Annotated in this window: 98 protein-coding genes, 2 pseudogenes and 1 riboswitch (2 of these 101 cut by a window edge); of the genes and pseudogenes, 50 read left to right on the forward strand and 50 right to left on the reverse strand. The window is 60.8% G+C overall.

The genetic code is table 11. The features are described 5' to 3' along the window. Window positions 1-74: the beginning of a Na+/H+ antiporter gene (locus tag FLM21_RS11565; protein ID WP_148715711.1), read on the reverse strand. It extends 1,564 nt beyond the left edge of the window; 74 of the gene's 1,638 nt are visible here — the first part of the coding sequence; its start codon is at window positions 72-74; the stop codon falls past the left edge of the window. Window positions 75-112: 38 nt separating this feature from the next. Further along, entirely contained in the window at window positions 113-454 is a 342-nt protein-coding gene (locus tag FLM21_RS11570; protein ID WP_148715712.1) for a zinc ribbon domain-containing protein YjdM, read from the reverse strand. 121 nt (window positions 455-575) lie between these two features. Between FLM21_RS11570 and FLM21_RS11575 the strand changes: the two genes are divergently transcribed. After that, window positions 576-761, forward strand: coding sequence for a ribbon-helix-helix protein (locus FLM21_RS11575; RefSeq protein WP_148715713.1), 186 nt, complete (start codon window positions 576-578; stop codon window positions 759-761). A gap of 3 nt (window positions 762-764) precedes the next feature. On the opposite strand, the gene FLM21_RS11580 is transcribed toward FLM21_RS11575, so the two are convergent. Together FLM21_RS11580 and FLM21_RS11585 are read right to left on the reverse strand one after the other, a co-directional pair. Beyond that, window positions 765-1,607, reverse strand: a complete 843-nt coding sequence (locus FLM21_RS11580) for a spermine/spermidine synthase domain-containing protein (RefSeq protein WP_148715714.1) — start codon at window positions 1,605-1,607, stop codon at window positions 765-767. Continuing rightward, window positions 1,604-1,879, reverse strand: a complete 276-nt coding sequence (locus tag FLM21_RS11585) for a hypothetical protein (RefSeq protein WP_148715715.1) — start codon at window positions 1,877-1,879, stop codon at window positions 1,604-1,606. The genes FLM21_RS11580 and FLM21_RS11585 overlap by 4 nt, the downstream gene beginning before the upstream one ends. 481 nt (window positions 1,880-2,360) lie before the next feature. On the opposite strand from FLM21_RS11585, the gene FLM21_RS11590 reads away from it, so the two are divergent. Further along, window positions 2,361-2,780 (forward strand): BLUF domain-containing protein, encoded by a 420-nt coding sequence (locus tag FLM21_RS11590; RefSeq protein ID WP_148715716.1) that lies wholly within the window; start codon window positions 2,361-2,363, stop codon window positions 2,778-2,780. Window positions 2,781-2,783: 3 nt separating this feature from the next. Here the strand turns inward: FLM21_RS11590 and FLM21_RS11595 are convergent, their stop codons facing one another. Beyond that, window positions 2,784-3,041, reverse strand: coding sequence for a DUF1488 family protein (locus tag FLM21_RS11595; RefSeq protein ID WP_148715717.1), 258 nt, complete (start codon window positions 3,039-3,041; stop codon window positions 2,784-2,786). A gap of 74 nt (window positions 3,042-3,115) precedes the next feature. On the opposite strand from FLM21_RS11595, the gene FLM21_RS11600 reads away from it, so the two are divergent. From FLM21_RS11600 to FLM21_RS11610, 3 genes are all read left to right on the forward strand, one after another. After that, the gene (locus FLM21_RS11600; RefSeq protein WP_222846685.1) at window positions 3,116-4,405 is read left to right on the forward strand and encodes a GGDEF domain-containing protein; all 1,290 of its coding nucleotides are present in this window, start codon (window positions 3,116-3,118) and stop codon (window positions 4,403-4,405) included. Window positions 4,406-4,421: 16 nt separating this feature from the next. Further along, window positions 4,422-4,498: riboswitch (Fluoride riboswitch) on the forward strand. Window positions 4,499-4,576: 78 nt separating this feature from the next. Continuing rightward, window positions 4,577-5,839, forward strand: coding sequence for a voltage-gated chloride channel family protein (locus FLM21_RS11605; RefSeq protein ID WP_148715718.1), 1,263 nt, complete (start codon window positions 4,577-4,579; stop codon window positions 5,837-5,839). 220 nt (window positions 5,840-6,059) lie between these two features. Continuing rightward, window positions 6,060-7,580 (forward strand): methyl-accepting chemotaxis protein, encoded by a 1,521-nt coding sequence (locus FLM21_RS11610; RefSeq protein WP_148715719.1) that lies wholly within the window; start codon window positions 6,060-6,062, stop codon window positions 7,578-7,580. Window positions 7,581-7,674: 94 nt separating this feature from the next. Here FLM21_RS11610 and FLM21_RS11615 read toward each other — a convergent pair whose 3' ends face one another. From FLM21_RS11615 to FLM21_RS11625, 3 genes are all read right to left on the reverse strand, one after another. Continuing rightward, complete coding sequence (locus FLM21_RS11615; protein WP_148715720.1) at window positions 7,675-9,699, reverse strand: alkyl/aryl-sulfatase; 2,025 nt, start codon at window positions 9,697-9,699, stop codon at window positions 7,675-7,677. A 135-nt stretch (window positions 9,700-9,834) separates the two neighbouring features. Next, window positions 9,835-10,608, reverse strand: coding sequence for a hypothetical protein (locus FLM21_RS11620; protein WP_222846686.1), 774 nt, complete (start codon window positions 10,606-10,608; stop codon window positions 9,835-9,837). A gap of 46 nt (window positions 10,609-10,654) precedes the next feature. After that, entirely contained in the window at window positions 10,655-11,038 is a 384-nt protein-coding gene (locus FLM21_RS11625) for an H-NS histone family protein (RefSeq protein WP_222846687.1), read from the reverse strand. Here FLM21_RS11625 and FLM21_RS11630 point away from each other — a divergent pair. From FLM21_RS11630 to FLM21_RS11655, 6 genes are all read left to right on the forward strand, one after another. Beyond that, the gene (locus FLM21_RS11630; protein WP_148715722.1) at window positions 11,037-12,005 is read left to right on the forward strand and encodes an AraC family transcriptional regulator; all 969 of its coding nucleotides are present in this window, start codon (window positions 11,037-11,039) and stop codon (window positions 12,003-12,005) included. The two genes, FLM21_RS11625 and FLM21_RS11630, sit on opposite strands and share 2 nt — an antisense overlap. Before the next feature lie 229 nt (window positions 12,006-12,234). Continuing rightward, entirely contained in the window at window positions 12,235-12,708 is a 474-nt protein-coding gene (locus tag FLM21_RS11635) for a chemotaxis protein CheW (protein ID WP_246120712.1), read from the forward strand. Between the two features lie 37 nt (window positions 12,709-12,745). Continuing rightward, window positions 12,746-13,075, forward strand: a complete 330-nt coding sequence (locus FLM21_RS11640; protein ID WP_148714390.1) for an STAS domain-containing protein — start codon at window positions 12,746-12,748, stop codon at window positions 13,073-13,075. A gap of 8 nt (window positions 13,076-13,083) precedes the next feature. Then, complete coding sequence (locus tag FLM21_RS11645) at window positions 13,084-15,252, forward strand: chemotaxis protein CheA (RefSeq protein ID WP_148715724.1); 2,169 nt, start codon at window positions 13,084-13,086, stop codon at window positions 15,250-15,252. Between the two features lie 60 nt (window positions 15,253-15,312). Continuing rightward, complete coding sequence (locus FLM21_RS11650; RefSeq protein ID WP_187359874.1) at window positions 15,313-16,974, forward strand: methyl-accepting chemotaxis protein; 1,662 nt, start codon at window positions 15,313-15,315, stop codon at window positions 16,972-16,974. Between the two features lie 96 nt (window positions 16,975-17,070). Next, window positions 17,071-18,129 carry a hypothetical protein gene (locus FLM21_RS11655; RefSeq protein ID WP_148715725.1) on the forward strand — a complete coding sequence of 353 codons (1,059 nt, stop codon included), beginning with the start codon at window positions 17,071-17,073 and terminating at the stop codon, window positions 18,127-18,129. A gap of 451 nt (window positions 18,130-18,580) precedes the next feature. On the opposite strand, the gene FLM21_RS11660 is transcribed toward FLM21_RS11655, so the two are convergent. Then, window positions 18,581-23,584 carry a PAS domain S-box protein gene (locus tag FLM21_RS11660; RefSeq protein ID WP_148715726.1) on the reverse strand — a complete coding sequence of 1,668 codons (5,004 nt, stop codon included), beginning with the start codon at window positions 23,582-23,584 and terminating at the stop codon, window positions 18,581-18,583. 1,175 nt (window positions 23,585-24,759) lie between these two features. On the opposite strand from FLM21_RS11660, the gene FLM21_RS11665 reads away from it, so the two are divergent. From FLM21_RS11665 to FLM21_RS11780, 24 genes are all read left to right on the forward strand, one after another. Then, window positions 24,760-27,081: a nitric-oxide reductase large subunit gene (locus tag FLM21_RS11665; RefSeq protein ID WP_148715727.1), complete on the forward strand. Its 2,322-nt coding sequence runs from the start codon at window positions 24,760-24,762 to the stop codon at window positions 27,079-27,081. 4 nt (window positions 27,082-27,085) lie between these two features. After that, the gene (locus FLM21_RS11670; RefSeq protein ID WP_148715728.1) at window positions 27,086-27,487 is read left to right on the forward strand and encodes a SirB2 family protein; all 402 of its coding nucleotides are present in this window, start codon (window positions 27,086-27,088) and stop codon (window positions 27,485-27,487) included. Between the two features lie 15 nt (window positions 27,488-27,502). Further along, the gene (locus FLM21_RS11675; RefSeq protein ID WP_222846688.1) at window positions 27,503-28,765 is read left to right on the forward strand and encodes an NnrS family protein; all 1,263 of its coding nucleotides are present in this window, start codon (window positions 27,503-27,505) and stop codon (window positions 28,763-28,765) included. Between the two features lie 250 nt (window positions 28,766-29,015). Continuing rightward, window positions 29,016-29,294: a hypothetical protein gene (locus FLM21_RS11680; RefSeq protein WP_148715729.1), complete on the forward strand. Its 279-nt coding sequence runs from the start codon at window positions 29,016-29,018 to the stop codon at window positions 29,292-29,294. A 427-nt stretch (window positions 29,295-29,721) separates the two neighbouring features. After that, a complete protein-coding gene (locus tag FLM21_RS11685) occupies window positions 29,722-30,165 on the forward strand; it encodes a CopD family protein (protein WP_148715730.1) in 444 nt (147 codons plus the stop codon). A gap of 162 nt (window positions 30,166-30,327) precedes the next feature. Next, complete coding sequence (locus FLM21_RS11690; protein ID WP_148715731.1) at window positions 30,328-30,561, forward strand: hypothetical protein; 234 nt, start codon at window positions 30,328-30,330, stop codon at window positions 30,559-30,561. Further along, window positions 30,530-31,057: a GNAT family N-acetyltransferase gene (locus tag FLM21_RS11695; protein ID WP_148715732.1), complete on the forward strand. Its 528-nt coding sequence runs from the start codon at window positions 30,530-30,532 to the stop codon at window positions 31,055-31,057. Before FLM21_RS11690 ends, FLM21_RS11695 begins: the two co-directional genes overlap by 32 nt. 507 nt (window positions 31,058-31,564) lie before the next feature. Next, window positions 31,565-32,833 (forward strand): MFS transporter, encoded by a 1,269-nt coding sequence (locus FLM21_RS11700; protein WP_148715733.1) that lies wholly within the window; start codon window positions 31,565-31,567, stop codon window positions 32,831-32,833. A gap of 27 nt (window positions 32,834-32,860) precedes the next feature. After that, window positions 32,861-34,243: a NarK family nitrate/nitrite MFS transporter gene (locus FLM21_RS11705; protein WP_148715734.1), complete on the forward strand. Its 1,383-nt coding sequence runs from the start codon at window positions 32,861-32,863 to the stop codon at window positions 34,241-34,243. Window positions 34,244-34,377: 134 nt separating this feature from the next. Next, entirely contained in the window at window positions 34,378-38,118 is a 3,741-nt protein-coding gene (locus FLM21_RS11710) for a nitrate reductase subunit alpha (RefSeq protein ID WP_148715735.1), read from the forward strand. After that, window positions 38,115-39,677, forward strand: coding sequence for a nitrate reductase subunit beta (gene narH / locus FLM21_RS11715; RefSeq protein WP_148715736.1), 1,563 nt, complete (start codon window positions 38,115-38,117; stop codon window positions 39,675-39,677). The genes FLM21_RS11710 and narH overlap by 4 nt, the downstream gene beginning before the upstream one ends. Then, a complete protein-coding gene (gene narJ, locus FLM21_RS11720) occupies window positions 39,674-40,342 on the forward strand; it encodes a nitrate reductase molybdenum cofactor assembly chaperone (RefSeq protein ID WP_148715737.1) in 669 nt (222 codons plus the stop codon). Before narH ends, narJ begins: the two co-directional genes overlap by 4 nt. Before the next feature lie 84 nt (window positions 40,343-40,426). Beyond that, a complete protein-coding gene (narI, locus tag FLM21_RS11725; protein WP_148715738.1) occupies window positions 40,427-41,110 on the forward strand; it encodes a respiratory nitrate reductase subunit gamma in 684 nt (227 codons plus the stop codon). A gap of 22 nt (window positions 41,111-41,132) precedes the next feature. Beyond that, on the forward strand, window positions 41,133-41,876 hold the full coding sequence (locus tag FLM21_RS11730) for a peptidylprolyl isomerase (protein ID WP_148715739.1): 744 nt from the start codon (window positions 41,133-41,135) through the stop codon (window positions 41,874-41,876). Window positions 41,877-41,922: 46 nt separating this feature from the next. Next, window positions 41,923-42,657, forward strand: a complete 735-nt coding sequence (locus tag FLM21_RS11735; RefSeq protein ID WP_222846689.1) for a sulfite exporter TauE/SafE family protein — start codon at window positions 41,923-41,925, stop codon at window positions 42,655-42,657. A 103-nt stretch (window positions 42,658-42,760) separates the two neighbouring features. After that, entirely contained in the window at window positions 42,761-43,771 is a 1,011-nt protein-coding gene (gene moaA / locus FLM21_RS11740) for a GTP 3',8-cyclase MoaA (protein WP_148715740.1), read from the forward strand. Between the two features lies 1 nt (window position 43,772). Beyond that, the gene (locus tag FLM21_RS11745) at window positions 43,773-44,432 is read left to right on the forward strand and encodes a carbonic anhydrase (protein WP_148715741.1); all 660 of its coding nucleotides are present in this window, start codon (window positions 43,773-43,775) and stop codon (window positions 44,430-44,432) included. Next, complete coding sequence (gene mobB / locus FLM21_RS11750) at window positions 44,432-44,932, forward strand: molybdopterin-guanine dinucleotide biosynthesis protein B (RefSeq protein ID WP_222846690.1); 501 nt, start codon at window positions 44,432-44,434, stop codon at window positions 44,930-44,932. Before FLM21_RS11745 ends, mobB begins: the two co-directional genes overlap by 1 nt. Then, on the forward strand, window positions 44,920-46,107 hold the full coding sequence (locus FLM21_RS11755) for a molybdopterin molybdotransferase MoeA (protein ID WP_148715742.1): 1,188 nt from the start codon (window positions 44,920-44,922) through the stop codon (window positions 46,105-46,107). The genes mobB and FLM21_RS11755 overlap by 13 nt, the downstream gene beginning before the upstream one ends. A 7-nt stretch (window positions 46,108-46,114) precedes the next feature. Continuing rightward, on the forward strand, window positions 46,115-46,369 hold the full coding sequence (locus FLM21_RS11760) for a MoaD/ThiS family protein (RefSeq protein WP_148715743.1): 255 nt from the start codon (window positions 46,115-46,117) through the stop codon (window positions 46,367-46,369). Beyond that, the gene (locus tag FLM21_RS11765) at window positions 46,366-46,818 is read left to right on the forward strand and encodes a molybdenum cofactor biosynthesis protein MoaE (RefSeq protein ID WP_148715744.1); all 453 of its coding nucleotides are present in this window, start codon (window positions 46,366-46,368) and stop codon (window positions 46,816-46,818) included. The genes FLM21_RS11760 and FLM21_RS11765 overlap by 4 nt, the downstream gene beginning before the upstream one ends. Continuing rightward, complete coding sequence (gene moaC / locus FLM21_RS11770) at window positions 46,818-47,291, forward strand: cyclic pyranopterin monophosphate synthase MoaC (RefSeq protein ID WP_148715745.1); 474 nt, start codon at window positions 46,818-46,820, stop codon at window positions 47,289-47,291. The genes FLM21_RS11765 and moaC overlap by 1 nt, the downstream gene beginning before the upstream one ends. Window positions 47,292-47,303: 12 nt before the next feature. After that, entirely contained in the window at window positions 47,304-49,214 is a 1,911-nt protein-coding gene (locus FLM21_RS11775; protein ID WP_148715746.1) for a type IV pili methyl-accepting chemotaxis transducer N-terminal domain-containing protein, read from the forward strand. A gap of 20 nt (window positions 49,215-49,234) precedes the next feature. Then, complete coding sequence (locus FLM21_RS11780) at window positions 49,235-49,891, forward strand: response regulator (protein WP_148715747.1); 657 nt, start codon at window positions 49,235-49,237, stop codon at window positions 49,889-49,891. A 193-nt stretch (window positions 49,892-50,084) separates the two neighbouring features. Here FLM21_RS11780 and hmpA read toward each other — a convergent pair whose 3' ends face one another. From hmpA to FLM21_RS11800, 4 genes are all read right to left on the reverse strand, one after another. Continuing rightward, the gene (hmpA, locus tag FLM21_RS11785; protein ID WP_148715748.1) at window positions 50,085-51,290 is read right to left on the reverse strand and encodes an NO-inducible flavohemoprotein; all 1,206 of its coding nucleotides are present in this window, start codon (window positions 51,288-51,290) and stop codon (window positions 50,085-50,087) included. A gap of 381 nt (window positions 51,291-51,671) precedes the next feature. Further along, the gene (locus FLM21_RS21700) at window positions 51,672-52,241 is read right to left on the reverse strand and encodes a peroxiredoxin family protein (RefSeq protein ID WP_148715749.1); all 570 of its coding nucleotides are present in this window, start codon (window positions 52,239-52,241) and stop codon (window positions 51,672-51,674) included. 64 nt (window positions 52,242-52,305) lie between these two features. After that, window positions 52,306-52,842: a carboxymuconolactone decarboxylase family protein gene (locus FLM21_RS11795; RefSeq protein WP_148715750.1), complete on the reverse strand. Its 537-nt coding sequence runs from the start codon at window positions 52,840-52,842 to the stop codon at window positions 52,306-52,308. A gap of 179 nt (window positions 52,843-53,021) precedes the next feature. After that, complete coding sequence (locus tag FLM21_RS11800; protein ID WP_148715751.1) at window positions 53,022-53,774, reverse strand: hypothetical protein; 753 nt, start codon at window positions 53,772-53,774, stop codon at window positions 53,022-53,024. Between the two features lie 96 nt (window positions 53,775-53,870). Here FLM21_RS11800 and FLM21_RS11805 point away from each other — a divergent pair, with 96 nt between their 5' ends. After that, window positions 53,871-54,728, forward strand: coding sequence for an AraC family transcriptional regulator (locus FLM21_RS11805; RefSeq protein WP_148715752.1), 858 nt, complete (start codon window positions 53,871-53,873; stop codon window positions 54,726-54,728). A gap of 111 nt (window positions 54,729-54,839) precedes the next feature. Here the strand turns inward: FLM21_RS11805 and FLM21_RS11810 are convergent, their stop codons facing one another. After that, window positions 54,840-55,532 carry an RES family NAD+ phosphorylase gene (locus tag FLM21_RS11810; protein ID WP_187359875.1) on the reverse strand — a complete coding sequence of 231 codons (693 nt, stop codon included), beginning with the start codon at window positions 55,530-55,532 and terminating at the stop codon, window positions 54,840-54,842. Then, entirely contained in the window at window positions 55,519-55,896 is a 378-nt protein-coding gene (locus tag FLM21_RS11815) for an antitoxin Xre-like helix-turn-helix domain-containing protein (protein WP_148715754.1), read from the reverse strand. Before FLM21_RS11815 ends, FLM21_RS11810 begins: the two co-directional genes overlap by 14 nt. A gap of 351 nt (window positions 55,897-56,247) precedes the next feature. On the opposite strand from FLM21_RS11815, the pseudogene FLM21_RS11820 reads away from it, so the two are divergent. Next, window positions 56,248-57,352, forward strand: a pseudogene (locus tag FLM21_RS11820) (IS3 family transposase). Window positions 57,353-57,622: 270 nt separating this feature from the next. Here the strand turns inward: FLM21_RS11820 and FLM21_RS11825 are convergent. Together FLM21_RS11825 and FLM21_RS11830 are read right to left on the reverse strand one after the other, a co-directional pair. Then, window positions 57,623-58,741 (reverse strand): type II toxin-antitoxin system HipA family toxin, encoded by a 1,119-nt coding sequence (locus FLM21_RS11825; protein WP_148715755.1) that lies wholly within the window; start codon window positions 58,739-58,741, stop codon window positions 57,623-57,625. A 61-nt stretch (window positions 58,742-58,802) separates the two neighbouring features. Then, the gene (locus FLM21_RS11830; protein ID WP_148715756.1) at window positions 58,803-59,453 is read right to left on the reverse strand and encodes a hypothetical protein; all 651 of its coding nucleotides are present in this window, start codon (window positions 59,451-59,453) and stop codon (window positions 58,803-58,805) included. 162 nt (window positions 59,454-59,615) lie between these two features. Here FLM21_RS11830 and FLM21_RS11835 point away from each other — a divergent pair, with 162 nt between their 5' ends. Next, window positions 59,616-59,942: a helix-turn-helix domain-containing protein gene (locus tag FLM21_RS11835; protein ID WP_148715757.1), complete on the forward strand. Its 327-nt coding sequence runs from the start codon at window positions 59,616-59,618 to the stop codon at window positions 59,940-59,942. 121 nt (window positions 59,943-60,063) lie between these two features. Here FLM21_RS11835 and FLM21_RS11840 read toward each other — a convergent pair whose 3' ends face one another. Continuing rightward, on the reverse strand, window positions 60,064-60,636 hold the full coding sequence (locus FLM21_RS11840) for a hypothetical protein (RefSeq protein ID WP_148715758.1): 573 nt from the start codon (window positions 60,634-60,636) through the stop codon (window positions 60,064-60,066). Window positions 60,637-60,693: 57 nt separating this feature from the next. Here FLM21_RS11840 and FLM21_RS11845 point away from each other — a divergent pair, with 57 nt between their 5' ends. The 7 genes from FLM21_RS11845 to FLM21_RS11875 all read left to right on the forward strand — a co-directional run bounded on the left by FLM21_RS11845 (window position 60,694) and on the right by FLM21_RS11875 (window position 72,562). Further along, window positions 60,694-62,661, forward strand: coding sequence for an AAA family ATPase (locus tag FLM21_RS11845; RefSeq protein ID WP_148715759.1), 1,968 nt, complete (start codon window positions 60,694-60,696; stop codon window positions 62,659-62,661). Window positions 62,662-62,796: 135 nt separating this feature from the next. Beyond that, complete coding sequence (locus FLM21_RS11850) at window positions 62,797-64,122, forward strand: site-specific integrase (protein WP_148715760.1); 1,326 nt, start codon at window positions 62,797-62,799, stop codon at window positions 64,120-64,122. Between the two features lie 53 nt (window positions 64,123-64,175). Beyond that, a complete protein-coding gene (locus FLM21_RS11855; RefSeq protein ID WP_148715761.1) occupies window positions 64,176-67,151 on the forward strand; it encodes a Tn3 family transposase in 2,976 nt (991 codons plus the stop codon). 222 nt (window positions 67,152-67,373) lie between these two features. Further along, on the forward strand, window positions 67,374-68,129 hold the full coding sequence (locus tag FLM21_RS11860) for a DUF4238 domain-containing protein (protein ID WP_148715762.1): 756 nt from the start codon (window positions 67,374-67,376) through the stop codon (window positions 68,127-68,129). A gap of 139 nt (window positions 68,130-68,268) precedes the next feature. Beyond that, on the forward strand, window positions 68,269-69,012 hold the full coding sequence (locus FLM21_RS11865) for a glycosyl hydrolase family 18 protein (protein ID WP_281284979.1): 744 nt from the start codon (window positions 68,269-68,271) through the stop codon (window positions 69,010-69,012). A gap of 220 nt (window positions 69,013-69,232) precedes the next feature. After that, a complete protein-coding gene (locus FLM21_RS11870; RefSeq protein WP_187359876.1) occupies window positions 69,233-70,666 on the forward strand; it encodes a glycosyl hydrolase family 18 protein in 1,434 nt (477 codons plus the stop codon). A 135-nt stretch (window positions 70,667-70,801) separates the two neighbouring features. Further along, window positions 70,802-72,562: an alpha/beta hydrolase gene (locus FLM21_RS11875; protein ID WP_148715765.1), complete on the forward strand. Its 1,761-nt coding sequence runs from the start codon at window positions 70,802-70,804 to the stop codon at window positions 72,560-72,562. A gap of 107 nt (window positions 72,563-72,669) precedes the next feature. Here FLM21_RS11875 and FLM21_RS21340 read toward each other — a convergent pair whose 3' ends face one another. The 25 genes and pseudogenes from FLM21_RS21340 to tssJ form a co-directional block, all read right to left on the reverse strand. Continuing rightward, complete coding sequence (locus FLM21_RS21340) at window positions 72,670-72,831, reverse strand: hypothetical protein (RefSeq protein WP_246120713.1); 162 nt, start codon at window positions 72,829-72,831, stop codon at window positions 72,670-72,672. 31 nt (window positions 72,832-72,862) lie between these two features. Then, window positions 72,863-73,018 (reverse strand): annotated as a pseudogene (locus tag FLM21_RS21705) (hypothetical protein); the annotation flags it as partial. Between the two features lie 250 nt (window positions 73,019-73,268). Then, complete coding sequence (locus tag FLM21_RS11885) at window positions 73,269-73,748, reverse strand: VOC family protein (protein WP_148715766.1); 480 nt, start codon at window positions 73,746-73,748, stop codon at window positions 73,269-73,271. Between the two features lie 52 nt (window positions 73,749-73,800). Beyond that, the gene (locus FLM21_RS11890; protein ID WP_148715767.1) at window positions 73,801-74,613 is read right to left on the reverse strand and encodes an alpha/beta hydrolase family protein; all 813 of its coding nucleotides are present in this window, start codon (window positions 74,611-74,613) and stop codon (window positions 73,801-73,803) included. After that, entirely contained in the window at window positions 74,610-74,993 is a 384-nt protein-coding gene (locus FLM21_RS11895; protein ID WP_187360193.1) for a DUF4150 domain-containing protein, read from the reverse strand. The genes FLM21_RS11890 and FLM21_RS11895 overlap by 4 nt, the downstream gene beginning before the upstream one ends. 17 nt (window positions 74,994-75,010) lie before the next feature. Then, complete coding sequence (locus FLM21_RS11900; RefSeq protein ID WP_148715769.1) at window positions 75,011-75,634, reverse strand: DUF3540 domain-containing protein; 624 nt, start codon at window positions 75,632-75,634, stop codon at window positions 75,011-75,013. 31 nt (window positions 75,635-75,665) lie between these two features. Beyond that, complete coding sequence (locus FLM21_RS11905) at window positions 75,666-76,727, reverse strand: pentapeptide repeat-containing protein (RefSeq protein ID WP_148715770.1); 1,062 nt, start codon at window positions 76,725-76,727, stop codon at window positions 75,666-75,668. Further along, window positions 76,724-79,255, reverse strand: coding sequence for a DUF2169 family type VI secretion system accessory protein (locus FLM21_RS11910; protein ID WP_148715771.1), 2,532 nt, complete (start codon window positions 79,253-79,255; stop codon window positions 76,724-76,726). Before FLM21_RS11910 ends, FLM21_RS11905 begins: the two co-directional genes overlap by 4 nt. Then, window positions 79,256-79,654, reverse strand: coding sequence for a hypothetical protein (locus FLM21_RS11915; RefSeq protein WP_148715772.1), 399 nt, complete (start codon window positions 79,652-79,654; stop codon window positions 79,256-79,258). Window positions 79,655-79,752: 98 nt separating this feature from the next. Continuing rightward, the gene (locus FLM21_RS11920) at window positions 79,753-82,485 is read right to left on the reverse strand and encodes a type VI secretion system Vgr family protein (protein ID WP_148715773.1); all 2,733 of its coding nucleotides are present in this window, start codon (window positions 82,483-82,485) and stop codon (window positions 79,753-79,755) included. Between the two features lie 49 nt (window positions 82,486-82,534). Further along, window positions 82,535-85,201, reverse strand: a complete 2,667-nt coding sequence (tssH, locus tag FLM21_RS11925; protein WP_148715774.1) for a type VI secretion system ATPase TssH — start codon at window positions 85,199-85,201, stop codon at window positions 82,535-82,537. Next, window positions 85,194-86,243 (reverse strand): type VI secretion system baseplate subunit TssG, encoded by a 1,050-nt coding sequence (gene tssG / locus FLM21_RS11930; protein WP_148715775.1) that lies wholly within the window; start codon window positions 86,241-86,243, stop codon window positions 85,194-85,196. Before tssG ends, tssH begins: the two co-directional genes overlap by 8 nt. Continuing rightward, on the reverse strand, window positions 86,240-88,102 hold the full coding sequence (gene tssF / locus FLM21_RS11935; protein WP_148715776.1) for a type VI secretion system baseplate subunit TssF: 1,863 nt from the start codon (window positions 88,100-88,102) through the stop codon (window positions 86,240-86,242). The genes tssG and tssF overlap by 4 nt, the downstream gene beginning before the upstream one ends. Next, window positions 88,102-88,623, reverse strand: coding sequence for a type VI secretion system baseplate subunit TssE (tssE, locus tag FLM21_RS11940; RefSeq protein ID WP_148715777.1), 522 nt, complete (start codon window positions 88,621-88,623; stop codon window positions 88,102-88,104). Before tssE ends, tssF begins: the two co-directional genes overlap by 1 nt. Then, window positions 88,616-89,425 carry a type VI secretion system accessory protein TagJ gene (locus tag FLM21_RS11945; protein ID WP_148715778.1) on the reverse strand — a complete coding sequence of 270 codons (810 nt, stop codon included), beginning with the start codon at window positions 89,423-89,425 and terminating at the stop codon, window positions 88,616-88,618. The genes tssE and FLM21_RS11945 overlap by 8 nt, the downstream gene beginning before the upstream one ends. A 50-nt stretch (window positions 89,426-89,475) precedes the next feature. Further along, entirely contained in the window at window positions 89,476-89,967 is a 492-nt protein-coding gene (locus tag FLM21_RS11950) for an Hcp family type VI secretion system effector (protein WP_148715779.1), read from the reverse strand. A 42-nt stretch (window positions 89,968-90,009) separates the two neighbouring features. Next, entirely contained in the window at window positions 90,010-91,509 is a 1,500-nt protein-coding gene (gene tssC, locus FLM21_RS11955; RefSeq protein WP_148715780.1) for a type VI secretion system contractile sheath large subunit, read from the reverse strand. Between the two features lie 12 nt (window positions 91,510-91,521). Further along, window positions 91,522-92,058 (reverse strand): type VI secretion system contractile sheath small subunit, encoded by a 537-nt coding sequence (tssB, locus tag FLM21_RS11960; RefSeq protein WP_148715781.1) that lies wholly within the window; start codon window positions 92,056-92,058, stop codon window positions 91,522-91,524. Window positions 92,059-92,124: 66 nt separating this feature from the next. Continuing rightward, window positions 92,125-93,132 carry a type VI secretion system protein TssA gene (tssA, locus tag FLM21_RS11965; RefSeq protein WP_148715782.1) on the reverse strand — a complete coding sequence of 336 codons (1,008 nt, stop codon included), beginning with the start codon at window positions 93,130-93,132 and terminating at the stop codon, window positions 92,125-92,127. An 8-nt stretch (window positions 93,133-93,140) separates the two neighbouring features. Continuing rightward, complete coding sequence (locus FLM21_RS11970; protein ID WP_222846692.1) at window positions 93,141-94,874, reverse strand: serine/threonine protein kinase; 1,734 nt, start codon at window positions 94,872-94,874, stop codon at window positions 93,141-93,143. Continuing rightward, complete coding sequence (tagF, locus tag FLM21_RS11975) at window positions 94,871-95,545, reverse strand: type VI secretion system-associated protein TagF (protein WP_222846693.1); 675 nt, start codon at window positions 95,543-95,545, stop codon at window positions 94,871-94,873. Before tagF ends, FLM21_RS11970 begins: the two co-directional genes overlap by 4 nt. Before the next feature lie 2 nt (window positions 95,546-95,547). Then, a complete protein-coding gene (gene tssM, locus FLM21_RS11980) occupies window positions 95,548-99,168 on the reverse strand; it encodes a type VI secretion system membrane subunit TssM (RefSeq protein WP_148715784.1) in 3,621 nt (1,206 codons plus the stop codon). Then, entirely contained in the window at window positions 99,165-100,466 is a 1,302-nt protein-coding gene (locus FLM21_RS11985) for a DotU family type VI secretion system protein (RefSeq protein WP_148715785.1), read from the reverse strand. The genes tssM and FLM21_RS11985 overlap by 4 nt, the downstream gene beginning before the upstream one ends. After that, window positions 100,463-101,830 carry a type VI secretion system baseplate subunit TssK gene (gene tssK, locus FLM21_RS11990; protein WP_148715786.1) on the reverse strand — a complete coding sequence of 456 codons (1,368 nt, stop codon included), beginning with the start codon at window positions 101,828-101,830 and terminating at the stop codon, window positions 100,463-100,465. The genes FLM21_RS11985 and tssK overlap by 4 nt, the downstream gene beginning before the upstream one ends. A 2-nt stretch (window positions 101,831-101,832) precedes the next feature. Beyond that, a complete protein-coding gene (gene tssJ / locus FLM21_RS11995) occupies window positions 101,833-102,351 on the reverse strand; it encodes a type VI secretion system lipoprotein TssJ (RefSeq protein WP_148715787.1) in 519 nt (172 codons plus the stop codon). A gap of 216 nt (window positions 102,352-102,567) precedes the next feature. On the opposite strand from tssJ, the gene FLM21_RS20835 reads away from it, so the two are divergent. From FLM21_RS20835 to FLM21_RS12015, 4 genes are all read left to right on the forward strand, one after another. Next, a complete protein-coding gene (locus FLM21_RS20835; RefSeq protein ID WP_187359877.1) occupies window positions 102,568-103,146 on the forward strand; it encodes a TssQ family T6SS-associated lipoprotein in 579 nt (192 codons plus the stop codon). A 47-nt stretch (window positions 103,147-103,193) separates the two neighbouring features. Further along, window positions 103,194-104,858: a type VI secretion system-associated FHA domain protein TagH gene (gene tagH / locus FLM21_RS12005; protein ID WP_148715788.1), complete on the forward strand. Its 1,665-nt coding sequence runs from the start codon at window positions 103,194-103,196 to the stop codon at window positions 104,856-104,858. Beyond that, window positions 104,852-105,604, forward strand: coding sequence for a PP2C family protein-serine/threonine phosphatase (locus FLM21_RS12010; RefSeq protein ID WP_148715789.1), 753 nt, complete (start codon window positions 104,852-104,854; stop codon window positions 105,602-105,604). The genes tagH and FLM21_RS12010 overlap by 7 nt, the downstream gene beginning before the upstream one ends. Before the next feature lie 426 nt (window positions 105,605-106,030). Next, entirely contained in the window at window positions 106,031-106,234 is a 204-nt protein-coding gene (locus tag FLM21_RS12015; RefSeq protein ID WP_148715790.1) for a hypothetical protein, read from the forward strand. Here FLM21_RS12015 and FLM21_RS12020 read toward each other — a convergent pair. Further along, entirely contained in the window at window positions 106,201-107,148 is a 948-nt protein-coding gene (locus tag FLM21_RS12020; RefSeq protein ID WP_148715791.1) for a D-2-hydroxyacid dehydrogenase, read from the reverse strand. The two genes, FLM21_RS12015 and FLM21_RS12020, sit on opposite strands and share 34 nt — an antisense overlap. Before the next feature lie 18 nt (window positions 107,149-107,166). Continuing rightward, window positions 107,167-108,048: a LysR family transcriptional regulator ArgP gene (locus FLM21_RS12025; RefSeq protein ID WP_187359878.1), complete on the reverse strand. Its 882-nt coding sequence runs from the start codon at window positions 108,046-108,048 to the stop codon at window positions 107,167-107,169. 100 nt (window positions 108,049-108,148) lie between these two features. Between FLM21_RS12025 and lysA the strand changes: the two genes are divergently transcribed. After that, the gene (gene lysA, locus FLM21_RS12030; RefSeq protein WP_148715793.1) at window positions 108,149-109,384 is read left to right on the forward strand and encodes a diaminopimelate decarboxylase; all 1,236 of its coding nucleotides are present in this window, start codon (window positions 108,149-108,151) and stop codon (window positions 109,382-109,384) included. Between the two features lie 3 nt (window positions 109,385-109,387). Here the strand turns inward: lysA and FLM21_RS12035 are convergent, their stop codons facing one another. From FLM21_RS12035 to recJ, 5 genes are all read right to left on the reverse strand, one after another. Next, on the reverse strand, window positions 109,388-110,158 hold the full coding sequence (locus FLM21_RS12035; RefSeq protein ID WP_187359879.1) for a substrate-binding periplasmic protein: 771 nt from the start codon (window positions 110,156-110,158) through the stop codon (window positions 109,388-109,390). Between the two features lie 97 nt (window positions 110,159-110,255). Beyond that, window positions 110,256-112,097, reverse strand: coding sequence for a tyrosinase family protein (locus tag FLM21_RS12040; protein ID WP_148715795.1), 1,842 nt, complete (start codon window positions 112,095-112,097; stop codon window positions 110,256-110,258). 224 nt (window positions 112,098-112,321) lie between these two features. After that, a complete protein-coding gene (locus tag FLM21_RS12045) occupies window positions 112,322-112,684 on the reverse strand; it encodes a gamma-glutamylcyclotransferase family protein (protein ID WP_148715796.1) in 363 nt (120 codons plus the stop codon). Between the two features lie 5 nt (window positions 112,685-112,689). Continuing rightward, window positions 112,690-114,099, reverse strand: a complete 1,410-nt coding sequence (locus FLM21_RS12050) for an early set domain-containing protein (protein ID WP_187359880.1) — start codon at window positions 114,097-114,099, stop codon at window positions 112,690-112,692. 54 nt (window positions 114,100-114,153) lie between these two features. After that, a protein-coding gene (gene recJ / locus FLM21_RS12055) for a single-stranded-DNA-specific exonuclease RecJ (RefSeq protein ID WP_148715798.1) crosses the window boundary here: on the reverse strand, window positions 114,154-115,343 show its 3' portion. It continues 496 nt past the right edge of the window; the window shows 1,190 of its 1,686 coding nt (coding positions 497-1,686); its start codon lies off the right edge, out of view; it ends in the stop codon at window positions 114,154-114,156.

Below are 115,343 nucleotides of genomic sequence, written 5' to 3' on the forward strand. Positions count from 1 at the left end.
GGCAACATGCGAACCAGCGTGCTGCTGAGAATGACGGCCACAAACATCACCAGGACCAGCGTGATGGTCTCCATGGGGGCTTCCTCCAGATGTAGGCCCGGTGTTGCCGGGCTCAGGCTTTTTTGACGAACTCGGATTTGAGTTGCATAGCGCCGATGCCATCAATTCGGCAATCAATGTCGTGATCACCGTCGACCAGGCGGATCGCCTTTACCTTGGTCCCGACCTTGACGACCAGGGAAGAACCCTTGACCTTCAAATCCTTGATGACGGTGACACTGTCACCATCATTGAGCACCTTGCCGACGGCATCGCGAACCACTGGCTTCACTTCGGCCTCAGGCACGTCTGCGGTTGCGGCCCATTCGTGTGCGCACTCCGGACAGATGTAGAGGGCGCCATCCTGATAGGTGTATGGGGATTGGCACTGCGGACAGCTGGGTAAAACGCTCACGGATGATATCCTCGAAGTCGGAACACAATACACGTACAACACAGCGCACCAGCCGGTGCTGCACGGGGTATGTGCAGTGGATTACAATTCAACGCACACCCATTCAAAGTGCGTTCGAACGATGGAAGCCAAGACCGCGCGCCTGACGGTGCTGATCGATCCGGCCAAGAAAAAAGCCTTCGAGGATCTGTGTGCGGCACAAGACCTCAATGCCTCCCAGGTGGTACGCCAGATGATCCGGGAGTACCTCGCCAAGCACGGGGTGGAGTACGGCGCAGCTGCGCGTGACAATCCGCACGTGAAGTAGCGCCTAAGCACGCCGCTTTAAGCGCTGTGCATCCAACACCTCGATGATGTGCTCCGGCTGAACATACAGCCGCCGATTGATGATCAAGCGGCGCGCATACTGGCTGAACGTGTAGCCGGTCATCTCCTCCAGCAACGCCGCTTGCGCCAGTAGCACCTCGTCCGGGGTTTGGCGCAGCTGTGATGAACGACTGGCCAGCACGATGTAGTTCGTGCTGTCCTCTGCGCGGATCACCACCACCTGATCGGCAAACGCCTTGCACAGGCGATAGATATAAATCCCCGTGTTGTCGTCCGTCCCCAGCAGATTGAACACCGCCACGCCATTCGTACTCAGGCTGGCCTGGCATCGCTGGTAGAACGCCGCCGTGCACAACGAGGGATGAATTCCCCGGTTATCGAATCCGTCGACCAGCAGCACATCCACGTCGGCGTGGCGTTGCTGCAGGTAATCCGCTCCATCGGCACACACCACCTGAAACCGCGCATCGTTCGCCGGCACGTGGAACTGTTCCCGCATGGCGATGACCCGGGCGTCGATCTCGCATACGGTGGTCACTGTGTTCGGCAGGGCGTGGTAGCAGTACTTGGCAAGCGAGCCGCCGCCAAGCCCGACCATCACTACCTGCTGCGGATCCGGCATGAACAAGCGGAATGCCAGCATGGTGCGGGTGTAGCCGAGCACCAGTTGCAACGGGTCCTTCAACGCCATCCGACTCTGGATCGCGGCCAGATCGAACTGCAAGGTGCGATGGGTTGCGGTCTGCGACACAAAAGGAATCATGGGTGCCTGATGCGGGTGCAAACCCGTCTGATCGCGTAGCGCTTGGTGAATCGGGAGGGTCATCCTGCTGCTTGACGAAGGTGATAGGTATGGCGGTCTGGGTTCTGCACGATCACGAACCGCGGCGCATAACCGAGTGCGCCGTACAGGATCTCGTAGCCGATGGTCTCAAGGCCCGCACAGGTTGCCTCGACTTCCAGCTCGATCGCCTCCGACGACACCGCTTGGATGTGGCATAGCACCCGCTCAGCACCGGCGAGTTCGAGCAGGCGTGGTTGCCAGTCCACTTGGTCGTGAAGTCCGACAATCCGAAGCCCGTAACGTTGAATTTGCATCAGTCTATGGTCCGGCGTGAGAGCGATGTGCAAAACATTATAATGTAATGTGTGTTGCAGCATATTCAACAACGAAGCAAAATAAAGTTCGGTTATCACTTTTAATCGTTGAGATGAACCGTGACGAGATGCCCGGAACCCTGAAGCGTCGCAGGGGCTACCTGGTACTGACAATCGCCACCCTCGTGGCCTTAGGGGGCGTGTGCGCTTTGGTCTATCAGAAGGCCACGGCTGCCGGCGTGGGTCTGCTCGTCGCGAGCGTGCTTTTGGTGCTTTGTGCTCGTCGAACCTCAAGCCGCCCGGTGGCGCCCTCACTGCATACCGAATGGCGCCGCTTGGAAGCCGACCTCTGCAAGCTCAAGCCCTTGCCAACCGCGCATGCCATGCCACGCCAGCAACACCGGTCTGGCGCTGGCGCCCAAGTCAAACGACGACCTGCGTAACCCGCAAAGTCGTGAATGAGTGTCCACCGAGATCAGCCATGTTCAGATACGTCTATCTCAGTGACGTCAGCCCTGAGTTTGAGCCTTACCAGATGGGTACCCTTGCTCAGCAGGCAAGGATCAAGAACCGCATGCTCGATGTCACGAGCTTGCTGTTGTTCGACGGCCTGCACTTCTGCCAATACCTGGAAGGCCCGGAAGCGGCAGTGCACCAGCTCATGCGTGAGATTGGGCGCGACGCTCGGCACTGCACGCTGCGAACCCTGGGAGAGGGATTGAGTAGCAATCCAAGGCGCCTGCCGGACGACGGCTTGCTGGTCGGCTACAGCACTGATGTGTTCCTGCTGTCGAGTCTGGGCAAACACACCGGCGATGTTGACGAGGTCGTGGCGCGCATTTGGCAAATCCTGCCGCGCCTTGATGTCGACCGGTCCGCAGATTGGAATCGGCGGGAGTAACGTCTAGAAGTCCGACGACGTCAATGTGACCGGCTCAGGATAGCCTCGAAGGATCTTGCTTTCGGCGACGGCGCAGATGGCCTCTTGGTTTACCTCAAACGCATGCTCATGGTCATCTGCGCCCCCTAGGGCATCAAAGTGATCCCGCAACGCTTCTTCAGACACCAAACACTGCACTGGGCGCCCATCTGCGAGCGCCATAAAGAGCACACCATTTCGATCAAAGTCGAATCGGCCGCCGGAGGCAAAGTGGATATTCATCGTTCTTCCAGTTGGCAAGGAATGTTGACCATAGCCGCATAGTGCGCAAAAAGGTAGCCACCTTTCGAATCACCTTGGCTGCAACTTCTGGTTTTCAGGCGAACGTCATAGACTGGAACGTGAAGTTTATAAAAGGCCCGTATGTTTGCGGCGCCCACAACATCGATTCGAAGGGGATGATCCGCATGTCCTATGAGACGGTCCACGTCATCGGCTCCACGGTGTACTTCGTGTTCCTGCTACTGTTTCTGTGGGTGAGCCGCGTACCGCGGACCAACCCCGGGGCGGGCTGGTGGGCCGCTGCCATGCTGTTCGCCCTTTGTGCTCGCTTGTCCTTCATCGTCTTGCTCCACCACGACAGCCCATTTACGGTCTCGGTCTACAGCGCCCTGAACATCGTGGAGAAGCTGTGCTTGGTCATGGGGCTGGTTCGGTTTTTCAATGTCAGCACATCCACTCGCTGGCTCTGGTTTGCCCTGATCGTGGTCGAGGTGTGGATACTCCTGATCGGCTTGGGTGGCTTCGACCCGATGTTCCGCAGCGCTGCAGTGGCAATCTTCAATGCGGGCATATTGTCCTTTGCAGCGTGGGTCGCCTTCCACAAGCGTGCTGAACTCAGCCCCAGGTTGATGCTGGTGACCGCGCTCTCGAGCGGCCTGCTGGCGCTGCACTGGGCAACTGCATCGGTGATTATCGAGCTGGAACCGAGCTGGTTCCGGCATGGGTTCATGCTGGGCACCGTGCTGGTATTGGCACAGTACTTTTCGTTGCTGGCCGCCATTCTTCTGAACTTCCAGAATCGCCTGCTGGAGGCGGAATCCAAGGCCCTGGATATGGCGTTCCAGGATCCACTGACAGGACTCAGCAACCAGCGCTACATGACGGCTTTATTCGAAAAAGCATTGTTGCTGGCGAATCGCCCGCATCAACTTGCTGCCATTTTTTACATCGATCTCGATAACTTCAAGCCGATCAATGACCGTGCTGGCCACCATGTCGGCGATGAAGTGCTCAAAATTGTCGCCGGCCGACTGAGGCAGTGCACACGAAGCACCGACATCTGCGCCAGGGTGGGGGGTGATGAGTTCGTCGCGATCTGCACGCAATTGGACGATGCCAATAGCGCCCATGACATCGCCAAAAAGCTGCTACACAGCCTCACCGATGCGATCACCGTGGAAGGTAAGGACTACCGCGTTGGTGCCAGCATTGGTGTGAGCCTCTACCCTTGGCATGGCAACTCGTTGCCCACCCTGTTGGAGTACGCAGACCAGGCGATGTACCAAATGAAGAAGTGCGGAAAGAACGGCTACTGCATGCACAGCGACTCGCCGTTGGTGGAAGAACCGGCTCGACCCGATTGACCGTGCCCGTGTATAGTTTGCCGCAGGAGATGGCGTACCTCCCGCTTCGACAACCGCAGCCGCTCTAGCGCTGCTGATGACGCCTACAGATTCTGACCGAGGTCGGAGCTGTAGGCGTTCGCGTTCACTTCCTCCCCCTTGGCCAGCCCGACTCATTCGAGCGAGCGACCAATGCGTAAATCCCTTCCCGAATTGCTCGACCTGCTATCCCATCTGGGGAAATGGCTGGTCATTTCTTGTGGCGTCGCCCTGCTGGCCGGTGCGGCAGCTGCGCTATTTCTGTCTGCGCTAGATGGCGCCACCAACTGGCGAGAAGCGCATCGTTGGGTTATCTGGTTGCTCCCGATCGCAGGCCTGGGTGTGGGCCTGGTCTATCTGTGGTTCGGTCAGCAAGTTGATGGCGGCAATAACCTGATCATCGATGAGATCCACGATCCCAAGCAGGTCGTTCCTCTGCGTATGGCACCCTTGGTACTTGGCGCAACCGTCGTGTCTCACCTGTTTGGCGCCTCTGTCGGCCGCGAGGGTACGGCAGTACAGATGGGCGCCGCTTTAGCTGACCAACTGACTCGCCTGTTCCGCCTCAAGCCAGATGACCGGCGTGTTGTGCTGATGACAGGCATGAGCGCTGGTTTTGCCGCCGTATTCGGCACCCCGTTGGCTGGAGCAGTATTCGGCCTCGAGGTGTTGACGGTCGGCCGCATGCGCTCCGAAGCACTGTTGCCCTGCCTTGTTGCGGCGCTCCTGGCAGACCAAGTGACGTTGGCCTTCGGCATCCGGCACACCCATTACCTTGTTCCGGAAGTGGTCCCCATCAGCTTGTTGAGCTTGGGCGCAGTGTTGGTTGCGGGAATGGCATTTGGCTTGGTGGGCGCCGCATTTGCCAAAGCAACCCATGCGCTCAGCGCGGCCATGAAGCGGCACATTTCGCACGCACCGTTGCGACCGTTGCTCGGTGGGATCGTCATCGCGTTCGCTGTCTGGTCGTTCGATGCCTACCGCTACACCGGGTTGGGTATTCCGGACATCGTGCATGCCTTTGAGGCGCCCATGGATAGCTGGGACTTTTTATGCAAGCTGGCATTCACCGCCATGTCGATCGGTAGCGGGTTCAAAGGCGGCGAGGTGACACCGCTGTTCTACATCGGAGCGACACTGGGCAACGTCCTGGCCCCGTTGCTGCACCTGCCGCTCGCGCAGCTTGCCGCCATTGGCTTTGTTGCCGTATTCGCCGGCGCCGCAAACACGCCGCTGGCTACCACCCTGATGGCCATGGAGTTGTTTGGCGTGGAAATCGGCCCGCTCGCGGCAGTAGGCTGCGTCACGGCCTATTTGTTTTCGGGGCATATGGGGATTTACCACGCGCAGCGCAGGGCAAGCAGCAAGCACTGGACTCGGTCCAGCCGAACCCAGGCGCAGCGGGATTCTCGTTAAGTCGTTTTGGTAGAAGACGGCCGGTCTCAACAGCAAATTGATGCTACGTTCATATCTGAAGGGCCGATCTCGGTGCAGCGCCATGCGGTTCCAACGGGATCCCGGCACCCAGCAGTACTCCCATTGCTGCTGGGCGGTAACGTCGTCCAAATCACAACAATAGCGACACCTTCAAGCTCCCCCTTCCCTCGCGGCCGCGGCCTGCATGCAAGGAGTTGTCATGTTCGAACGAATGACGGTCTTGGGCCGATTGACCTGCCTGATCGCAACGCTGCTTGTCGCCACATTGGTCGTCGGCTTGATCGGCCTGAAGGACCTGCGCGATGCGAATCAAGCGATGAGCACCGTCTACCATGATCGCGTCGTTCCCCTGAAGGGACTCAAGGCGATCTCCGATATGTACGCGGTAAATATTGTCGACGCGTCACACAAGGCGCGCGCAGGCACCATGAGTTGGGCTACAGCTTCAGGGGCCGTCGCCGAGGCGGAAAGTACCATCAAGCGAGAGCTCGATGCCTATCTGGCCACGCATCTAGTGCCGGATGAAACCCGCGTCGTGGATCAGTTGCGGCCATTGCTCAAGGAAGCCGACAAAGCCGTCGAGCAGCTCAAGGGCATTCTGAAGGCCGAGGATGCGACTGCCCTGGATCACTTCGTGACGCAAGAGTTGTATCCGCGCTTCGATCCAGTGACAGCGCAGTTTGGTGCGCTCACCCAGGTCCAGCTGACCGTAGCAGAACGTGAGTATGAAGCATCCCAACAGCGCTATCAGCAAGCCCTGTTGCTGACGATCTCAGTGCTCATCATCACCGTCGTGCTAGCCGGGATACTGGGCTGGTGCATTACGCGCAGTCTGCTGAAACAGCTTGGCGGCGAACCCACCGACGCCGCGCTGATCCTGCAGCGCGTAGCGGACGGCGATCTGACCGTGACTGTCCCGGTCAAGCCTGGCGACAGTAGCTCTATGTTGTTCAGTATTCGGCAGATGGTCGGGAAGCTCACCGGGGTCGTGGGCGACATTTCCAGCTCAGCTACTGCACTGGCTTCGGCATCCGAGCAGATTGCCTCATCCGCACAGGCCTTGTCCCAAAATGCCTCGGAACAGGCTGCAAGCGTCGAGCAAACCAGCGCCTCGGTGGAGGAAATCGCCGCGACCGTTGCCCAAAACGCCGACAACGCGCGCACAACGAACAGCATGGCCACACAAAGCGCTGGTGATGCGAGCGAGGGTGGCGAAGCCGTGAAACAAACGGTGGCTGCAATGCGGCAGATCGCCGGAAGGATCGGCATCATCGACGACATCGCCTACCAGACCAACCTGCTGGCGCTGAACGCTGCGATCGAAGCAGCCCGCGCGGGTGACCATGGCAAGGGCTTCGCTGTGGTCGCGGCCGAGGTCCGCAAGCTTGCGGTTCGTAGTCAGTCAGCCGCCCAGGAAATCAGCGAAGTAGCGGGCAGCAGTGTGAATCTCGCCGCCCGCGCCGGCGGCCTGCTCGACCGTATGGTTCCGGACATCGTGAAGACGGCGGATCTGGTTCGTGAGATCACCACGGCGAGCAACGAGCAGACGACAGGACTCGACCAGATCAATACGGCGGTGAGCCAACTCGCACAGACCACACAGATGAATGCGTCTGCTTCGGAAGAGCTGTCTTCCACTGCGGAAGAAATGAGCAGCCAAGCAGTACAGCTCCAGAACATGATCGGCTTTTTTCGTATATCGTCTAGCGTTCGAAATTGAGTCAGAAAGTAGTTGTGCCATGCCGTTACAAGCGCTTGGTCATCCCCAACGATAGAAGTGACGGCGCCAAAGCAGCGCCGTCACTCCCAGCCAGTTACTTGACGCGGTTTTCCGGTTGCAGCGGCAAGACCAGGTTCATGTTGTTTTTCAAGTCGAGGGCGAAGATGCCGTCCAACTTGGCAACAGCGGCTTTATTGCCATCAATCTTCGCTTTGCCCGAGCTGGCAAGATCATCCAGCGTGGCTTTGCCGGAGGCAAAACTAAGCAGATCGGCTTGGGAGATTTCCAAAGTCGCATCGGCATTTGGCGACTGAAACTTGGATACTCGATTCAGCACACCGTTATGCAGATCAAGAAGGAACTGAGCCCCGCCCGAGAGCTTGAGATTAATTACGGCGTTGCCCGCCTTCTCCGCCTTGATCTGGTCGACCAGCATGCCCAGGTAGTTGATGAACAGATCCGGTGGTAGGCTGGCGATGACCTCGGGCGACGTGGTAGTCAGGTTGTTCGGCACGTTCCCACCCGTGCGCAACTCCACTGCCGCGCCGAGATACCAGTTGCGATACAGCGAATTCTCCTCCTGGTAACCGAGCTGCTCCATCGCATCGGCCATCAGGTAATTCACGTCCTTGTCGCTGCCATCACCAGCCACGATGTTATTCAGCAAGTCGACCGTGAATCGGTAGTCACCCTTGTTGAACGCGTTCACCGCCGCGGCCAACACCTTGTCCTTCCCGCCAATGGCTTCAACGTAGCGTTTGCCACGTTCCGCATCCGGGTATTTCGCGAGCTCCGTCGGATTGCCGTTATACCAACCCAGGTTCCTCACATAGGTCGACTTCAAGTTATTTCGGGTATGCCCGTAGTACGGCCGGTTGTCCCACTGATTGAAGACTGACTTGGGTAGCTGGGCATTCTCTGCGATATCGTCAGGACGGTAGCCGTAATTGGCATAACGTAGCGTGGTGTCGAATAGCGACTGATAGACGTCTCGCTGATTCTTCAGATACTCCACCACGTTCTTGTTGCCCCAGACCGGCCACGTGTGTGGACCAAAGTGCACTTCCACCTCCTGCCCCCACCGCGCAACGGCTTCGCCGATGTACTTCGCCCAGACACTGGCATCTCGTGTTTGCGCGCCGCGCAGGGTGTACAAGTTGTGCTGCAGGTGATTTACATCCTCCGCCATCGAGAGCGCCTTCCACTGCGGGATGTACATCACCATCTCGGCCGGGGCTTCGGAATGCGGGGCCAGATAGAACACGAAATCGACGCCATCGATCGTGACTTTCTCGCCATCTTTGGTGATGACCTTGTTCGGAATGGCGAGCGACGAGGCATCGGTAGCGAGTGCGGGCCCCAACGATCCGGTGATGATGCCTTTCTCGCCCGGCTTGAGGACATTGCCGTACTGATAGCCTGAACGACGTGCCATGATGTTGCCGGCAGTCACATTTTCGGCCACGGCCTCTTCGATAAAGCCTTCCGGAGCGATCAACGGGATTTTTCCGCTCTTGAAGTCTTCCGCCTTGGCCAAGCCGGACTTGATAATTCCGTCATATCCGCCGAAGTGGTCGGCATGGCTATGGCTGATGATGACGCCCTTGAGCGGCTTACGGCCACGGTGTTTTTCGTAGAGTTCGATCGACTTGGTCAAAGCAATCGGGCTGTATTCAACGTCGAAGAATACAACCCCAGTCTTGGTCTCGATGATGGTCAGGCTCGACAAATCCTGGCCTCGTACTTGGTAAATATGGTCAGTTACCTTGAACAGGCCGCCATAGTTGGCCAATTGGGCATGGCGCCAAAGGCTCGGATTCACCGAATCAGGTGCGGTTTTACCCTGCATAAAATTGAGGCCGGTCGCATCGAACACACCACCTTCGATATTGCCATCGTTCAGCAACGGGGCAATTAGGTTTCGGCGCGAATCGTCGAACGCAGTTTTGCTCTCAAAATCGAGTTGCTGGTAAACCGCTTGGTTGGCATCGCGGGTGAACTTGGTCGCACTCTTTTGCTCCGGCGTGAACCGATAATCGGCAGCGCCAGCTTGACTCCAAGCTACCGCGATCAGCCCGGCCAGGCTCAAGTGGGAAAGATTGATTGCTACGCTTTTCATTGCGGACATCTCCTAGTGGGAATTCACTGCTTTCCAGCAACAGCAAAAACAACTTCCAGACGAAAAGGTGACGGTGCTGCGTCCTCGACTCGTGATTCGGGACGGATCGACACAACCCGTGAGCCGGTAAAAGGGTTAATTCAGGAACTGCAGATTGAGCGCAAAGAAGATCTGCCACTCAGGCTGGCCCGGGCCTTTGTCGGCAACGGAGAACTGCGGCTCGATGAAAAAGTTGTAAACCGTCGTACCACGCTTCACGACTTGGCCGACACCGATGCCCAGCGGTACGCTGTAGTTGTCGTTTTCCAGGTTGTAGACCCAGATGGGCGCTGCTCTCAGATAAGTGCCACCACCGAGCTGGTAGAACAGAAAAGGCTGGAATGCCGCCACGTTCACATCCTCGCGGTCATCCTCGCCAGCAAAGCTGGCTTGCCAGGAAGCGAGATAGCCGTACTGGAATTGGGGTGAGCTGGCGTCGAACATCACATTGACCAGCCCAGCCGACCACTTCTCGCTCCCCAAGCGGTCATCGCCCGCAGTAGGCGCAGTGAGCTGCGGGCCGATACCGAAGCTCACTGCGGGATTGCCGGTGTCGATCAAGTACGCGGTAAACAAATTCAGATCGCCAATTGCAGTATGGTGACCTCCGGTAGGTGCCACTGGCATGGTGTTGACCGGCAGCGATGCGCGTAACAACCACTTGCTCTCACCAAGCGAGAACGGTTTGGCATAGCGAAACCAGAACTGGTTGGCTTCCTCGTCCGATTCGGTGAGCTCGCCAATGTAGTAGTTCTGCATGTTGAACGCGGTCATGTTGGCCAATGGGTTGTTGGCCTGCGCCGCGTCGGGCGCATCCGCTCCTAGTGCAATACCTGCCGCCGCCAACACCGGCGCTCCAAAAAGCCACATGGATTTCATCGATGTGTCCTATAAGGCAAATGGGCTCGACCTGACCTCAATCATTGCCGGGACGCTTGATCCGAAATTGCTCACGGTCCTTGCCGCGGATCCAGTTCGGTGGGCGACCGAAGCCGTTCCAGGACCGCCCTGTCTCGGGATCACGAAATTGCGCCAAATCGGAGAGGTCGGCCCCGAACAGCTGTTCGGGAGTGATGCCGTACTCCGCGATCTTGCTGCGCATCCCTGAAATCAGTTCATGAAGCTCGCGTTGGCGAAGCCGCTCCACTTCCGACTCCAGTTCCCGGATGCGTGACCTGAATTGGCGGTAAGGGGACACCGGAGCCATACGAGCACCATGACATGACGACTTCTGACAGAGTAGATCGTTATTTTGGATGTTTAATATCCGAAAAACGAAATACTGGAGAAAGGTAAACATGAGCCAAGTGAACCTGTTTCAGGAGCATCGCTACGACGGACTCGATCCGACCCAGGCGTTCGATGTGGTGTACGGCGGCCATTTCGAGCACCGCTTGCTCGCAGCCAAAGGCGGCAAAATGAGGCACCGCCGCTTGGTGCTGGCAGACACGCGATTGGAGACGGGCTACTACGACTTTCCGGTGGCTGCACAAGGTGTCATGCCCAAAGGAGTGGTGTGCTTCGGTGTATTGGCCGACGGTTTTGAAGCCACCCGCTACAACACGTCGATGATCGAGCGGGATACGCTGCAGATTTATCCCTCGGGCATTGATTTGCTCTACCACGCTGCCGGTCAGTCGCGATGGATCAACTTCGTCGCACTGGAGTCGCAACTACAGGAGATCGCGCTGGAAGAGACAGGGCGCCCCCTCACGCTGCCCAAACGTGATGCAACGTCACTCCGCCTCATCCCCGGCCAGCATGCCAAGCTCGTGCAGCTTGTCGATGATGCATTCGCTGTCGCCAAGGCACAGCAACCTGGGGGCTTGCACGCGCAACTGGCTGAGGAGGTTGCGCGAGCCCTGCTTCAGGGCTTCGTGAGCGCCATACACACCGCCGTCAAAGTCACATCCGTGGCCGAGGCTGCGGCCAAGCGACACTTCCAGCTCGTTCTGGCGTGTGAGCGCCTGGCTCGATCGACGGACAGCCCTGCGATCGATTTGGACGAACTCTCACGCCGTTGCGGCTATACCCGACGCGCGCTGGAGCTGATCTTTCAGCGCAGTGTCGGCATGCCCCCTGGCCGTTGGTTCATGAACATCCGGCTGAATGGCGCGCTGCGTGACCTACTGGCTCCAGCTTCCACATACGGCGTGGCCGATGTCGCGGTGAAATGGGGCTTTCGCCACCTCTCCCGGTTTGCGCAGCAGTACCAGCGGACCTTCGGGGAGCTACCCAGCCAGACCTTGCAACGCGCACGCGCCTGAAGCTGCCCACCTCGTTCTCCCTGCTCAATCGTTGGTTTTAACCAGAAGTGCTTCTGCATCGCCCTTGTGCTGCCCCATTGGCATGCCAGCGTCAGCCCCAAATTGGTGCTAGTTTGAGTTCAGACGAAGCGTAATCAGACAAGTCTTCACTCAGGCTTCGTTGTCCCATTCCGAGGTCGCGATGTATACACACTCCGTTTCGTCATACGGTCACACGAGCGCTGAGGGAATGCGTCAATTCCTGACTTTCTCGCTGAATGACGAGCCGTTCGCCATGCCAATCACGCAGGTTCGCGAGATCATCGAATTCCCTGGATTGACTGAAATTCCCATGATGCCGGCGTTCTTGAGAGGCGTGATCAACGTTCGCGGCGCAGTAGTTCCAGTCATTGACCTGGCAGTGCGCTTTGGCCGAAAGGAAACGATCACCACACGCAGAACGTGCATCATCATTCTTGAGATGGAACAGCCAACTGGTCCCTTGCAGCTGGGCATGCTCGTCGATGCCGTGAACGATGTGCTTGATGTCGATCCCGGGGCCATTGAACCTCGCCCTACCTTCGGCGCGCACATCCGCGCCGACTTTATTGCCGGCATGATCAAGCGAGACGAGCGCTTTGTGATTGCGTTGGCGATCGAGCAGATCCTTTCCGGAGACGAGTTGGCAGGCCTCGCGGCGCTGCAGGAATCCGAAACGGCTTGAGCCCTCATTCCAGAACGACTCACGATCGGGAGCCGCCATGCCGCTGACCGCGTTAGCCGAAGGTGAAAGCGCCCAGTTCCGCCTCGATGGCGAACTCACCATCTTTCATGCAGCAGAACTCAAGGATGTGCTGCTTGCCGCACTCGGCGAGGGCGGCGGCCCGCCGCTGACCATCGATCTGTCCGGCGTCGACGAACTCGATACCGCAGGCGTGCAGCTGCTGCTGCTCGCCAAGCGCGAGGCGGCGCGGCACGGCCGGGCACTCGCCTACAGCGGCCACAGCCCGGCGGTGATCTCAGTACTGGAGCTTCTCGACCTGGCGGGCACGCTGGGCGATCCGGTGCTCATTCCCAACGCTAGCCGCTGAGGTCGATCATGGACATGGACAACGCACGCGACGCGCTGGTGCAGGAGGCGCGCGAACTCTTGGCCGCCATGGAAATGGCGCTGATGCAGATCGAGGCCGAAGGGGCCAGCAGCGAGGCGATCAACGCGATCTTCCGCGCCGCGCACACCATCAAGGGCTCGGCCGGGCTGTTTGCATTCGAGCGCATCGTCAGCTTCACCCATGTGGCCGAGAGCGTACTCGACAAGGTGCGCAACGGTAGCCTGCCGCTTGATACCAACCTGCTGTCGCTGCTGCTCGAATGTGGCGACTACATTGGCGAGCTGGTCGATGCCATTGCCGCCCGCCGCGAAGAGGAGGAGCCGGATCCGGTCAAGCGCGGCCGGCTGGAGGTCTCGCTCAACGCCCTGCTCGGCGTAACCGCGGCGGCCCATCCCGCCGTGCATGCCATGGGTGCAGCCGCCGACACCGCGCAGATCGAAGTGGACGACGGCAGCGCCGTCAGCAGCGACAACTGGCATCTTTCGCTGCGCTTCTCGCCCGACGTGTTGCGCAACGGCATGGACCCGCTGTCCTTCCTGCGCTACCTCGGCACCATCGGCCGTATCGTCCATATCGTCACGCTGCCGGATGCATTGCCCGATGCGCGGGTGATGGACCCGGAAGCGTGTTACCTCGGCTTCGAGGTGGACTTCGCTTCGGACGCCGATCGCCAGACCATCGAGGGCGTGTTCGAGTTCGTGCGCGAGGACAGCGAGATCCGCATCCTGCCGCCGCACGGCAAGATCGCCGAATACATCGGCCTGATCCAGTCGTTGGCCGAGCCGGCCGGGCGGCTCGGTGAAATTCTGGTCAAGGGCGGCGCGCTGACGCCGTCCGAGCTCGACAACGTGCTGGCGCAGCAGGCCGCCGAGCCGGTGCCGGCCAAGCCGCTCGGCACGCTGCTGGTCGAGCAGGACAAGGTGCCGCAGGCCGTGGTGGCCGCGGCGCTCACCAAGCAGAAACAGGGCGAGGAAAAGCGTACCCAGGAGCAGAAGTTCATCAAGGTCGAGGTCAGCAAGCTCGATGCGCTGATCGATCTTGTCGGCGAGCTGGTGATTGCCGGTGCCGCTGCCAACCTGGTGGCCCACCGTGAGAAACACGCGCGTTTCGAGGAGGCCACCCAAAGCATTTCCAGCCTGGTCGAGCAGATCCGCGATGCCGCGCTGACGCTGCGCATGGTGCCGATCGGCGAAGTGTTCCAGCGCTTCCCGCGCGTGGTGCGCGACATCTCGCGCGAGCTTGGCAAGGAAATCCAGCTGCTGGTGACTGGCGCCGACACCGAGCTCGACAAATCGATGGTCGAAAAGCTGTCCGATCCGTTGATGCACATCGTGCGCAATGCGATGGACCACGGCATCGAGAGCAAGGAAGCGCGGGTGATGGCCGGCAAGGCGGTGGAGGGCACGCTCCGGCTCAACGCCTACCACGAGTCCGGCAGCATCGTGATCGAGGTCTCCGACGATGGTCGTGGCCTGGATCGCGACCGCATCCTGGCCAAGGCCATCGAGCGCGGCCTCGTCAGTGCCGAGCAGCAGTTGTCCGATGGCGAGATCTACCGGCTGATCTTCGAGCCGGGCTTCTCCACGGCCGAGCAGGTCACCAACCTGTCCGGTCGCGGCGTGGGCATGGACGTGGTGAAGAAGAATATCGAATCGCTGCGCGGCGAGGTGGAGATCGTCAGCCGCCAGGGCCAGGGCACCACGGTGCGCATCCGCCTGCCGCTGACGCTCGCCATCATCGATGGCTTCCAGGTCATGGTCGGCGATTCGCAGTTCGTGATCCCGCTCGAGCTCGTGATCGAGTGCATCGACATCAGCAGCCACGACATGCGGCACAACATCGTCAAGCTGCGCGGCGAGCCCTTGCCCTTCGTGCGGTTGCGCGAGCTGTTCGATCTGCCCGAAGCCGAGCACGTGCGCGAGAGCCTCGTCGTCGTGCAATACGGCCAGCAGCGCGCCGGCCTTGTCGTCGACAAGCTGTTGGGCGAATTTCAGGCAGTGATCAAGCCGCTTGGCCTGCTGTTCGGCGAGGTCAAGGGCATCAGCGGCTCGACCATCCTCGGCGACGGTCGCGTGGCGCTGATCCTCGACGTGCCGCATCTCGTACAAAGAACCATGCGCGCCAAGGTGGCGCAGCTGGCACGCAGCCTGTCCTAGCCCTACCCGGCCCTGAGCGATTTCAAATCCAATTCCTTCACGTTGCACACAGGGGGTTTCATGCTGGCAAATCCGACCAAGACCGTGAGCATCAAGCAGTTGTTTATCGCACTGCTCGTCATTACCGCTGTGCTGATGGTGCTGATCATTGCGGCGACCAGGGCGCTCAACAACGCGAATGCTGAACTCGGCCAGGCTCAAGCCAGCCGCTATCAGTCATATCTGCTGGCCGATGAGCTTCGGCAAAGTTCGGATGACCTGACCCGGCTAGCCCGCACCTATGTGCTGACCGGCGACGCCCGATACGAGCAGCAATACTTCGCCATTGTCGATATCCGGAACGGCAAACGTCCGCGTCCGCAGCAATACGATCGAATCTATTGGGATTTCGTTGCCGCGAACGACCAGCCACCACGCCCCGATGGTGCTGCCGCCGACTTGATCGACCTGATGAAACAAGCCGGTTTTTCCAAAGAAGAGCTGACCAAATTGGAGGAAGCCAAGTCCTACTCCGATACGCTGGTCAAGACTGAAACCATTGCCATGAATGCCGTGAAAGGCCATTTCGATGACGGCAAGGGCGGCTTCACCCGGGTTGATGCACCCAACCTGGAAATGGCCCGCGAGCTGATGCACAACCGTGAATACCATATCAACAAGGCACGCATCATGAAGCCAGTAGACGAGTTCTTCGTACTACTGGATGCACGGACCCGCGGTGCAGTCGAAGCTGCAGAGACGCATGCGCATCAACTGGAAAACACAATCTACGCGCTACTGGGTCTGTCGTTCGCGGTCCTGGTCGCCAGCCTTTGGCTCGTTTACCGCGTGATCAATCGCCAGCTTGGCGGAGAGCCTCGTGTCGCCATGGCGCTCCTGCAAGAGATTGCAGCCGGCAATCTCGCCACCGACGTTCCGGTACGCCAGCACGACTCGAACAGCATGCTGTTTCATCTGCGGCTGATGGTGAACAAGCTGACTGAAGTGATCGGCGATGTCTCCGAATCGGCAACCGCCCTCGCCTCTGCCTCCGAAGAAATCTCGTCCTCAGCGCAGGCACTCAGCCAGAACGCATCCGAACAGGCTGCTAGCGTTGAGCAAACCAGCGCCTCAGTCGAAGAGATCTCGGCCACGGTGGCGCAGAACTCGGAAAATGCCCGCGTCACCGACGGCATGGCGACCAGGAGCGCCCAGGATGCCGGCGAAGGTGGCGAGGCGGTGAAGCAGACGGTTTCGGCGATGCGGCAGATTGCCGGCAAGATCGGCATCATCGACGACATCGCCTACCAGACCAACCTGCTGGCGCTGAATGCCGCGATCGAAGCCGCGCGGGCAGGCGAGCACGGCAAGGGCTTCGCCGTGGTGGCGGCCGAGGTGCGCAAGCTGGCCGAGCGTAGCCAGGTGGCAGCGCAGGAAATTAGCGAGGTCGCATCAAGCAGCGTGACACTGGCAGAACGCGCGGGCACGCTGCTCGACCAGATGGTGCCCTCGATCCGCAAGACGGCAGATCTGGTACAGGAAATCAGTGCGGCCAGCAGCGAACAGACAACCGGCCTCGAACAGATCAATACCGCGGTGACTCAGCTGGCGCAGACCACACAGATGAATGCCTCAGCTTCAGAGGAACTGAGCTCCACCGCGGAGGAAATGAGTGCCCAAGCGATTCAATTGCAGGAAATGATTGGGTTTTTTCGAATTGCGCATAGCACACTGCGCAGCTGACTGCGGATGACTTTACCCAGCTCCCCATACATCAATTGATAGAGTATATGACTACTTGCCGCTTCGGTGGCCACCCAAATATGAGATTGACGCATCATGAGCAGCGATAAAAGACGCAGCAAGAACACCGCCACAGCCCCAACGAAACCTAGCAACACTTTGTTTAATTATTACAGCAAGCAGCCGTCAGTGAACGAGAAACGATCCAACGAGACGGCCTTCACGAAAGAGGATGGCGACCAGCAGGCCAAGAAGGTCAAGATCGATACGACACCGCAGGACTCACCAAGCCTGCAAACGTCTACAAGCTTTCCACAAATCCCTAATTCGCCCACCTTCTCCACTCCACTCTTTCCCCCCGTGCAGATCGGACAAAGCGGCCCCACGCTTCAACCCATCAAACCAACATTAGATTTCGCCGAGATCAGTAAACAGGCTCAACTCAAAAAGGCACTAACGCCTATGTTCCCTGAGCAAAAAGGCGAGAAGACCGAGTCGCATTCTACATTTAAGGAGTTATTTACAACCAAGGGTGCGACAAAGGCGCGCTACCAGGATTACAAGCTCTCCGATCCAAACAACAAGAGACTCATCGAGGCCATCAAGCAAAACAAAAAAGCCTTCAAGAAAGCAGCACCGGATGATCACGAGAACATCGCAGGTTACATCAATGAAGCCCGAGCGCTGGATCGCACGCTGCGCAAGTACAATAAAATGCCTAGTGTCGAACAGGCAAAGCGCCAGTACTACCCGCAAACTACGATCAGCAGCCCTCTGGTGACGACCGGGAATAGGCGCCCGGACCTGCTGAAGATCAAGACCACAGAAGCAGGTCCGTTGGCCACCTTCACGGAGATCAAGAGCAAGACATTCAAAACAGGCCAGCGCGAAGACACGTTGAGCATCCTGCAGGACACCAAAACGATATCGGCCGTACCTCCAGGGTTCTCCAAAATCCATTCACCAGTGGATCTGACCAAAGCGCCCGTCACAAAGTACAAGACGATATTTGCCGGCAGCTTCTCCAAGAAGAACCCAGATCATCCCCTCGACCCTGGCGCCTCACAGCTCACTCCTAAAACCAACGGCAAGGCAACAATTACTGGAACGGGAATCTCGGTCTACTCCAAGAGAACAGCAAATAAGGAAAAGTAGCCCAGCGTTGGCTGGGCCACTTTAAGGTATCGCGCTAGTTGCTATGTCCCAGTCATCTGTACGACCAAGCTGCTCTGATCGCTCATCGTCGAACAGCCGACGTCACCTGCGCAGAAGTCAGCCCGAGTCTGTCGAGCGACCGCTTTCTCCGTCGGTAACCGGTGGCAATGACCCGTTCCCGCTACTGGGCAACAGCGAAAGCAATCGCAATTGGTTAAGCGCCAGCTGAGCTCGCGATCTTCAGCAACTTGTCACGAACCTTCTGGACAACAGCAAACGAGGATGCCGGTGAGATCCCGCGTCAAGAGATCCAGCGAAATGAGGCCTCAAGTGGGCGAATTGCTCCAGTAGTAGCCCTCCAGTCGCTTGTCGCCCGAGGTGAGCTGAAGATCGCCGTAGCTAAAAGACCGTCACGGACGTCAATGTCGGCGAACTCGGAGTAAGTACTCGTTTACGCATCCAGTGCCGCAAACAGCGCCTGCACGGCAAACCCAACATTTCGGCGCAGGCTGGCGAGCTCGCTGGTCGTGAGTACATCGTACAGCTCAGCATCATCCTTGATCCGCCGCTCGAGGTGCTGCGCGCGCTCGTAGACACCGATGGCACCCAACGTTCCTGCTATCCCTGCGAATGTATGTAGCGTCTCGATCGCCCCTTCCCGATCATTCGCACTGCCCTGTTCGATCAACACGTCGACGAGCCGCCTGCCCTCCCCTTCAAAGCTTTCAAGAGCAGCTCGGTAAACATCTCTGTGTCCTCCCAGCCGTTGGAGTAATGACGGCAATGGTTCGATCGCTGCCAGATCCATCAGCGTTTCTTGTATCGAATCTCCCTTCGCGTGGGTGCCCTTGATGCCATCAAGTACCGCGCAGAGGGTGCCAACCAGATTGTCGAGTTGGATCGGCTTTGGAATGTGTGCGTCCATGCCAGCAGCAATGCAGGCATCGCGGTCTGCCGCAGAGGCGTTGGCCGTCATGGCCAGGATCGGAAGCCCCAGATAGCGGCGATCTGCTCGAATACGCCGCGTCGCTTCCAATCCATCAATGTCTGGCATCTGGATATCCATGAGTACCGCGTCAAAGGCCTGCGGTCCCTGGGTCACCATCTCAACACCACGTACTCCGCCCTCTGCGGCATAGACCTCAGCCCCCTCGCCACGGAGCAGTTCTGTCGCAATCTGCCGGTTCAGCGCATTGTCCTCAACGACCAGCAATCGCAGACCATCCAGCCGCTGTTTACGAAGCTCCGGCTCTTCGCTAGGTGGTAGCGCACTATCGTCCTGTGCTTGTCGAACAGCGTCGGCCAGTTGCTGCAAGGTCACAGGCTTGGTCAAGCACGCGGCAAACGGTACTGGACCTTGTTCTACAAGTCGGCCGAGCGCCTCGCGACCAAAAGCCGTCACCATGACAATGATCGGCAACATTGCGTCGTGGCACAGGTCCTTGATCTTCTGCGCAGCAGTTGCGCCATCCATGCCCGGCATTCGCCAGTCCATCAGGATCACGTCGAATGACCGCTGCTCCTGCTGGGCCCGTCGGACACGTTCAATCGCCGCCTCGCCGCTCTCTGCATACTCCGTTTGCCATCCGAGAGATGCAGTCGCTTGGGTCAGCAGATTTGCGGTTGTTGGGTTGTCGTCTACCACCAGCACCCGATATCGCCCTGTGGTTTCGGGATCGACGATCGGCAGGTTGGAGTCAACCGGGAGGGTGATGTCGAACCAGAACCGGCTGCCTCGCGCAGGTTCGCTCTCAACACTCAATCGGCCACCCATCAACTGAACCAGGTTGCGACTGATCGCCAACCCCAAGCCGGTGCCGCCGTATCGCCGCGCTGTTGACGCCTCCGCTTGGACGAATCCCTGAAAGATTTCTTCTTGGCGCTCAGCGGAAATGCCGATCCCCGTATCGGAAACCGCGAAACGCAGCGTCACCATGCCTGCTGTGCGAGCGAGCTGCTCGATGCTCACCACGACTTGACCCTTTTCGGTGAACTTAATGGCATTGCCCGCGAGGTTGATCAGTACCTGCTGCAGGCGCAATCGATCACCGACGACGACACTCGGCAATGTCGGAGCCATGGCATACAGCACCTCAAGATCCTTGTCCTCCTCATTCCCCGAAAGCACCGCGGCAAGATCCCGCATCACGCCTTCAAGTTCGAACGGATGAGCATCCAGGCTTAGTTTGTCCGCCTCGATCTTCGAAAAATCGAGGATGTCGTTCAATAGCTCCAACAGCGCCTGTGCCGCTGTCTGGGCTTTCGCAGCGTAGTCTGCTTGAGCCGCTGTGAGCTTGGTTTGCCGGATAAGCTGCAGCATCCCAAGCACCGCGTTCATCGGCGTCCTGATCTCGTGGCTCATGCTGGCGAGGAACGCAGATTTTGCGCGATTCGCTGTATCCGCCTGATGCTTGGCTTCGATCAACCCCTGTTCGAGCAAGCGTTGGTCAGTCACATCGAGATTGATGCCAGTAACCTTGATGGGGTGATGCTGTGCATCGCGCTCGACATGTGCTCCCGCTTGCAAAAACCGCAGCGAGCCATCGCGCCGGATGATGCGAAACATGACGTTGTACGGGCGCCCCTGCTCCAAGGTTGCATTCAACGCCGCCTCGGCCATTTCAACATCATCAGGATGGACCCGCTCTCTCCAGTGTTCGAAGTGGAGCTGTCGGGAGGTCTGCAAAGAAACCGGCTGGTCGTAGAGCTCAAACATCCGGTCATTCCAGCTCACGGCATTGGACGCTGGATCCCAGCTCCAGATGCCCAACTGAGCAACCTGCGCGGCCAACATCAGTTGGTCACGGGCGGAAATCAGTTCCTGGCGGTGCTGAAGCTCCAAAGATACGTCGGTCGCGATGAAGAGGAACCCTTCGACCTCTCCGTCTGGAGAGCGCATCGTGGTCACGACAAGAGAAACAGGAACGCGGCGTCCGTCACGCGTGACGTAGCTCCATTCTGCCGTGTCGCGGCCTTCCGCTTCCGCTCTTTTGACCAGCGCTTCAAATCCAGCCAATGTGACTTGATATTGCGTTGCGAGCTCCGCCGCGCGGGCTTCAATTTCAGCAGTTTCATGGAACGCTAACGGCGTAACCTCACCAACGACGTCGCTCTCGTCGTAGCCCAGCATTCGCCGAGCCCCTTCATTGAATACCGTCACGGTGCCCGTTGGGGTCGTTGCGACGATGGAGACCTCCGAAGCAGCGCGAAGGATGTCAGCCAGCAGTTTGTTCAGCCGCACCAATTCATTTTCAGCGGATTTGCGCGCGGTGACGTTGGTGCGAAGCGCAAGGAAACGGTCAATTGCGCCATCCTGATCAAACATCGGCGCAATCACAGTGTCTAGCCAATACACGTCGCCCGTCTTCGAGCGAATGGACACCTCACCATGCCATGGCTGACCCGCCGTGACGGTGGTCCACATCACCTCCCAGAACGCATCGGAATGGAGGCCTGAGCTCAGCATGTGATGGTCGTTGCCAACCAGCTCGTCACGCGAATAGCCCGATATCTCGACCAAATTGTCGTTGGCCTCGATGATCCGGCCTTGCCGGTCCGTCACCGAAAACAAGAACTGCGTGTTGATGGTGTCGAGCAACGACTGCTTCTCTCGCAGGCTCTGGGCAAGCTGCGACTGACTTTCCAGCAAATCAGTCACGTCGTGGACGATGGAGTAGAAACCTACAACGTGTTCGCCATCCCATCGGGGCAAGTATTGCACCTGCATATGGTGTGCCACGCCACCATTGGACGGCTTGAGCTCGCGATCAAAACGCTGTACCCGCCCTTCCAGGACCGCTTGCATCCGCGGCTCAGCTTCTGCGTACAGCTGGTGCCCCAGAATATCTGCAGCACTTTGGCCGACCATCACCCCTGGGTCCAGGCCGAACCATTCGTGATATGCGCGGTTGGCAAACCGATTGATTTCGTCCCTATCCCAATAGCCAATCATGGTGGGCACCGCGTCGAGCACCGTCTGCAATGTATCTCTGGCAAGGTCCAATTCCTTGGTCCTCACCCCAACCTGCTGCTCGAGCGCAGCATTCATGGCAAGCACTGCAGCCTCTGCGGCCTTCTTCTCGCTGATGTCCCGAATCGTGGCCGCCGCTCCGGTTATCTCACCTGCACGGTCGAAGATCGGTACGACGGAAACGGAGACCGCGATCGGCTCAGACCAGGCGGTTCGAAGCTGCGTATCAAAATGCCGGACAGACAACCCCTCCCGTATCCGGCGCATGATCGAGAACGCTTCGGAGCGAGAGGCTCGAGACGAGAGCAACCGGATCGCTTTCTTGCCCAAAACCTCCGACTCGGCATAGCCAAACATGGCCTCGGCGCTACGGTTCCACCCGACAACATTGCCGTGCGGATCCAATGCAATCACCGCATCGAGCGCTCCGTCGACAATCGCCGCCTGCCGTGCCCGCACCGCAGTAATCTCGTTCCGGCGCAACCAGTTGAGACAAAGCAAAGCGAACAGCAACGCAAGCACGATCGAAGTTGTCACACCAACGAGAACTACCAAAGGTATCGGTGTGAATTTGCGAGCGGCAACGAATCCATCCAGCGCTGCGGTTCGCAGCTCCCAGATTCTGCCGAAGATCTGCATGCGAGCGGTCTGCCAGCCATGCACCCGGAAGTGCTCGGGGACAGGCGTCGTGAAAAAGGTCACCTGATTCCTGTCTGTCACATCAGTGATGGAAACCAGGAGCCCTGCCTGCTCTGCCTTCAACCCTGCCAGCACGTCCTGCATAAGCAATGGGGCATACGTCCAACCCAGTGTCGCCCGAGCTCGGTCGTATGGTTTTTCAGGCGCTATCGCGCCTCGATAAACTGGGAGCAGCAACAGAAAGGACTGCTGTGCCGCGCCAGCAGCCTGCACTAAGGTAATTGGCGCAGTCAGCTGCGGCTTGCCAGTCTGCATCGCCAAGATGGCAGCACGGTTCCGATTTGGCTCTGAAGCGATGTCCAGCCCAATCGCTTCATGGTTGTTCTCTTCGGGGGCTACGTACTGAATGACGAATCGCTCACCCCAGTGGGGAATCAGCTGATGTACTCGGAAGCTAGGCTGCTCCTGGGCGGCCTGCACTGAAAACTGCGCCGTCGCATGCTCTGGAACGCGACGAATGAAGCCGAATCCACGCGCTCCAGGAAACTCCTTCTGATAGTCACGCGAATTGGTGTACTGAAGGATGTGCTCACGTCTGAGCCCGTTTTCTCCAGCAGTCAGAACGACGCCACGGAGTCCCCGAAGGCCGTATTCGTAGCGCCCCATCAATGTGGTAACTTCGGCGCCCAATACTTCGGTTTTATGGTCAAGTGCGCGCACGAGTTCGTGCGCCTGCTGCTTTTGCATCTCCGCGGCGACCAGCACGGTGATGACCAATCCGAGCAGCAGAGTCACTATGGCCGTGAACGCCGCATTGCGACGGGCAGCGGCAAATGCAAAATGCATAGCCGAGCTCCAACGAGGTTTGCAATCAGCGAAGTGTTGTTACTTTTGCTGCCAGCTCATCAGCAGCTGAATGAAAGCATAGATGCCCGCGTTGGGTAGCGGCATTAGTGACATGCCGCTTTTCAGTACAGATGGCGGAAAGACATGTGCTGGCACCGCGACCGATCAGCACGTGCATGAGAACGATTCAGCAACTGATCGCAATGGCTTTGAAGCGGCGGCTCATGCATTCAGCAGGTGCACTGGGGTCTAGAGATTTTTTTGAGAATTCAATGTATGCACATTGAAGTCAAAGAATAGAATTAGTTGGCAAATAGCCCAAGACCCTTGGGGCTTGGGCTATTTGCAACGGAATCTTCTAAAAACGCCGAGAAGCGCTAAAGAATTCTCCCAATTTCCTACGTGTAGAGGTGTCGAACTGCTAGCAGCCGATTCACACATTGCAACCGGCCGTACTCATCATAGACGTAGGTGTTAGGTCGGTGCTGCCCCGCTTTCCATGCTGCGCCGCAAGCACAACGTATCAGGCTTCCGGGCTCGGGAATCGGCCGGAGATCCTGATTGGCCCCACATTGAGGGCAATCGTATTCCTGCCAATAGCGCTTGTTTGTAAATAAATCGACCGGCAATGATTCCATTGGTGCCAGGTCGGCAATACTACGATCAGATAGCTCTGTCATGTCGCCCTCGCTGAGTTAAGTGAAATGCTGGTGAAGATGTGACCTCGGTGAACACACAAAGCCGTATAGGCCGTCGATTCACAGTGTCGATCTTCAGCATGCCTTTCTTTTTTACCTCGCTTTTCAACATGATGGAAGAGGATCTGATGAATGAGCGCAAGCCGGCTATGCACGGCCAAACGTCATAGTCGACCCCGTTCTGCGTCTTCGCCGAGCATTCCATAGCCGCCAATTGTTATCGTTCCATATTCCAAAAGCATCGCCGGTCGTTCAAGTAAAATCATGCCGGCGCAATACTCGAAGGAAATGCACATATCGTTACCCGGTTGACCCGCTATTCATCCGTGCTTACTTGATCGAGCGAAAAGACGGTGCTACTACCAACAGATGCACCGTAATGGTGCTTAACAGGAGTTGGTAGGCATTCCAAGCGTGTGGCCAAGGCCTGGAATACTCGGAATGCATGTTGACATTGCGATGAGATGGAGACGGCGCATGAATCAGACACGCAGACTATGGCTGGGTTTATTGGTGCTTTTGGTGATCTCTTTTTCGGTATTGCTATGGGCTGGAAGCGAGATTTTCCGTGTGGCTCCACCGATCCCTGAGCGGGTGGTCACAGACCGGAACGCCGTCGTTTACACCCGCGCAGACATTGAGCGTGGTCGTCAGGTGTGGCAGTCCATCGGTGGGATGCAGCTGGGTTCGATCTGGGGCCACGGCGGATATGTCGCTCCCGACTGGAGTGCAGACTGGCTGCATCGGGAGTCGATGGCGATGCTCAACGCTTGGGCGCGGAGCGAAGGCGCTGCGAGTTACAGCGCTCTCGACCAGGAAGGCCAAGCCCGGCTCCGCGGGCGCCTCCAGGTGCAAGTACGGCGTAATACCTACGATCCAACGACCGGCACGATCACGGTGACCGAAGAACGCGCACGCGCCATCGCTGCAGTGGCCGCACACTACGTCAGTCTGTTTGGCAATGACTCGGCTACAGCGTCGCTACGTGAAGCCTATGCGATGCGCAACGATACGGTTCCATCTCTCGAACATCGTCAAAAGCTCACCGCGTTCATCTGGTGGACCGCTTGGGCTGCCGCCACCGAACGCCCCGGGACCACTGGAGAAACGATCGCACCGAGTCCCGCTGGCGTCGTGGAAAAACGCGTGACGTACACCAACAACTGGCCAAGCGAGCCCTTGATCGGCAACTCCCCACCACCGTCGCTGTGGGTGTGGTCAGCTTTCAGCGTCACGTTCTTGCTGGCCGGTATTGCGGCATTGGGTTGGCATCACGCGGTCTCGCATGATCGGGAAGAAGCACAACAGGCCTTGCCCGACACCGATCCCTTTGCGACGTTGCAGGTCACGCCCTCCATGCGCGCCACAGCGAAGTACTTCTGGATCGTGCTTGCGCTGTTTCTGGTTCAGATCCTGCTAGGCGCGATCACGGCGCACTATCAGGTCGAAGGGCAGGAAGCCTACGGCTTCTCGATCTCCGAATACCTGCCCTATTCGATCACCCGGACGTGGCATACCCAATTGGCTGTGCTGTGGATTGCCGTCGCATGGTTAGGCACGGGCCTCTACATCGCTCCGGCATTGTCGGGCTATGAGCCGCCGTTCCAACGCCTAGGTGTCAATGTGCTATTCGCCTGTCTGCTGATCATCGTGGTCGGTTCCTTTGCCGGCCAGTGGCTTGCGGTGATGCAGAAACTGGGGCTCGAGCACAATTTCTGGTGGGGGCACCAAGGCTGGGAGTACGCCGATATGGGCCGCTTCTGGCAATGGTTCCTGTTTGCTGGCCTGTTGATCTGGCTTTCGCTGGTGGGGCGTGCACTCTGGCCCGTGCTACGCGGGCCGGCGACCGACACCAAGTCGATTGTTGGCTTGATGTTCCTGTCGACGGTCGCGATCGGTTTGTTCTTCGGCTCGGCGCTGATGTGGAACGAACACACGCATATATCTGAGGTGGAGTATTGGCGCTGGTGGCTGGTGCATCTCTGGGTTGAGGGTTTCTTCGAGGTCTTCGCTACGGCCGTCATGGCGCTGATCTTCACCAAGCTGGGCCTGGTCCATGCTCGGTCGGCGACGGTGGCGGTCTTGTTTGCCACCATCATCTTCATGTCCGGTGGTGTGCTGGGCACCTTGCACCATCTCTATTTTGTTGGGACACCAACGGCCGTTGTCGCGCTCGGCGCAAGCTTCAGCGCGCTGGAGGTCGTTCCGTTGGCCTATATCGGCTTCGAGGCCTACCAGACTTGGAAGTACGGGCGTGCAACGCCATGGATGGTTCGGTACCGCTGGCCAATTCTCTTCTTCATTGCGGTTTCGTTCTGGAACCTGGTCGGCGCAGGACTATTCGGCTTCCTGATCAACCCACCGCTCTCGCTGTATTACATGCAAGGGTTGAATCTCACGCCGCTGCATGGTCACACCGCGTTGTTTGGTGTCTACGGCATGCTGGGGATTGCGCTGGTGCTGTTCTGCCTGCGCGGCTTGCGTGGCCAGATGCACTGGGATGTCGGAGCACTGAAGTTTGCATTCTGGGCACTTAACATCGGTTTGGCGCTCATGGCGCTTCTGACGCTCTTGCCGCTTGGCACATTGCAGCTGCTGGCGTCGATTGAACACGGCTACGCCTATGCACGTTCCGCTGACTTCATGCAACGATCGATCGTTGATTTGTTGATCTGGATGCGTGTCCCCGGCGACGTCATCTTCAGCTTCGGCGCATTGGCACTAACATGGTTCGTATGCCGGCTATGGATCGCACCACGTCCCGAACTGGTTGAGCAGGATAACGTCAAGGAGCCATGAAGACGTGATCGAGTTTTACCCGCAGATCAAATGGGTACACGTCGCGGCGGTCATGTCGAGCGGCCTGTTGTTTCTGCTTCGCGGCGCGCTGGTGCAGTTCGGGCACCAGCGCGTTGCGCTCGCCGGGCCTGTTCGCTACCTGAGCTGGACGATTGATACGATCTTGTTGACCGCGGCCCTGATGCTGCTGTCGATACTGCCGGGCGCATTTTTTGCGAATGGCTGGTTGATCACCAAGATCAGCTTGCTGATCCTCTACATCGGCTTGGCAACCGTCGCGCTACGCTCCCCCTCTGCGGCGAGGCGACGTTCAGCGTTTGTCGCTGCAATCGTTGTGTTCCTGTACATCATCAGCATTGCACGTGCGCATCACCCGCTTGGCGTGTTTTGGCAATGGCTGATGTAAAAAACTTGGCATGTCATGGCTAACGACACACCCGAACCAAATTCAGGCATCTCACAAGCTGATCGCGAGCGCTTTATGCCCAGTGCGCATCAGCTTGCTGCCGCACCGCACCGCCTCTTGTTCTTTGTCGGTGCGCTCAATGTGCTGGCAGCCATGGCTTGGTGGACATGGTGGCTGCTTTGCACCTCCATACCAGGTGCGACAACGCCGGCGACTGTCGTCCCCGCATTCTGGGCTCATGCATTCCTCATGCAATATCACGTCTTACCGCCATTCATCTTTGGCTTCCTACTGACGGTCTTTCCCCGCTGGATGGGAATGAGCGACTTGGCGCGAACCCGCTATCTGCCTGTCGGCATTGGTTTGCTCTGTGGGCAGATCCTGTTTCTCGTTGGCCTCTCCACCTCACTTTCCCTAATTAAAATCGCCGTGCTCGCGACACTCACGGGGTGGACCTACGGAGCATTAGTGTTGATATCGCTGCTTATCCGAGATCGCTTGAAGACATGGCATGCTGCGTCCTGCGGCGCTGCACTACTCTTTGGCTGGCTCGGGGTAGCGCTGTTTGCGGGTTATCTGTTTTTGCAAGACGTTGAATGGCTCTACGCCTCCATCAAAATCGGCACCTTCGCGCTGCTGCTCCCGATCTACTTCACGGTGGCACATCGGATGTTCCCTTTCTTTGCAGGCAACGTCGTGCTGGGTTATGTGTCTTGGCGCCCCCTCTGGCTATTGATTCCGTTTTGGGTTCTCGCGCTGGTTCATGCGGGACTTGAGTTCGCACACCTCTACGCGTGGCTCTGGCCTATCGACACCGTCTGGCTAGGGTTGTGCAGTTTCTGGCTTTGGCGCATCTGGCCCCGAAAAAAGGGGCCCGCGCTGCTACGTGTGCTGTTCCTCGGCACGCTGTGGCTGCCCATCGCATTGGCGCTCTACGCAATACAAAGCCTCTGGTTTGTGTATAGCGATGTTATAGAGCTGGGGCGAGCTCCGGCCCACGCGCTCTATATCGGCTTCTTCGGAAGTTTGCTCGTAGCCATGGTTACACGCGTGACCCAAGGACATTCTGGACGTCCGCTTGAACTTGGTTGGCCTGCGAAGTTCGCATTTGCATTGTTGCAGCTCGTTGTTCTGATTCGAATCGCAGCGGAATTCGCCCCCGATCTGTTCCGCTGGCAAGCGATAGCCGCAATAGGATGGCTCGTGGCCTTCTTCCCTTGGGTGATTCGTTCGGCATGGATCTATGCCACGCCACGAGCTGATCGTCGCCCGGGATAAAAGACCTTGTCTTGGCTACTGCGTAGCGCCACCAGTGCAGGCATCTCAAGTGCGCCCTCAATCGAACAATGCCAAGGCTCGACGGCCAAAGCACTGACGGAGCAGGGCTCCGGCAAAGCTCAGAACTGCGCCGTGAAGAGGCAGTAGCCAAGGTACTTCACGTACTGTCTCGGCGCTTCTAAAATAGAAAGCCGGCCATCTCCAATGCGTTGTATTCGCTCTCTTTGTCCAAACACAGGAGGTGCAAAAGTTGGAAGAAGAATTGGCAAAACTTCGTGAAGAAGTCGAAAACCTGAAGAAGCAGGTCGATTTTCTACGCATCATTACGCAGGTACATTATGGCGTGACTCCTGCAATGATCAACGCCTTGTACTGCCTTGCAAAGGCAGCAAAAGATCCGGATGTCTTTGAAGAAGCTCAAGCCCAGTTCGAGGTAGCATATGGATACCTTCTATTCCAGGATGCAACCCGAGAAGAGGCTCTACTCCTTCTAGAGAAGTTGATTGCACCTTGGCAAGAAACCCCTTGACGACGCCTTGACTCAATATGCCAATTCATAGATTTTCACTCGAAATTACAGCAAAGTAGATTGATCAAAAAATGTGTGATCTCACCACCCGTATTTTACTTAGGCTTTTCCTGCCACCCGCGATGTGTGCCGCTTTTTCGTTCTGGTTTTCACGAATATCAAATCGACTTGCGGAATCCAAAGCGATATTCAGCATGTCCCATATCGCAAGAGGCGTGGAATACGGTCTGCTCATTACAGGTGGTTTCCTGCTATTTCGAAGCGTCTGGTTGTTATGGCTTCAGCACCGGGGTACGAAACACCAATGCCGAATCTGTGGTGGCCCCACGGAATACGGGCGTGACCGCATGGATTGCCGTTGCCTGCTGTGTGGGCAGACTCGCCGGTACGAATGAACTGCAATTTCACTGATTGAGTGGAGCCTCCTATGTACGGCCTTCTTTTACTCCTGCATGTGCTCGGGGCAACCATCTGGACGGGCGGGCATATCGTGCTTTCAGTGGTCATATTGCCGCGAGCACTCAGAGAGAAATCCCCCGCACAACTGCTCCAGTTCGAAAGCGTTTATGAAAAAATCGGTCTACCAGCCCTCGTGGCTCAGATCATCACGGGCATTGCCCTCGCACACCAGATGCTTGGCAGCACAGATCAATGGTTCGATTTCACCAATCCTGTGTACCATGTCGTTGCGGTAAAGCTTTTCCTCTTGAGCCTCACCGTCGCTTTGGCGATCGATGCACGCCTACGTGTCATCCCGCATTTGACCGAACACAACATGAAAAGCTTGGCGTGGCACATCCTTCCGGTGACAGCTATCTCAATCCTGTTTGTCGCCGCCGGCGTATCGTTTCGGACCGGTTGGCTGTACTGATCACTTGCCCCGTCGGGCGTAACTCCTCCAAAACTTGCCATGAAAATGGCATCCGAGCAGCCCCGGACCGGATTGCCCCCTCCATAGGCGCAATCCGTGCAAAGCACGGCCGTTGGTTGCCGTTTAAGCTCCCAGTCCTCCAGGGAGGCATAAAACCCGAGCATGCTCCCCTACGAGGACAGCCAAGACACCGTTTATAGGCCCCGCACCATGATTGGTCGTCAGCTCGTCATTGGCGCCACCTTCACCTGGCAAGGGATATGTGCAGTAAGGTCAACAAAGCACCAGCGATTCACTCAAATTATCGATCGCTGCGCCCCTGAATTGACGCCAACGCAAAGCAAATTACATTTGGAAGAATACAATGAATATCCGGACATTGACGACGCTACCTGAGATTAAGCCTTTCTTCCCGATGTTAGGGCATGCCGAATACAGTGCCTTCGATTTGCAAAATCCGAGCCATAGTGCTTGGTTGCAAACGAGAGTCGACAAACTACTTTATTGCGGTGCATTTTTCTTCGCAATGTTTTCCGACTACAACAGACCCTGCGCTATTGCCAGCGTGCTAATCGACGAACGCCCTATCGAACTGGGTGGTCACTGGCAAAGCGCAGAAATCATGCAAATGGCTGTTTCTGAGGAACTAAGAAAGCAAGGCCATGGCTCTCGGCTGATTCAACACATTTGTATGGAAATGCAAAAACAGAGGGTGTACAGCATAAGCCTGCACACCTATCCTGCTGACTATGATGTCATTGCCTTCTATGGCAAAAATGACTTCATGCCCTGCGGGCTCGTGCCCGACCATTACGGCCCAAACTTAGAAGGAAAGCTATATCTGCGGAAAGTATTGCTGCCGGTCGAAACGCGAGTCAAGCAAACAACCTAAGATCGGCTTTCCAATTTGAACCGGTTTTGCATGGCTCGCGCAGCCCTGTTCGCACTCGAGCTCAAAGAGCTACGCCTCGATGCCAGTGGTGCTGTTATTTAACGGCCTGCACTTTTCCAGTCTTGGAAGATCAAGAGGTGACAGTGCCGCGGCTCATGCGTAGCCTTGAGCGCGACACGCAACAAAGACGTGGAGAGTAGAGCAACGCCCAGAGCACCTGCCAAACGTAGGCGTGCTAATTTGAAAGTTGGTGCACCTAAGTAAGACCTCTATTGTCTGCTCTACCCTACTCTCACTGCGAGACCGCAACGGCACGATCTAGTTAGGCATTTCGTTCTGCTAAAAACTCATCAGTTGCTTCACCGGCGCGACGTCGACCCAAGATATCGTCGCCCTAGCCATTTCGGCCTAGCTATTCGGAAAATCAAAAGTCCGCTGTTTGGCGAATAGGCCACAACAGGCCATCTCCCTAAGCTCGGTAGCATCGAATCGCGCTACGAGCATGCCATGGCCTCCGACTCCCTTCCCGCCAAAGCCATTCCGGTGCTGGTCTCCAGCACCTTTGCCTTCACCATCTGTTTTGCCGTCTGGATGATGTTTGCCGTGATCGGCATCCCGATCAAGGCACAGCTTGGGTTATCCGAAACCCAGTTCGGCCTGCTGGCCGCCATGCCGGTGCTCACCGGTTCGCTGGTGCGGGTGCCGCTGGGGCTGTGGACCGATCGCTACGGCGGCCGCATCGTGCTGTTCCTGTTGATGCTTGCCACGGTGCCGGCGATCTGGCTGATGAGCTATGCCACGGCCTACTGGCATTTCCTGGTGCTGGCGCTGTTTGTCGGTGTCGCCGGCGGTTCTTTCTCGGTGGGCACGCCCTACGTGGCGCGCTGGTTTCCCAAGCACCGCCAGGGCCTGGCCATGGGCGTGTTTGGTGCCGGCAATTCCGGTTCGGCGCTGACCAAGTTTGCGGCTCCGGCGCTGATCGCAGCGGCGGGCGGCGCCTGGATGATCGTGCCGCAAGTGTATGCGGCGGCCATGCTGCTCACAGCGGTGCTGTTCTGGCTGGGGTCGTCCTCCGATCCGGCACACAAGGTGCCGGCCACGGTGAGCCTCACCGCGCAGCTGCGCATGCTCAAGGACCCCCGTGTCTGGCGCTACTGCCAGTACTACTCGGTGGTGTTCGGCGGCTATGTCGCGCTCGCGCTGTGGATGACCAAGTACTACATCGGCGAATACGGTTTCGACATGCGCCTTGCGGCCTTGCTGGCTGCCTGCTTCTCCCTGCCCGGTGGCGTGTTGCGCGCCGTAGGAGGCTGGATCTCTGATCGCTTCGGCGCCTACAAGACCACTTGGTGGGTGATGTGGGTGTGCTGGGTCTGCTTCTTCCTGCTGAGCTATCCGCAGACGCAGTTCACCATCAGCACCGTCGAAGGTTTGCGCACCTTCCATATGGGGCTCAACCCTTGGTTGTTCACCGGCCTGCTGTTCGTCGTCGGCGTGACGACCGCGATCGGCAAGGCCTCGGTGTTCAAGTTCATTGCCGATGAGTTCCCGCAGCAGATCGGCGCGGTGTCCGGCATGGTCGGCCTCGCCGGCGGCTTGGGCGGCTTTCTGCTGCCGGTGCTGTTCGGCATCGCGCTCGATCTCACCGGCATCCGCTCCAGCGCCTTCATGCTGCTCTACGGCACCGTGTGCGTCAGTCTCGTCTGGATGCACTTCAGTTTCCGCGCCGCCCGCACCACGCAGGAACCGCAGCCCGCGCTCCGTCCCATTCCCTGACGTCCATTCCTGAACAGGAGTCCTGTCATGTCCTCGCATGTGCTCAACCGCTGGGAGCCGGAAAACGCTGCCTTCTGGCAGCAGACCGGCGCCCGCGTCGCCAACCGCAACCTGTGGATTTCGATCCCGGCGCTGATGCTGGCCTTCAGTGTCTGGATGCTATGGAGCGTGGTGGTGGTCAATCTCGACCAGGCCGGCTTCAACTTCAGCAAGAACCAACTGTTCTGGCTGACCGCGCTGCCGGCCCTGTCCGGCGCCACGCTGCGCATCTTCTATTCCTTCCTGGTGCCGGTGTTCGGCGGGCGGCGCTGGACCGCCATCTCCACGGTCAGCCTGCTGATCCCGGCGCTCGGCATGGGCTTTGCGCTGCGCGACCCGTCAACCACCTATCCCACGCTGTTGGTGCTGGCCCTCTTGTGCGGTCTCGGCGGCGGCAACTTCAGCTCCAGCATGGCCAACATCAGCTTCTTCTTTCCCAAGGCGAGGAAGGGGCTGGCCACCGGGCTCAATGCCGGCATCGGCAACCTGGGCGTGAGTGTGGTGCAGTTCCTGGTGCCGTTGGTGATCTCGGTCGGGGTGTTTGGCGCACTGGGCGGTGCTGGCCAGACCACGCAATCACCGCAGGGCGTGAGCACCGTGTGGTTGCAGAACGCGGGCTTCATCTGGGTGCCCTTCATCGTGGCGGCCACTTTGGCTGCTTGGTTCGGCATGAACGATATCGCCGATGCCAAGGCCTCGTTCGCCGAGCAGGCGGTGATCTTCAAGCGCCACCACAACTGGCTGATGTGCTGGCTGTACCTCGGCACCTTCGGCTCCTTCATCGGTTTCTCGGCGGGCCTCGCCATGCTGACCAAATCGCAGTTTCCCGAGGTCAATCCCACGCAGTACGCGTTTTTGGGCCCGCTGGTGGGGGCGCTGACCCGGCCGCTCGGAGGCTGGTTGTCGGACAAGGTGGGCGGCGGGCGCGTCACGCTGTGGACCTTCGTTGCGATGGCACTGGCGGTGATCGGCCTGATGCAGTTCCTGCCCTCGGCTGGCCAGGCGGGGCAGTTCGGCGGCTTTCTCGCGGTGTTCATCTTGCTGTTCGCGCTCACCGGCATCGGCAATGGCTCCACCTTCCGCATGATCCCGGTGATCTTCCTCACCGAGCGGCTGCGCGTGGCCGGCAAGGGTGAAGCGGCGCAGCGGCAAGCCACACTCGAGGGCAACAAGGAGGCCGCAGCGGTGCTCGGCTTCTCCGGTGCGATCGGTGCCTACGGCGGCTTTTTCATTCCCAAGAGCTTCGGCACTGCCATCGCAATCACCGGTACCCCGCACGCGGCGCTGTGGTGCTTCGTGCTGTTCTACCTCAGTTGCGTGCTGATCACCTGGTGGTGGTATGCACGCCGCCACGCCCCGATGCCGTGCTGACCGATCGGTCCTTGGCCAAACGGACTAGTCCTTGTGCAGCGCCGCCCCCGACCGATCGATGAATGTCGTGCGGCATGGCACAGGCGGAGACTGAAACCAACCCCGGCGCCTACGACCGGGACGGAGCCCACACCATGAGCCATTTTCTCGACCGCCTTCAGTTCCTCAGCCGGGTGCAGTCCACGTTCGCGGGCGGCCACGGCGCCGTCGTCAAGGAGGACCGGCGCTGGGAGGATGGCTATCGCTCGCGCTGGCAGCACGACAAGATCGTTCGCTCCACGCACGGCGTGAACTGCACCGGTTCCTGTAGCTGGAAGGTCTATGTGAAGAACGGCCTGATCACCTGGGAAACCCAGCAGACCGACTACCCGCGCACGCGGCCCGACCTGCCCAACCACGAGCCGCGCGGCTGCCCGCGTGGTGCCTCCTACAGCTGGTATGTGTATTCGGCGCAGCGGGTGAAATATCCGATGATCCGTGGCCGGTTGATCGAGATGTGGCGGGAGGCACGCCAGACCATGGACCCGATCGCCGCCTGGGCCCACATCAGCCAGAACCCGGAGCGCGCCCGTCGCTACAAGAGCGTGCGCGGGCAAGGTGGCTTCGTGCGCGCCGATTGGGATACCGCCACCGAGATCATCGCCGCCGCCAATGCCTACACCATCAAGCAATACGGCCCGGATCGCGTCGTTGGCTTCTCACCGATTCCGGCGATGAGCATGGTCAGCTACGCCGCCGGCGCGCGTTACCTCAGCCTGATCGGCGGCGCGTGCCTGAGCTTCTACGACTGGTATTGCGATCTGCCGCCGGCCAGCCCACAGATCTGGGGCGAGCAGACCGACGTGCCCGAATCGGCCGACTGGTACAACTCCACTTACCTGATGGTGTGGGGCTCGAACGTGCCGATGACGCGCACGCCCGACGCCCATTTCTATACCGAGGTGCGCTACAAGGGCACCAAGACGGTGGCCGTCTCCAGCGATTTCGGCGAGATGGTGAAGTTCGGAGACATCTGGCTTGCGCCCAAGCAGGGAACCGATGCCGCGCTGGCACTGGCCATGGGCCACGTGGTGCTCAGCGAGTTCCATCGCGACAACCCGTCGGCTTACTTCACATCCTATGTGAAGCAGTACACCGATATGCCGATGCTGGTGCAGTTGCGCAAGCAGGATGGCATCTACGTGCCCGATCATTTCCTGCGCGCCGCGCAGCTGCCCGCTGCACTCGGTGAAGCCAACAACGCCGACTGGAAGACGGTGGCGATCGATGCGGCGACCGGCGAGCTCGTGGCACCGAACGGCACCATCGGTTTTCGCTGGGGTGAGGACAAGGCGGCTACCGGCAAGGTGGGCCGCTGGAATCTGGAAAGCCGCGACGGCGGCAGCGGTCGCGAGATCGATCCGCTGTTGAGCCTGAAGGGCTCGCACGACGAGATCGTCGGCGTCGGCTTCAGTTACTTCGGCGCCGAGCACGACGAACTACTGGTGCGCAATGTCGCGGCCCGTCGCATCACGCTGGCCAATGGAACGAGCGCGCTGGTTGCCACCGTGCACGATCTGCAGCTGGCCAACTACGGTGTCGACCAGGGCCTGGGTGGCGGCAATGTCGCCACGTCCTACAGCGACGACACGCCCTATACCCCGGCGTGGCAGCAAAAGCACACGGGGGTGAAGCCCGAGCTGGTGGTGCAGGTGGCGCGCGAATTCGCGCAGAACGCGCACGACACGCACGGCAAGAGCATGGTGATCGTCGGCGCCGCGCTGAACCACTGGTACCACATGGACATGACCTACCGCGGCATCATCAACCTGTTGATGATGTGCGGCTGCGTCGGCCAGAGCGGTGGCGGCTGGGCGCACTACGTGGGCCAGGAAAAACTGCGGCCGCAGTTCGGCTGGGCGCCGCTGGCGTTCGCGCTCGATTGGGTGCGTCCGCCCCGCCAGATGAATGGCACCAGCTTCTTCTACGCCCACACCAGCCAATGGCGCCATGAAAAGCTGCATGTCGACGAGATCCTCGCGCCGACGGCCGATAAATCGCGGCTGTCGCAGATGGCGATGATCGATTTCAACGCCAAGGCCGAGCGCATGGGCTGGCTGCCCTCCGCGCCGCAACTGCAGACCAACCCGCTCGATATATGCGACGCGGCCGCTGCTGCGGGGCAGGCAGTGCCGGATTATCTTGCCGCACAGCTGAAGTCTGGTGGTGTGCAGATGAGCTGCGACGATCCGGATCACCCGAACAACTTCCCGCGCAATATGTTTGTCTGGCGCTCCAACATCCTCGGTTCCAGCGGCAAGGGCCACGAGTACTTCCTCAAATACCTCTTGGGCACGCAGAACGCGCTGTTCGATGACCCCAACGACGCGATCCGCCCCAGCGAAGTCACCTGGCGCGAGGAAGCGGCCGAGGGCAAGCTCGATCTTCTGACCGTGCTCGACTTCCGCATGAGCACCACCTGCCTCTACGGCGACATCGTGCTGCCGACGGCCACCTGGTACGAGAAGGACGATCTCAACACCAGTGACATGCACCCGTTCATCCACCCGCTCAGTGAGGCGGTGCAACCGTTGTGGGAGAGCAAGACCGACTGGGAGATCTACAAGCTCATCGCCAGGAAATTCAGCGAGATCGGCGGGCCATATCTGGGCACCCGCAAGGATGTGGTGCTGCAGCCGCTGATGCACGACACCCCGGGCGAATTGGGTCAGCCGATGATGCCGCTTGACTGGAAGAAGGGCGAGTGCGAGCTGGTTCCAGGCAAGACCGCGCCGAGCATGGTGGTGGTCGAACGCAACTACGCCGATGTCTACAAGAAGTTCACCTCGGTGGGGCCGCTGCTCGACAAGCTTGGCAACGGTGGCAAGGGCATCAACTGGGAGACCGGGCACGAGGTGCAAGAGCTCGCCGGTTTCACCAAGACGGTGACTGAGCCGGGCGTGAGCCAAGGCCGGCCGCGGCTCGACACCGCGATCGATGCCGCCGAGATGATCCTGACCTTCGCGCCCGAGACCAACGGCCATGTGGCGGTGAAGGCCTGGGAGGCGCTCTCCAAGATCACCGGTCGTGACCACACCCACCTGGCCGTCGGCCGCGAGCACGACAAGATCCGCTTCCGCGATGTGCAGGCGCAACCGCGCAAGATCATCTCCGCCCCGACCTGGTCCGGGCTGGAAAGCGAGGAAGTCAGTTACAACGCCGGCTACACCAACGTGCACGAGCTGATTCCCTGGCGCACGCTCACCGGTCGCCAGCAGTTCTACCAGGATCACCGCTGGATGCTCGATTTCGGCGAAGGCTTCTGCGTCTACAAGCCGGCGATCGACACCAAGACGGTGGCGCCGATGCTGGGCAAGGCGCCCAACGGCAACCACGAGCTGGTGCTCAACTGGATCACCCCCCACCAGAAGTGGGGCATACACAGCACCTATTCGGACAACCTGAGGATGCTCACGCTGTCGCGCGGCGGCCCGCATGTGTGGATCTCCGAAGCCGAGGCCAAGCAGGCCGGCATCGTCGACAACGACTGGGTCGAGGTGTTCAACAGCAACGGCACACTGACCGCCCGCGTGGTGGTCAGCCAGCGGGTGCCGCAGGGCATGTGTCTGATGTACCACGCCCAGGAAAAGATCGTGAACGTGCCCGGCGCGGAAATGAGCGGCAAGCGCGGCGGCATCCACAACTCGGTGACCCGCGCCGTGCTCAAGCCCACCCACATGATCGGCGGCTACGCGCAGCAGGCCTACGGCTTCAACTACTACGGCACCGTGGGCAGCAACCGCGACGAGTTCGTGGTGCTGCGCAAGATGAAGAAAGTGGATTGGCTGGAAGGGCCACACACCGAAGAACAGGCAGCAGAAGGAGTGGCCAAATGAAGATCCGCGCCCAGGTCGGCATGGTGCTGAACCTCGACAAATGCATCGGGTGCCACACCTGTTCGGTCACCTGCAAGAACGTCTGGACCAGCCGCGACGGTGTCGAGTACGCCTGGTTCAACAATGTGGAAACCAAGCCCGGCATCGGTTACCCGAAGGAATGGGAGAATCAGGACAAATGGCAGGGCGGCTGGGTAAGGGATGCGCGTGGCAAGCTGGTGCCGCGCCAGGGCGGCCGGCTGAAGATCCTGGCCAACCTGTTCGCCAATCCCAACCTGCCGGCGATCGACGACTACTACGAGCCGTTCACCTTCGACTACGAGCACCTGCAGCACGCACCGCTCTCCGAAACGCCGCCGACGGCGCGGCCAGTGTCGGTGCTCACCGGCAAGAAAATGGACAAGATCGAATGGGGCCCGAACTGGGAGGACGACCTCGGCGGCGAATTCAGCTCGCGCAGCCGCGATGCGCTGTTCGAAGGGGTGCAGAAGGAGATGTACAGCACCTTCGAGAACACCTTCATGATGTATCTGCCCCGCTTGTGCGAGCACTGCCTGAACCCGGCCTGTGTCGCATCATGCCCCTCGGGCTCGATCTACAAGCGCGAGGACGACGGCATCGTGCTAGTGGACCAGGACAAGTGCCGCGGCTGGCGCATGTGCATCTCGGGCTGTCCGTACAAGAAGATCTATTTCAACTGGCAGAGCGGCAAGGCCGAGAAGTGCACCTTCTGCTTCCCGCGGATCGAGGCGGGCCAGCCCACCGTGTGTTCGGAAACCTGCGTGGGCCGCATCCGCTACCTCGGCGTGCTGCTGTACGACGCCGACCAGATTGATGCCGCCGCCTCGGTGGCGAACGAGCAGGATCTGTACGAGGCGCAGCTGACCTGTTTCCTCGATCCGCATTCGCCCGAGGTGCTGGCCGAGGCACGCAAGCAGGGCATTCCGGAAAGCTGGCTGCAGGCCGCGCAGAAATCGCCGGTGTACAAGATGGCAATGGAGTGGAAGGTGGCGTTCCCGCTGCATCCCGAGTACCGCACGCTGCCGATGGTCTGGTACATCCCGCCGCTGTCGCCGATCCAGTCGGCTGCACAGAACCGGCAGATGCCGCACACGGTGGTTGGCGACACCATCATCCCCGATGTGAAGAGCCTGCGCATTCCTGTGCGCTACCTCGCCAACCTGCTCACCGCCGGCAAGGAGAAACCGGTGATCGAGGCGCTGGAACGGATGATTGCGATGCGTGCCTACAAGCGCAGCGAGGTAGTACACGGCAAGGGTGACGAGACGCTGATCGCACCGCTGGGGCTGGATGCGGCCACGGTCGAGGACATGTACCAGATCATGGCCATCGCCAACTACGAGGATCGCTTCGTGATCCCGTCCAGCCACAAGGAACTGGTCGAGGACAGCTTCAATGACAAGGGCAGCTGTGGCTTCACCTTCGGCAATGGCTGCTCCGGCGGCACCTCGGAAGGCGGGCTGTTCGGCAAGAAGCAGCAAGGCAGCGTGATCTATGTGCACATGCCCAAGTCACGCAAGGCGAAGGAGGGCGTATGAACATCACCTATCGCGTGCTGTCCGCGCTGCTGAGCTACCCGAGCACGGAATTGCGGGCGGCCGTCGACGAGCTCGATGCCGCGCTGGCACTCCACCCGGACACCCATGTCACGCTGTGGCCGCTGCTCGATTTCCTGCGCGGCAACAACCTGATCGCGCTGCAGGAAAACTACGTGGCCACCTTCGATCGCAACCCGGCGCACGCCCTGCACCTGTTCGAGCACCTGCATGGCGAAAGTCGCGATCGCGGCGAGGCCATGGTCGACCTGCTGCACGAATATCAGAACCGTGGCTTCGAGCCGCGCAGCGAGCTGGGGGAACTTCCCGACTACCTGCCGTTGTTCCTGGAATTCCTCGGCCAGCTGTCGCCCGAGGATGCTCAATTGCTGCTGAACGATGCCATCCATGTGATCGCCGCCATCGGCGAGCGGCTGACCGGGTGCAGCAGCCCGTATGCCGCCGTGTTCACAGTGCTGCGCCAGCTGGCCACGGTCGCTCCCAAGCCGCTGCGCGAGCCGCCGGTGCGCGACATGGATGAACTGCTGGAAACCTTCGGCCCCGCGCCGGATGGCACGGAGCCGTTGCTCAAACCGCAGCCCGGCGGCATCCAGACCGTGCGTTTCTATCCCCAAGGGGTGAAAGGTGCCGCCGCCACGCGCCCGTGATCTGCGCGCCGGGCCACTGCTTGGCCGCAATTCGCGCACGCCCGCCATCCACCTTCACCCGTTACTCCCGCCAGGAGCCCCGACATGAGCTACCTTCACTCGTTCGTTTTCGGCATCTACCCGTATATCGCGCTGGCGATCTTTCTCTTGGGCAGCCTCGCACGCTTCGAGCGCGAGCAGTACACCTGGAAGACCGACAGCTCGCAGCTGCTGCACCGCGGCCGGTTGCGGTTGGGCAACATCCTGTTCCATGTCGGCATCCTCGGGCTGCTCTTCGGCCATGCCGTGGGCCTGCTCACGCCGGTGGCAGTGTGGGATGCGCTGGGCGTCACGCACAGCTTCAAGCAGATGGTGGCCATGGTCGCCGGTGGCGTCATGGGCGGCATCTGTCTGACCGGCCTGGCCATCCTGCTGCATCGCCGGCTGAGCGATGCACGGCTGCGTGCGGTCACCCGCCCCGGTGACAAGGTGTTGCTGCTGTGGATCCTGATCACGCTGCTGCTGGGGCTGTCGACCATCTTCGTCTCGGCCCAGCATCGCGACGGCCACGAGATGGTGCTGTTGATGAGCTGGGCCCAGCACATCGTCACCTTGCGCGCCGGGGCGGCCGATTTCATCAGCGGCGCGCACTGGCTGTTCAAGGCGCACCTCTTCATGGGGATGACACTGTTCGTGATCTTCCCGTTCACCCGACTGGTCCATGTCTGGAGTGGCTTCGCTTCGGTCACCTACCTGGGGCGGGCCTGGCAGTTGGTGCGTCCGCGCTGAAATCATCGAAAAGGGAAAGGCCATGCCCATCGTCGTCAACGACCATGAACTGAGCGATGACGAAGTCGCGCTCGAACTGCCATCGCATCAGGGCGTACCGCAGCCGCTACGGCAGGCCACGCTGGCGGTGATCCTGCGCCACCTGCTGCACGGCGAAGCGGAGCACCTCGGCCTGTACGCGCCCGATGAAGATGGATTGATCGCCGCTTTGCTGGCACGTGAGGTAGTGGTGCCGCAGCCCGACCGCGACAGCTGTCTGCGCCATTACCAGCAGCACCCGGCGCGCTATACCGTCGGCGAGCTGGTCGAGGCTGATCACATCCTGTTTCAGTTCACGCCGCGCGTGCCCTTGGCGGCACTACGCGAATTCGCCGAAGCCACGCTGGCCGAACTGCTGGCCGAGCCCGAACGCTTTGCCGCATTGGCGGCCGAGCGTTCCAACTGCCCGTCGGCGGCACAGGGCGGCGCGCTGGGCCAGCTCGGTCGCGGGCAGACGGTGCCGGAGTTCGAGCGCGTGCTGTTCAGTGCAGCGCCCGGCATCGTGCCGCGGCTGATCGAAACGCGCTTTGGCCTGCATATCGTGCGCGTCCGTCACCATATTGCCGGGCGGCTGCGGCTGTTCGACGAGGTCGAGGCCGAGATCGCTGGCGTGCTGCACGCCTGTAGCGTCGATACCGCCACGCGGCAATATCTGAAGCTGCTGGCCGGCCGTGCCCGCATCAGCGGCATCGAGCTTGGTGAGATTGATACTCCGTTGGTGCAATGAGTGCGGCCCGGCTCCTACAAATAAACTTAGCCGCAAGGAGATAGACGTGGATGTCGCGCCACTGGCGATGCTCTTGCTCATCGCGGCGACGCTCTACGCTGCCGTCGGCCATGGCGGCGCCTCTGCCTACCTGGCCGTCATGGCGCTTGCGGGTATTCCACCGGCCGTGATGAAGCCGAGCGCACTTGCACTGAATCTGGTTGTGGCAGCGATCGCTTTGTTTCGGTTTTATCGGGCAGGCAGTTTCCGCTGGACGCTTTTTTGGCCTCTCGTATTTTTATCGATACCCTGCGCTTATCTGGGTGGGCGTTGGCAGTTGCCAGCAACGCTCTACAAGCCAGTACTGGGCGTAATGCTGTTGTACGCCGGTGCGCAGATTGCGTGGCAGGCCAAGAGCGTTGAACAGCGGCCATTGAGAGACGCCAGTCGGCCGGGACTATTGGGGTTCGGTGCAATGCTCGGCGGGCTGTCCGGTTTGACTGGCGTGGGTGGCGGGATATTCCTCAGCCCCCTGCTCTACTGGCTACGCTGGGCAGCACCACGCACCATTGCGGCCACTTCTGCTGCGTTCATCTGGATGAACTCTGCTGCTGGACTACTCGGCGTGTATCACATTGGACAGCTGGCATTGCCAGCAGGTTGGCCACTTTGGGCAGTATGCGTCGCACTGGGTGGCTGGCTCGGAGCGGGACTGGGCAGCTGTCGACTGGCAGTGCCACAACTGCAATGGGCGCTGGCGCTGGTGCTGGTGATCGCGGGAGGCAAGCTATTGTTGAGCTGAGTCGTTGTGCGAGGCTCTAGCTCCATTGACCTAGTTCTTGGGGCGAATGGTGGTTGTGGCAGTCGCGCACGACAATGTCAGCAAGAGAGGGGAATCCTGACCCATGCAGCCCGATACTTGCTACCCGCTCACTACTGATTCTCTGGTCGACACCTTCGGTCGTCGCATCGATTACTTGCGCGTCTCGGTCACTGATCGTTGCGACTTGCGTTGCACCTACTGCATGCCCAAGGGCTTCAACGGCTTCGAGGAGCCAGCCAACTGGCTGAGTCACGCCGAAATGCACCGCTTGGTTTCGCTGTTCGTTTGCCTCGGCGTGGGCAAGATTCGCCTAACTGGAGGAGAACCGCTGTTACGCCACGGCATTGCGGAACTCGCCGGTGCCATTGCGGCTACACCGGGTGTGCGTGATCTATCCCTCTCAAGCAACGGCACACAACTGGCACGGCACGCTCGGGCCTTGTACACGGCTGGCGTACAACGGCTCAACATCAGCCTTGATAGCCTGGACGCCGACTGCATGGCCCGTGTAACAGGGCGCGATTGCTTGGCTGATGTTCTCGCAGGCCTACGCGCAGCCAAGGCAGCAGGTTTTGCGCCGATCAAGCTCAACATGGTCGTACAACGTGGGGTAAATGATCATGAGCTCCATAGAATGGTGCAGTTTGCCGTTGCCGAAGGTTATGTCCTGCGACTGATCGAACCCATGCCTATGGGCGAAACAGGGCGTGAGGCCGTGGGCATCGACTTGAACCGCCTTGGCCAGCAGTTGGCCCATACATACGGGCTGATCCCCGAAATAAAGGGTCAGGGTGCGGGTCCCGCACGTTACTGGCGCACCAGCGACAGCAGCATGAGCCTCGGCATCATTACCCCGATGTCGCAACACTTCTGCGCCTCCTGTAACCGTGTGCGGCTTACCGTCGATGGCACGCTCTACTTGTGCCTGGGACAGGAGTTCCAAGTCCCGCTCGGCGCGATGTTGCGCGACGGTGCCGACGATATCGCGTTGCTGGATGCTATCCGCGCAGGCATCGCTGCGAAGCCCGAACGCCACGAGTTCACGGAGCAGCCGGCCAAGATCGTGCGCTTCATGTCGCAGACGGGAGGCTGAGATGCATGTGCTCGAACGCTTCATTGACGGCTTTCAGCGCTTCCAGCTCCAGTATTTTGCGGACAGTCCTCAACTGTATCGTGAGCTGCAGGCCGGCCAGCACCCCAGCACCCTGCTGATCGGCTGCTGCGACTCACGGGTAGACCCGGCGCTGCTGCTGGGTTGCGATCCCGGCGATATCTTCACTGTCCGCAACGTGGCTAACCTGGTGCCGCCGTGTGATCCCAAACAACACTTCGCTGGCGTGACTTCGGCCGTCCAGTTCGCTGTCCAGCAGCTGGAGGTGGCACGCATCATCGTCATGGGGCACGCCCAGTGCGGCGGGATCCGGGCGCTGGTCGAGCAGCGATATAGCGGCGCGGCCCCGATGGACTATATCGGTCGCTGGATCCGCATCGCCGAGCCGGCGCGCGAACGGGTGTTCCGCCAGTTACCTTTGGCGAGCGATGCCGAGCGCCAGCGTGCCTGCGAGCTCGCCGCCATCCTGGTGTCGCTGCACAATCTTGAGAGCTATCCGTGGATCGCTGAACGTGTTGTGGATGGCCGCTTGACGCTACATGGCTGGTATTTCGATCTCTACGCCGGTGCACTGCTTGGCTGGTCGCCACGGGCCGATGCCTTCCTGCCGCTGGTGTGCCCGCTGATTCCGGAGACAGCCTGATGCGCGCCTTCGGCATCGCGGGCTGGTCCGGCTCTGGCAAGACCACGCTGCTCGCAGCGCTGATTGCCGAGTACGCCCGCCGCGGCATCACGGTCAACGCCATCAAGCATTCGCATCACGATATCCCGCTGGAGCCGCCACACAAGGACAGCGCCCGCCTGCGCGCGGCTGGCGCGGGCGAGGTGGCCGTCGTGTCGCCGTATCGCTTTGCCATCGTCCACGAGCTGCGTGCTGCACCGGAGCCGACGCTGGCCGAGCTGCTGGCGCGCCTCGCCCCGGCCGAGTTAACCCTGCTTGAGAGCTACAAGCATGCCCGGTGCCCGAAGCTCGAGGTCTGGCGGGCCGCCACCGGCCATCCTATGCTCTGGCCCAACGACCCGAGCATCATCGCCATCGCCAGTGACAACGCGCCTGCAACCGCGCTGCCGTGCTTCGGTCTGACCGATATTGCCGCCCTGGCCGACTTCATCCTGCTCTCCGCCGCCCCATGCTCTCCGTAGAACTCGCCCTCGAACAACTGACCGCCGCCGCCCGCCGCATCACCGAATCAGAACACCTGCCTCCGAGCGCCGCACTGGGCCGGGTGCTGGCACACGATGTGATCTCGCCGCTGGCCGTGCCGGGATTCGACAACAGCGCCATGGATGGCTATGCACTCAATGTGCCGGACTTCGCCGCGCCACCGGCGAGCTACACCGTCACCCAGCGCATTGCCGCCGGCGAGGTCGGAGCGCCGCTGCCGGCGGGTGAAGCGGCGCGCATCTTCACCGGCGCGGCGATCCCGCCTGGCGCCAACGCGGTGGTGATGCAGGAAGACTGCACGATGGCAGCAGATACCCTCAGCGTGGCTGGCACGATCAAGCCGGGCCAGCATATTCGCCGCGTCGGCGAGGACGTGGCGCAAGACAGCATTGTGGTCGCGGCCGGCACCCGGCTCGGTGCCACGCATCTGGGCCTGGTCGCCTCGATCGGCATCGCCCGGGTCGATGTGCTGCGGCCGTTGCGGGTGGCTTTGCTGTGCACCGGCAACGAGCTGGTCGAGCCCGGCCAGCCGCTGGGCCCCGGCCAGATCTACAACTCCAACCGCTACCTGCTGGTGCACCTGCTACAGGCGCTGGGCTGCAGAGTGACCGACTACGGCATTGTCGCCGACGAGCGCGGGCTGACCACCCGCGTGCTGCGTGAGGCCGCCGAGGCACACGACGTGGTGCTCAGCACCGGTGGCGTGTCGGTCGGCGAGGAAGACCACGTGCGTGCGGCGCTGGAAACCAACGCCTGGCTGGCGATGTGGAAGATCGCCATCAAGCCCGGCAAGCCGTTCGCCTTCGGCCGGGTCGGCGAGGCCGACTTCATCGGCCTGCCAGGCAATCCGGTCTCCACCTTCGTTACCTTCGTGCTGCTGGTGCGCCCGTTCCTGCTGGCGCGGCTCGGCGTGAGCGAGACGCTGCCGCATCTGTGGCTGCCGGCGCGGTTCGAGCGGCGCACGCCTGCCGCACGGCGCGAATACTTACGCGTGCGCATCGAGCACGGCCACGCAGTGGCTTATCCTAACCAGAGCTCGGGAGTGCTCACTTCGGCAGCATGGGCGGATGCACTCGCCATCGTTCCCGAAGGCCTAACAATCGAGGAAGGCGACCCGGTGCGCATCCTGCCGCTGGCACTTCTGACGCAATGAGGCGCCGATGAAAACACTGCATCTGGTTTACTTCGCCCGGCTGCGCGAAGCCTTTGCCCGTAGCAGCGAAACGCTGAGTACCGATGCGGCCACCGGCGCCGAGCTGGTAGCTGAGCTGGCTGGTCGCGGCGGCGCATGGGCAGACGAATTGGGTGGCGCGCGGGTGTTCCGCCTCGCGATCAATCAGGACATGGCACGGCTGGACGATGTGCTGCCTGATGGCGCCGAAGTGGCGCTCTTCCCCCCGGTGACCGGCGGATGAGCCGTATCCGTATCGTCGTCGGGCCGGACGATTTCGACCTGAGTCGCGAATGCGCGGCACTCATCCAGCACGATATCGAGAGCGGCGCTGTCGCCGCCTTCGTCGGCCGGGTGCGTGATTTCGGCCCCGACTCGGTGATGACGCTGGAACACTATCCGGGCATGACCGAGAAAGCGCTCGCCGCCATCGTCGATGCCGCCTCCGCACGCTGGCCGCTTTCGGCAGTGACGGTGATCCACCGCGTCGGCCCGCTCGCAGCCGGCGCGCAGATCGTGCTGGTGCTCACCGCGAGCCGACACCGCAGGGCGGCATACGACGCAAATGCCTATATCATGGACTACCTGAAAACAGAGGCACCGTTCTGGAAGCTGGAGGAAACCGGCGCAGCGCGGACGTGGGTCGAGGCCAAGGCCAAAGACAACGTCGAGCGGCAACGCTGGGATTCGTGATGAACGAGCTCACTCACTTCAATGCGGCGGGTCACGCGCATATGGTCGATGTCGGTGCCAAGGCAGAAACCGCGCGCATCGCCGTCGCCAGCGGCCATATCCGCATGCAGCCCACCACGCTGGAGCTGATCGCCAGCGGTGGCCACAAGAAGGGGGACGTGCTCGGTATCGCCCGCATCGCCGCCATCATGGCCGTCAAGAAGACCGCGGACCTGATCCCGCTATGCCATCCGATCCCGCTGACCCGCGTCACCGTCGATTTCGCACTCGATCTTGCCGGCAGCAGCATGCAATGCACGGTGAGCGCCGAGACGGTGGGCCGCACCGGCGTGGAGATGGAGGCGCTGACGGCAGTGAATGTCGCGCTGCTCACCGTCTACGACATGTGCAAGGCGGTTGATCGCGGCATGACCATCACCGACGTGCGCCTCCTGGAAAAGCATGGCGGCAAGTCCGGCAGCTGGCAGGCCTAGAAGGATCCCATCATGGACGAGCGCCCTCTACCAGAGCCAATGACCCGCCACAGGTTGTCGACGCGCATCATCGTCAGTAGCGTGGTTGCATTGTGCGTCGTGCTCGCCATGACCGGCTGGACGCTTTGGCTGTCCTGGCAACTGGAAGGTGCTGGCGCAGCAATCAACGATACCGGCAGCTTGCGTATGAGAGCCAATCAAATCGGCTTGGCTTTACTGCAGCAAGCGAACGACACACGACCGATGAAAATACTGTCGGCGCAGCAGGACACTCTGGATCGTTTGCGGCAAGGTGTGCCTGCACGTCCACTGTTCCTTCCATCTGATGCAGCCATCCGTGCGCAATTCGAACATGTCACAGCGCTCTGGCAGCGCCAACTGAGACCAACCGCAGAACGAGCCCTGCACGGCGAGTCGTATCAAGCCTATCTTGCAGCACTGCCGGAGTTCGTCACCGAAGCTGACCGCCTGGTGCGCATGATCGAGTCGGACAACGCACGTAAAACGGCGCTGCTGCGTTTATCGCAGGCAGTATTGATTGCCATCGCCTGCGTAGGAACGCTGGCGATGATCAGTCTGCTCTATCTCTGGATCATCCTGCCCGTGCAACGCTTGCAAAAAGGCATGGCAGGGATGGCTGCCCAACAGTTCAGCGTTCGATTGCCTGTGGAGTCGCGTGACGAGCTGGGGGTTGTCGCCGCGGGTTTCAATCGAATGGCGGAAGAGCTGGAGGCGGTTTATCGCGATCTGGAAGCGCGCGTACAACTTAAAACAGCGTTGCTGGAGTCACAGAATCTCGAACTAGGCGCACTCTACGACGCCGCGGCCTTTTTGAATCAACCCGGTGAAATCGAAGAGATCTGTCGTGGCTTCCTGGCCAGAGTTCGTCAGCACTTCGGGGCCGACGGCGGCAGTATTCGCGCGATGGATCCGGAAGGCGAGAAGTTGCTGATGGTGGTGGCCGATGGCCTCTCCACAGAGCTCGAAGAGCAAGAACATTGCATGAAGGTGGACGACTGTTTTTGTGGTCAGGCCACGCGGGATGGCATCGTGCTGGTACGTGATTTTCGTCAGCTCCCGCTGCCGAATTCCTATGAATGCAGCAAGGCTGGATTTGCCAGCTTGGCGGTGTTCCGCATCCTCTCACGTGACGAGGTTCTGGGTTCGTTCTCACTCCATTTCGTCAGGCCACATGTACTGAGCGCCGCAGAGACTCAGTTGCTGGAAACACTGGGACGCCATCTGGGAGTTGCACTCGAAAACCGGAGGCTCGCCGCGAAAGCGCGACAACTCGCTGTAGCCCAAGAGCGCAATCTGGTTGCCCAAGGATTGCATGACAGCATCGCGCAGGGACTTAATTTCCTGAACCTGCAGGTGCAATTGCTCGAGGATGCGGCGCTGCGCGGTGCGGTGGAGGACATCCGCGAGATCGCGCCCTTGCTGCGTACCGGAGTGACCGAAAGTTATCAGGACGTGCGCGAGCTGCTGTCCAATTTTCGCGACAAGCTGGAACAGGGCGAACTGATGCGTGGCATCCGTGATACCACGGCCCGCTTTGAGCGGCAGACCGGCATCCCGGTCGCCCTATCGCTGAGCGACGATGGCGCACCGCTGCCTCCGGAACAGCAACTGCAGGTGTTGTTCATTCTGCAGGAGGCGTTATCCAACGTACGCAAGCACGCGATGGCGAGCAATGTGACCGTATCTGTGCGCAACCAGCGCGATTTCGAGCTGGCGATTCAGGATGACGGCTGTGGCTACGATCCAGTCGAAGTGGCCGAGCGTAGCGAGCAGCATGTGGGGCTTGTCATCATGCAAGAGCGCGCCGCACGCATCGGCGCGGCGCTCAGCCTCGACAGCCGGCCCGGCGCCGGTGTGCAATTGCGCCTGCAGCTGGACGCAGCGCGTCGGCAAGCTGCCTGATACTTGCGAAGGATGAAACCATGACCGTGCGCGTGCTGTTGATTGATGACCATACGCTGTTCCGCTCCGGCGTACGGCAGCTGCTGCAGCGGCAGGATGACGTAGACGTGGTGGCCGAGGCAGCCGATGGCGTGGAAGGTTTGAAGCGTGCCAAGGCCTGCAATCCCGATGTGATCCTGCTGGATCTCAACATGCCGGGCCTGTCCGGACTCGATACGTTGCAACTTTTGGGGCAGGAAGTGCCCGAATCCAGGGTGGTGATGCTCACTGTTTCCGAAGAGGCGGACGAACTCGCCGAGGCGCTGCATCGCGGGGCCATGGGCTACCTCGTAAAGAACATCGACGTCGCCGCACTGGTGGCCGCTGTGCACAAGGCCGCGCGCGGCGAACCGGTGATCGCGGACTGCATGACCACCAAGCTCGTCGCCCGCTTTCGCGAGCAGGCCCCGCAGCCTGCCGCCGCCCCGACCGATCGGGACCGTCTGACACCGCGCGAGCGTGAAATCGCCGCCTGCCTTGCTCGCGGCGAGAGCAATAAGGAAATCGCCCGCAGCCTGGATGTATCGGAGAGCACGGTGAAGATCCACGTGCAGAACATTCTGAAGAAACTCAACCTTAGCAGCCGTGTGCAAGTGGCCGTATATGCGGTCGAGCATGGACTTGTAGATCCCGGTTAAGCCGGATAAAGACGAAAAAAAAGAAACGCATGGCCGCGACTGCATTGATCCGTCTTTGACAATAGACGTGAGATTTATGGACTGATGCAGCTAGCTGCTGTAACGCCAAGCAAGTTGACATGGGTGCAGTCGACCAGGGCGCTGGTCAGTAGCGCCCTCCCTCCCAAGAAAATTCAGCCAGCTGGAACTGCCATCAGTCAAGGTAATTCAGTAGCTCAGGGCCAAAAACTTCGCGATGCAATCGCGCCGCCGGTACGCCAGCCTCCAATAATGCGCGCCATTGCTCCTGCATGAACTTGACCGGGCCGCAAAGATAAACACTTGCTTGGTCAAGCGGCCAAACTGGGAGCCTGGAAACCAGCATACGGCCAGCACATATCGATGGATCAGTGTGGTCTGCTTCCGCCAGGTCTTTATAGAATGTTAATGTTTGTAAATTCGGCATACGCTTTCTTGCTAGGTCAAGGTCACTGCGATGTGCATGCCATGCGAGACTCTTTACAGCATGAGCAAATATAACCTCACGCACAGGATTTACTTGAGCAATGCGGTTCACTACCGAAATCATGGGCGTAATACCAACGCCGGCCGATAGTAGAACGATAGGGTTGGTTGATTCGGTATCCGGCGTAAAATCGCCGAACGGATGCGTCACCTTTATGAGGCTCCCCAATTGGATATGTTTGTGCAACCAGTTCGAGACTCGGCCAGCCGGTTTGTTATCGGTACTCTGTTCGCGTTTGACCGAGATTTGCAAATATTGTGGATGCGGTGCATCCGACAAACTGTATTGGCGCAGTTGGGTCGCTCCATCCTCAAACTTGACAGCGACGCTCAAATATTGGCCGGGCTTAAATGCAGAAATTGCTTGACCATCCACGGCTTCCAGAACAAATGCCTTAATGTCTTCGCTCTCAACACGAATTTTGGTGACGCGCATGTCTCTCAGTTCACCCGGCACTGTTTGGGTTTGCCGGTACAACGCGTTCTCAATGTTGATGAGTGCGGTAGCCAACTCCGCATAGGCCTCATCCCATGCAGCAATAATAGCGGGTGTCGCTGCCTCCCCTAGCACTTCCTGGATCGCGCCAAGCAAGTAGTGCCCAACGATGGGATAATGCTCTGCCTTGATACCAACCGAAGCATGCTTGTGTGCAATCCGTCTTATCACCGGATCAAGTGCTGCTGCGTTCTCGATATTGGTGGCATATGCAAAGACAGCCGAGGCCAACGATTGCTGTTGAGCCCCATTGGCCTGGTTGCCCATGTTAAAAAGATTGCTGAACTCTGGATGCGCAGCAAACATATTGCGGTAGAAGGTACGGGTGATTGCCAAGCCATACTCACGCAGCACAGGCACACTGGCATCAATATAAGACCGCGCTTTTCTCGAAATCATTCCCACTCCAAATGAAAGTTCCAATAGGGAAAAACATCTACTGGCAGACCAGCCATTTATCAAATATCCACCCATCAAACAGCGACGCAATTTCAACAAAAAGACGACCCTGCCATATCTCGTGCTAGCCGTGACCGCCTATATCCCTTTTAACAAACAAGCCATTCGAATAGCCGCGTCCGTCTTGTGCAAGCTTGCCTGGCTGCCGTGTATGGCGAAGCCGATGCCGCCCAGGAGGTCGCCCAAGAGCCAGCACAGGTGCCGCTCGTTAAGGCATCTGTTTTGCATTTGCAAATCAAAATGGGTGGAGGTGCGCTACGGTGCTCAGTGCATCAAAGTGCTGCAGATTAATGGCGAGTTGTTGTGTTTACATCGCGTTTTTTATCTTGAGCATCCCTCTTGGGTGCAATTTCCAACGACAATATCTGGCATGACTTGCCCATTCATGCGCAAGTTGCTGTTGTCGTGATCTGCCTCTGCGAGGAGCTGTCCTATCAGCCCACCTAAATTGAGATCGTCTACGCGGCCAAATTGGTGCATGCGAACGAAGCCGTGTTGATCCAAGACAATGTGGCTAGGCGTGCCTCGCAATCCGTAAGCAGTCATCGTGCGCGGCACGTCGCCGTCAGGCGAGGCCTGATCAACCCCTATGGGAAAACTCCAACGAAACTCCCGGATAAATGCATGTAACGCGTCTACATTCATCGCCGAATGATGTTCGAATACTGTGTGTAGCCCAACGACAGCAACGTCTTGATCGGAAAAAGTCTGATGTACTCGCTCTGCTTGAGGAAGGGCATGCATCACGCATCCAGGACAAAGCATCTGAAACGTGTGAAGCAAGACCACCTTGCCTCGCAGTGACTCGAGCGTAATAGAGCGAGGTGTATTTACCCATGTGCTGACCTGCCACTCTGGTAGTCGCACGTAGTGATTAAGCGGTAGGTTCATAATGTTTTCTCTGTGCCACGCCGGATGGCTTTGCCACCCGGCGTGATATACAAGGCTAAACTACTTAACGCAGTTTCACTGCCGGAAAATCGACCGGCACAGCGAATGCTACATTCACATAGTTTGTGAAAAGATTCAGTGCCACATGAGCCAGGATTTCAACGATCTCTTCATCGTTGAAGCCGGCCGAACGCACAGCCTCTACGTCGTCCTCGTCCACTTGGCCACGTGCTTCCACGAGTTGCAGCGCAAAGCGCAATGCGGCAGCGGTCTTGGGATCAGCCGAACTTCCACCCTGCGCAGCTGACATTTCCTCCGCGCTGGCACCAGCCTTGCGCCCTAAGGCTGTGTGGGCTGCCAAGCAGTACTCGCAAGCATTCCGATTCGCGACGGCGACGGCAATTTGTTCGCCGAGTTTGGGCGAGATTACGCCGGCACCCAAGGCGCCGAAGGCACCCCACATGCTGCGTAGCGCAGCAGGCGAATTGGCCACGACTTTGAACATGTTTGGTGTAACGCCGAATGCACCATGAATATTTGCCAAAAGGGATTGGCGATCGGAAGTGGTGTTATTGGGATCAATAATGGCGACATAAGACATGGAACAACTCCTACTGTGGTTGATCAAAGGTTTGATAAAAAACGATTTGTATCAAGTCGGGTCTTTCAGTTTTTTGGCAGGATTCTGTCGACGGCAATATGTTGCGTCGCCATGGCCGAGGGGTAGCAGCCATTCGACATTTCTTTCAATGCGCTAAACAGGCTGCCTGTGACGGAGCGTCATTGATTGACCTTGCCCGGCAAACTCAGAGTGCCCGAAGCAATCTTGAAAACATTGGCGACGCACAGGAGCGGGTTGTGCACGCTTGCATTCACGCGCAATGCAGCGGTAACCCCGTCAAAGCCACCTGCTTCGACAACACCAATGTCATCGAAAGGGACACGTACTTCGAGCGTTTCATTCTTGAAAGTAGGGCTCCATCCCGGACTATCGATCAGGATGGGTAGCCCCGGCCACGTCTTGGGCAGGTGCGGCTTTGCGCCTTCAGGGATGTCCACCACTTTCAACGCGCCTTTCCCGCAGGCGTCATCAGCTTGCAGAACGACCCAATGCGAGTGCCAAACGTCGCCGTCGTTGGCCGGGTCACCATCGCCGTTCTCATCAAACAATGGGGTATCGTCGAAATCAGGATGTGAAGTGACTGCGAAAGCCAGGATGCCGGCTTTCCGTTCGAAGCCTACAACTGCCGGATCCAAGTTGGTCGGCCAGACATATGAGAACACCGAACTGCCGGCCAGCTTGCCCGATTTCGCCGGGCGGGTAGCGCCCGCCTTGCCGGAAACCGCCATATGAAATGTCGCAATCCGGCCCTTCGTGCTGATGCGGGTGTGCACGATATCGAAGGGGGCCTTGACTGCTTTGCTGGCTGTTGTGACAACGCCACCATGGTGTTCAGTGCCGTGCGCTGATGCGCCGCCGACGATGGTGCTCAACAACGAAGCGAGAAAAAGCCTTGATTTGAACGACTGCATGATGGACCTCTATGGTGTGGTTGGTGTGACGCCAGTGTCAGTGAAAAACCTGTACCATTGGAGTCAACCAATACAGAAAACACACCATTTCGTTCAATGCAGACCCCACCTCCCCTTGACCGCCTCTCGGGCCTCCTCGAACGCTTTCGAGTGCAGGCCCAGTTGCACCACACCGGAGCCCTATGCGGGCAGACTCATTTCGACGCCCGCGAAGGGTACGGCTACTTGCATCTGCTACGCAGAGGCCAGTTAGAAGTGAGCCACCCTAGTGCCAGAGACGTTCCTAAGTCCATGCGCTTCGATGAACCAACGCTGCTACTGTATCCGTGTCCTTTCACACACCATTTTCACAATCCTCCAGTGGAGGGCGCGGATTTTACGTGCGCACGATTGGCGTTCGATGGCGGCGCGCACAATCCCCTCGCGCGCGCGTTGCCTGCATTTATCGCGCTGCCACTTGCGCAAGTGCCTGGCCTTCACTCCGCGCTGGAATTGCTGTTCGCTGAAACCGATCACATCCGCTGCGGCCAACGCTTGCTAGCAGACCGGCTATTTGAGGTAGTTGTCCTGAAGCTGCTCCGCTGGCTGTTGGATCACCCGCAAGAGGCAGGTATACAACCTGGACTTATAACCGGCCTTTCGGACGCCCGCATGGCGCGGGCATTGGTGGCCATGCATGAAGCCCCGGGGGAGCCTTGGACGCTAGAACGCATGGCCAAATGCGCCGGCATGTCGCGCACGGCGTTTGCCAATACCTTTCGCGAGGTAGTGGGACAGACACCGGCAGATTATTTGAGCAGCTGGCGCATTGCGCTGGCGCAAAGCCGGCTGCGCGAAGGGCGCCCCATAAAAATGCTGGCCGAAGAACTCGGATACGCGAACGCGTCAGCCCTTTCGCGTGCGTTCGCAGCCAAAATCGGAATGTCTCCCCGCGCTTGGCTCGCGATGATCTAGCGCCTGAAAGAAGCACTCGGCTATTTGGAGAAACATCACTGAATGGAAACCCGGCGATTGCCGGGTTTTTTACAGCTGCGCTCGATCTCTCTGATCCAGACACATCCGCAGTCACATTTCCAGAACGATGCGATTGCCGTCCCCATGCACAGACGTCCACACCACTTGGCCCAGCCCAACGAACACGTCCCACTCTATCATCGCCAGTGGTGCAGTACAGGCGATGGCAGACCAGTGCATCACGGCCATCGCTGGCCGATGGTGGGCGTCACGCACAGACGCGTAGCGGATCAACGGGATGCCCGCAGCTCTTGCTGCAGATCCCATCTCTTGGCACGGCGCATAGTTGCTTGGATGCATCCATTTGGCGGCATCCGCGTCGTACGGGGTGGCAAGCAGGTCGACGGTGTCGCCCTTGACCACAAACTCGAAGAGGCAGCGGCGAAGGCTGGTGACCTCGTTCTCCAGTCCGGCTGATTTCAACCAAAACCCGTGGTAAAGCCAGTGGCTGGCCTCTGCAATACTGGCTTCAGCATGTTCGGCTGCGTACATGGCTCCCATCGCCCCCTGTCGCACAAACCGTGAGCCACCAGGCGTGCGTTCAGCGTATCGGTACGGTGTGCTCAGCAATGGGTGCAGATGCGCAGCCCCCGCAGTGATCGGGGGTTTCGCGCTTTCAAGCAGCTGCTCCAGGACATCAAGCTCGTTAATGCTGTTGACCAATGCGGCCACATACGACTTGGTCTGGCCTTCACACGCACGCCAGAGATGACGATCGTCGACGTGCGCGTTAGAAACGACCACGGAACGAATCCAGATATTCCACTACGCGGTACGGGCCGCCGCCCCCCTCCAGCATAACGTCGCGCGGGGCCTTGCCGAAGTCGGTGTTGTGGGACGAGAACCACTTCAGCATCAACGCTTCGTTGCCATCCAGAAGCCCGCCGAGACTGCGATAGATCCGGATGACCGCAGTAGCGGCATCCCACTCCCCAGCATTTGCACGAAGCAGGGCCTCGCCGCTGTTCATGCGAGAAACCCGTGACGGATCAACACGAATGGCAGCGGCCAGCTGAGCGTTGTTCAGGCCAAGCCTGGTTGCAACACGTAGCAGCGCGTTCGTGAGTACGGCGGCAGCTTCTGGAGCCTGCTTCACGACGGCAGTCATTTTGTCCTCAATGTAGGATCCGAACATGCTGAACCTTATCACAAGGTGATGCACGTGCATCGTTTTTAACACTTTATTGCCGATGCACGCACTTGGCGATGCACGTCGGGGCTCCGCTCGTCCGAACGTATCCTGTGTTTCGAGAGGAACATCCAAGCAGAAACAGATCGCGCCGGGCATGAGATGAGATGGTGTGCCACCTACAGTGCAGCACCGACATCACCCCATCTTGAATAGCATTTCGCTTTAGAGTCCTGCTCCCGATATTACCGATTTTTTCGTCGCTAGTCGGTGACCTTCCCCCACCCAGCTATACCAAGAATTAGTTAGCATGATGGCCAAGGAGCCCGCATGCGCAAGTCCCGTTTTACCGATGAACAGATCATCGCCATCCTCAAAGAGACCGAAGCAGGTCTGCCAGCTGTCGAGCTGTGCCGCAAACACGGCATCTCGGATGCCACTTTCTACAAGTGGCGCGCCAAATTCGGCGGCATGGACGTCCCCGAAGCACGGCTCCTCAAACAACTTGAAGACGAGAACAATCGCCTCAAGCGGCTGGTCGCTGACCAAGCCCTCGACATCCAGATGCTCAAGGAAGTGCTGGCAAAAAACTGAGCCGGCCCGCTCAACGCCGTACTGTTGCACGCCAGTTGATGCTGGCGCACGGCATCTCGGAACGGCGGGCCTGTGCATTGGTCCAGATCGCGCGCAATACCCTGCGCCATCAGCCACCGCCTGACCCCAATGCCAGGTTGCGGCAACGCTTGCGTGAGCTGGCTGCACAACGGCGGCGCTTTGGTGCGCCGCGGCTGCATGTGCTGCTGCAGCGGGAAGGCTGGCGTATCAACCACAAGCGGGTGGAGCGGCTTTACCGTGAAGAAGGCTTGTCGTTGCGTTTACGTCATCGCAAGAAACGCCCCAGTCACTTGCGCGTGGTGTTGCCGCTGGCAGCCGGACCTGATCAGCGCTGGGCGATGGATTTTGTGGCAGACAGTTTGTGGAATGGCCGACGTATTCGCCTGCTGGCGATCATCGACACCTGGCATCGTGAGGCCGTCTGGATCGAAGTGGATCACTCGCTCTCTGGTGTCAGAGTGGCACGGGTACTGGAGCAACTGCGCCTGGGTGGCCGCTTGCCCGCGCTGATTCAGGTCGACAATGGTCCGGAGTTCACCAGTCGGGCACTGGATGAATGGGCGTATCGCCATGGGGTGAAGCTGCAATTCATCCGGCCCGGCAAACCGGTGGAAATGCCTTCATCGAAAGCTTCAACGGCCGGCTACGCGAGGAGTGTCTGAATCAGTCGGTGTTTCACAACCTGGCCCAAGCCCGAACCATGATCGAATCTTGGCGACAGGGCTACAATCACGTCCGGCCGCATAGTGCCCTGCAGTACCAGACCCCGATGCAGTATCGGGAAACCCATCAACCCCAACATGAGCAAATCGCTAACTAATTAGTGGTTCACTCCGTGGGGGAAGGTCACTCAAACGCCAGCTTTGGCTGAGAGCGGATGTGATGGCAAACGGATAGGGACCGAGGGGGTCGCACCTGGGCTCGTCCGTCGCAGCTGCATTTAAAGAGCCCCTCTTTAGTTCGACTCAACTGTTCAAGATTGGGCAAATCCTTTGATGGAAATATGCTGATGAGTAGATGGCTAAGACTTCCTGAGTATTTCGTATCGGTTTGCCGGACAACGTCATCCGCCTGCCAAGGTTCCACCGCCTCAATGCCGCCCTACTGCAGCGGAGATTTGATGCGCGATTTCTTGCACTTCTTCAATAGAAACAAGGAAATAGCGAGCTGCGCTGATGGCATTCTGCAAGGAAGAAGCTCTTCCCTGGGGCCCGACTCCGATCGCGTGCAACTGGTTTTGCGGCTGGGGGACCACGTCAAACACCGGCGACAGCCCAAAACCTCCGGCAAAGTGATACGTAAATCCGTGGTTCCGCAGATGGTCGTCGGTGTTGCCGATCGCCACGTTCAGCACCATGCGCCGGAATAGCTCGCGGCAGTCCGCTTCAGGACTAGTGGAGACCTGCTTGATGATGTCGGCAATTCCCACATAGCTGTAGCGACCGTACACGTCTTCCTCACGAACCCGATGCATCCCAAGTAGGGTGTGCGCGCTAAGATAGTGCTGCGGTGTGCCGTCTGCATCCCGGTCGAAGCGTTCAACGAGCAACACCGGCTGCCCTTGAATCTCGACGAGTTCGGTCTCCGGCACCTGGATGCCGATCTGCCTGGCGATGGCTAGGCTGGCGTGCTCTGCGCGCACTTCATCGTGTGCATCCCCGCAGCTTCCGAACTTGGCGAGCCATTCACGACCGCGGTGCATCATGATGGTTTTGGGTCGTGCGCCACCCATGCCGAGACCACCGCGGAGAAGTTGCATCGCGGCCGGTTTCGAGAACGGTGAGCCGGCATCGATCTCAGTAATCACTTCAGCGATATCGGCCAGGTCGTCAAAGCTAGCCACGGGATGGCGCTCCAGCACGCGATCGCTGGCCCCGGAAAACCTCAGCGCCCCCACGCCGCTACCTCGCACAGCCAGCAGCCACTCGATTTCATTCCGCGGCGCATGCCGGTGCATCGCGGCATAGACACGCTTACCCCAGCGCTCCGGCGCCGCATCCATGAAGGCGCCGAACAGATAAGGCGAACGGATGGGCGCCCGCGACAACGGCAGATGCAGGGGATCAAGCGGAAAGGCATCGGGCTCGTCCAGCCAGGTGTCGGCGTAGTCGAACTGGAAGTACCCGTCCCGTTGCTGCACCACGCCGGCGAGTTTGGGACCTTCGGCTTGCGCCACGAATACGTAGGCACGCTGCTGCAATGCAGTCATGAGTTATCCAGTGACCGGAAGCTTCACGAGAAGGCACCCGATCAGGATGGGCCGAACTCGCCTATTGGAAATGGAACGGCGCACGTTGCCGTTCCAGTGTGCCTTCACTCAGCTTATCGAACACCATGAACCAGCGACGGGCAGATTCGAACTCCATCCGCACGAAGAGCTCAGGCCGCATCAGGTCATCCAGCTCCAGCACCAGGCCGGTATTGCGCCAGGCCTGAGCGCCCGACATCGCACTCTGAGCATAGGCAAAGGACTGGTGCATCGGGTCGATGCTGGCCGTTTCATACGAGGTGTGGCCGGGCTTCTCGGCACGATAGCGCCGGATCTTGTCGATGCTGAACTGATAGCGCGCCTTCTTCTTCCGGTTTCCACCCGGTGGCAGGGTATGCACGGTGATCAGGCGATTGGCGACATCGACCGCGATCGCACTGACGTTGGTGTAGTGGTAGTAGTCGGTAGTCGGCGTCACGATCTCTGACGCCAGCTCATTGGACATCGAGCGCGCCTTGCTGCGGATGAAGCGGACGAACAGCAGAACGCAGAGTAGTGGGATGGCGCATCCGATCCAGAACAAGGGCCAGCTGCCGTTCTGAGTCAGACCAAAGCTCATCACCACCCCGAGAATAAGCCCACTGATCGACCAGACCGGCAGGAAGAGCAGCACCATCACGAGATAGGACTTACGGGTTTGCAGAAACTCCACTTTCGGACTCCTCGTTGTTTGCGGCCAGACCTGGCCTATGCGCGTATGACCACGCGCCCATAAGCGCGCATGTCAACTGAATAGGTGCAAAAACTAAGGAATCCTTAGTGTTGGGTCAAGCACAAACTCAGAATCTCTTAGCTTTCTTCGGGAAGCTGAGTGATGTCGGACACAAGTCCATTTGGCAAGCGGATGAAGACGTTGCGGAAAGCGGCCAAGCTCAGCCAGGAGCGGCTGGGCGTGCTGGCCGGGGTGGACGAATTCTCAGCCAGCGCCCGGATCAACCAGTACGAGCGTAGTAAACATGAGCCCGACTTCCAGATGGCAACTCACTTGGCAGCTGCTCTGAACGCGCCTGTTTCCTACCTCTACGAGCCGGACGACGAGCTCGCCGATTTGATTCTTATGCTTCATCGACTTGATCGAGATACCCGGCAGCAGTTGATCAATGGGCTGAGTAGCAGGTTACCGCCCGTGGATGGCACCTAGCGTTCACCTGTCGACTTGGAAGAGCCGATGAAGTGGGCCGGCAATAAGCTGGGCTGACGTCAAGGGGCTTGGTGTTATTGGCCACAGCGCTGGGACATAAGGTCAGCTGACTCAATTTTCGTCATCTGACGGTGCGCGAGATTCCGTTGCCGCTGCCACTCAGGTAAGCTCCGCCCAGACACAGCGGGTCAGTAGCGATGTTGTCGGCAGCGTCGAAAATGTCCTGAACGATGTGGTCAATGCAGCGGTAAGTCCGGAACCGGTCCAGCCCATCTTTGCTCCTGTTGCAGGGTCTCCAATTCTTCGACTCGACAGGGAGTTGAGGGAACGGCTGTTGACCACGGACAAGGAGGTCGCTCAGCTGAACAACCACCGCATGTTCCTGGCACTCTCCGATCGCCTGTTCCAGTTGGAGCGGGTTTTTTTTACGTGGCCACATTCGACACAGGTTGCTTGGGCCGGGCGGCGCATCGTATTTCTGTTCGGGTTGGCCAACTCGCCTCAAAATCTTTACTACGATATAGAACTTCGTGGTGCTAGGAATGCGGGAGCTGCGGGCGGCTGTCCGTTGATAACCACGACGATAGTTACGAAGAACAGGATCTTCATTCCTATCCCTCCAGAGCTCATGAACTGCTTCAAGGTTGCAGATGATCCCATCGAGTTTTACGTACGCTTCGATTTGCTCGGTCACAAGTAGCCGTCACAATAGTTTCGGCCATGCAAGAGATTCTCGCTAGGGGCAGGATAATTGAAACTCGTTAAAGTGCATGTCACTAATTTTCGTTCGGTTGAAGACAGCGGTGAATTTGATGCAGGCCAGGTGGTCTGCTTGGTCGGCAAGAATGAAGCGGGCAAAAGTGCACTTTTAAGCGCACTTGCAGCTTTAAATCCACACCCATTAACACCAGCAACGTTCGAGAAAGAACGGGACTATCCGAGACGACGCCTCGCTTCATACAAGGAGCGCCACAACGAAAGCGAAGCCTTGGCTGTCGCAACGGAGTGGACTTTAAGCGACGATGAAGTGGCGGAGGTGAGTGAGTTCTTGGGCGTGGATGCATTGACGAGTCCAAATTTCAAAGTGACGCGTAAGTATGGCGGCGATTTGCAGTTCGAACATACCATCAACTTTGGTGTTGTCTTCGATCACTTGTTTTCGACATTCGCACTCAGCGGTGAAGAAATTGCTGCTTTGGTTGAGGCAAGAACTACAAATGAGTTAATCACGGCGTTAAAAAAACTTGAGGAACCGACGGATGCTCAGAAAAGGCTGAAAACCCATCTTGAGGAGAAAGGCACTGCAACGCAGCAACTGAATTCCTATCTCGAGGCGCGACTGCCGAAATTCATGTACGTGGCAGCTTATGACCGAATGGACGGCACTGTTCAATTTAACCAAATTCAGCAGTTAAGAAGTCAAGGCCTGCTGAACCGAGACGAGCATCGCGGCAAAAAGCTGTTTTTGGAGTTCCTCGAATATGCTGGCATCTCGCTCGACGAGTTGCTAAGCCAAAATACATACGAAACATATAACGCGGTGCTCCAAGCCGCCTCGAACAAGATCACCGATCAAATTCTCGAGTATTGGACGCAAAACCCAGATCTCTTGGTGGAGGTGCGAGTCGCGGCAGGTATGCCAGGTGATCCCGCCCCATTCAATGAAGGCTCCATTGCTCGTGCGCGCATCTTCAATTCGCTACACCGTGTTGACACTCCTTTCTCCGAACGCAGCGCCGGGTTTGTTTGGTTTTTCTCGTTCCTGGTGAAGTTTGCCCAAGTCAAAAACGAGCCGAACCCGGTCATCCTTCTGCTTGACGAGCCGGGGCTCACATTGCACGGCAAGGCACAAGGGGATCTGCTTCGGTTCTTTAAGGAAAAGCTTGCTCCCCATCACCAAATTATCTATTCCACTCACTCACCCTTTATGGTGCCAGCGGACGACCTGGCCTCCATCCGCGTCGTGCAAGACATCATCGAAATAAAGAATGGCAGGCGTACCCCCCTGGGGACCAAAGTTCGCGAGGATGTGCTGACGCAAGATCCCGACACCTTGTTCCCACTACAAGCCGCGCTCGGGTACGACCTAACGCAGTCCCTTTTTGTCGGGGAGAATACGCTTCTGGTGGAAGGGCCAGGCGACATCCTTTACATTCAAGCGCTGAGCGACGCGCTCCGCCGGCGAAACCGGGCAACCTTGGACCCTCGTTGGGTGATATGTCCGGCTGGTGGTATCGACAAAATTCACTCTTTTGCGAAGCTCTTTGCGGGAAACGCTCTCAACATTGCAGTGTTGTCCGATCAAGCTGCCGGTGATAAACGAAAGATTGAAGATCTGCGAAAGTCACAAATCCTGAAGGCAGGACAGTTCCATACGGTTGCCGAGCTGCTCGATCGGCCAGAGGCGGATATCGAGGACTTGTTTGCGCCTGGGCTTTTCGCCGAGATCTTGAACCACACCTATTCGCTGCCGGCGGAACATACGCTATCGACAACGAAATTGGATGCGGCGGATGAAACCACTTCGCGGCTGATCAAAAAGGCAGAGGCCTACTTCAAGCTATTGCCTGAAACCATTGAGATGCTCGATCACTTTGCGCCAGCGGCGTGGCTGGTACGAAATGGTGAGATGCTCGATGCGACCACGCCCGAAGTAAACGAAACACTGGACCGGGCAGAGTTGGTGGTTAGAACCTTCAATGCCCTGCTTGAGCGCTGACTGACGACTGCACCAAGCTCATCGGGACGCTGCTGCGACCGGCTGATTGCATGCTCTCGCACCCGTCCGTCGTCGCGGTCAGATAGGATGCTGAGCGTACCGGGACGCAAGCCCATTCCGGCAAAAGGATCATGAGTGAGTCAGGTCGACCTTTACCTCGAAGCAGCAGAGCGTGACAACACGCGCCGCAGTTACGAGTCCGCGGTTCGCCATTTTGAAGTTGAATGGAAGGGTTTGCTGCCCGCCACGCCGGACAGCATCGCGCGCTACCTAGCCGACTATGCCGGCGAGCTCGCGACCTCGACGCTGAAGCAACGTTTGGCTGCACTGGCGAAATGGCACCAGGAGCAGGGGTTCCCAGATCCCACGAAAGCGACCGTGGTCCGCAAGGTGCTCAAGGGTATCCAGATGCGACACCCGATGGTCGCGAAGCAGGCTCACCCGCTGCAGTTGGAGATGCTGACGCAAGCGGTGCAGTGGCTCGACGCCGGGATCGTGCGTTCGCAGGAAGCGCACGACGTGGCAGCCGAGCGGCGGCTCGTCCGCGATAAGGCACTCCTGCTGTTAGGGTTCTGGCGCGGCTTTCGGGGCGAGGAGCTGACCAGGATTGCGATCGACTTCGTGGTGGTGGTCCCTGGCAAGGGGTTGCAGATCTTCCTGCCGTATAGCAAGGCAGATCGCCAAGCCACCGGTCGGACCTTCAAAGTGCCTGCCCTCGCCACACTGTGCCCCGTCGCGGCATACGAGGACTGGATTTCGTTGTCGGGGCTGAAAGAGGGGCCTGTGTTCCGCGCAGTTGACCGTCACGGCAACATCCGCTCGGCTGGTTTGCACGCTAACAGCCTCATTCCGATCTTGCGCCAGATCCTGTCCTCCAGCGGCGTCGATGCCGCCACAACGTATAGCGGGCACTCGCTGCGGAGAGGGTTCGCGAACTGGGCGGCTGGGAATGGCTGGGATCTGAAGACACTCATGAAGTACGTCGGGTGGCGCGACGTGGCATCGGCAATGCGCTACATCGACGCGAGTGATGTTTTTGCGATGTCGGCGCTGCCCGTTGAAACCAATGTCCGCACCGATCCCCTTGTCCCGCTGGGGGCTGCTCCATTGGCCATGGAATCGACTACCGCGCCTCCGCTGGCCGCCGCACCTGCACCTTTACCTCCTCGATACACGCTTGAAGTCGAGGCCACCATCAAGCTTGCCCGTTACAACAGCCAAGTGCGTGGCCAGCCGCAGGCGCAACGGCTCATTGAAGAGATTTGCCTGGCTCCTCATCGTATGACCCGCCTCGACAAAGAAGGGACGAAGTTCCGTCTGCTCATTGAGAAGGAGAACGATGAGCTTGTCGAAGAGGAGATTTACCACCTGATCGACGAAATGTACCGGATAGCCGACAACCATCATTGCTTTCTGGAGGTTAGGCTTCATGATCGCGCAGGAGGGCGCTACTGGAGTTAGCCTGATGAAAGAATGTGGCGCGCTCGTCGACCAACGCTCCCTGCAGGTGGTACATGACGACGCTATCCGAGACCGCATATCCGCGCCTGAAAGCCAATCTCAGCCTCAAAGAGCTGAGGGACATCTACACGCCGACCGAGGCAGAGGTGGCGTTTGCGAACCAGGTTGCTCAGCGCCCTTTAGCTCGGTTTGCCGTGCTCATTCATCTGAAGCTTTTCCAGCGCCTCGGGTTCTTCACCCTGCTGCGAGACGTTCCTGAGCCTATTAAGCGTCACATTGCTCAGGCGTTCGGCCTACTCAAGATGCCGCCGGCAGAGCAGCTCAACGACTATGACACCAGCGGTTCGAAACGCGTTCACGTCGCCGCGCTCCGTCAGTATCTCAATGTGCGCGTGATTGATGATGCGGGGAAGACCTGGCTGCGCTCGGTTGCGGAGGAAGCGGCTGAAACAAAGAACACTGTTCCCGACATCATCAACGTTATGCTCGAGGAGCTGGTTCGTCACCGGTACGAACTACCAGGGTTTACGGTGCTGCAGCGGATGGCGCACAGCGCGCGTGACAGCATCAACAATGAGTACTTTGTCCGCATCACTGAAGCGCTCACGCCTTCGGCCAAAGTGCTAATCGACGAGCTGCTCAAAACACCAAGCGGAAGCACGTATAGCGGCTGGCATACGCTAAAGCGAGAGCCGAAGAAGCCGACCAGCAAGGAGGTTCGAGGCTACTTGCAGCATATCCGGCAAATGAAACAACTTGCTGAACAGCTACCCCTCATTGAAATTCCGGTACCGAAACTACGCCACTTCCGTTACATGGCGCGAGCGCTGAACGCTGCCGAGGTTGCGGAGCTCAAGCCAGCAAAGCGCTACGCTTTAGCGACGATCTTCATTCGATCGCAGTACAGCCAGACCCTGGATGATGCAGCTGACTTGTTTGTGCGTTTGATGCAAAAGATGGAAAACACTGCACAGCAGCAGCTCATCGCGCATCAGCTTGAACATGCCAAGCGGGCCGACATGCTGATCGGCCAGCTCAAGGACCTGCTTGACGGTTTTCGCCTAGAGGGGACCGACACGCAACGGATCGACGCCATTACCCATTCCTTGATCATGGACCCAGAACTGCTACTCGCTGACTGCGAGGCCCACATGGCATTTGCGGGGCGCAATCACCTGCCGTTCTTGATTAGGCCGTATCAAAAAAACCGCTCGTTGCTCCTGAACTGCCTAGAGATTATGGCTTTGCGCTCAACCAGTCAGGATGCCTCAATGGAAAAACTCATTGAGGTTTTATTTTTACTGCGCTCATCAAAGTCACAGCAGACCGAACTGAGTGCACTGGGCATCACGCTGGACGACTGTGCATGGCTCACCGGCCATTGGCGCAAGCTCGTGCTCGTCAAACCCGTCTCCGGCCCTGTCACCAAGGTCGACCGCAAGTACTTTGAGCTAGCGGTGTTGTCGCAGATCAAGGACGAAATCCGTTCTGGAGATCTGTACATCGCGGACAGCGAGCGCTATGACGATTACCGAGAGCAATTGGTCAGCGAGGAAGTGTTCCTGGAAGAGCTGGCTGACTATGCCAATGTGACGGGGATTGAAGCAGACCCGGAGGTCTTCGTCGCAGCACTAAAAAAACAGCTTGCCACGCTTTCCAACGAAATCGACCATAATTTTCCGGAAAACACCAGCGCGGATATTGTCGACGGGCGATTGGTACTAAAACGTGCAACGCGAACCGAAATCAATGCGACGGTCGCGGCATTGGATGAAGCCATTTCGGATGCCTTGCAAAACATCAGTATTGTCGATGCGCTGATTGATGCCACGCGGTGGCTTGATTTGCACAAACACTTTCGGCCGCTCGCTGGCACCGAAAGTCGTTTGGAGGACCCAATGATGCGGTTCGTCACCACGCTTTTTTGCTATGGCTGCAACTTGGGGCCCGTGCAAACGGCGCACTCTATCAAGAGCTTCAACAGGCGGCAAATTTCCTGGCTAAATTTGAAATATGTCAATGAAGAGCTCCTCGATCGGGCCATTGTTGAGGTGATCAATGCCTACAACAAGTTCGAACTCCCCGGATACTGGGGGAGCGGTGAGACAGCATCCGCCGACGGCACCAAATGGAGCGTTTACGAAGAAAATCTGCTCTCCGAGTATCACATTAGGTATGGGGGTTATGGCGGCATCGGCTACTACCATGTATCGGACAAATACATCGCCCTGTTTAGCCGATTCATTCCTTGCGGTGTCTACGAAGGCGTGTACATCCTGGATGGATTCTGGGAGAACCAATCCGATATCAAGCCCAATACTGTGCATGGCGACACGCAAGCCCAAAGCTATCCCATTTTTGCGTTGTCCCATCTGTTGGGCATCAGTCTAATGCCGCGCATCCGGGGCGTACAGGATCTGACGCTGTTTCGGCCGGACAACACAACGAGGTACGAAAACATCGACTGTCTGTTCGGTGAGCCCATCGATTGGAAATTGATTGAGACGCACCTGCCTGACATGCTTCGAGTGGCCGTATCCATTAAAGTTGGGAAGATCACTCCGTCCACCATCCTTCGACGACTGGGCAACTTCAGCCGCAAAAATAAGATGTACGTTGCCTTTAAAGAGCTGGGTAAGGCGATACGAACACAATTTCTGCTTCGTTATATTTCAGACGTCGAATTTCGTAAAACGATCAGCGCTGCGACGAACAAAAGCGAACAATTCAATGAATTCGTCAAATGGGTGTTCTTCGGTGGCCAGGGCGTGATCGCGGAGAATATCAGGCACGAGCAGCGTAAATTGATCAAATACAGCCACTTGGTGGCAAATATGCTCATTTTGCATAATGTGGTCGGGATGACGGAGGCCCTCGCAAAAATGAAGCAAAGCGGCGCAGACCTTAAACCCGATATCCTCGGTGGGTTGGCACCGTTTCGGCACCGTCACATTAATCGCTTCGGCGACTATACCTTGGATTTCGAGCGTGAATTGCGCCCGCTGAATTTCGAAATGCGCATCCTATAAATGGGGCTCCGCAGGAGGTGAGCGGTACAGGGCCACCTCCCGCCCGCTGGACGGACCGGCGATTCATCCCTCATGGCGCTTGTGCTCGGTACGTAGGTTGCGGCCACGGCCGCTATGCATGAAGACATGATCAACGGGCATGCGGCCAGTAACAGATATGGCAGCGCAGTCAGGGCATGGTCCTAAGTTGTGAACGGGTCGCCGTGCCCGCAAAATTGGAGAATGGATACGCCAGCCGCAGCCAGGCCGAAGGCCAAGCAGATCACTGTGGACCAGCACGTGATCGCCAAGTCACTCCTGAAGCGTTTTTCAGGTGCGGATGGCCAAGTGGAAGTGAGGGATCTGAGTACGGAGCGCATCGTGCGGCGCCCGCCCAAGCATGCTGTCTTCACCGTGCCTCGCCATTGGGATCAACGTTCCGAAGCTGCGACGATGCACGATATTGAGCGGCGTTTTGGAATCATTGTCGCCAGTGTTCTTCGCGGCGCGACGACGGCGCTGGACGAAGCTCGCCACCGAACGATTTCAGAGATGTTTGCGCTATGGCGAGCGCGCACGCATCTTGCCCACGAACCGATGGCTGACCTGCAGCTAGCCGGCGTGACACCCGAAAGAAACGTGTCCGCAGACCAGATGGACCAGCTTGAGCGTTACGGGATCATCGTCGCTGATTCGAAGGGTGTCGTTGCTGGCCGGATGCTTGCAGGGCCGGCGTTGATGAGGATGCTCGATTTTCATGTCTGCGAACTGGCGGGGAAGCGATGGGGCATCGTTCGTGCCGAGGCAGGTGAGTTCGTTTTACCTGACACCTTCGGTGGAAACCTCGTCTTACCGATTTCTCCGACCTGTTGTTTCGTCGCAGATAACCCCGACGGGGTCGTTACTCGCGAGGTGGTCGGAGAACTGAATGCGCTGGCGAAGCAGTCTGCACGAAACTACATGGTCGCTCGCTGCTTCTCCGCGTGCCCCGGACTATAGCCGGCACCTGCCATAGAGCTTCTCAAAAAACTCCGGCGCAACATCGAAATACCACATAAAAATCATGATATTAGATCAATAACGGCTGTTTTTTTCACGATTCCCTGCCATCCCTCTAGGAGGCTACCTGAACCTGCCACTGGATCAGGTTCATCCTTTTGTGGATTACGTCTATGTGATGAGTTACGACTATGCCGGTTCGTGGTCGAGTGATGTTGGACATCACACCAATATCAAATGCACCAGCTACGCGCCGTTTTGCCTGGAAAAGGCAATGCAAAGCTACATGAGCGTGGTGCCGGCCGAAAAAATCGTACTGGGCGTAGCGATGTATGCCCGTGGCTGGACCAATGTGACCAATATGAGCGACCCGGCCAATCCGATGACCGGCGAGGGCGAGGTACAAAACTTCGGTGGCCTCGATATGGGCCCGGGCGAGTTTCTCTACAAGCAGTTGTATGGCAACCAGATTGACAGCAAGGGCCAGGGCTTGAACGGCTATGAAGTGCGCTATGACGCCAATATCGGCTCGCATTATCTGTGGAATGAAACCAGCAAGAGCTTTATCGGCTATGACGATCCGCGCGACGTGGAGCAAAAAGGCAAGCTGGCTGTCGCGAACAAGCTGGGCGGCGTAATGGCCTGGGCGCTGAGTCAGGACAATGGCGACATCCTGAATGCCATGAATCTGGGCGTGGGCAATCAACGAGACAAGCTGCTACCGGAGTGCCCCAATGAGCAGTGGAACAAAAAGCAGGTCTATCACGCCGGCAATACCGTGGCATTCAACAAGCAGATCAGGCGAGCCCGATGGTGGAATCTGGGCGAGCGCCCCGACAAGCAGTCATGGAATGTATGGAGCAATCTGGGTGATTGCTACTGACCAATCTTCTGCTTGAGTGGTTTGGTGAGATTGACAAGAGCAACGGTTCCTTTCGTTCAATTGCAACGGACTACTTGCTTGCCAAAAGGTCAGTCGATCACTTTGTTGTTGGTGCATAGGTTGGCGATTCTAGCATCGTCAACCTTGCAGCGAATTCGGTGCTTTAGGGCGTCGCTTCAAACAATAAGCGCCTCGATGAATTATGGATGGAGGAAACAACATGAAAAAAACCCTGATCGCGACAGCCCTGCTGGTTGGCATGGGCAGCGTGCATGCGGACGACAGTTTCAACTACTTTGCCGGCAAGCCGCAGCCATTCAAGCAGACTTCGGGCAAGGTCGTCATGAGCTATTACTATGGCGATAAAACCGCCGATGAATTGCCGGGCAGCAACTTGACGCATCTGGTATATGCGTTTTTGCGTTTGTGCGGTCCTGGTGAATACAGTGGCGACAAGGCAATTTGTGATAGTAACCGCAACAGCAAGGGTGCAGAAGGCAGTGATTTCCGCCTGGCGGTCAATGACAGCACGCCCGATGTGGCGGCCTATGAAAAAATCCGTGAAATCAAGGAGCGTTATCCGCACCTGAAGATTACTTATGCCCTTGGTGGTTGGGGGGGATCGAATTCGTTCTATTACCTGGCTGGCGATCCGGCCAAGCGAGCCGTGTTCATCAGTTCGCTGATTGAGTACCTCCAGCAGCACCCGGATATTGACGGCTATGACATCGACTGGGAGCACCCAACCGATAACATGGGGCAGGATGGCGTGCAGTTGGGCAGTTCGGCTGATGCAGAGAATTATGTGGTTCTGATGCAGGAGCTGCGTGCAGCCCTAAATGCCATGGGCCAGGAAACCGGACGTCAATATCTGCTGACCACTGCAGTGCCGACGGGGGGCATCAATTGGCGCAATCTGCCTTACGATCGGGTGGCGCCTTCGGTCGATTACATCCTGCTCATGACGTATGGTCTTTATGGCGGCTGGACGAATGATGTTGGTCATCACACTGCACTGCAGTGCACCAGCTACAGCGAATTCTGTGTGGATGGCACCGTGCAGGAGTATTTGTCTCAAGTGCCTGCCAATAAGCTGGTGATTGGGACGGCCATGTTTTCGCAGGGTTGGCAAAACGTCAGTGACCAGACTGATCCTGCCAATCCGATGACAGGCACCGGCGATGCTTCCGGCTTGGGCTGGGGTGGCGCGCAATCCTATTCTGAATTGTACGAAAGCCACATCGGCAACAAAGGCGTGGGCATCAATGGTTATGCCGTGCGCTACGATCCGGCGCTTCAAGCCCATTATCTCTGGAACGACGCGCAAAAAACTTATATCGGCTATGACGATCCGCGCGATGTCGAGAGGAAGGGCAAATATGTTGTCAGCAACAATCTGGCAGGTATTTTTGCTTGGCAATTGGGGCAGGACAATGGCGACATCTTGAATGCCATGAATTTGGGCGTGGGCAATCAGCGCGATAGATTGTTGCCGGAATGCCCAAGTCAGCAATGGAATAAAAAACAGATTTACCAGGGAGGCAGCAGAGTAACCTTCAAAAAACAGATCATGCAAGCCAAATGGTGGAATGTGGGTGAGCGCCCGGCGAAGCAGAGCTGGAATGTATGGAGCAACTTGGGCGACTGCTATTGACCGATCGGTTTAAGCGGCTTGATGCGATCGATTGAAACCCCACCGGCCTGGTCTTGGTGAACCTCTGCTGTTCACTCGCTGTGCCACAACCCAAAGGCAACGGTGTCGTGCGTTCAGTTAGAACGGACGACTTGCTTGCCTAAGGCCGGGAAGTCGATCGCTTTCGCCAATACGAAAGTGGTGAAGAGGTTGGTGCTTGCAACACCGCCAACCTCGCAGTGGATCTGCTGCCTGAAGGTGTCGGATTCAAACAATAAGCGCTTCGGCGCATTCTGGATGGAGACAACAACGATGAAATTGATCGCCCCGATGTTCGGTGGTTTGCTGCTGGCGGCGTGTTTCCCTGCACTGGCTGCAGTACCGCTTACGCCGGTTTTGAGTCACGATAACCAAGCTGCCGAGTGGAAATCGAATATTGCCTATGTAGCCGGCAATGTCATTACGTATCAAGGGCAGGAATATCGCGCCAAATGGTGGAGCCAAAACACCCCTCCATTGCCGAAGAGCTGGTCGTCGTGGCAACTGCTCGGCGCAGCACAGGATGGCGATTACACGCTGACCCTGAAATCGGGCCACGCCAGCCGCGTGGATTGGTACGAGAATGATGTACTGATTGCCAGTCAGAGTCTGAACCCCGCTGCGACGCAAACCGTCCAATTGCCGGTACGAGGCCGTAGCAAGGGCAGCTATGTATACAAGGCCGTATCGTTGAATGCGGAAGGCAGCGTTGCCAGCGCCCCGATGGTGCTCACGGTGCTGGATGCCGAGAGTTACAAGATCGGCGTGCGGACCTTCAATTTTACCGACCAGAACCGCATCGACCCGCTGGCTGACACGCCGCGCCTGCGCGAACTGATGGTCAAAATCTGGTATCCGGCCAGCCAGAGCACGACCAAGCCGGTGCTGCACCACTGGTACCACAGCGAGAAAGCCATTACTGGATCGCCTGGCGACGACTGGCTGAAAAATGAGCCAAGCCAAAGCCGGCTCAATGCCGAACTGGCCGAAAAGGAAAACCCGTTCCCGGTACTGGTGTTCTCGCCCGGCTATGCATCCAACCTCGAATCCAGCCAGTTCCTGTATGAAGACCTCGCCAGCAAGGGTTATGCGGTGGTGGTCATCGGCCACACTCACCAGCACTCCCTGGTCACGATGGCCAATGGCGAGGAGATCCGTATTGACTGGAACAAGCGCGCACACGATTTCGACGGTGGAATCACGCTCGACGAGCTTAATGGCCTGATGGCGCAGCTGAAGGATCAGCCGCTGAATGCCAGTGTGAAGCAGCAGGTTTATGAGGCATTCGCCAAATGCGAGGGCGACCATAAGCAGCTGAAAATCTGGCAGGACGACACCCGCTTCGTGCTGGCCGAGCTGGAAAAGCTCAACGCCGACCGCAGCAGTGTATTTGCCAACCGGCTGGATCTATCGCGGATTGGCCTGCTGGGCACATCCTACGGCGGCACGACATCGCTGCAATACCTCAGCGAAATCGACAATCCATCCATTCGTGCTGCAGCCAATATCGATGGGCAGGATTACTACCTGACGGCAAATCATCAGTTCAACAAACCCATCCTGCTGATGGCCACCGAGAGCTGGGTGCACAAGGATTATGACCTGATCTATGACAAGGCCAGCAGCGATGCCTATTACGTCTCGATCAAGGGCAGCCTGCACGGTGACATCACCGACAGCACGGTGCTCTCCGCCCGCTTCAAACCCTCGGAATTTCTGGGCCCGATCAAGGGCGAAACCATGCGCACCATCGTCAACGAATCGGTGCTGTCCTTCTTCAACCAGTATGTGAAGGCTCAGCCCCAGCCGGGTCGTGCAAATGTACTGCAGTTTCTGCAGGGCTACGGCGAAGCAAAAGTACAGTTCAAGCTGCACTAACGGATACGCGCCTTGAGCAGAGCCCAAACGGCGAAACGCAATTAACTGCGTGGCCATGACTGCAAGCAAGTCATGGCCACCACTATATTGTCTGCCGGTTTGCGAGATTAATCGGTATCGCTACCCTGCTGCGGAGGTGATTCCTCGCGTGCCACCGTCAGTGCCTTCACGGCCACGGCAGCCACCAATGCGGTCACCAGGATGCCGCAGGCGCCAATCACCATGGCGAGCGTTCGCGTGAGCAGCGTCTTGGGGCACCAAGTCTCCATAACCAATCGTCAATCCGGTGACAAACGAGAAGTAGACCGACTCCTGCACCGTCCAACCTTCGATCAGGCCGATGGCCAGACCCAGCACAACCATCAGCACGAGCAGCGTGGACAGGATCGGCCACACTACATTCAGCCCGATGAGCAACCCCGCTATGAAGCTACGCCTTAGCGCTCGCGGATCCATAGATTCTCCATCGTCATCAACAGGCAGGGCCGGCCACTCTACCTGTAGATATGGTTGCCATGCAGGCACCAAAGCCGCCCGGCTCTGAATCCAGTAGCGCGCCGCGGTAAGTTACCTAATAAGTAAGGCGACGTAAGCGCGCCTTGCTGAGGCAGTGCAGGCTCAAGGGGGCTTCTCGCTGTTTGTAAAAAAGCCAAGCTCCAGCGGGCTGGCGTCTCAATCCAGCCGCCACTTGCTTGTGTGTTGATACCTACCCGCGCCATGCAGCTTCGATCTTGGCGATATCGATTTTCGTCATGTCCATCATCGCTTCAAAAGCACGCTTGGCGGCAGCCCGGTCCGGATCGGTGAACGCGGCCGTCAATACCCGTGGCGTGATCTGCCACGACAGCCCCCACTTGTCCTTGCACCAGCCGCAGGCACTTTCCTGCCCGCCGTTGCCGACGATGGCATCCCACAACCGATCGGTCTCGGCCTGGTCATCGGTGGCCACCTGGAACGAAAACGCCTCGCTGTGCTTGAACGCCGACCCGCCGTTCAGGCCCAGGCAAGGGATGCCCATCACCGTGAACTCCACTGTCAGCACATCGCCCTCCTGGCCCGCCGGATAATCACCGGGCGCGCGATGGACCGCATGCACGGCGCTGTCGGGGAATGTCTCGGCGTAGAACTTTGCAGCATCAAGCGCGGTACCGTCGTACCAGAGGCAAATCGTGTTCTTGCTGACCATCTTGGTTCTCCTGTGGGGCGAATGCGATAGGGCTTCGGCGGTATCGACGGCTCTAGGCCGTGCGATGATCCGATTCAATGCCGTGTTGTTCGAAGAGCGGGAGTAAGCGCTGTGCGCACAGCGCGACGCCCTCCTCGTCCAGTACCAGATAGTGGGCCTCTTCCTTGAAGGTGCCGAGATCGATGAATTCCGCTTCAGCCCCCGATGCAACATATGCCGCGTGGAACTGCCGCGCGTCGTCAATGTGCCAGAAGCTGTCGTTCCGGGCGTAGAACCAGAGCGCGGGCTTGCGGGTGCGCTTGCCGAAGTAGCGGAACGCCTCCAGCAACGGTTGTTGCCAACCCGCCTCGTGCTCTGCACGCAGGCCGCCCATGAAGTTGACCATTGCCGTTACGCCGGCAGATGCCTGGCGGCCATAAGCCAGTGTACCCAGGGCACCGTAGGAATGCCCGGCGACCACGATATGGTTCGCATCGATCTCGGGATGACGGCTCAGGCCATCGACAGCGGCGGCGATATCCTGTGCGCAACACAGCGCAGCGGACAGCGGATTGCGCCAGTGGCTGACATGCCGCCCGCCGGAATCGGCAAAGCCCTTGCGATTGGGCGCCGCAACGGCAATGCCGGCCTGTGTCATCGCGCGCGCGAGTGCCGTGGGTTCGCAACGTACACTGGCCGGGCCGGCGTACGGCTTGCCATGGTTGAACACCAGCAAGGGAAAGGGCCCGGCGCCTGTCGCGGGCAGATACAGCGTGGTGACCAGTCGTACTGGCGGATCATCCCGCGACGGCAGGAACAACACTTCCTCGCGCCAAGGCGCCTGCACATCAACCGGTGTTGGCGCTTCGATCTCGAGCAGATTCATGGCGCCAGCAGCAACACCACGTTCTGGCTGGGCATGATGCGCATGCCGGGCGCGTTGTTGTTGTTCTGCAGGGTCATGCTGGTGAGGCGGGTGGCCGGCTTGTTCTTCAGCAGTACGGTGAAGGCGCCGGTGACGTAACGCGACTGCGCCATGAAGCGCTGGGAGATGATGCCGCCCAGGGCGCCTTGCACGTCGCCGGTCGTAATGAAGGTCATCGTACCCATGTTGTGCGCGGGCATGCGGTTAACCAGCACGTGGTAGCAACCAGGGCGGGACATCTTGGCATCGGCCTGGTTGAGGTAGGGGATGGGCAGCATCTGCGGGGGCGTCTTGCAGACATCGGGAAACGCCAGGCATTTGCCTTTCTGCTGGGTATTCATGAACACGATCTGTCCTCCTAGCCGATATGAACCTGGCGTGCCTTGGCCTTGATGACATCGCGGCCGGTCACTGCCGTGTACTTGCCCCGGATGCGCACTCGCGCGCTCCCCTCGTAATCGAGCTGTGCCGCACGAACTTGCTCGATCTGCGCTACGCGGCGAAAGCTGCTTTTGGCAATGACCATCACCCGGTCCACCAGCGTTTCGCAAAGCTGCCCGACGCGACGCAACGTGCCGACCGCGCCTTCCCAGCGCTTGCCGCTGAAACGCAACTGCTCGATCCGGACATCGCCCTCCTTGGCGTTCAAGCCGAATCGAGCCCCCTCAAGTTGCAGGGCGGTGGCGCTTTCGATCCGGACAGCACCTTGAGCGCTGGACAATACGAGATCGCCCTCGACCTGAATGCGTGCTGCATGGCTGGCACACTCGATGACGGCGACCAGGTAATGCTGCGTGCCTGCGGTTGCCAGTAGCACGGTATCGCCGACCTCCGGCAACAACAAGCAGCTCGCCGCGCGGCGGCAGCCGACACCCCGCCCGGCGCAATCGACCAGGAACATGCCCTCCCCCAGGTTGGCGAGGATCACGCCCAGGGCCTGGGCCGGCGTGGCGGTGATCGGTTCGAGCAGACTCACGGACATGGCAATCTCCTTGGATCGGGCGGAAAGCGGGTTAGCGATGTGATGCGGTCACGGCGCGCAGTTCGGCTTGCCACAGCGCATCGTCGCGTTCAATCACGCCGGAACGGCTGGTAAACCGGGCATTTGCCAGCAAGGCGCGGTGAAACCGGGTGTTGGTGAACAAGGCATGACTGAAATCGGTCGCCGTGCAATCGGTGTAGGAGCACTCCGCATGCTGCAGGTGCGCATGCACGAAGCTGGCGCCGGACAGCTGGCAACGCTGCAGCATGGCCATCTGCAGATCCGCCCCTGAAAAATTCGCGTTGGCCAACAGCGCACCTTCCCAGACGCTCTGGCTGAATTGCCCGTGGCGGCAATCGGCATCGCTCAAATCCGCATCGGGAAACAGCGCGTTGGGAGCGGTCACGTCGATCAGCTTTGCCCCGGTCAGACTGGCTGACTTGAACACAGCCTGGGTCAGGTCGGCGCCGCTGAAATCGGTCCCATCGAGGCAGGATTCGGTGAATTGGCAGCCCTGTAGTTGCTGGCCGCGGAGGTTCTGTCCGGTCAGATCAGACCGACTCAGCACAGCCCCAGGCATGTCCACGCCGTCAAGACAAGCGGTCCGCAGGTCAAGGTCGAACAGTGTGGCATCGATCAGCCGGGCGCCACTGAAATCGGCCTGCTCAAGCACGCAGTCGGTATAGGCCAGTTCGCTGGCCACCATCTGGTTGAACCGCGCACCAGTCAGGTCACACTCCAACCAGTGCGCATCTTCCAGCACCGCATTCTGGGCGCTCAACGCCGTCAGATCGCATCGCACAAAGCTCGCGTCGGCGAGAATGGCCGCATCGAAGCGTGTTTTCGCCATCGCGCAGCCCTGCCACTGCACGCCCTCGGCATCCAGATGCTGGAAATCGGCGTTTTCCAGCTGGCACTCGCTGAATACCACGTCATTGAGCGCTGCGCAGGCGAAGTTGCCACCGCTAAAGGTGCAACCCATGAACAGCGCGCCCGAGAGATCGGCACCGTGGCAATCCAGCCCTGGTGCGTCGAGGCCGATCACCGGCTCCCCTGCCTGGATGGTGGCAAGCAGCAATTCAAGCGTACTCATGCGGGCTCCCTGGCGACTGGCCTACGCGGGAAGGTCTGTACCCGCTCCGCCAAGACGCCATCGAGCACGGTGCTTGCATCCATCCACGCGTTGCCGAGGTCCGCTTCGAACAGGTTGGCGTCCTTGAGGCTGCACGCCCGCAAATCCGCCTGCTGGAACACCCCCTGCATCAGGTTGGCCCCATCGAGTATGGCTGCGGTCAAGCGGGTGTCCAGCCAAAGGGTGCCTGGGGCCTGGATGCCGCCCAGATCCGCGCCTTCCAGGTCAGCCCCGGAGAAGTCACTCTCGGTCACGATGGCTGCACGCCAAGCGCTACGGCGCATACACGTTTCACGAAACTGGCCATCGGCGACCGTGGCACCGGAAAAATCGGCGCTATCGAGCGTAGATTCGAGCGCAAAGCAGCAGGCATCGAGCGAGGCGCCGCAGAACAGAGCGCCATCAAGCGTCGATGCGGTAAAGCTGCAGTCCTGCAGTTGCGCGCCGGAGAAATCGGCCTCTTGCAGCTGGCTGTCCACCAGCGAAACATCGACGAGCACAGCATCGCGTAGATCGGCCCCCAACCATTCGACATCGTGGCACTCCAGTTCCTGCAGTCGGGCCGCCAAGAAGCTGCAGTCGACGAACAGGGCATCGTGCCATTGCCCGCCGATTTGGGCGCCGCTGAAATCGCACTCGCTGCAGATCGATTGCCACCATTGGGTGTCATCCAGTATCGCCTCGCGGAACGCCACCGCTTCCGCCCTGACGCAGGAGAAGTTGGCGCCGCTGCAATCGGCCGAAGCGAACGAGGTGCCCTGCAGGGTCGCCCGGGCCAGAATGGCCTGCTGCAGGTTGGCCCCGTCCAGCCTGGTGCCGGTGAGATCGGCACTTTCGAGCAAGCCGCCCTGCAAGTCGGCATTGGAGAGGTCGAGTCCGGACAGGTCGGCGCCGGTAAGGTCGAAATCGCGTAGGTCTCGATCCAGTGCATAGCGGGCGATCACCGCCTGACGCAGGCTGGCAGCGGCGTCGCCGTCCAGTTTTGGCGCAGCGCCACAGAACTGAACGGACTGCCGGTAGCTGTTGCGCAATTGTTCAGTCAACGTTTCGCGGTCTACCGGGGCATCGGGCATCGGCGCATCAAGAAAGCCGGAGCCGTGCAGCAGCGCAAGCTGTGTTGCGTAGTCAAATGGCGCCGCTTGCTCGCTGTATCTGTCCGCCGCCTGATCCGGTCTGGGCAGCACCGGCCAAGCTTCGCGCTGTGCGTCGAGATCGGCCAACCATTGCGCCTCTTGCGCCTGCAGATCACGCGAGAACACCGGCAGGTCCGCGAGGCGGCGTAGGGTCGGGGGTGCGCCGGGCGGGGGCGTGACATCGAAGTCGGCAAAGTGCTCTGCCAGCAACCCATCGAGCCGGCCTTGCTGATAGCGCGCCATGGCCCCCGGCGGGTCGACTGGCAGTTCGTCGAGGTCAAAGCCCGGCCCCAGCAACCTCGGGCTGATCAGGTCCTCATCCCGATAGGCGTAGAGGTCGCCATCCTCGGGGTCCGACCGCTGGGCCAGCGCCGTTTCGAAGTGCGCCAGATCGCGAGGCGCATCGCCTGCATCGAAGGCCGGCATTACCAGCCCCACCTCACCGTCGGCCAGCGAGAGGCTGCCGTGATAAATCAGTGCTGCACACTCCAGATGCGGAAAGAACCACGCCGTGGTGAGGCGTAGACCGACCTCTTCCAGACTGGCACTGCCGTGCCGGCGAACGAAGCAGCGTGCAGCGCCTTGCGGCAACCGCCCCGCCATTACGGCGGATTCCGGGTGCATGTTCAGGAAGCGATAGGGCAAACCCGGTGCGAGTGCCGGGCGCCCTTGCCATTGCTGATCGTCCGGCGCAGCGTTGAAGGCGCTCCAGTCCAGATCGTCGGCAAACCCGGGGAAGGCTTGCTCCAACCATTGCCTGTCGTGTGTGCCCAGTTTGGCCAGGCGCTGTGGCAGATCGGGAGGCGTCGGCCCAAAACCAGCCACCGTGGTCGGCTGCTGCCGCGGCGAGCGCAAAGGCTCATCGGACCGTTCGATATTCGGCACGCGCTGCACCGACACACCGTTGACCTCCTCATTCGCCCTACCCCTGCCGTGGAGATTGACCGGGTAATCGGGGCCGCCATAGGCATGAGCCCGGTTGATGGGCAGGCGTTCGAATGGCTGCGGCGCGCTGGCCTGCCCGGCCAGCCAGTAGCGATCCCCATGGATCAGCAACTGCTTGGCCTTGTCGTCGACCTCGGCACCGACCAGGCACACACCAGGCGCATGCTGATGCACGCCAAAGGCATACCCAGAAACCAGGTACTCGGCATGTGCCTTCGGTACGCCAAGGTCGAACACAAGATCATCATCCAGTTCGTCGGCAAGCAATTCCCACAATGCCTGCTCGTGCAGCAACTGCGGTTCATCGCCCAGCGTGGACAACGCGAAAACGGTAAAGCCGAGCTGATCTGTACCGCGCCAGCGAAAAGGCCTGGTCAGTACGCCCAGACGCAGCGGCTTGACGATTTCCACTCAGCCTCCTGCCGCCGCAGGCTGCGCTGCAGTCAATCGCGGCAAGTCCACGATCAGTTGCTGGTCGTCAGCCGGGTCGACACGCAGGGGGACCTGTTGGCCTGGTTGCAACTGAGCCAGATGAACATAAGGAATGACCTGCTCGAAGCTCACGCTGCGCTCGCTGCTTGCCTGGGCGAAACGCACAGTGATTGCAGCCACCGGCTGGTTGTTCACGAAGTTCTGCGTCGGTGCGATGGCCGCGATCACGCCAGTCCGGCTCACACCGGCCTTCAGTAGCCTAGCCTCCTTATCCTGCATGGCCATGATCGGCAGGATGGCCGATGCACCCAGCCACACCAGGAATCCGACGACGCCGATGACGGCGAGAATCAGGCTTGTCTTGACGATGGTGTTCAAACGTTCTTCCCTTGCTAGTGCTCTTGTAGATCGAAACGACCCGCTTCAGTACGCGCCAGGTAAAGGCACTGATTCGAGCGCGGCATGAAACGGGTGCATCAATTGCCGCCACCACCTCGACGGAAGATCGAGCGCCCGACAAAGCTGCCGGCCTCGCCTATCCCCTTCGCAACAAACCTGCCAGCGCTGGCAACGCCCTTGCCGGTCGCCTTGGCCGCGCTCGCCACGCCTTGCCCGGCGGTTTTCGCTGCAGAACCCGTAGCTTTGGCTGCTGAGGAAACCGTGTTCTTTACCGCATCGAGCCTGGCTTGTCGCGCCTGCCGTGCCGCCGCCTTGGCCGCATCGAAGCTGCCCTTGGTATCGTGCTTCTTGCTGAACTTGAACTTATCAGGGGTCTTGTCCTTTTTCTTTCCAAGTTCGCTTTTGTAGGTACCGCCACCCAGGATGCGGACCAACTGCCCCTTGGTGGTATGGACCATCCCTTTCTCGTACGAGGTGAGCACATTCTTGTGCTCCACCGATACCGTTTCGTTCTTGAAGAAGGTGTATTCCTTCTTGCCGATCTCGTTGCGCTTGAACTCATAGCCGTTGTAAGCGGTATTCAGCAGCGTGCCGGCCATCTTGATGCCATCAGCACTCACATTGAGCCCAGCCGCCGCACCCTTGATCGAACTGGCATCGAGGTTGAAGCGCGACTGCGTGGAAATCTTGGTTCCACTCATGCTGATCGAGCCATCGCCGAGCACCGCGTTGCTGAAACTGGTGCTGGCACCGCCCCCGCCGCTGCCTGCAGAGATCGTCACATCCCCCGCCGTCAGCGAGTGCATGCCGCCGGTGTGGTAGCTGGAGCCCTGCATCACCGTCACGGTGTGCCCCTGCGTCACCGTGGTGTAGCGGCTGCCGGTGACGGTGGTGTCGTGGTCCTGGCCGATGGTGACGATGTGCGAGCCGGTCACGTCGTGGGTATGATCGGCCAGCACCGTGTGGGCAAAGACCTGCTCGTTGGTGCGCGTCTCGGGCGCTTCGTAGGTCTTGGTGGCCGCGCCCTTCACCCGATGGGTGTAGCTGTCTTCATAAGTCTGGTCGTGCGCGCTCTTGCGCGTCACGGTGGAAGCGCCGAGTGAGGTGTGCGCCCAGGTGTTCTCGTAGGTTTCGTCGGCCTGCTTGATCACCTTGCGGGTGCTGGAACCTTCCACCGTGTGGTCGTAGTTCTGCAGGATGGCCGTGCTCTTGTTGCCCTTCACGGTCTGGCTGGCGTGGCGGCCGATGGTCTCGCTGCGGTCGTTGCCGATGTCGTGCGTCTTGTCGCGCTCCACCGTGGTGCGATGATCGAGTTCGGCGTGGAACCACAGCTCCTCCTCGCCCGGTTTATCCTCGAAACGGATCGCGTTGGCGTTCTCGGGCGAGCCCTTGAGCGAGCGGCTGACGAAGCCGCTTTGCGTGGCGCTGTCCGGCAGGCCAAAGGGCGGCATCTGGTCGGCGTTGTAAGTGCAGCCGATGACAATGGGCCGATCCGGTTCGCCAGCGATGAAATCGACAATCACCTCCTGCCCCACGCGCGGAATATACATGCCGCCGAAGGTGGAGCCGGCCCAGCTCGACGACACCCGCACCCAGCACGAGCTGTTCTCGTCCATCTGGCCGTAGCGGTCCCAGCGGAACTGCACCTTGATCCGGCCATACTGGTCGGTCCAGATTTCCTCGCCGGCAGGACCCACCACCACCGCGGTCTGCGGGCCATTGGTACGCGGCTTGGGCGTGATCCGGCGCGGGCGGAACGGCAGGCTGGTCGGCTGGGTGACGAAATCGAACTCGTAGTACGCCTGCTCGTTGCTGCTGGCGTAGCCGGGCTCCTTCAAGCGGTAGGTAACGGCAACGACCAGGTATTCACGGTTAGCTTCCGGGCGCGGGCAGTTGCGCAGCGTGAAGCGGAAACCCGGCGCCAAGCCGCGTGCAGTGGCATGACCTTCGTCGCGCTCACGTTCGGCCTGCAGTTCTTCCAGCCGGATGCGACTGTAGTGATCGGACTCGCCGTGTTCGCTGTAGCCGCCCAGCCAGTCATAGATCTCGTATTCCCCATGCTCGTGCGCAGCCGGGTTGCTGCGCTGGTTCTGCAGCCGTGCGCGCGGCGTGGTGAAGTTGTAGTCGTCCGTCACATAGCTGCCGGGGGCGATCTCCTCGGCCACGTGATAGACATCGATGCATTCCTCCTGCGCGGTGACGGCACGATCTGCCGTGAAGAACGGCACGCTGTCGTAGCCGGGAAACGGCTCGTGCGTGGCAATGTCGTCGGTCAGCACCAGCGTGTGGCTGCCCAGCGCATGCTGGAAGAAGTAGTAGATACCCTCGTGCTCCATCAGCCGGCTGACGAAGGCGAAGTCAGTCTCCTGGTACTGCACACAATAGCCCCATTGCCGGTAGCTGCCGGTGAGGCGCAACTCGAGCGCAAAGCCATATTCACCAAGCACCGTCTGCAGGATCTGCGGCACCGTCTGGTTCTGGAAGATCTTGCAGTCCTGGGTGCGCGTCAGCAGCCACAGCCACGGCCGCACCGTGGCGCGGTAACGATATTGCCGCGCCGTGTTGTCCTCGCGCCCGACCAGCATGCAGCGCGCCACGATGCCATCGAGGTAGCGCGCACCTTCGCCCTGTGTTTCCAGTTCCAGCGTCAGCGATTTGCCCAGCAAGGCCTTGAGATCGAGCGAGTGACTGTCCGACAGCAGCTCAACCTCGAATTCGAACAGTTGCGACAGCGCTTCGCTGCCGTTCATGGCGCGAAAGCGCAGCGCTTCCTCGCCAAGCGGCGTATGGGCGGTAACGATGCGATTCATCGGATGCTCCCCCTGTAAGACCAGGCCCTAGACCAAAGCCCGCGTGCGTTCATGCCATCACCTCGTCCGGCGTGAGGACGGTCGGCGCCGTGGCTTCGATCCCGTCAAAGCGACAGGCGAAGCCGGCCTCATCGGCATCCAGCGTCACGCTGGCAAGCGGCGTGGCGGTACCGGTGCGCGTCAACAGCTCGCGGCTGATCTGCGGCAATACGTGCTGGGTGAGGATGGCGTGCACCATGCGCCCGCCCGATTCGATCTCGGTGCAGCGCTGCGCCACCTGCGCGATGGCAGCCTGCGTGTAGTGGAAATGAACGCCATGCTGGCCGTGCAGCCGCGCGGCGATGCGATCAAGCTGCAGCGCGATGATGCGCGCCAACATGGCATCGGACAGCGGGTAGTACGGCACCACGGTGAGCCGCCCCAGCAAGGCAGCGGGGAACACCTGCAGCAGCGGGCTACGCAGCGCACCAGCCAGCGCTTGTGCATCGGGCAGCAAAGCCGGATCGCGGCACAACTGCTGCAACAGCTCGCTGCCGACGTTGGAGGTGAGGATGATCACCGTGTTGCGAAAATCGATGTAGCGCCCTTCCCCATCCTCCATCCAGCCCTTGTCGAACACCTGGAAGAAGATCTCGTACACATCCGGGTGAGCCTTCTCCACCTCGTCGAGCAGCACCACGCTGTAGGGCCGCCGCCGCACCGCCTCGGTGAGCACGCCACCTTCGCCATAGCCGACATAGCCCGGCGGCGCGCCCTTGAGCGTGCTGACGGTGTGCGCTTCCTGGAACTCGCTCATGTTGATGGTGATGAGATTCTGCTCGCCGCCATACAGCGTTTCGGCCAGCGCCAACGCCGTTTCGGTCTTGCCCACGCCCGAAGGGCCGGCCAGCAGGAACACGCCCACCGGCTTGGCCGGATCGTCGAGCCCGGCCCTGGCGGTCTGTACCCGGCGCGCGATCGCTTCCAGCCCGTGCTGCTGGCCGATCACCCGCTGGGCCAGCGTATCGGCCAGATTCAGCACCGCGCTGGCTTCGTCCTGCACCATGCGGCCGACGGGAATGCCGGTCCAGTCGGCGACCACGGCGGCGACCGACTGCTCGTCCACCGCAGGCAGCACCAGCGCGGATTCAGCCTGGCGGGTGGAGAGCTCGGCAAGCACCTCGCGCAGCTCGGCCAGCACGCCACGACGATGCGTCTCGTCGTGTTGCGGCAATTGCGCCAGCGTTTCGCGCAGCTCTAATACCCGTTCGGCCAGCGCCGATTCCTCGCGCCAACGCGCATCCAGCGCGCTCAGCTGCGCCTCAGCCTCGCTTAACTGCGCGGCCAGTTCCGGCAAGCGTCCGCTATCGCTCACGCCCAGCCGCGCTTCGCGCGCCAGCGTGTCCTGCTCCAGTTGCAGCGCGGTGATACGGCGCTGCGTATCCTCCAGCGCGGGCGGCAGCGCATGCTGGCTGATCGCGACGCGCGCGCAGGCGGTGTCGAGCAGGCTCACCGCCTTGTCCGGCAACTGGCGGGCGGGAATGTAGCGGTGCGACAGTGCCACCGCTGCGCGCAGGGCTTCGTCCAGCAGCAGCACGCCGTGGTGGCGTGCCAGCCGGTCGGCCACGCCGCGCAGCATGGTGATCGCGCGCGCTTCATCCGGCTCGTTCACCTGCACCACCTGGAAGCGGCGGGTCAGTGCCGGGTCCTTCTCGATATGGCGCTTGTACTCGGCCCAGGTGGTGGCACCGATGGTGCGTAGCTCGCCGCGCGCCAGCATCGGCTTCATCAGGTTGGCCGCGTCTCCCGTGCCGGCCTGGCCGCCGGCGCCCACCAGCGTGTGGATCTCGTCGATGAACAGGATCACCGGCCGGGCACTGGCCTGGACTTCGTCGATCAGCTGGCGCAACCGGCGCTCGAATTCACCCTTCACACCAGCACCCGCCTGCAACAGGCCAATGTCGAGCAACTGCAGCGACACGTCGCGCAGCGCCGGTGGCACCTCGCCGGCGGCAATCCGCAGCGCCAGGCCTTCCACCACTGCTGTCTTGCCGACGCCAGCTTCACCGGTGAGCAAGGGGTTGTTCTGGCGTCGGCGCAGCAGCACATCAATCAACTGGCGGATTTCCTCGTCGCGCCCGGTCACCGGGTCGATCTCGCCGGCCCGCGCCCGTGCGGTGAGGTCCACCGCGTATTGCTGTAGCGCCTTGCTACCGGCTTGCGGTGCAGTCGTCGGAGTCGCTGCTGGCTCGTCATGCGGTTCCGCCGAAGCCGCAGTGATGCTCGCCAGCTCATCGACCAATACGTCGGGCAGCACCCGCTCAAACTCACGCGAGATGCCGAACAGCACATGGCGCAGCGCGGCAGTCTTGAGCAGGCCCACCAGCAGGTGGGCGCCACGGATGCGGGTGGCCCCGAACTTGAGGCTGCCGTAGACCCAGGCGCGCTCCACCGCATCGTCGACATGGCCGGAAAGATCGCTCACCGCCCCAGCGCCACGCGGCAGCTTGTCGAGCGCGGCCAAGAGATCGCGCTCCAGCCGATCGCCATCGAGGCGGAAACGCTCGGCGATGCATTGCAGGTCGCCGGCCGGGCCCTGCCACAGCTGGTGCAGCCAGTGCGCCAGCTCCACATAGGGGTTGCCACGCAGGCGGCAGAAGGCGGTTGCGCTTTCCAGCGCGGCGAACAGCAGTGGATCGAGCTTGCCAAAGAGCGCGGCGCGGCTGATGTCAGACATGGTGTTTCCGTGATGTGGCGCGCGTGCGCCGTGAGTAATCGACGATGAGATCGTCCGCCGGGCCGCGCTGGGGACGACGCCCCAGCCAGCTGCCCAAGCCTAGCGGCTGGCCCTGGCTCAGCGCGCCGGCCGGCACCGCATCAAACGCCAGCAGCAGTTGCACATCCCAGGTCAGCTCCAGCCCCACGTAGTCATCCACCCAGCGCTGCAGCAGTTTGGCGGCATCGCCACCGGGCAGGAAACGGCGATAACTGGCCAGCGGCATCGGGCCCAGCACCAGCCGGAAGCGCGATTGCGCATCGCGCACCGCGATCCCCAGCGTGCTGCCCTGCCCCAATGCTTGACCCATGCGGGTGCCCAGCGTCAGGCAGTGCTCGGGGTCCAGCTTCACCCAGTGCGGCACGTGCTCGATCAGCCGCACCGGCAGCTCGAAATAGCTTTGCAGTATCTGCTGCAGGCCTTCCGGATTGCGGGTCTGCCGCGCCAAGTGGCTCGCCTGGAAATAGCGCGCATGCAGGCCGATGTCGTCGCGCCGCGCGGCCTGCAGATCGAGCGCAAGCAGGCTGGCCACATAGCCATCGAAGCGCCCGGCGCCGGGCGTATCGAGGCTGGCTGTCGATTGCGCATCGGCCCAGGCGCGATAGAACAGCAGGATCAATCGATGGTGGAACAGATCGGCAAACGCGGTCAGCGTTGGATCGTCGTGGATGCGTTCGCGCTCGCGTGCGTATTCGGTGAGGTGCAGTGGCAAGGCGCCGTTGGGGCCGAACAGGCCGAAACCGTAGATGGCGAGCTTGGGCCGCGCCGCTGCGGTTTCGTCCAGATCCGCCACCATGGAAGGCGCGAACGACAACGACGCGCGCTGACCCAGCCGGATCGGCTCCTCCTCCGGGAGCGACGCGCGGCCCAGCGGCACGGCGCTGTCCTTGCGCGCATCCAGCCAGCGCAGCAGCTGGAACAGATCATGCGCGTACGGGGCCTCGCGCAGTGCCTGCCACTGTGGGCGATCAAACAAAGGCAGGAGGCGATGCGGTGCGTTCATGCCACCGGCCTCGCGCCCATCCGGGGCGTCCAATCGGCGAGCCGGCCACGCTGCAAGCTGTGCAGGCTGAGCTCGGTAAAGAGGTTGATCGCTACATGCCGGGCGAAGAACTGCTCCAGCACCGCGCCGAACAGATAGGGGCTGTCGCCGGCAAAGCCCTGCTCATCGAGCGTGATCGCCACATGCACACCACGGCCGTGCACCAATGGGCCGGGCACGGGCAGCCGCCGGAACACCGGGCTGAAGGTCACGCGGCGCAGGCTGTCCACCTGGCGCTGCAGGCTGGTTTCCGCCTCACCCAGGTACAACCCCAGCAACTGGCGCAACACGCTGGCGCCGGCTTCACCATCCTGTTCGGCCAGGCCCTGGTAATTGAGGCCGAGATGGCTGATCAGCTTCCAGGCCATGGCGCCATCGGCCAGCGCCGGGCGCGGCGGGGTCGGCGCGCGTAGCACCTTGATGGCGCCCACCGGCGCCGAAACGGCCAGCGAGAAATCGCTTGCGCCATCCAGCGGCAGCAACTGCGCCAGATCACGGTTGGTGCAAAGCGTCTCGACCGCGAGGTGGCGCAGGTTGGCGCTGAAGGGGGCATCGTGCTGGTCGACCAGCGAGATGAAGGCTTCACTGCCGACATAAGCAGTGCGCGTGCCCTCGCGCCGCGCCTTGTCCGACAGCAGGCGCGGCTCGCGCCGCAGCGTGTAGTAGGCGCCGTAGTCGCGGCGGTCCGCGCCGAACGAGGCGTAGAACGGTCTGAATTCGCGCTCTGGCGCGTCGCCACTGTGCCCGACCATGCGCGTCACACTGTGTACTTCGTAGTCGAGCGGCCGGGTGCGATCGACCACCAGGTGGTATTCGTGCGTCTGCGGCGTGACCAGCACACGATCGGTGCGCTTGGGAAACAAATTCACCGCCGGCGTGCAGTGCAGCGCCAGGTCGTCTTCGTTCACGTTGCGCGCCAGCGCCGCATCGTCTTCATCGAGCAGCAGCAGGATCTCGAACTGGTTGCCCGATAGCCCGCGCAGCGCGGGTTGCAGTTGGCCGATGCTGAAGAACAACAGTCGCGCCGGGCAGGCGAAGTACTCCTGCAGCAGCCGGTAGCCCTGGAAGGTGCGGCCATCGTTCGGCAACAAAGCCTGGTCAGCGGCAAGGCCCTCGTGGCGCAGCGCTTCCGGCGCGATGGCGGCGCTCCAGCGTCCGCTGGTGCCGGGCTCGCGGCAATGGATCGCCACCGTGTGCCCCAGCACCAGCTCCAGCAGGCGCAGTGCGCGCTGCTCGGGCCCGGCCAGATGGAACACCAGTTGGTCGAGCGGCAGCGTGTTGCAGCGCTGGCCACCGCCAATGGTCAGCCCGATGCGCAAGGCGGTGCGGCTGCGCGCCCGTTGCGGCCCCGCTGGCACATCGGCCGGCACGGGGGCGAAGCGCACGCTGTTGAGGGTGAGTGGCCACAATGTCAGCGCGTGGCCGGTGCGGAACTCGCACGCGGTCTGCTCGCCGCGCGTTGGATTGGCGCGCAAGGCCGTGCCTGCCGGCAGGGTGAAGCCGGCGGCGAGGCTGCCCTCATTCAGGCTGGCCTGCAGCCGCACGATGGCCATGGCCGGCGTCGGCGCCAGGTAGTTCGGGTAGACCACGTCGAGCAACTGCTGCGAGAAGCGCGGGAACTCGGCGTCCATCTTCAACTGGACGCGGGCGGTCAGGAAGGCAAAGCCTTCGAGCAGCCGCTCCACATAAGGGTCGGCCACCTCGATGCCCTGCATGCCAAGGCGCGACGCCACCTTGGGATACTGCGCCGCGAACTCGGAGCCCATTTCACGCAGGTAGCCCAGTTCGCGGTTGTAGTAGTCGAGCAGCCGTGCGTCCATCAGCCCTCCACCAGATCGCGCAGCACCGTGTGGCCGCTTTCGAGATCGAGTTCAGAGCGCACCATAAAAGCCAGCGGATAGGGCTGCGCCCACAACCGCGCGCGGATCTCGAACGCCAGCTCGTTGCGCAGCGCCAACGTATCGAGGTGGCTGACGCACGCCACTTCCACGCTGTCGGGCAACAGCCGCGGTTCGTAGTGCAGGATGGCGAGGCGAATGCCGTTGGCGAGCTCCTGGCAGTCAAGCTCGGAGACGCGCTTGCCGGCCAGCGGCAGCACGCCGTAGTTGAGCACCGAGCGCCGTGCCTCGTGAAAGCGCGACAGATCGACCCCGGCGGCGAGGCTGGTGGCGTTGAGCAACCAGCCCAGATCGCGCAGCACGGCCGTGCGCAAGGCGGCACTGCCCTGCCCCGGCATGTCGGCTTCGCTGCGCTGCGTCGGCTGCGTATCGGTCAGTCGATCGAGCAGCGCGGGCATCAGCCGCTCGCGGCTGCGCACACCATCGCTTTGCGGCTTACGCATCGTGCGCCTCCGCGAACACCAGCTCGCGCAGATCGAGTTGGGCGTATTCGTCGTGTTCGGTCAGCCACATCCGCTGGCCGATGCCGTAGTAATCGTCGTCACCCAGCCCAGCCCAGTCGGTACGGCGCGCCAGCAGCTGCGCGTCATCCAGGGGCGTTGTCGATGGATAGCGAGTGGGCACGAAGCCGACCTGGCGGCTGCCATCGACGAGTTCGATCTCGGCGTGTTGCCAGATCAGATCGCACAGTGCGACGGGCGGCGCGAGGCGCACGCTGCGCAGTGCGCAAAACGGCAGCCAGCCATAGTGGCTGCTGCTGATGAATTCGAGCACCGGCCCCAAGCGGCTATCGCCGTCGGCGAGCCAGTCGCCACGGTGCTGGGTGTCGTCGGCCAAGGTCAGCGTACAGGGCGACATCGGCGCCGCCGCACGGGCCTGGCTGCGTAGCGTGGCAGCGGCCAGCGCTTCGCCTCGCGCATCTTCGCGCAGCGCATCGATCAGGCACTGCAGCCACGCTTGCGGATGGGCCAGTTGTGGAACGGCGGCACCGGCGAACACGGCGTGGCGCTGCTGTTCGGCGGCCAGCGCGCCGGCGTAGGCCGACTGCAATCCGCCCGCCTGCGGCTGCAACAGCGCGCAGGTCTCCAGCTGCGCCGCGGCGCGGGCCCAGTCGCCGTGCAGCGCCAACAGCTGAAACAACGCGGCACGCAGGTCGGCATCGGCCGGGCGCTGGCGCACTTGCGCTTCCAGACTCGCCAGCTGCGTGGCCAGCGTGACGTGATCGATGGGGTCGAGGCGGTTCATGGTATGGAGCCAATTGCGGCGGGCAGCCCAAGGGCCACCCGCCATGGTGCTTACATTTCCTTGTTTTCCTTGATGTTCCATGCCACCGCGATCTCGGCACCCTGGCCGCCACGGTCGGTCTGCTCCCAGTACTGCTTGCGCACGCGCGCGGCCTGGAAGCCGTAGTTCATGATCAAGCGCTCCTGCGGATCGTTCGGGTCGGTACCCTTGACCTGGGCCGAGGTCACCAGCACCTCTTCCAGCGTGATCTTGGCGAACTCGATCTGGTCGCCGCCGGACTTGCAGGCGGAGAGCTCGATCTTGTCCAGGTGCTTGCCGGTGGCGCAGTGCTTGATGATGGCCGGACTGGATTTATCCATGTAGGCCGTCACGTACAGGTCGTTGAAGCTGGCCTTGCCCGCGCCACCGCCACCGCCTGCCGCCATGGAACCAGGCTGGCTCGCGCCCCAGGAGAACGACTGGATGTCGCTCCAGCCCTTGTGCTTGCTGTCCTTCGATTCGCCGGTGGTGCCATCCACCTTCATGAACATTGATGCGGCCATGGGTTACTACTCCTTTGTCGATATGGGGGAGATTGCCGGGATTCAGCCGTCGGCCTCTTTCAGCGACGGCAGCTTGGAAACCAGCCGCAGGGATACGGTCAGCCCTTCGAGCTGGTAATGCGGGCGCAGGAAGAACTTGGCGGCGTAGTAGCCGGGGTTGTCCTCCTGCTCTTCGACCAGGACCTCGGCGGCGGCCAGCGGCTTGCGCGCCTTGGTCTCCTGCGACGAGTTGGCTGGATCGCCATCGACGTAGTTCATGATCCAGCCGTTGAGCCAGCGCTCCATCTCGTCGCGCTCGCGGAACGAGCCGATCTTGTCGCGCACGATGCACTTGAGGTAATGCGCGAAGCGGCAGCAGGCGAACAGGTACGGCAGGCGCGCCGAGAGCCGCGCATTGGCCGAGGCGTCGGCGTCGGTGTATTCGGCCGGCTGCTGCAGCGATTGCGCGCCGATGAAGGCGGCGAAATCCGAGTTCTTGCGATGGATCAGCGGCATGAAGCCGTTCTTGGCGAGCTCCGCCTCGCGCCGGTCGCTGATGGCGATCTCGGTCGGGCACTTCATGTCGACGCCACCGTCGTCGGTCGGGAAGCTGTGGGTGGGCAGGTTTTCCACCGAACCGCCCGATTCCACGCCGCGGATCGACGAGCACCAGCCGTATTGCTTGAACGAGCGGTTGATGTTCACGCCCATGGCATAGGCCGAGTTGGCCCAGGTATAGCGATCGTGGTTCGCGCTGTCGGTGTCTTCCTCGAAATCGAACTCGTCCACTGGGTTGGTACGCGCGCCGTAAGGCAGGCGGGCCAGGAAACGCGGCACGGTGAGCGCGAGGTAGCGCGCATCTTCCGAGGCACGCAGGCTGCGCCAGGCGGCGTATTCGGTGTTCTGGAAGATCTTGGTCAGATCACGCGGATTGGCCAGCTCCTGCCACGATTCCATCTGCATCACGGCAGGTGCCGCAGCGGCGATGAAGGGGCAATGCGCGGCGGCGGCGATGCGGGCAAGCTCGCCCAGCGTTTCGACATCGGGCGGGCTGTGATCGAACTGGAAATCACCGATCAGGCAGCCGAAGGGCTCTCCACCGAACTGGCCGTATTCCTCTTCGTACACCTTCTTGAACAGCGGTCCCTGATCCCAGCCCACGCCCTTGTGGCGCTTGAGATTGCGCGCCAGCTCCTTCTTGGAGATCGGCAGCACGCGAATCTTCAGAAGCTCGTCGGTCTCGGTGTTGTTCACCAGGTGATGCAGGCCGCGCCACGCCCCTTCCAGCTGCTGGAACTCGGCATGGTGCAGCACCTCGTTCACCTGCTCGGAGAGCTTGCGGTCGATTTCGGCGATGATGGCCTGGATGGCACCGTAGGCATCGGCCGAGATGGTCACGCTCTGGTGTAGCGCCTGCTGCGCCAGCGTGCGCACGGCATTCTCGACGGCGCTCCTGGCCTGCTCGGTCTTGGGGCGGAATTCCTTCTGCAGCAGCGCGGCGAATTCGCTCTCGGCATATTCGGTTTCGCGCTCGCGGGTCAGCAGCGTATCGGCCTGGTTCATGGTCGCCTCCGGTCAGCGCGCATCGGTGGTGGGGTCGGCCAGCTCGGCGGCGGGCGTGCTGGCCAGCACCTGCAGCAAGGCTGGGTCCTGCAGCACGCGGCCGATCAGCTCCTCTGCGCCGCTCTTGCCATCCATGTAGGAGAGCAGGTTGGCGAGCTGGGTACGGGCGTCCAGCAGCTTGCCCAGCGGCTCGACCTTGCGTGCCACGTGGGCCGGCGAAAAATCGTCCAGCCGCTCGAAGGTCAGGTCGACCTGCAGCAGCCCGTCGCCCGTCAGCGTGTTCGGCACCTGGAAGGCCACACGTGGTTGCAGCGATTTCATGCGCTCGTCGAAGTTGTCGATGTCCACTTCCATGAACTTGCGCTCGGCCAGCTCAGGCAGCGGCTCGTGCGGCTTGCCGGCCAGATCGGCCAGCACGCCCATCACGAAGGGCAGCTGCACCTTGCGCTCCGCGCCGTAGATTTCGACGTCGTACTCGATCTGCACGCGCGGCGCGCGATTGCGCGCGACGAACTTCTGGCCGCTGCCGGCGTTTCTGTGATCAGCCATGGTCTTGGGCTCCTCGGTGGGACAACGGTCGGGTGGCGCTCACGGCGCCCGATAGGAAGCGGCAGGTCATCCATTGCTCCTGCCGATCAGGAGATCGATCTGGCCCAGGCTGTCGGGCGCCAGATCGCGCACGATGTCGTAGAAGCCGAGCTGCATCAGCCGCTGCGCCCGTCGCAACAGGATGGGCGCCGGGTGGCTGGGCTCGTGACGTTCCAGGTAGTGGCAGATCTTGTCGAGCAGCAGGTGCACGTCTTCGCGGCTGGCGAGCTCCAGCGCGCGCCAGTCCACGCCGCTTTGAACGAGCGGCGCTGCCGCCACCGGCGTCGCGGCATCCAGCGTGGCAGGGGCGCGCTCCAGGCTGGGCTGGCAGATATCAAGCACCCGTTGCAGCACGCGGCGTGCCCCGGCGGTATCCGGCACCCAGGCGATGCCCAGCGTCTCTTCGCAGTGGGCAGTGATGGCATCCAGGGCGGCAATCGCGGCGGGCAAGGCGCGCAAGCTCGGGTCGCCCCCTGCCCATGCACGGGTGAGCTCACCACGCAGCCGGTCGCTACCACCGGGGAAGACATCTGCCGCCCCATCGAGCACCGGTTCTGCATCACGCCAGGCCAGGCCCGTGGCCGCCAGTGGCGCGGCGCGTAGCGCGCGCAGGCCCTGCTGTGGGTCGACCAGCCCGGCCAGTGCGTTGTGCCGTGGCAGCGGGTCGGTCACGCCATCCTCTTCGAGCGCCGGATGCAGCACCGGGCCGAACTGTGCCAGCAAGCCGGCCACCAATTGCAGTCCGTCGGCGTAGCCGGCGAGCCCATGCAGCTCCGTCCACGCCTGCCCCAGCAACACCGCCACGCGCAGATCCTTGCTGCGTGCCAGCAGCGCCTCGGCCTGCACGGCCACCTCGCGCCATTCGGGCTGCTGCGCCGGGATGATGGTGTCGCCGTACTGCTGTTCGGAGCGCGGCTGGGCCGCCTGCATCAGCTGCAGGAAACCCGCGTCGTACTCCAGGTCCGGCCCGCCGGGCGCGGTGTCGCTGACCGGCGCCAACAGTGCCGTGAATCGATCGGACAGGGGTGGGTGCATCGTGGCGTTCATTCGAAGCGGTGTCCGATCACGTTGCCGCTGCTACCGGCCACCAGCTCGATGCGGGTGCGGAACGGCGTCAGCGTGCCATTGCGGATTTCGATGTCGTAGCTGCCCGGCGCGAGCGACAAGGACTTCAGCGGCGGGCTCACCCCGCGCTTGCTGCCGTTCACGTACACCTCGCCCCAGGGCGCAATCTGCAACTTCACCGCCAGCGGTTTGGCTTCCGGCGTCGGCGTGATGGAGGGCAAGGCCTGCTCACGCGCTACGGCCTCGGCCAATGCTTTACGCGCCTCGATTTCGTGGCTGCCGCCGACGTAGCGCTGCAGGTAATCCTGATAAGCCGCAGCGGTACCGAGCGAACGCGCCTCCAGCCACGCGGCCTCGGCCACATCGACGGCCGGCGTCGGCAGTACTGCCACGGCAGAGGCCGGCGCAGCGGTCGGCACGGGCGCCACCGTGGGGACCGGTGTCGCCGGGCGTGGGCTGGGTTGCGGGCTGTCGGCGGCCACCAGCTGGACTTCGACCGGTTGGCGCGACTGCAGCAAGGCAAAGGCCCCACCACCAAGCAGCAATACGGCGGCACCCGCCGCGAGCGCCCAGACGCCCCAGCGCCGCCGAACCGGCTGCGCCGGCGCCAATAATGTCGCCGTTTCGGGGGATGATGCAGGCAATGGCTCGGCCACTGGCTCCGGAACGATTGCTACGGCGGGTTCAACGGACTCGGCGGATTGGGCCGGTGCCACTACCGCTTCCTGCTCCAGCTCGGGCGTCGGTAACGCAGCCGGTGCGATGGGCGTGACGTCTGGCACGCTGTACTGCCCCGGCGCGTTGGATTGCAGCCCCAGCAAGGCGGCGAAGGCGACCACATTCTGCGGCCGATCCTCGATCCTTACCTGCAGTGCCTTGTCCGCAGCTTGCAGCAGGCGCTGGCTGTAGCCCAGCGCGCGGCCGGCCAGCGGCACGTAGCTGTCCTGGATGCTGCGCACCACGGCGGCCGGCGGCAACTCGCCACTGACCAGCACATGGATCACCGCGCCCAGCGCGTAGAGATCAGTCCACGGCCCCTGGCGGAAGGCGGGATCGTCGGTGTATTGCTCGATCGGCGCGTAGCCGGGCTTGAGCATGATGGTGCTGTCGTCGACCAGATCGCCGATCAGCTTGCGCGCGGCACCGAAGTCGAGCAGTACCGGGCGGCCGTCGGGCTGGATCAGGATGTTGTCGAGCGCGATGTCGCGGTGGAAGCATTGCGCGCGATGCAGCGTTTCCAGCGCGCCGAGCAGCGCCGCCATCAGTCGCAGCACCTCGGCCTCCGCCAGCGCCCTGCCCCCGGCCAGCCTTTGCTTCAGCGTCTGGCCTTCGTAGTACGGCGTCGCCATATAGGCGGTGCCGTGGTCTTCCCAGAAGCGCAATACCTTGATGAGGCCCGGATGGTCGAACTGCGCCAGCAACCGTGCCTCGTTGATGAAGCCGCTCTGCCCGGCGCGGAAAGTGGCGGCATAGCGATCGCTGCGCAGCGAGACGGTCAAGTCACCGCGGCGGATCGCCAGCATGCTGGGCATGTATTCCTTGATCGCCACTACCCGCTGCAGCGCATGGTCGAACGCGCGGTAGACGATGCCGAAGCCGCCCACGCCCAGCACGCCGGTGATCTCCAGCTCGCCCATGCGATGGCCCAGCGGCAGCGGCTGCGTCGGGCCGGATTCGATGGTCGTGATGTCGTTCAGCATCTCGGTGCTCATGCGGCATATCCCTGAGGGCCGAACAGGCGGGCGAACAGCGCGTTGTTGAGCGCACCGGTGTGGGCATGGGTCTGCAAGGGCGAGCCGTCGCCCTGGTGGGTCCACCAGAAGCTGGTGGTGCCCCCGGCATCGAAGTACTGCGACAGCCCCGGCCACGCCGTCACGCCGGTCGCGGCGGGATCGAGCACGCCAGGGGCGCTGCTGCGTGGCATGGCACCGCGCCAGGCGCCGGGCAGCGACGCGAGCGCGCTGCTCAACCGGTCCGGCGAATGACCGTGGCGGATGGCGGCCAGCAAGGCCGCGCCGGTGTGTTCATAGATCACTGCCGCCTGGTCGAGGCCGGTGCCGACGAAGCCCGCCAGCGGCAGCTGCAACATGGCAGCCACCGGGTAATAGCGCCCTACCCGATCGCAACTGGGCGCCAGCGAACCCAACTGCACGTAGTCAGCTCCCAATCCTGCCGGCAGCAGGAAATTCCATACCGGTGCCACTGCGTAATGGCGCGGCAGCATCTGCGGATCAGCCTGCTGCAGCGCCGCGAGGCCCTGCTGCATCCAGTGCTCCCACCCTCGCAACAAGGCATAGGGCAAATCGCGGGCCACGAAATCGCCGGCGGCAGGAATTTTGCCGTACCAGCCGACCTGCCCCAGCGACAAGGTGCGTGCAGCCATGTTCATGTGCGCCCCGGGCAGGAGAACGATTCGAGCTGCGCCAGCCGGAACGGGCTGCGCACACTTGATGCGGTGACTTCGAACGTCACCTTGCTGCCGCCCAGATCGAAGGTGGCGATCATCTGCTCCGGCACCCGGCCGGGGGACAACGTCGCCCGATCGAACAGGCGGTGCAGCGCCCACGGGCCTTCGGTGACGAAGCCACCGCCAACGCTGCCAACGCCGGTGACCTGCACGCGCACCTGGTTGCTGCCACGCGGCCCCGGCCACTGCACCTGCATCGGCACCTGCGGGCCATGTGCATAGCGCACGATCTGACCGTCGATATCGAGCACGATCTGCGAGATGTTGGCGTCCATCTGCAAGGGCTTGAGCTCGACGCGGATCGTCGGCGTGCGCGCGCCGCCGGCGAAATAGACATCGCGGATCACCGCAGCGCGCTCGAACGCCGGCAGATAACCCGCCGTCTGACCGCCCTCGCCCTTGAAGCGCCAGGGGCGCGCGGCGGTATCGACCTGGCTGGCGAGGTTCTTCTGGAAGAAGTCGTCCATCAGGCCGGCCGGCGCGAACAGCTGGGCAAAATCGCCCGTGGTCATGTCGCGCGCTGAGCCGCGCACCAGTGGATAGCGTCCGCTCACGGCCTGGCGGCAGAAATCGCCAATGGTGGCCGCTGCGTTACGACCCAGTTGCTGGTGCACCAGCTGGGCCACATGGCTGTCCGAAGCGCTCGCAAGCTCGCCCAGCATGCCGCGGAACGGCAACGGCAGGCGGCCTGCGTCGGCATGGATGCGGCTGAGCACTTCGTCGCTGGGCGGCGCGCTGCCGTCGCGCAACGCGGCATCGGTCGCGGTCAGGTAGGTGTAGAACTCGTTCAGCGTTTCCCGCACGGCATCGATGGGCGCGGCTGTGCCGTTGGGGCCGGGCTGCACGAACTGGCGCAGCGCGGCGAAGCGGTTGTCGACCACCTGCTCGGGGCGCTCTGCCTTGCCGGCTACCGCGGGTTCGGCGGACTCCGGCTCGCCAAAGAGATCGACCAGCGATTCGCGGGTGGCGCCTACCTTGTCGCGCGCTTGTTCGATCAGGTTGCGTTCGTCGTCCTTGCTGTCGCGCAGCAAAGTCGTTTCGCGCGAAGCGGCGCTCATCAGCCGCAACAGCGGCGAATCGGGCGCCGACAGCGTACGCGCCACCTGGATGTTCTGTGCCAGCGTGGGGCTGCTGCGCAGCCGCAGGTCGGCAAGATAGCCCTCCCACGCAGCGATGTAGTCGGCGAAATAGAGCCGCTTGACCTCGCGCACCCAGTTGGCCTGCGATTCCGGGCCGGTGATCTGCGGCTGGCGCAGCGCCAGCACCCAAGTCTCCTCCCGTGCGCGGCTCGCTACATCACGCTCGACGCGCGGGGCAAAACCCTGCCAGTAGCCGCGGTAGGTATAGAGGCCGGGCACGCCGCGATTGAGGCTGGTGCCGCTGGCCCGGGCGAATACCAGCGTCGCCTGCGGGCCGACCACCTCCACCGCGTTGAAGCCCGGCAACGTCGCGTCGTGCAGCAGTGCGCGCCGCATGCCGCTGTAGCTGCGCTCGGCCAGCGTGTGGCCTCGCAGGCGCTCGCGCACCTGCGCCACCAGCGCATCATCCTTGGCATAGGGCGAGCTGACCGCGCGCTCGGCGAACAATCGCGCCAGATGCTGACGCAGTGCGGCGCGTTGCGCGCGGGTGATGTCGCGCCCCAGGCTGCGCTCGATATCGAAGGACAACCAGGCCTGCAGGAAGTCGGCGTCGTAGTGCGCCGCGTCGTACAGCATCAGATAGGCCTTGAGCGACCCGTAGGAAAACTCCAGGTCCCCCGCCGGCGCATTGCGCAGGCCTTCTTCCAGCCGCCGCGCCATCAGCGGCAGCAGCGCATCCTCGAGCGCATGGCCGTAGGCGCCGTCGGCGGCGGCCATCAGCTTGTCACCTTGGTAGAGGCCAAGCCGGTGGCCCAGCGGCGCATGGTTCACGTCGAAGCGGGCACTGGCCGGCAAGGCACGCAATTCGTCGAGCGCCGGCATCAGCGCCGTGGCGGCACTGCGCTCGTTCACCTTGACCACGGCGATACGCGCGGCGACCTGTGGCAGCTTGGCCGCCACCTCGTCGATGTATTGCTGGTTGTGGCGATAGCTGACCAGCCAGCCCAGCAGCAACGCCACCGATGCGACGGCCGCCGCCGCATAGCCGGCGCGCCGTGCCCAGCGCCGCCGTTGCTGCCAGCGCTCGTTGTGGCCGGCGAGCCCCGCCTCCTTGAAGATCACGTCCTGCATCAGGCTGCGCAGGAAAAAGCTGCGCCCGGGCTCACCGACCTGCGGTGCATAAGCACGGCCATCGATTTGCAGGAAGCGCTTGATGCCACCCATCACCCGGTCGAACACCGTGCCTTCCTGGGTGCCGCTGGTGAAATAGACGCCGCGCAGCAGCGCCCGCTCTTCGAAGCGCGATTCGGCGAACACCTGCGTGAGGAACTGGCCCAGCAGCCCTTGCAGGCCGGCGAATTCCTGCGGCAGCAGGTAGGCCAGCTCGCGCTGGCGCGGGTCGTGCTCGGCCAGCAGTTGCTCGGGCAGGCCGGCATAGAGCCGTTGCAACAGTAGCTCGTATTCGGCTGCGAACGCGCGCTGCAGATCGAAGCCCGGCTGGCTGGTGGTCGCCAGCGGGAAGGTCACGCCCCACACCTGGCCGCGTCCTTCGCGGCCCAGCTGGGCGAAATACTCGGTGAAGCCGGCCAGCAGATCCACCTTGGTCACCAGCACGTAGACCGGGAAAGCAATACAGAACTCGCCGCGCAGCTCCTGCAGCCGCTTGCGTAGTGTCATCGCGTGCTGGGTGCGCTCCTGCTCACCGGCGCCCAAGAGATCGGCCAGGCTGATGGTGAGGATCGCGCCATTGATGGGCTGGCGGGCGCGGAATCGCTTCAACAGGCCGACGAAGCCTTGCCATTCCTCCTGATCCTGCTCGCGGTTGCTCTCCTGCATGGTGTAGCGGCCGGCGGTATCGATCAGCACCGCCTCGTTGGTGAACCACCAGTCGCAGTTGCGGGTGCCGCCCACACCACGGATCGCGGCCTTGCCGAAATGATCGGCCAGCGGGAACTCCAACCCGGCATTGACCAGCGCCGTAGTCTTGCCCGAGCCCGGCGCGCCGATGAACACATACCACGGCAGCTGATACAGGTATTGCTGCGAGAAGCGATCCAGCCAGCGTGCGGCCCCCTTGCCCTGAGGTACGAAGCGGGCGGTCTTCAGCCGCTCGACGGCCTCGTCGAAGCGCTGGCCCAGCTCCGCCAGATGCGGATTGGTCGCGACCTCGGCCGCGCGGGCCTCTGCAGCCGGCGCGCGGATCTGGTTGAGCAACTGGGCATTGAGCTGCGCGGCGCGCCAGGTGCGATACAGCACGCGCGCCAGCCAAATCGCGAACAGGGCGACGATCAGCAGCCAGCGCACCCATTCGGGCTCCAGCGGCCGGTAACGGCCAATCGCGATCAGCGGCCCGAGCAGCCAGATCAGGCAGGCCAGCACGATCAGCCCGAGCAGCACCCACAACTGGCGATTGAAGACCATGGCCGTGGCCCGGCCCAGCAGGTCGAACAGCCGGTTCATCGCCTGACCTCCGTTCCAGCGCTACCCGGCGGCACCAGCACGGTGATCTCGACGCGGCGATTGCGCGCGCGGTTGCCCGGCGTATCGTTGGGCGCGACGGGATCGGCGGCACCTCGCCCCTCGGCGCGCACCCGGCCCGGCTTGGTCAAACGCGCCTGCAGCTGTTGTCGCACCGTATCCGCCCGCGCTTGCGACAGCTCCCAGTTGGAGGCAAAGCGCAGGCCGCGCGTCGGCACATCATCGGTGTAGCCCATCACCAGCACCGTGCCGTCGACGGTGTTGAGCGCATCGCCGATTCGCGCCAGCAATGGCCGATAGCGTTCGATCAACCCCGCCTCGCCCGATTCGAACAGCCCGTCGCCGCGCAGCACCACCACGCTGCGATCCGATTCATCCCGCACCGTGACCAGCTTGTCGCGGATCTCCGGCTCCAGCAGCTGAGCCAGCCGTGGTGGGGCCACCGGCTTGATCACCGGTGCCGCAGTCAGCAACCGGGGTAACCGCAGCCGGTCGATCCCGGCAAATACATCGTCGGAGCGGCTGGCCAATGCCCATTGCAAGCCGATGAAGACCAGCAGGCACAGCAGCGTAGCCGCCGCTACGACCACCCACACCGGCAGCACCCGCTGCACCGGTTTGGGGGCCGCCGCCGGATCATGCCAATGCGGCGACAGTGCCATAGCCGGCTCGCCACGCACATGGCGGACCATCTGTACCAGCCGGTGGCGCAATGCATCGAGCTGCGCACGGCCCTGGTCCACCACGCGGTAGCGCCCTTCGAAGCCGAGCAGCAGGCAAAACAGCTGCAGCTCCAGCAGATCGATGTGCTGCTGCGGCTGCTGCGACAAGCGCCCCAGCAGCTGGAAGAACTTCTCGCCGCCCCAGGTTTCGTTGTGGAAGGTAACGAGCAGGCTATGCGCCGACCAGACACCACCACCACCCCAGGGTGTCAGCGTGGCAGCCTCATCCAGCGTGGTGCACAGGCAATAGCGGGCGCCAATGATGGTTTCGGCGGCAATGCCGGCCTCACGGGCGCGCACTTCGAACTGGCGGATCTCCTCGAGCAATTGCGCGCGCAGGCGCGCCGGATCGGGATGCTGCACGGTGGTGCGGATCTGCGGCACCAGATTGAGCAGCGGGTTGGCCGCGGCCACCAGCGGATTGCTGCCGCTGATGATGCGCTGCATCGGGGCTTGGGCGCCTGGGGCGTAACCGTGGGCGGCGGCGCCCGGATTCGGAGGGACGAAGCCGGCAGGCTGCGCCAGTGGATCGAACAGGGTATCGGCAGTGTGGCTCATGTGCGGATCGCCCAGAATTCCATCGCAAGGCCTGGGAAATCACCGGCCACGTGCAATGCCAACCCGCCCGATTTTTCCAGCTGCTTCCAGAATTCCCCGCCCTTCTCCAGCTCGAAATAGCTGAAGCCGGCGTGATACGGCAGTTGGCGTGGCGCCACCGGCAGGCTGCGCACCGGAATCCCGGGTAGCTGCAGCAACACCAGATCGCGGATGCGTTCGACCGCACCCAGCTTGAGCTGTGCCGGAAAGCGCGTTTGCAGGGCGTCGGCCGGCATGTCGGCACCAACCGCCAATACAAAACCAGCCTGCTGCAACAATTCCATCGACGGAATCTGCGCCACGCGGACGCCGTTGCCCCGGTCCTGCAGCGCAATCGGAATGGCGTGCCGTTCCAGCACCGTGGATAGTGCGCGTCGCAATTCCGCCATCAGCGGCAGGAAGGTGGCACGCAGGTCATCGTGGCGATATTCGGGCAGCACATCCGGCCGTCGTCGCGCTGCGGTGTGGGTGGCGAGATCGCAAGCAAGCTTGAGCCAATCGCCGAACAACTGGCTGGGATGCAGCACCGCCGCCTGCCCGGCATGCCAGGTGACGGCGGTATAGCGATTGACGAGTTCCAGCATCAGGAAGTCGGCAATTTCGCCCACGCCGCCCCGACCAGGTTGGGTCAGTCGCTCGGCCAGCACGTCGCCACGTTGCTGCAACAACCCATGCAGCTCATCGAGCCAACCGCGCAATACCGGATGTCGAGTGGCGGACAATAGCGGCGGCAGGTAATCGTCCTGCAGCACCACCACGCCGTCACGACGCCGCTCCAATACCCGCACCACGCCAATCGCCAGCCAATCACCATTGAGTGCAGATGCAGGCATCAATCGCAGATCGAGCTGCCCCACCTGCAATACGGCCGGGCCGAATGCAGCGGCATTCGCATCCTGGATTTCAAAATCGGCAACCTGATAGCGCGCCCAGCCGCGTTGGCTATCGTCGCGCCACGCGATTTCCTCACTGCCTGCGCGCCAAAGCGGCAGGGCCAGCACCACCGTTTCATCCTTGCAGTCGACGGGGATTTCCAGGGCTGCGGGTGCCGCATCAACCTCGAACGAGAAAGGCGTGCCGTCCGGCATGACACCGGCTCCGGCAGCCAAGGCAACCCTGCCGAGCGCAAGCGCCTGACGATCTAGCTCCAGCTTGAGCCAGCCCCAATGGAAGCCTTGCAACGGCAGGCTGCGCGCCTGTACGTAGTGCTCGAGATAACGTTCCAGCTGCTGGAAATGGTGAGGACGCAGGAACATGCCCTCGGTCCAGACCACACGCTGACGCAGGCTGCTGGCTACGGCGGGAAGCGGGTCGTGCGGCTTCATGGCTACTTTGCCGCCGGCAGCAATTCAATGCCACCATCCTTGATATTGATACGCGCGATCATGCGATCCGGAGAGGTCTGCCAGAATTTATACAGATTCAATTGCTTGGGCTGCGGCAATTCAACCACCTGCCGCCAATGACTCGATTCCAGTGCACGATATTCGGCCACAATGCCAATGGCACGCGCATCCAGATTGCCAGGCCTCGCAATCGACTTCGTTTCGCCCGGGCGCAATATCACGCGCTCCACGGCGATCAATTCCGCACCCAATGCGGATTCCGGCTTTTCCTGCAAACTGAAGAAATCACTCGATTCGAAAGCAGCTGCGGCACGTAATTCGAACACCTTCACCACAATGGGCGACGGCCGCCTGCGCGCATCCGGGTTCACATTCTTTGCCGCGGCAATATCCACTTGGTATGGAATGGCGGCAGAACGAGCGGTCGATGCGCACCCCGACAGCAGGAAGGCAAGAGAAAAACACGCTAATACACTGATAAACTTGAGTAAATTTCTCATTCAGTCATATTCTGGGCAGCACGAATCCATCATCCGTCGTAGCTCGGACGAGCGATATGCAATTTGCAAATAAGCCAACTCTGATTCAAGCTGAATTTGCCTACGTTGCGGCAGGATTCCCGCTTGAATACGGGGCAAAGGCTATGCGGGATTTATGGCAGCTTCAATACCGTTCCATGACGGATTTGATGAACGGGGTTTTTACCGGGTTGTGCGGTGGGTCATGAAAATTTCATGCAAAAGGCTAGACAACGATATCAGGGCACACTAAACGCGTGCGTGGATAAAGCCTGGATTGCACACATCAATCCGCAGCCGCGCGTGCTTTTGTATACTGCCGATTCCATTCCGGAATATGGTCTTGCCAGACAATTGCCCATGAAAGCCAATTTTCTCGTTTATTCGTTCACACCGTTTTTTTGTGCGGTTTTGCTTACTGCCTGCCAGAGCCCCAGCAGGCCCGGCCCAACCCAGGCCATCAACCCGGCGGCACAGAAGGCGGCACAGGCCGCCCTCGACCAGGGTTCCCGCCAGTACGAAGCCGGCAACTTCGCCGCTGCGATCAAGGTGTTGAGCGGGGCCAGCGAGATCAACCTCGCCCGTACCGATACCCAGGTGGAGGCGCACAAGCTGCTGGCGTTCAGCTATTGCAGCAGCGGCAAGCCCTCGTTCTGCCACGCCGAATTCGTCAAGATCCTGTCGCTGGATCCCGGATTCAAGCTTTCGGAATCGGAAAGGCATCATCCGATCTGGGGGCCGGTGTTCGAGTCGGCACGCAAGCAAGCCAACCTGTGAAGCCACTCCTCGGTGGCCTATCCAGCAGCTAAGAAGGAATCGCCAGCATGCGTTTGACTGTGCTCGAACATCGCGGACTAACGGTTGACCCACCGATCAGCATCACGGTGCATCCGCCGGGAATCACCATCGGCCGTGGCAACGACAACCATCTGGTGCTGGCGGACGAAACACGACAGATTTCGCGGCTGCAAGCCGCGCTGCAGTGTGGCAGCGACGGCATACAGCTACGCAACATGAGTACCGTCTGCCCCATCGTGATCAACGACGTCGGGCTGGAGCAACAGGCGCAGCAGCGCTTGGCGCCAGGTGACACCATCCGCATCGGCAGCTACCTCATCCTTGCAGAATCCCCGGAAGGCGCCGTGCCATCGCCTCCGGAAGCAGCCAGTGAGCGCCCGCAAGGGCGACCTGACATTGCGAGCATCCCGTCGCCGGTCAGCCCCGATCTTCCCGCTATTGTGGCACTTCCCCACCCAGTAGCGCCTGTCGTGATTGACCCCATCTCGCCTGCCCATGCTGACGGGTTCATGGATTTGTTCGCCCAGGCAGCCCCGCTGTCGTCGGCGCCACCGGCTGATGTTGCTCAAGATGCGGAGCCCGCTTCAGCCTTGCCGGAAATGGCAGCGCCTGAGGCACTCGAGCCGGCAGCTTCTACAGCGCCAGCCGCCTTGCCGCCGGCACACTTCTGGGACGATCTGGTCGCCGAGTTCACCCCGCCGCCAGCGCCGGCCACCTTTGCATCACGGAGTCTCGAATCCCCGCTCGCCCCGGAGCCTGTACCCGCAGCAAAATCCGCCGAGCAGCACGTCGCGCTGGATGCGCTCGCGGCGCTCAGCGTCCAAAGTGTGGATCCGCTTGCGCTGTTCGGCGAGGCAGAAGGCGGCGGCAACGTGCTGTTCGAGACGACTTCCCATGCCCCGGATGGACTCGGCCTCTCGCCCACCGCACGGACCGCCAAGCCGGCGCCAAATCACGCCCCCGAATTGCGCACGCATTTTGCAGTTCCGCTTGTTGAGCAAGTAATAGCCCCGCCAGTTCAGCCAGCCACGGTTGCGCCAGCAACGGATCACGCCAAGGGGGCGCCGAAGCACCAGGAAGCCGCCGCACCCGTCGCGCCACCATCGGTGCAAGCATCCGTTCCGGCAGCGCAGCCAAGTGCCGACATGGATGCCGAACAGTTGCAACGCGTGCAGGCGCTGCTTGATCGGACGCTGGGCGGCACGATGAACCTGTTGTCGAGCCGCACCATCATCAAGCGCGAGGTCAAGGCCGACCTCACCATGATCCTCGACAAGGAGAACAACCCCCTCAAGCTGCTGCCGGATTCAGCCACCGTGCTCAAACAGATGTTCGGACCGCCATTCCCCGGCTTCATGTCACCCGAGCAGGCGATCGACGATGCATTCGATGATTTGCAGGCGCACCAGATCGGCATGCTGGCCGGCATGCGCGCCGCGCTGAGCCAGCTGCTCGACCAGCTCGACCCAGCCGGGGTCGAACGACATATGGCACCGGCGAGCGGCATGGCCCAGCTGTTCAAGGGAGGACGGGATGGCCAGGCCTGGCGCGAATATCGCCAGCTACACCGGACCATGGTCGCCGCGGTGGAGGACGACTTCCATCGCGTGTTCGGGGCCGCTTTCCTCGCTGCCTATGAAGCCGAAGTGCAGCTCTACAAGCTGCAGCGCAAAGGGGCCGGCCCATGCTGAAGCTCAGTTGTGCGCGCACCTCCCAGGCTGGTGGACGTCCCAGCAATGAAGACGCGATCGGCATCCGCATCCGCGAGCACGATGCCTGCTTCATCCTGTGCGATGGCGTGGGTGGAGAACGGGGTGGCGGTGTCGCCGCCCGCCTGGCAGTACAAGGTGCGCTGCAGCAGTTCGAGCATCAATCCCAACGCCAGCTGGAAAAGCTGGCGCAAGCCAGTGTGGCAGCGGCTCACGCGGCCATCCTTACCGAGCAACTGCGCAAGGCCGATCAGGCGCGGATGGCGGCCACGCTGGTGGGCCTCTTCATCGATCGCGTGGCAGGGTTCGTGCATTGGGTGCATGTCGGTGACAGCCGGCTGTACCAGTTCCGTCGCGGCACGCTGCAGCAACGCACGCGTGACCACAGCCTAGTCGCCCAGATGGCCGCCGCTGGGCTGCCCGCCGATCACATCAGCCCCAACCTCCTGAGCCAAGCCCTGGGGCGCGGCACCCTCAGCCCCAGCCACCTTGCCAGCGCCTGGCCGATGCACGACGGCGACGCCTATCTGCTATGTACCGACGGCTTCTGGCAGACGTTGAGCGAGCAGGACATCGAAGCCCAGCTTCGGCTGGCCGGCAGTGCCGAAGACTGGGTAACGCTGCTTGCCCATCGCGTTACCCAATCCGCGCAGATGGACAATTACTCCGCGATCGCTGTATGGGTGGGCGAGCCGGAACTGGTGACGCTGGCGCAGACGCTCTTATAGGAAGCAATCCAGACAGTAGCGCTTGTGTCGCGGCTACGCCGCATGCCGCTGTTGCGCGTATGCGTGCGCCGCCGCGCCACCCAATAGCTCCGTTCATCAGCTTGGTTTCGTAGTTTCTCTTCTTTCACTACATTCACGCCTCCAAGCTCGCTGACAAAGTCGGAAGCCTGAGCAAGTGTGGCAACAGCAAGTGCGATGCATGCTGAAGCGAAGCTATCGATTCAGCATCATAAATCAGCGTTTTACTGCATGTTCGACAGTCTCTTGACGTAGCGTTGCTTCGGAACATGCTTCGTCATCTTGTGCGCGCAATTCTGCTTTCCGTATTTGAAAATTGAGCTTGCGGATCGTATCAGGCAAGCCACGGATGGCAGCGCTAGAGTCGTTCCATACAACGCAGCCCGTGACCCGCGCAGGAGCAGACCTATGGAAACCGCGAACACTGTCGCCGTCCAGCACCAGAGCTTCGAAGCACCCGCACTCGCTTCGCTCGAGGTCCTGGGAATAGAGGCGCTGGCACTGTTGGTCGTCAGTACCGTGGCCCTGCTGGAGATACGCCAGCGCAAGCGGGCCAAGCCACGCCGCCCATTGATGATCTACAGCAGATGGCGCGGGTTGCCCGAGAAGTAAGCCTCGATATTGCCGATCAGCTGTTCGGCCAGCGTGGCCATGGTTTCGGTGCTAGCCCATGCCATGTGCGGTGTGATGATCAGGTTGGGCAGCTGCACGGCCAGCAAGGGATGGTCGCCGCGTGGCGGTTCCTCGCGCAGTACATCCAGCCCCGCGCCGGCGATCCGTTGCTGCTGCAGTGCCTGTAGCAATGCATCCTCATCGACCAGGCCGCCACGCGCGGTGTTGATGATGATCGCACTCGATTTCATGCGCGCAAGTTCGGCCGCACCGATCAATCCGCGTGTCTCGTTGTTCAACGGGCAATGCAGGCTGAGGACGTCCGCGGTGGCCAGCGCCGTATCGAGATCAAGATATCCCGGCCGTGCTACGGACGTACCACGGCGCTCGACGAAGTACACTGCCATGCCAAAAGCGCGCGCCAGCTGGGCCGTGGCCTGGCCCAGGGCGCCCGCGCCGATCAGGCAGAGACGGCTGCCGGCCAGATCGTGCATTGGCGCACCAAAGTGGCAGAAACCTGTCGCCTGCTGCCACGCGCCTGCAATCACGTCCGCGCGATACGCCAGCAATTGCCGCCGCAGCGCCAGCATCAACATCAGCGTGTGCTCGGCCACGCCGTGGATGGCGTAGTCGCGGATGTTGCACACGGCCACACCGCGCTGGCGACACGCTGCGAGGTCGATGATGTTGTAGCCGGTAGCGGCAACGGCAACCAGCTTCAGATCAGGCGCTGCTGCCAGCGTCGCCGCGGTGATCGGCACCTTGTTGGTGATGGCGACCTGGGCGCCAGCGAGGCGTTCGGCGGCCTCCTGCGGCGTGCTGTGCGCGTATTCCAGCCATTCGTGATCGAAAGCAGGTTGGCGCAGCGCAGTGGGCAAGGTGGCGCGATCGAGAAAAACGAGACGAGGGAGCATGGCGAGGCGTGGAACGGGTTAGGCGGTGAGCAGGCGTGCAGCGAATTCCTGGATGGCCTCGGTCAGCGCGGTAGCGGCGTTGTTCTGCCGAGCTGCGTGGTGCCAGTACAACGGGATGGGTAGCGGCGGCACATCGAGCATGACCAGTGCTTCGTCGGCAAGCGCTGCGATGGCTTGTACCCGCGGCACCACCGCATAGGCGACGCCCGCGCAGGCCGCGGCGAACAGCGCGCTGGAATCGGGAATGGCATGGCAGGGATAGCCGCCATCCTCCAGGCCGTGAAGATCGCGCAGCCAGCGCCGGTGCAGGCTCTGTTTCTGGCCGTAGACAGCGGCTGGCGCCTGTTCCAGCGCCTCCTTGGTGACGCCGGCAATGAAGAAATGATGGGCAAAAGCGCGAGTGGCGACGAAGACATACGGCAAGGCACCCAGCGAGACCACTTCGCAACCGGCTACGGCCTGGGCCTGCGTGCTGATGCAGCCGCCGACTTCGCCGGATTTCAGCAGATCGAGCGTGTACGACTCGTCGTCCACCACGCAATCGAGCAGGATGCGGTGCTGGCGCAGCACCGCCGCCAGTGCCGGGATCAGCCCGATCGCCAGGCTGTCGGCATTCACGCCGATGCGGATGGTCTGCCAGCCGGCCTCGCCGTCCACCTGCGCTTCCAGTGCCTGTTCCAGCGCCCTCACCTGCCGCACGTGGGCCAGCAGGCGCTCGCCCGCTGCCGTCGGCCGCACCGGCGCCTCGCGCACCAGCAACACTGCGCCGAAACGCTCCTCCAGCAAGCGGATGCGCTGCGACACGGCGGACTGCGTCAGATGCAGGCGCTTGGCAGCCCCATCGAAGCTGCCGGCTCGCGCCACCATTTCCAGCGCTTCGAGCAGTTTGTAATCGAACACGGCGATAAGCCCGGCTGATCGGCAATTAGAAAATAGCGTTTTACCACGCGGCGGCGCTCTGTTTGAATACGCGCCACTTCGTATACAGGACAGCCCCGCCATGAAATCGGTCAACGGCCCGCAATTGATCGCCATCGCCCAGCAGTACGGCACCCCCAGCTGGGTCTACGACGCAGCGGTGATCCGCGAGCGTATCAGCCAGCTCCAGCAGTTCGATACCATCCGCTTCGCGCAGAAAGCCTGCTCCAACGTGCACATCCTCAAGCTGATGCGCGCCGCCGGGGTGAAGGTCGATGCCGTGTCGCTTGGCGAGATCGAGCGCGCGGTTGCGGCTGGCTACGACGCGGCAGGCGAGCATCCGGGCATCGTGTTCACGGCCGATCTGCTCGATCATGCCACGCTGGCCCGGGTGGTGGAACTTGGCATTCCGGTGAACGCCGGCAGCCCGCAGATGCTGCAGCAACTGGGCGAAGCCAGCCCCGGCCATCGTGTGTGGCTGCGCATCAACCCCGGGTTCGGCCACGGCCACAGCCAGAAGACCAATACCGGCGGCGAGCAGAGCAAGCACGGCATCTGGCACGAGCATTTGGCCGAGGCCTACGCCCTGATCGAGCGCCACGGGCTCGATCTGGTCGGGCTGCATATGCATATCGGCTCTGGCGTCGACTACGGGCATCTCGCCGAGGTGTGCAACGCCATGGTTGAGCATGTGAAGGCCAGCGGCCGCGATATCCGTGCCATCTCGGCCGGTGGCGGTTTGTCGATTCCCTACCGGGTCGATGGCGAGCGCATCGACACCGCGCACTACTTCAGCCTGTGGGATACGGCGCGCAAGCAGATCGAAGCGTACCTGGGCCATTCAGTGCACCTGGAGATCGAGCCCGGCCGTTTCCTTGTCGCCGAATCCGGCAAGCTGATCGCCGAGGTTCGCGCCAAGAAGGATGTCGGCAGCAATCACTTCGTGCTGTGCGACGCCGGCTTCAACGACCTGATGCGCCCGGCCATGTATGGCAGCCATCACGAGGTATCGGTACTGGATGCAACCGGCAAACCACGGAGCGGCTCAGCTTGCCCCACCGTGCTGGCCGGGCCGCTGTGCGAATCGGGCGATGTATTCACCCAGGAGGAAGGTGGCGTGGTGGCGCCACGCGCCCTGCCTGCAGCCGAGATCGGCGACTTCGTGGTGTTCCACGACACTGGCGCCTACGGCGCCAGCATGTCGAGCAACTACAACACCCGGCCGCTGATTCCCGAAGTACTGGTCGACAGCGATGCGATCAGCTTGATCCGTCGTCGCCAGACCGTGGCCGAACTGTTGGCGCTGGAAGCGCTTTAAGCGTTATTTCGCGGGCGGCTGCGCCAGGATGCGCTGGCGCGTCGCCGCGATCAGCCGCTCCAGCTCGCCGCTCAGTTGCATCTGCGAGAGTGCCTTGTCGAACGCCGCCACGATGGCGGCACCATCGGCGCGCTTGCGCGAAATCACCACGTGCATCGGCGCGCTCCAGTAGGCCTTGTCCGGGCAGGTGAGCCGAGCGCGTTGCGCAGCAGTCAGATGGCGCGACATCAGGTAGGGGCCGACTTCCGCATCGATGGGGAAAAGGTCGATCCGCCCGGCCAGCAGCTTTTTCAGGTTGGCCACATCGGACGGCGCATTGTCGGTATGCAGTTTGCCGGACTGCACGAGGCGATCGAAATCGCTTGAATAGAAATTGCCCAGCGTGGTGCCAATGCGATACGGCGTCAGATCCGTCAGCGCCTCCCAACGTACTTGGGCGCCGACGCGCTGGCAGAACACCATGCGCAACGACATCACCGGCGCGGTATACATCAGATCACGCTCGCGCTCCGGTGTCCTGGCCCAGCCGAAGCTGCCATCTACTGCACCTTGCCGTGGCGCTTCGATGGCCCGGTTGTTGGGCACATACTGCAACTCGACCGGATAGCCCGCGCGCTCGAATACGCGGACCACGGCCTCGGTCAGCATGCCCTTGGCTGGCAGCTGCTCGCCCATGAAGGGCGGGTACTCCTGCAGGGTGAGTGTAAGTGGTGCCGCTTGGCAAAACGCCGACAGCATTGCGCACGACACCGCCCAGCACCATTTCCAATTCATAGCCGCTCCCCTTTTGCCATTGAGCTTACAACCCAGGCTTAGGGAAAGACAGCCCATGCCGCCAGGCGTACGCCGATGGCATGGGCTGCTTGGCGGCTTACTGCTCCACCTCCAGGCGAATGCGGCCGACGGAAACGCGTGACTTCGAATTGAAGCGCTTCGTGATCGCGGCATCGCTGTCGTTGGTCAGGCCCGTGGAGGCTTCAACCAGGACCACTAACTGGCGCGGATCGTAGCCGGCATCCATCAACGACTGGACCGCGTGCGAAACCGGCAGGCGACGATTGTCCGGCGGCATCTCGTGGCCGGCATGGGCCGCCATCGCTTCGTCGGCGCCGAAGAAGCTCAGCGTTGCGGCATAGATCTTCAGCGAAGGTTTGCCGCGCGGTGCGAGATAAATCTCGAACTGCACGCCCGGTGCGCCCTTCACTGCGTAATCCTCCAGCACCAGGACGTAGTTGGCTCCTTGCGCCGGTGCGCGCAGTGGCTGTTTGCGCTGCTGTTGCTCCTTTGCAGTGGTGGCCGCCGGTTCTGCCAGGTTGAATGCGCTGCGCCGTTGCGTGAACTGCACATTGCGCGATGGTGCAACGCCGAGCTCACGGATCGGCCGCGTGGTTTTGCTTTCGGGCGCAGCCAACGTGGCAGCGCTAGTGGCCGCAGTAGAGCTGCTCGCCGTGCGCGCAGTGCCTGCTGGCGTCGGGGTGGGGACAGGGGCCGGCGTTGGCGTGAGGGTTGGCTGCGGGGTCGGAGTCGCAGGCGTCGGAGCAACCGGAGTTGGGGTGGGCGGTTTGGGGGTGGGCGTAGCCGGCTTCGGTGTCGGACTCGGCGTCAAGACTGGTGTCGGGCTGGGGGTGACGGTAGGCGTTGGAGTAACCGTCGGCGTGGGAATGGGCGTTGGTGTCGGTGTCGGCACCGGCGGCAAAGGATTGACCGAACAATTGGTCGTCTTGCTGTACCGATAGTCGATGGGGGAGTCGGGCCCCATGATCTGCTTTACCGACATCGTTTGTCGATTGCCGAGTTCGTCGATAAACACAAACGTTTTATCGAGCCAGGCCTTGTCGGTCGGATTTGACTGAGCCCCATAGCGCTGCATCCAGCAATCCCACAACCGATCAATATTGGCGTGGTGCGAGAAAAAAAGCGGGTCGTTCCCGGACACGGCCACCTTGCCCATGTAGGGTGCGTTGCAGCCGAAACCAATCGAGCAATGCGTGGAGCCGTGAGGGGTACTTTCCAATGTATTGGAAAAAGTCAGGAATACACCGGAAGACAATGCGCCATCCGGATTGGAACCACCACTATTGAGCTGGGATGTCCCTTCGTTGAGGCCAGCGGTACGCAGTGGACTGAACAGCGCGTTGTCCGCGACGCCAGAACGAGCCTGCGTGCCATAGGCTGCAGGCACCTTGCGTTCCAGCGGATTGATGTAGTCCCAATACGGCAGGGTCAAGTTCGGATCGCCGGATGCTTGCCGCAGCACGCGCTCGAAATAGTAGAGATACATGCGGTGCCACGGCAGGAACCAACGTGAATAGTGTTGGCACTTGGCCCACACTTCAGTCGCGAGGCCTGGCGGAGACGTCGGCGGAGTCTGATTGGTCAGCGACGCATAATAGGGTTGATACTGAGCCGGTGCCGCGGCCATCGCGGCCTCTACCGTTCCCGAAGTGGAGCCGGTGCCATAGTAGCCGTGCATCGCCGCCCAGTACTCCCAACTGGTGCGATATTCGGCCGAATCCTTGGGCGCGCTATTGCGCCGTTTCATTTCGGCCACGCCGCGGCGCAGCGATTCGACATGCTGCGGGTCGGACAGATATTCGGTAAAGGAATAGCGGACGCGTTCTACCGGCGGGTCCGCCTGCGCGGCGCCAATGCCAAAGACATATCCCAACGCCAGCGCAATGGGTGCCAGGTGGAAAGTACTGGTTTTCAACATGATTCTCCGGAATATGAGGCGGGAAGCGCTCTGTGTCGCTTTAACCCGGCCATTTTCTTTCTATTCTGGAGAAATTCAAGTAATTTCTTTTTCAGAAAATGTCAAAATATAATAATGATCTAATCAGGATTTAATCTCATCATGCTGGAACAGGCGGATTTGCTGATATTTCAACGGCATGCTGGCGCTGCGCCGCCAAGCGGAGATTGACGGCGAACGGCAAATCAACGGTCGGTTTCGATGAAACAACCGTTCGCAAGCAAACCGCCTTGCGGGGAGGAATGGAGGTACGCCCAGACAAGATGGAGGGTGCCGTGCCCATCGCGAACCGGGATCTGCTCGCGCCGGTAGTCGTCAGGATGGCCTTCCAGGGTGTCGAGGTTGCTCAAGGTGCTGTCGTCGATCGCATAGAGCTCACCGAGCACCGGATAGCGCGGTTCACGCACCAGAAAGGGATATTGATGTGCGTAAAGGCTGAACAGCGCTACGGTCTGTGCCTCACCCAAGCAGGTTGCGCCATCCAGCCAGCGATGGTTCCAGCCGCCCCGCTTGAGCGTGCCGTAGACGAACACCAGTTGCGATTGCATCGTCCTCAACGGCGGTTACGGGTTCCGCTGGTCAGGGTAGCCTCGTCCAGCAATTGATCGAGCGCGGCATCCGGTACCACAAAGCGGCCGCGTGTGGTTTCCTGCGGCGCGTTGGTGCTGGGAGGCGTGTCCGTTGCGGTGGATGACGGCGTAGCCGGCACGGCAGTGGGCTTGGCCATGGCGGGTTGGATCGCGGTCAGGAGATCAACGGCATCGCTCTTGCTGCACAGATCCTTCACGCACACTTCCACTCGCACCGGCTCGGTCTGCTCGACCAGCGCCAGCCGCGTTTCACCGCAATAGCTTGCCACGCTGACGCCAGCCAGCTTGGGATCGTTTTTCTGGCAACTGCGTACGTCGCTGCGCGCTTCGCCGATCACCGCGTCAGCCGGATCACGCAAGCTCCAGCGTTCTGGCATGGCGCTGAGAGCGGCTTGTGGCACAGACCATTGCAGCAACACCGTGTCCGGAGTGCTCGATTTGACCGTGACGATTGGTACGACTTCGCCCTGTGGCGGAAGCAGCACCTCTACCCGCGCCGGCCGGCTGGGGGTGCATTCAAGCTTGCTGCACAGCTTGACGGTCAGCGCATGCAAGCCCTGCGGCAAGCTGGCGAGTATCATTCGGCCGGACTGGCTGTTGGGAGTGGAATCAGTGAAGCTGGTGGACTCGAACAGGCGCCGATCACCGTCGTAAACCTGCCAATAGCTACCCGGCGTGCCCCACCACACATTCCACGCCAGCTCGATCGCCTCGCCGGTGGTGATCTGCGGCAGCCATTCCAGCTCAGGAGCGCTGGGCGGGCCGGACAGCTCATCACCACTCGTACCCTGCCCCACCCAAGTACTGGCCTTGATCGGCGTGCACAAAGGCTTGCCGTCGAGCCCTGCGTTGCATAGCCGAATTTCCAGCTCATGCCGCCCTTCAGCCAAATCGGTCAGCGTATAGACACCACTCTGGATCGCGACAAGCTGCACCTCGCCCACGCGCTCGGCCCCTTCGGCGCCACCTTGGTCCATGCGTCGCTGGGTGAACTGGCTGGTGCGCACGATGCGGTTGCCGTTGTCCCAGATTTCCCACCATTGTGCTGGCGTGCCAAAGCCGATGTCCCAGCCGATGATCAGGCGGTTGCTCTTGAGCTGCGGCGGCACCGGATCGAGCGCTGGCAGGATGGGAGCTTCTGCCGTCGGGGGTGGAAACTGCTCGCCGGGGTACTGGATGGCAGGCAAAGGCTGGATGGCCGGGTCATTGCTGGGACCGGGTTTGGGCGCTGCGATCGGTACGCAATCGAGCATGCCGGACGGCAGCGGCGTACATGCCATATCGCCGGTCTTCTCGGCTTCCGACGGCGTCATCAGCACGCCGAACGCTGGCGCCGCGAACAACGCGCTCAACAGCAGGGCCTTTGCCTTCATAAGCTCCATCCTATGTGTGCCGCGCTCTGTGGCGCCGCTGCCTGCTAGCCTACCTTACTCGCAGTGGTCGATCATCAACTGCAACATCCGTTCGCCCCGGAATTCGTTCACGCTGAGCGCAAACACCGCCTGGATATCGACCGGCAGCGGCTCAGCATGCTGGAAGCGCATCGCTTCGATCACCTGGCCATAGCGGTTGCGCAGCTTGAGCTTGAGATGACGCTCGCCGACCACCCTTTGTTCCAGCACCCGGAACGCATCGGCAAAGCGCGGCGCGGGAAAACCCTGCCCCCACACCTGCCGCTCCAGCGTCTCGGCCACATCCATCGCGTAGTCGCCGGCCTCAAGCCCGCCGTCGGTTTCGATCACCCGCGTCAGCGCTTCGGTCGGTAACAGCTCCGCACAAACGGTCTCGAACGCTGCGGCGAAGCGCTCGACATCACCCGGTCGCAGGCTGAGCCCAGCCGCCATGGCGTGACCGCCGAACTTGAGGATGAGCTCGGGATGACGCTTGGCAACCAGATCGAGTGCATCGCGCAGGTGCAGGCCCGGAATCGAGCGGCCTGATCCCTTGATTTCGGTATCGCTCGCCTCGGCAAAGACCAGCGTCGGCCGGTGAAAGCGATCCTTGACCCGGCTGGCGACGATACCGACCACGCCCTGGTGCCAATCCGGCCGGAACAAACAGATCGAATGACTGTGATCGACCGCCATGGTGGCGAGCACTGCCTCGGCTTCGTCACGCATGCCCGATTCGATCTCGCGCCGGGCGCGGTTCATCTGGTCGAGCTCGCGCGCCAGCGGCAGCGCAGCCGCTTCGTTGTCCGCCAGCAGACAGGCGATGCCCAGGCTCATGTCGTCGAGCCGGCCGGCCGCATTCAGGCGCGGCCCCAGCGTGAAGCCCAGATCGAAGCAGCTGGCCTTGAACGGGCTGCGTCCCGCGGCGTTGAACAGCGCCAATACGCCGGCACTCGCCCTGCCCGCGCGCATGCGCTTGAGGCCCTGCTCGACCAGGATGCGATTGTTGGCATCGAGCCGCACGACGTCGGCAACGGTACCCAGCGCAACCAGATCCAGCAGCTGCGCGAGATTGGGTTCGCCACCGGCTGCGAAACTACCACGCCGCCGCAGTTCGGCGCGCAGCGCCATCAGCACGTAGAACATCACGCCGACCCCCGCGAGGTGCTTGCTGGGAAAGCTGCAACCGGGCTGGTTGGGGTTGACGATGATGCAATCGGGCAAGG

The organism is Chitinolyticbacter meiyuanensis, from assembly GCF_008033135.1.
In the GTDB taxonomy this organism is placed as follows: domain Bacteria; phylum Pseudomonadota; class Gammaproteobacteria; order Burkholderiales; family Chitinibacteraceae; genus Chitinolyticbacter; species Chitinolyticbacter meiyuanensis.

What these genes read in the sequence shown, in the direction of transcription:
- FLM21_RS11575 (WP_148715713.1), top strand. Translation starts at nt 576, where the DNA reads ATGGAAGCCAAGACCGCGCGCCTGACGGTGCTGATCGATCCGGCCAAG.
- FLM21_RS11580 (WP_148715714.1), bottom strand. Translation starts at nt 1,607, where the DNA reads ATGACCCTCCCGATTCACCAAGCGCTACGCGATCAGACGGGTTTGCAC.
- FLM21_RS11585 (WP_148715715.1), bottom strand. Translation starts at nt 1,879, where the DNA reads ATGCAAATTCAACGTTACGGGCTTCGGATTGTCGGACTTCACGACCAA.
- FLM21_RS11590 (WP_148715716.1), top strand. Translation starts at nt 2,361, where the DNA reads ATGTTCAGATACGTCTATCTCAGTGACGTCAGCCCTGAGTTTGAGCCT.
- FLM21_RS11595 (WP_148715717.1), bottom strand. Translation starts at nt 3,041, where the DNA reads ATGAATATCCACTTTGCCTCCGGCGGCCGATTCGACTTTGATCGAAAT.
- FLM21_RS11605 (WP_148715718.1), top strand. Translation starts at nt 4,577, where the DNA reads ATGCGTAAATCCCTTCCCGAATTGCTCGACCTGCTATCCCATCTGGGG.
- FLM21_RS11610 (WP_148715719.1), top strand. Translation starts at nt 6,060, where the DNA reads ATGTTCGAACGAATGACGGTCTTGGGCCGATTGACCTGCCTGATCGCA.
- FLM21_RS11615 (WP_148715720.1), bottom strand. Translation starts at nt 9,699, where the DNA reads ATGAAAAGCGTAGCAATCAATCTTTCCCACTTGAGCCTGGCCGGGCTG.
- FLM21_RS11620 (WP_222846686.1), bottom strand. Translation starts at nt 10,608, where the DNA reads ATGTGGCTTTTTGGAGCGCCGGTGTTGGCGGCGGCAGGTATTGCACTA.
- FLM21_RS11630 (WP_148715722.1), top strand. Translation starts at nt 11,037, where the DNA reads ATGAGCCAAGTGAACCTGTTTCAGGAGCATCGCTACGACGGACTCGAT.
- FLM21_RS11625 (WP_222846687.1), bottom strand. Translation starts at nt 11,038, where the DNA reads ATGTTTACCTTTCTCCAGTATTTCGTTTTTCGGATATTAAACATCCAA.
- FLM21_RS11635 (WP_246120712.1), top strand. Translation starts at nt 12,235, where the DNA reads ATGCGTCAATTCCTGACTTTCTCGCTGAATGACGAGCCGTTCGCCATG.
- FLM21_RS11640 (WP_148714390.1), top strand. Translation starts at nt 12,746, where the DNA reads ATGCCGCTGACCGCGTTAGCCGAAGGTGAAAGCGCCCAGTTCCGCCTC.
- FLM21_RS11645 (WP_148715724.1), top strand. Translation starts at nt 13,084, where the DNA reads ATGGACATGGACAACGCACGCGACGCGCTGGTGCAGGAGGCGCGCGAA.
- FLM21_RS11650 (WP_187359874.1), top strand. Translation starts at nt 15,313, where the DNA reads ATGCTGGCAAATCCGACCAAGACCGTGAGCATCAAGCAGTTGTTTATC.
- FLM21_RS11655 (WP_148715725.1), top strand. Translation starts at nt 17,071, where the DNA reads ATGAGCAGCGATAAAAGACGCAGCAAGAACACCGCCACAGCCCCAACG.
- FLM21_RS11660 (WP_148715726.1), bottom strand. Translation starts at nt 23,584, where the DNA reads ATGCATTTTGCATTTGCCGCTGCCCGTCGCAATGCGGCGTTCACGGCC.
- FLM21_RS11665 (WP_148715727.1), top strand. Translation starts at nt 24,760, where the DNA reads ATGAATCAGACACGCAGACTATGGCTGGGTTTATTGGTGCTTTTGGTG.
- FLM21_RS11675 (WP_222846688.1), top strand. Translation starts at nt 27,503, where the DNA reads ATGGCTAACGACACACCCGAACCAAATTCAGGCATCTCACAAGCTGAT.
- FLM21_RS11685 (WP_148715730.1), top strand. Translation starts at nt 29,722, where the DNA reads ATGTACGGCCTTCTTTTACTCCTGCATGTGCTCGGGGCAACCATCTGG.
- FLM21_RS11690 (WP_148715731.1), top strand. Translation starts at nt 30,328, where the DNA reads ATGCTCCCCTACGAGGACAGCCAAGACACCGTTTATAGGCCCCGCACC.
- FLM21_RS11695 (WP_148715732.1), top strand. Translation starts at nt 30,530, where the DNA reads ATGAATATCCGGACATTGACGACGCTACCTGAGATTAAGCCTTTCTTC.
- FLM21_RS11700 (WP_148715733.1), top strand. Translation starts at nt 31,565, where the DNA reads ATGGCCTCCGACTCCCTTCCCGCCAAAGCCATTCCGGTGCTGGTCTCC.
- FLM21_RS11705 (WP_148715734.1), top strand. Translation starts at nt 32,861, where the DNA reads ATGTCCTCGCATGTGCTCAACCGCTGGGAGCCGGAAAACGCTGCCTTC.
- FLM21_RS11710 (WP_148715735.1), top strand. Translation starts at nt 34,378, where the DNA reads ATGAGCCATTTTCTCGACCGCCTTCAGTTCCTCAGCCGGGTGCAGTCC.
- narH (WP_148715736.1), top strand. Translation starts at nt 38,115, where the DNA reads ATGAAGATCCGCGCCCAGGTCGGCATGGTGCTGAACCTCGACAAATGC.
- narJ (WP_148715737.1), top strand. Translation starts at nt 39,674, where the DNA reads ATGAACATCACCTATCGCGTGCTGTCCGCGCTGCTGAGCTACCCGAGC.
- narI (WP_148715738.1), top strand. Translation starts at nt 40,427, where the DNA reads ATGAGCTACCTTCACTCGTTCGTTTTCGGCATCTACCCGTATATCGCG.
- FLM21_RS11730 (WP_148715739.1), top strand. Translation starts at nt 41,133, where the DNA reads ATGCCCATCGTCGTCAACGACCATGAACTGAGCGATGACGAAGTCGCG.
- moaA (WP_148715740.1), top strand. Translation starts at nt 42,761, where the DNA reads ATGCAGCCCGATACTTGCTACCCGCTCACTACTGATTCTCTGGTCGAC.
- FLM21_RS11745 (WP_148715741.1), top strand. Translation starts at nt 43,773, where the DNA reads ATGCATGTGCTCGAACGCTTCATTGACGGCTTTCAGCGCTTCCAGCTC.
- mobB (WP_222846690.1), top strand. Translation starts at nt 44,432, where the DNA reads ATGCGCGCCTTCGGCATCGCGGGCTGGTCCGGCTCTGGCAAGACCACG.
- FLM21_RS11755 (WP_148715742.1), top strand. Translation starts at nt 44,920, where the DNA reads ATGCTCTCCGTAGAACTCGCCCTCGAACAACTGACCGCCGCCGCCCGC.
- FLM21_RS11760 (WP_148715743.1), top strand. Translation starts at nt 46,115, where the DNA reads ATGAAAACACTGCATCTGGTTTACTTCGCCCGGCTGCGCGAAGCCTTT.
- FLM21_RS11765 (WP_148715744.1), top strand. Translation starts at nt 46,366, where the DNA reads ATGAGCCGTATCCGTATCGTCGTCGGGCCGGACGATTTCGACCTGAGT.
- moaC (WP_148715745.1), top strand. Translation starts at nt 46,818, where the DNA reads ATGAACGAGCTCACTCACTTCAATGCGGCGGGTCACGCGCATATGGTC.
- FLM21_RS11775 (WP_148715746.1), top strand. Translation starts at nt 47,304, where the DNA reads ATGGACGAGCGCCCTCTACCAGAGCCAATGACCCGCCACAGGTTGTCG.
- FLM21_RS11780 (WP_148715747.1), top strand. Translation starts at nt 49,235, where the DNA reads ATGACCGTGCGCGTGCTGTTGATTGATGACCATACGCTGTTCCGCTCC.
- hmpA (WP_148715748.1), bottom strand. Translation starts at nt 51,290, where the DNA reads ATGATTTCGAGAAAAGCGCGGTCTTATATTGATGCCAGTGTGCCTGTG.
- FLM21_RS21700 (WP_148715749.1), bottom strand. Translation starts at nt 52,241, where the DNA reads ATGAACCTACCGCTTAATCACTACGTGCGACTACCAGAGTGGCAGGTC.
- FLM21_RS11795 (WP_148715750.1), bottom strand. Translation starts at nt 52,842, where the DNA reads ATGTCTTATGTCGCCATTATTGATCCCAATAACACCACTTCCGATCGC.
- FLM21_RS11800 (WP_148715751.1), bottom strand. Translation starts at nt 53,774, where the DNA reads ATGCAGTCGTTCAAATCAAGGCTTTTTCTCGCTTCGTTGTTGAGCACC.
- FLM21_RS11805 (WP_148715752.1), top strand. Translation starts at nt 53,871, where the DNA reads ATGCAGACCCCACCTCCCCTTGACCGCCTCTCGGGCCTCCTCGAACGC.
- FLM21_RS11815 (WP_148715754.1), bottom strand. Translation starts at nt 55,896, where the DNA reads ATGACTGCCGTCGTGAAGCAGGCTCCAGAAGCTGCCGCCGTACTCACG.
- FLM21_RS11825 (WP_148715755.1), bottom strand. Translation starts at nt 58,741, where the DNA reads ATGACTGCATTGCAGCAGCGTGCCTACGTATTCGTGGCGCAAGCCGAA.
- FLM21_RS11835 (WP_148715757.1), top strand. Translation starts at nt 59,616, where the DNA reads ATGTCGGACACAAGTCCATTTGGCAAGCGGATGAAGACGTTGCGGAAA.
- FLM21_RS11855 (WP_148715761.1), top strand. Translation starts at nt 64,176, where the DNA reads ATGACGACGCTATCCGAGACCGCATATCCGCGCCTGAAAGCCAATCTC.
- FLM21_RS11860 (WP_148715762.1), top strand. Translation starts at nt 67,374, where the DNA reads ATGGATACGCCAGCCGCAGCCAGGCCGAAGGCCAAGCAGATCACTGTG.
- FLM21_RS11870 (WP_187359876.1), top strand. Translation starts at nt 69,233, where the DNA reads ATGAAAAAAACCCTGATCGCGACAGCCCTGCTGGTTGGCATGGGCAGC.
- FLM21_RS21340 (WP_246120713.1), bottom strand. Translation starts at nt 72,831, where the DNA reads ATGGAGACTTGGTGCCCCAAGACGCTGCTCACGCGAACGCTCGCCATG.
- FLM21_RS11885 (WP_148715766.1), bottom strand. Translation starts at nt 73,748, where the DNA reads ATGGTCAGCAAGAACACGATTTGCCTCTGGTACGACGGTACCGCGCTT.
- FLM21_RS11890 (WP_148715767.1), bottom strand. Translation starts at nt 74,613, where the DNA reads ATGAATCTGCTCGAGATCGAAGCGCCAACACCGGTTGATGTGCAGGCG.
- FLM21_RS11895 (WP_187360193.1), bottom strand. Translation starts at nt 74,993, where the DNA reads ATGAATACCCAGCAGAAAGGCAAATGCCTGGCGTTTCCCGATGTCTGC.
- FLM21_RS11900 (WP_148715769.1), bottom strand. Translation starts at nt 75,634, where the DNA reads ATGTCCGTGAGTCTGCTCGAACCGATCACCGCCACGCCGGCCCAGGCC.
- FLM21_RS11905 (WP_148715770.1), bottom strand. Translation starts at nt 76,727, where the DNA reads ATGAGTACGCTTGAATTGCTGCTTGCCACCATCCAGGCAGGGGAGCCG.
- FLM21_RS11920 (WP_148715773.1), bottom strand. Translation starts at nt 82,485, where the DNA reads ATGAATCGCATCGTTACCGCCCATACGCCGCTTGGCGAGGAAGCGCTG.
- tssH (WP_148715774.1), bottom strand. Translation starts at nt 85,201, where the DNA reads ATGTCTGACATCAGCCGCGCCGCGCTCTTTGGCAAGCTCGATCCACTG.
- tssG (WP_148715775.1), bottom strand. Translation starts at nt 86,243, where the DNA reads ATGAACGCACCGCATCGCCTCCTGCCTTTGTTTGATCGCCCACAGTGG.
- tssF (WP_148715776.1), bottom strand. Translation starts at nt 88,102, where the DNA reads ATGGACGCACGGCTGCTCGACTACTACAACCGCGAACTGGGCTACCTG.
- tssE (WP_148715777.1), bottom strand. Translation starts at nt 88,623, where the DNA reads ATGCGTAAGCCGCAAAGCGATGGTGTGCGCAGCCGCGAGCGGCTGATG.
- FLM21_RS11945 (WP_148715778.1), bottom strand. Translation starts at nt 89,425, where the DNA reads ATGAACCGCCTCGACCCCATCGATCACGTCACGCTGGCCACGCAGCTG.
- FLM21_RS11950 (WP_148715779.1), bottom strand. Translation starts at nt 89,967, where the DNA reads ATGGCCGCATCAATGTTCATGAAGGTGGATGGCACCACCGGCGAATCG.
- tssC (WP_148715780.1), bottom strand. Translation starts at nt 91,509, where the DNA reads ATGAACCAGGCCGATACGCTGCTGACCCGCGAGCGCGAAACCGAATAT.
- tssB (WP_148715781.1), bottom strand. Translation starts at nt 92,058, where the DNA reads ATGGCTGATCACAGAAACGCCGGCAGCGGCCAGAAGTTCGTCGCGCGC.
- tssA (WP_148715782.1), bottom strand. Translation starts at nt 93,132, where the DNA reads ATGCACCCACCCCTGTCCGATCGATTCACGGCACTGTTGGCGCCGGTC.
- FLM21_RS11970 (WP_222846692.1), bottom strand. Translation starts at nt 94,874, where the DNA reads ATGAGCACCGAGATGCTGAACGACATCACGACCATCGAATCCGGCCCG.
- tagF (WP_222846693.1), bottom strand. Translation starts at nt 95,545, where the DNA reads ATGGCTGCACGCACCTTGTCGCTGGGGCAGGTCGGCTGGTACGGCAAA.
- tssM (WP_148715784.1), bottom strand. Translation starts at nt 99,168, where the DNA reads ATGAACCGGCTGTTCGACCTGCTGGGCCGGGCCACGGCCATGGTCTTC.
- FLM21_RS11985 (WP_148715785.1), bottom strand. Translation starts at nt 100,466, where the DNA reads ATGAGCCACACTGCCGATACCCTGTTCGATCCACTGGCGCAGCCTGCC.
- tssK (WP_148715786.1), bottom strand. Translation starts at nt 101,830, where the DNA reads ATGAAGCCGCACGACCCGCTTCCCGCCGTAGCCAGCAGCCTGCGTCAG.
- tssJ (WP_148715787.1), bottom strand. Translation starts at nt 102,351, where the DNA reads ATGAGAAATTTACTCAAGTTTATCAGTGTATTAGCGTGTTTTTCTCTT.
- tagH (WP_148715788.1), top strand. Translation starts at nt 103,194, where the DNA reads ATGCGTTTGACTGTGCTCGAACATCGCGGACTAACGGTTGACCCACCG.
- FLM21_RS12010 (WP_148715789.1), top strand. Translation starts at nt 104,852, where the DNA reads ATGCTGAAGCTCAGTTGTGCGCGCACCTCCCAGGCTGGTGGACGTCCC.
- FLM21_RS12015 (WP_148715790.1), top strand. Translation starts at nt 106,031, where the DNA reads ATGGAAACCGCGAACACTGTCGCCGTCCAGCACCAGAGCTTCGAAGCA.
- FLM21_RS12020 (WP_148715791.1), bottom strand. Translation starts at nt 107,148, where the DNA reads ATGCTCCCTCGTCTCGTTTTTCTCGATCGCGCCACCTTGCCCACTGCG.
- lysA (WP_148715793.1), top strand. Translation starts at nt 108,149, where the DNA reads ATGAAATCGGTCAACGGCCCGCAATTGATCGCCATCGCCCAGCAGTAC.
- FLM21_RS12035 (WP_187359879.1), bottom strand. Translation starts at nt 110,158, where the DNA reads ATGAATTGGAAATGGTGCTGGGCGGTGTCGTGCGCAATGCTGTCGGCG.
- FLM21_RS12040 (WP_148715795.1), bottom strand. Translation starts at nt 112,097, where the DNA reads ATGTTGAAAACCAGTACTTTCCACCTGGCACCCATTGCGCTGGCGTTG.
- FLM21_RS12045 (WP_148715796.1), bottom strand. Translation starts at nt 112,684, where the DNA reads ATGCAATCGCAACTGGTGTTCGTCTACGGCACGCTCAAGCGGGGCGGC.
- FLM21_RS12050 (WP_187359880.1), bottom strand. Translation starts at nt 114,099, where the DNA reads ATGAAGGCAAAGGCCCTGCTGTTGAGCGCGTTGTTCGCGGCGCCAGCG.